The following is a 110617-nucleotide window of genomic DNA, read 5'->3' as shown; positions in this document are numbered from 1 at the left end:
AGTCAGTCTGCGTGTTGTCGATTTTCCGATGAACAGCACAACATTCGATGCATCCAGCGACCTGACAGTGGATGAGGTCGAGAAGGTTGTGCGGGATACCGGTGGTCTTCTGACCGACGGCGACGTGCAGGTTGCATCGCTCCACTATGTCGATCCTGCTCGTTTCGGCGGCACGGACTCGCCTTTCGCGCTTGGCCCAGCGCTTGGCGTGAAGATTACACAGGAGAATGTCAGTGTCGCACAGCGCGGCGATGACGAGACGGTTGGCGAAGGCTTTTCGGAAGAACTGATTCCTTTCCGCCAGACAGCCGATATCAAGCAGGCGCTCGAAGACGCCGGTTATACCGGCGACGATGCCGAAAACATGGCCGACTCGCTTGCCAAGCTGATGAACTCGCCGCGCCTCAAGGAAGGCAGCGTTTTGCGTGTCGGCACCGAGACGCAGGATGGCACGGACCGTATCGTGCGCGCCAGCATCTATAATCGCACCACGCATCTGGTGACGGTCGCCCTCAACGACAGGGGACAATATATTCCGTCCGACGAACCGGAACAGACCCCGCTTCTGCAGACGGCGTTTGATGGTAATGCCCTGCCGACGGCCATTCGGGGCAATCTGCCGAGTGTTTATGACGGGATCAGCCGGGCCGCGCTCGCTTATGGCATGTCGGAGACGATGCGCGAACAGCTCGTCAAGATGCTCGCAAGCGATGTTGACCTGCAGTCACGGCTTGCGCCGAGTGACCAGATCGACGCATTCTTCTCGCTGCCGGACGATCCCGACAAACCGGAAGCCGATTCGCAGCTTCTTTATGTTTCGGCCAATTTCGGCGGCACGACCCGAAAATTCTATCGCTATCAGGCTCCGGACGGGAGCGTCGACTACTTCAACGGCGACGGCAAAAGCGCGAAACAGTTCCTGCTCCGCAATCCGGTTCCCAATGGTGTCTTCCGCTCACCGTTCGGCATGCGCCGCCACCCGATCCTTGGCTATAGCCGCATGCATACCGGCGTGGACTGGGCCGCACCGCGCGGCACGCCGATCATCGCTTCCGGTAATGGCGTCGTGGAAAAGGCAGGCTGGACCAATGGCTATGGCAACCAGACCCTGATTCGTCATGCCAATGGTTATGTGAGCAGCTACAGCCACCAGAACGCCATCGCCCGCGGCGTTACCGCCGGTGCGCGTGTGCGGCAGGGACAGGTGATCGGTTATGTCGGATCGACGGGTCTTTCGACCGGTCCTCATCTTCACTACGAAATGATCGTGAACGGCACCAAGGTCGATCCGCTGCGCATTCGTCTGCCGGATAACAAGGCGCTTTCGGGCAAGGAGCTCGAAGCCTTCAAGCAGGAACGGGATCGCATCGACACTCTGTTGAACAGTGATGACAACGGCACCAAGCTTGCCTCGAACGGATCAACGAAGAGCTGATAAAAAGAAAGGCCGGGGGAAACGCCCCGGCCTTTCTCTTTGAATTCGCTGGAATGCTTACTCGGTAAACTCGACCGTTACGCCAGCTTTCACCAGTTTTGCCAGCTCTTCCGCATCCCAATTGGTCAATCGCACACAGCCATGGCTTGACGTCTTGCCGATTCTCGATGGCTCGGGCGTACCGTGAATGCCGTAGGTCGGCTTGGAAAGCGCGATCCAGACTGTTCCCACCGGCCCGTTTGGCCCAGGCGGAATGGTCAGCACCTTATCATTATTGCCCTGCTTGAAGTTGATCTTCGGATTGTAGGTGTAGTTCGGGTTGATCGCGATACGCTCGACCTGAACAACGCCGGAAGGTGACGGATTGTCCGACGAACCAATGGTCGAGGGATAGGCAACGACCAGCTTGCCGGCTTCGTCATAGCCACGAACCTGCTTGCGTCCCTTGTCGGCGATGATGCGGGCCACCTTGGTCCGGACAGGCTTGCCGAGGTTCGGAATCTTTACGATCGAACCCGGCTGATTGAAGTTTACGCCGGGATTGATCTCTTTCAGATAGGTCTCGTCTATATGAAATTTTTCACCGAGCATTTCGGTGACCGAGGTATACGCCATCGCCGGAAGCTGCGCCTTGTGGGCGTAATCTTCCGGGATGGAAGCAACGTATTGCCGTCCCACGTCTTCGTTGGTGATGGTGTATTCGGTGAAGGCTGGGCCACCTGTGGCTTCAAGTTCCGCATTGACCGCCGCTTCGTCTGTCGGATTGATCGATTTTCCGGTCAGCTCGCCATAGGCGGCAGCCGCCTTGTCGACATTGCTGCCCGAACGACCGTCGATGACGCCGGGCGATGCACCGGCGCGGTCGAGCAGAATCTGATAGGCTGCGATCTTTTCCTTTGCACCCTGCCCTTTCGGCATTTCGATTGCCGGAGCCATGTCGCTCGGATTGGGAACACCCCTTGGTTGTTCATAACCCGGCTGGCCATAATCCTGCTGGCCATCATAACCGGGATTGGCACTGGCTGAATTGGTGCTTGTATTGTCAGGATATTGATCGCCTGCCGGAGGCAGTTCCGACCGTTGCACCTGTCCATCACGGTTGCCGCCATATTGCGGTGCTGCCGGAGCGTCCGGGTAATAGTTCGGATCTTCGGGCACGTTGCCGAAACCGTCATAGGGAGCCCCACCGTCGACTGGACCATCGAGCGTCCAATTGTCGTCTGGCTGCGGTGCGCGGCGAACCCGACGGTCATAAGCGTTCGGGTCATAATTATTGGCGTCCTCGACACTGAGAATACGCCCGCGACGATCCATGGTAACGCGGCGGCCATACTGGTCGATAAAGACCCGTACCCGGCGATCATGATAGATTTCTTCACCCGGATCATAAAGCTGTGCAAGCTGTACCGGGCGTTCGGTAGCCACTGCAGAACTGCCTTCCCCCGCGCGCGCTGTACCGTTGACGGCAGTTACCGCGACGGAAGCAAACAAAGCGAAACGAAGCATGCGTGTGTAATGCGCCATGAAGAATGCCCTGGGTGATCGAGAGACCATGGATGCCGCGAATATGGTTAACAACTGATTAGCTGATAAAGCAGATGCCAGATGAACTGGACATGAAAATGGCCAACATCGAAGGAAAGCTGGAAAACTTGTCACGCCAGACATGAAAATGGCGCCGCAACCTATCCGGTTGCGGCGCCCAATGACCTCAACTCTTGAACGTTCAGGCGTTCTCGTCGATCTTCTGGCCTTCATCCTCAAGCGCACCACGAATCGGATGGAAATTGAGCCTGTCCGAACCGGCGGTAATCTTGACGATGGAACCATCCAGAATGTCGCCCAGTAGGATGCGCTCGGCGAGCGGATCCTGAACTTCTTTCTGAATGACGCGCTTCAACGGACGTGCACCATAGGCCGGGTCGTAACCCTTGTTGGCCAGCCATTCGCGTGCATCTTCTTCCAGCTGCAGCACGATCTTGCGATCGGTCAGAAGCATCTGGAGACGCTGCATCTGGATATCGACAATCGCACCCATGTCTTCACGGCGCAGCCGGTGGAACAGGATGATTTCATCGACACGGTTCAGAAATTCCGGACGGAAGGCAGCCCGCACCACGCCCATTACTTCCTCACGAACCGACTCGACATCGTCCTTCTCGCCAAGATTGACGAGATATTCAGCACCGAGGTTCGAGGTCATGATGATGACCGTATTGCGGAAATCGACCGTGCGGCCCTGTCCGTCGGTCAGGCGTCCGTCGTCCAGCACCTGCAACAGCACGTTGAACACATCCGGATGCGCCTTTTCGATCTCGTCGAACAGGATCACCTGATAGGGCCTGCGCCGAACGGCTTCCGTCAGAACGCCGCCTTCTTCATAGCCGACATAGCCGGGAGGTGCGCCGATCAACCGGCTCACGGAATGCTTTTCCATGAATTCCGACATGTCGATACGAACCATGGCCGTGTCGTCCTGGAAGAGGAACGCGGCGAGCGCCTTGGTCAGCTCCGTCTTACCGACACCGGTTGGGCCGAGGAAGATGAACGAGCCGATAGGCCGGTTAGGGTCCTGAAGCCCGGCGCGCGCACGGCGAACCGCCTTCGAGATGGCCTGGACAGCTTCGCCCTGCCCGATGACCCGCTTCGCAAGTTCGTCTTCCATGCGCAACAGCTTCTCACGCTCGCCTTCCAGCATCCGGTCAACCGGAATACCGGTCCAGCGTGAGATAATCTGTGCCACGTGGTCGGGCGTAACAGTCTCTTCAAGCAGAGAGCCCTTGTTTTCATGGCTTTCGGCTTCGACAAGCTGCTTCTCCAGCTGCGGAATCTTGCCATAGGCCAGTTCGCCCGCTTTCTGGAATTCACCGCTTCGCTGTGCAATGGCGAGGGCATTGCGTGCCTCTTCAAGCTGGCGCTTGAGATCAGCAGCAAGTCCGAGCTTCTGCTTTTCAGACTGCCATTTCGACGTCAGTTCCGCCGATTCTTCTTCCAGATCGGTCAGCTCCTTTTCGAGGCGCTGGAAACGATCCTTGGAAGCAGCATCGGTTTCAACCTTCAGCGCTTCGCGCTCGATCTTCAGCTGCATGATGCGACGGTCGATTTCATCCAGCTCTTCCGGCTTGGAATCAACCTGCATGCGCAGGCGCGATGCCGCCTCATCGACAAGATCAATGGCCTTATCGGGCAGGAAACGGTCGGTGATATAACGGTTCGACAAGGTTGCCGCAGCAACCAGAGCCGAATCCGAAACACGCACCTTGTGATGCTGCTCGTATTTTTCCTTCAGGCCACGCAGGATCGAAATCGTGTCCTCGACGGTCGGTTCATCAACGAATACCGGCTGAAAACGACGGGCAAGCGCTGCGTCCTTCTCGACATATTTGCGGTATTCTTCCAGCGTCGTCGCGCCAACGCAGTGCAATTCACCGCGTGCAAGAGCAGGCTTCAAAAGGTTCGATGCATCCATCGCGCCATCAGACTTGCCTGCACCGACAAGCGTATGCATTTCATCGATGAAGAGGATGATCTGGCCGGCAGCCGTCTGCACTTCCGAAAGTACTGCTTTCAGACGCTCTTCGAACTCACCGCGATATTTGGCACCGGCAATCAGCGCGCCCATATCGAGCGCCATCAACTGCTTGTCCTTCAAGGATTCGGGCACATCGCCATTGACGATGCGAAGCGCCAGACCTTCCGCGATTGCGGTCTTGCCGACGCCCGGCTCGCCGATCAGAACCGGATTGTTCTTGGTGCGGCGCGACAGAACCTGAATCGTGCGGCGGATTTCCTCGTCGCGACCGATCACCGGATCAAGCTTGCCTGCACGCGCATCCTCGGTCAGATCGCGGGCATATTTCTTCAACGCATCATAATTGCTTTCAGCGGACGCCGAATCGGCGGTGCGGCCTTTGCGCATATCTTTTATGACCTTGTTGAGCGCCGTCGGGGTCACACCGGCAGCGGAAAGAATTTCAGACGTCTTTGCGGATTTTTCCATCGCCAGCGCCATCAGAAGGCGCTCGACGGTGACGAAACTGTCACCGGCCTTGCTGGCAAGCTCCTCGGCAAGCGAGAAGACCTTGGCAAGCGGCTGCGATAAATAAAGCTGATCGTTGCCACCCGACACTTTGGGCAGCTTTTCGAGCGCACTCTGCAAGCCGATGCGCACATCGGCAATGCGCCCGCCCGCGCGTTCGATCAGGGACGAGGCAAGTCCTTCGTCATCATCGACGAGAACCTTCAACACATGTTCGGGTGTGAATTGCTGGTTGCCGGACGACAGCGCGAAAGTCTGTGCAGACTGGATAAAGCCCCGGACGCGTTCCGTATATTTTTCGATATTCATGATGTCTCCTTTGCCTTCCGGCCCATCAAGCGGCACCAGAAGATGTATGGTGACGAAGCCCCCACACTGGGCGGACTTCTTTCCAAGACAGCATATGGGACGATGGCCGGGTTTCGGCAAGGGTTACAGACACGTGAAGAACCAAATAAAAATGGCGCGGAAACCGCGCCATTTTTAACTTGATACACAGGGACGATCAGGCGTCGGAATCCGCAGATTCCGTTACCGGCGTCTCATCACCGCTATCCTTGGCGGCGCGGCGCGGACGACCAGGACGGCGCGTGGCGCGACGTGGCGCGGCCTCATCCGCAGAAGATGCATCGGCAACAGGAGCGGCCTCGGCGGCCACTGGTGCTGCCTGCTCGACCACGGCTGCAGCCGGAGCTTCTTCAGCCACCGGCTGAGCCTGTTTTTCCTGCGGCTGTTCGTCAGAACGCTCGTCAGCGTTGAAGCGCTCACGCTGCGGACGGCGGCCACGACCCAGACGACGATCGCGGTTGTCGCGCTCGCGCGGCTGCTGGCGACCTTCACCGGACTTTACCGGCTCGCCACCATCTTCGCCATAAACGACCTCGGCAGGCGTGCCCTCGATAACCGGCTGCGGGCCGGAACCGTTGACGGGCTGTGGCTGTGCTGCGACAGGCGTGAAACCTGCTTCCTCATCATCCGCACCGTCATCGTCGAAGGTTTCCTCGCGCTGGAATGGCACCGGATTCTGCGCCATGGCCGCCATGATGATGCGGTTGTAATGTTCAGCGTGCTGAAGATAATTTTCTGCCATCACGCGATCGCCAGATGCCTGTGCGTCCCGCGCAAGTGCCGAGTATTTTTCTGCAATATGTTGCGCATTGCCGCGGATCTTCACATCCGGGCCATTGCTTTCGTAATTGCGCGACAGAGGATTGGGGCCCTTGCGGTTGTTGTTGTTATTATTGTTATTCCCCCGTCCGCGCATGCGCCTGTTCTGCTGTGCTGGCCTCATATTCATCTCTTTTCAGATTAAAGGGCGTAGAAACTCCACAGCCAAAAAGCTGCCGGTTTCACGCTATCGAGCCATGGAGGAAGTACGCCCTAAAAACTTCCCACAAATCGACTGCTCCTGAGTTAGGTACCTCTATGGGTCACCGAAACTCCGCGGTTGCATTAATGCATAACCATTCCGAAAAGCTCTGCTCTTCGAGATTATGCTTGAAAGTCGTGTACTTCCGCACAAGCCATCCCCAAAGAACCTTCGGGGAGCATGACCAAAAATCGTCATGGAGCATTTCCGCCACCGCCCATCAGCGGGCAAAACCATTCTGGCTGTATACGGTGGCCGGAAACTAAACGGCTTCGCCGCAAATTCCAAGTGTTTTTTAGCGGTTCGCCGCATCAAAATTACGTATTTGATTTGTACGCGAAAAGCATGGCCCTTCTGTGGCCGCCAAGGTCACTCGCATGTCCTGCGAGGGAAAAACCTGCGCTTTCGAACAGCGCTTCAACATCCTGGAATTGTCCGGCGCCGATCTCTACGGCAACCATTCCTTGTTTATATAGGTGATCTGCTGCCTTCTGTGCAAGGGCTCTGTAGAAATTCAGTCCATCAGACCCGCCGTCGAGCGCAGCCAATGGGTCATGCTCGCGCACTTCGCGCGACAGTCCCGCAATGTCTTCATGCGGAATATAGGGCGGGTTTGAGACGATAAGATGAAACCGCCCGCTCACATTTTCAAACCAGTCGCTTTTGAGCGCTGCGAACCGGTCACCCACACCATTGGCGACAGCATTGATTCGCGCCATTGCAAGCGCCCCCTCCGCCATGTCGAGACCAATGCCGTGTGTGCGCTCGAAGCGATGCAGAAGCGAGATGATGATCGCGCCCGTTCCCGTCCCCATATCGAGGAGTTCAAGCGTGTTTTTCTGCACCGCAAGCGCTTCCAGCGCCGGAATGACCAGCTCCACCAGCACTTCCGTATCGGGACGCGGTTCAAGCGTAGCAGCGGAGAGCCGGAAAGGCAGGCCGAAGAACTCGCGAACACCCATGATCCGGTGAACCGGCTCACCCTTTTCACGGCGGTCCAGCGCATCGGAAAGCGTCTCGATTACCGCAGAATCAACCAATTGCTCAGGTGCGGATATCAGATCGAGCCGCGTCTTGCCGGTTGCCCATTCGACCAGAAGCCGTGCATCGAGGTCTGGCGTATCCAGTTCTGCCGCACGAAGCCTCGTCCGTGCATCAGCCATCAGGCGGTCGAGACGCATTTCGCTCACCCTTAGAGCGCATCCCGAAAAGTGTGAAACGATTTTCGGAAAAGATGCGCGGTTCAAAACAAATATCTAGAGCGCCGATCTGGCCAATCTGCTCGAATCAGATCGAAACGCGCTCTAATGCCCCAGTTCCGTCAGAAGTGCGGTCTGGTGATCGGAAATCAGCGCATCGACCAGTTCGTCCAGATCACCTTCCATAACCCGGTCGAGCTTGTAGAGCGTCAGGTTGATGCGATGATCGGTGACGCGTCCCTGCGGGAAATTATAAGTGCGGATACGCTCGGAGCGATCGCCCGAACCGACCTGGCTGCGACGTGATTCAGAACGTTCGGTGTCTGCCTTCTGGCGTTCCATGTCGTAAAGGCGTGCACGGAGAATCTGCATCGCGCGTGCGCGGTTCTGGTGCTGGGATTTTTCAGCCTGAACGACCATGATACCGGTCGGGATGTGCGTAATGCGAACCGCCGAATCGGTCGTGTTCACGTGCTGGCCACCGGCGCCCGATGCCCGCATCGTATCGATGCGGATATCCTCATTACGGATCTCAATGTCGATATCCTCGGCTTCAGGCAAAACCGCGACGGTTGCCGCCGATGTATGGATGCGTCCGCCGGCTTCCGTTTCAGGCACACGCTGCACGCGGTGCACGCCCGATTCGAACTTGAGCTTGGAGAACACACCCTTGCCGGAAACGGTGGCGATGATTTCCTTGTAACCACCGGCATCGCCTTCGCTGGCCGAGACCAGCTCGACCCGCCAGCCTTTTTCGGCAGCATAGCGCTCATACATGCGGAACAGGTCACCGGCGAACAGTGCCGCCTCCAGACCGCCCGTACCCGCACGAATTTCGAGAATGGCATTCTTCTCGTCGGCAGCGTCCTTCGGCAGCAGCAGAATCTGGACTTCCTGCTCCAGTCCCTCAATCCGCTTTTCCACGCCCGGCAGCTCTTCCAGCGCCAGTGCACGCATCTCTGCATCTGTGGAGGCATCGTCACGCATGGCCGCCAGATCGACAGCTTCCTTGCGGGAGTCGGTCAGTTCGCGAATCTTGCCAACCACCTCCTGCAGCTCGGAATATTCCGATGCGAGCTTCACATAGGTTTCCGAATCCGGATTGTTGGCCATCTGGCTTTCGATCATTGAGAACCGCTTCAAAAGCTGGTCCATCCGGTCCTGCGGCAATGCGATCATGTCATGTCCTAAAAATTATCAGCGGCGTGCAAGAATGCAAAACGAGACGCCGCACAATCCTGCACCGCGGCCGTTCAGTCAGTTAGAGCATTTCCTATTTTTTTGAACCGTTGGAAATGCTCCAACTATTTGTTTTGTCGCATTATCCGACGCAAAACCGCTTCGCACTTTTGCTGGAAATGCTCTAGATCTGCTTCGCTATAACGGAATATCGTTGTCTTCCGCAAATCTCATCAGCATTTCGCGCAGCGAATGCGCACTGTTCGGCTTATCCAGCTCTTCCGCCAGCAAGGCCGTAAGCTTGCTTGCGTCCAGCGCATCAAGCATGGCCTTGACCGGGCCGATTGCCGCCGCCGACATGGAGATCGACCGAAAACCGATGCCTACCAGCGCCATGGCTGGAAGCGGCCTGCTGGCCATTTCACCGCACAGGGTAACCGATTTACCGTGGCGATTGCCGGTTTCCACGATGAAGCGCAACGCCCGCAGGAATGCAGGCGAAAGCTGATCGAAGCGACCCGACATCAGCGAGTTGCCGCGATCCGTCGCCATCAGGAACTGGAACAGATCGTTGGACCCGACGGAGATGAAATCGACAAGCGACATCAGCTCCTCAAGCTGCCACAGCAGCGACGGTACCTCGATCATCGCTCCCAGTTTCAACCCCATGGGCAACTGATGAGCGAACCGCGACAAATGACGGACTTCACGATCAATGATCTCGCGCGCGGCCTTCACTTCACTGACTTCCGTGATCATCGGCAGCAGGATTTTCAACTCGCGTCCGCCCGCCGCTTTCAGAAGCGCCCGTAGCTGGGTGCGCAACAGCCCCGGACGGTCGAGCGTCAGGCGGATCGCGCGCCAGCCGAGCGCCGGATTTTCTTCCTGCACGGTCGAACTGAAGTAAGGGAGAACCTTGTCTCCACCGATATCAAGCGTCCGGAAAGTCACCGGCTTGTCGCCTGCCGCCTCGATGACCGAGCGATAAAGACGTTCCTGCTGCTCGGCACGCGGGAATGTCGAAGCCACCATAAACTGAAGTTCGGTGCGAAACAGACCGATCCCCGCCGCACCCGAAGCCGACAATTGCGGCAGATCGACGAGAAGCCCGGCATTCATCAGAAGCGAGATATCGACGCCGTCCTTCGTGACGGATGGCTTGTCCCGCAATTCCCGATAATGGGCCTGACGCCGCGCCCGGAACCGAACCTTTTCGGCATAAGCCGTTTCCAGATCGGACTGCGGGCGCAGATGCATGATGCCTTCATCGCCGTCAACGATTGCCGCATCGTTGTTTTCGGCCATGGATACAATGCCCTTGGCCTGGCCGACCACCGGAATGCCCATTGCACGGGCGACGATCACGACGTGGCTCGTGGCGGCGCCGTCCTCCAGAACAACACCGCGCAAGCGCTCGCGCGGATAATCCAGAAGTTCGGCAGCCCCCATGGAACGCGCGACGATGATGGCATCCTTGACCAGCGATTCGGCGATGGTCTTGATGTCGCGTCCCATGAGCTGGCGCAGCAAACGGTTCGCGAGATCGTCAAAATCCGACAGGCGCTCGCGCATATAGGGGTCGGTCAGATGCACCATGCGCGCACGCGTGTCGCTCTGCACCTTTTCGACTGCCGCCTCGGCAGTCAGACCGTTGTGAATGGCTTCTTCCAGACGACGCACCCAGCCGCGATCATGCGCAAACATGCGATAGGCTTCGAGCACTTCGCGATGCTCGCCCTCCACCGCCACATCGCGGCGCGAAAGCATGTCGTCGATGGATATGCGCAGGCTGCCAAGCGCTTCATCCAGCCGGTTCAGCTCGGCCTGGCTATCCTCGTTGAAAAGATTGGTGACGACGATGCGCGGCTCATGCAGCACCACATGGCCAAGGCCGATACCGTCGTTGAAAGCCTGTCCTGTCACACTCATCGGGCGACCGAGATCAAGCTCTATGCCCGGACGGGCCAGACGCAGACCGTCGCCGGTCGCGATGATTTCGGCAAGGACCATAGCGGTGGTTTCAAGTGCTTCGACCTCGTCTTCCCGATATGCCCGCTTGGTCTTGTTCTGGACGACAAGAACGCCCAAAGTGCGGCCAGCGCGTAGAACGGGAACGCCGAGGAAGGAATTATAGGCTTCTTCGCCCGTTTCCGGCAGATAGGCAAAAGCTGGATGGCTTTGCGCATCGGTCAGATTGAGGGGACGGGCGCTTGCGGCAATCGTGCCGACCAGCCCCTGACCGAGACGAAGCTGGGCAAGGTGGACTGCCTGCGGATTGAGACCTTCGGTAGCGTAAAGCTCAAGGACGCCGTCAGCGCGCAATATATAGAAGGAGCAGACTTCCGCGACCATATTCTGGGCGATTTCACGAACGATCCGGTCGAGGCGCGCCTGCGGTTCCAGCGGCTCTGCCATCAATTCGCGCAACCGCTTTAGCAGTACGCGGGGACCGGTTGTCAGCTCACGCATGATCGTCGGGGGCTCCTTCAAAATTGCTGACGTGCGTTCCGCCAGCCGATTCCCAATACCCGCCCGCGAAGCGTTACGCCAATCCCTTTGTGAGCATTTTTGACACCCGCGTCCAGAACAAATAGTCGCTGCTCGCAAAATGTTGCAGGGCCGCGCACCCTTTCGGCTGCGCGGCCCTGCATACAACTATGTTTGAAAATAGAATCTGAGCTGGCTGCTTACTTGTCGAGGCCATAGACCGCGTGCAGTGTGCGCACGGCCAGTTCCGCATAAGGGCCGTCAATCAGGATCGAAATCTTGATTTCAGACGTTGTGATGGCGCGGATATTGATGCCCTTTTCGGCCAGTGCCTTGAAGGCAGTGGCGGCAACGCCTGCATGGCTGCGCATACCGATGCCGATCACCGAAATCTTGGCAAGGCCGGTTTCTGATTGGATATTGTCAAAGCCGATCTCGCCCTTGACCTTGTCCAGCACCTTCAGCGCCTTGTCGACATCGCCGGTCGGAATGGTGAAGGTCATGTCGGTCTTGGAGCCGTCTTCCGACACGTTCTGCACGATCATGTCGACATTGATGTGCTCTTCGGCGAGTGGCCCGAAAATGGCTGCCGAAACGCCCGGCCGGTCGGCCACGCGCCGCAGCGAAATCTGAGCTTCATCCTTCGCAAAGGCGATACCTGTGACGACCTGCTGTTCCACGATTTCATCCTCGTCGCAAATAAGGGTTCCGGGCGGGTTGATCGGATCACCCATGCCCGGCGCATCTGGGTCCGTAAAGCTCGAGCGCACGAAAGTGCGCACCTTGTGCACCATGGCGAGTTCGACCGAACGCACCTGCAGAACCTTGGCACCAAGCGATGCCATTTCCAGCATTTCCTCGAAGGAAATCTTCGAAAGACGCTTCGCCTTCGGCTCTACGCGGGGGTCGGTGGTGTAGACGCCATCGACATCTGTATAGATATCGCAGCGATCCGCCTTCACACCGGCAGCAATGGCGACAGCAGACGTATCAGAACCGCCACGCCCAAGCGTCGCCACACGGTTGTCAGGGCCGATGCCCTGGAACCCGGCAACGACGGCAACCTGACCCATTTCCATGCGGCGGATGATTTCCGAACCGTCGATGTCCTGAATACGGGCAGCGCCATGGGCGTTGTCGGTCTTGATCGGAATCTGCCAGCCCTGCCACGAACGCGCATCAACGCCTATGGATTGAAGCGCAATCGCCAGAAGGCCGCTCGTCACCTGCTCGCCGGAAGCGACGATGGTGTCATACTCGCGGGCATCATAGAAAGGCGAGCTTGCGCCGCATACTTTCGGCATGTTCTGCACCCAGCCGACCAGCTCGTTGGTCTTGCCGGACATGGCCGAAACGACAACAGCAACCTGATTGCCTGCCTCGACCTCGCGTTTGACGTGGCGCGCCACATTATAGATGCGTTCCAGATCGGCTACCGAAGTGCCGCCGAATTTCATCACGATGCGCGCCATTTAAGGTTACGTCCCGCTGTTTAGAAAAATTACACTCACACCTGCCCAAACATTATATTGTTGCGACAGGCAAACCCGGGGTCACATAGCTAAAATGCCGCGCTTCCGCAAGGCCGCGATTCGTATCGGGCCGCTTGAGAGCGAAATTGATTTGTTCCTTGACTTTGGAGTACTACCTTGAGAGCAGAACTGTACGCTTCCGCCGCTGGAGAATGAAATGACCGAGACCGCCCGCACCACCATCGACGCTTCGGAAATCGAGCATTTTTCGCGCATTGCCGCGGAATGGTGGAATCCGCAGGGCAAGTTCCGTCCCTTGCATAAATTCAATCCGACGCGGCTTGCCTATATCAAGGAAAAGATCTGCGCCAAATTCAACCGTGATCCCAATGCGCCGCGCCCCTTCGACGGTCTGCGCCTGCTCGATATCGGCTGCGGCGGCGGGCTTCTCTGCGAGCCGATGGCGCGCCTTGGCGCAACAGTGATCGGAGCGGATGCCTCCACGACCAATATCGAAGTGGCGAAAATCCATGCCGCACAAAGCGGTCTCGATATCGACTACCGCGCCACGACAGCGGAAGCGCTGGCCGAAGCCGGTGAAAAATTCGATGTCGTGCTCAACATGGAAGTGGTCGAACACGTTGCCGATGTGGACCTGTTCATGTCCGCGACCAGCGAAATGGTGAAGCCCGGTGGACTGATGTTCGTCGCCACGATCAACCGCACGCTGAAGGCTTACGGTCTGGCGATCATCGGCGCGGAATATGTCCTGCGCTGGCTGCCGCGCGGCACGCATCAATATGAAAAGCTGGTTCGCCCGGAAGAACTGGAAGCTGCACTTGCGAAAGGCGGCCTGCGCCTCATCGACAAGCTTGGTGTGACCTATAATCCGCTGGCCGACAGCTGGAGCCGCTCCCGCGACACCGATGTGAACTATATGGTGCTTGCCGAACGCCCCGCCTGATCTCAACCTCTTTGCGCGCGCGTTGTCATGGCAACGCCTGCGCAAATGACCAGCGCACCGACCCAAGTCAGCGGCGGATAATGTTCGCCGAGAAAAAGTGTTCCCGAAATAAGCCCCAGTGCGGCTGCGACATAGCCGATCTGGCTAAGATAGACCGGCCCGCCAACCGCCTGTAGCCGGAAGAACAGGGCAAACATGCCCGCCGATGCAATCGACTGGGCCAAAGCAGCCCATGGGGCGAATGCAAGTGTCTCGATCGAAAACTGGCCGGTGAATATGAGTATCCCCGCAGAAAGCATCAGCGCCGATGCGAGATGGCTTCCGGCAGCAAGCTCGATCGGATCGGAGTTCTTCGGCCAGTCGAGCGTGCGATAGACATTGCCGATGGCGAGAAACACCGGAATGAGCAATGCCGCGGCGATCCACAATGGATCAGCAGGTTTTCCCACTTCGCCGCGCGTCATTGCCACCATCACTGCACCGATAAACCCGGCAGCGATACCGCCGATCCCAAGTGCATTGGGACGCCGCAACCCGAACCCCATCGACAGAACAAGCGTGATGACCGGCGACAGCGTGTACATGATGCCGGTAAACCCCGCGCCAAGGCGCGGAATGGCGGAAAGAATGAGGAGATTGGGCACGGCATAGGAGATAAGCGCGGTACAGATATAGTAACGCAGTCTTCCGCCTGAAAAGCCGATCTTCTTTCCCTGCAGAAGAAGAACGGCGAACAGAATGATTCCGGCACTCGCCGAGAACAAAAAGGTCCAGATGGCAGGCGGAATACCAGCCTGCGCAGCGATCTTGCCGAGTGGCAGGATGAGGCCCAGCAAGGTGCCGGTTGCGATCAGCAAAAAAGGCGCAGAATCCGTCAGTTTCATGCGCCTTGTCTCCTGTACGGCAATCAGTTCTTGTCTTCTGGAAATACCGGCAACGGCAGAACGTCGACACCGTCTTCGAGCAGCGAATGCACATCCTCGCGCGACGCTTCGCCGTAGATACCACGTGTTTCGGTCTCGCCGAAATGGATCTTCCGGGCTTCCTCGACAAATTTGTCGCCGACATAATCCGCATTCTCGCGAACCTTGCGGCTCAGTTCCCGCATTTCGTCCAATATCTGCTTTTGCGTATCGCCCAGCGCCATGGCAATCTTTTCCTTGCCACGGCTTGTCGAGACCGCCGGCGCCATCAGCGACTTCTGAACGACTTGCGAATTGCACACGGGGCAAGCGACAAGCTGCATTTCCGACTGACGGTCGAAATCAGCATTGTCGCGAAACCAGCCCTCGAATTCATGGCCCTGATCGCAATGAAGCGAAAAGCGGATCATGGAATTTACGCGTCCTCTTTCTGCTTCGCGGAAAAAGTCCGGACATCGAACTCCCGCGCATTCTTCAGGTTCGGTATCTTGCCGCGTGCAGCAGCGCTTTCCGCCACGTCGATATCAGCCAGGATGACGCCCGGCTCGTCGTGATCGGCTTCGGCGAGAATCTTGCCCCATGGTGAGACGATGATCGAATGACCGTAGGTTTCGCGGCCGTCCTCATGCAGACCGCCCTGTGCGGCAGAGATCAGGAATGCACCATTTTCGATAGCACGCGCACGCTGCAAGATGTGCCAGTGGGCCTCTCCTGTCTGTCTCGTGAAGGCGGCCGGACCGGTAATCACATTGGCACCGGCGAGAGCCTGAGCGCGGAACAATTGCGGAAAGCGGATGTCGTAACAGACAGCCATGCCGAACTTTGCGAAAGGCAGGTCGACAACGACAGTTTCCTTGCCCGGAATACAGGCATCCGATTCGCGCCAGCTCTCACCATTGTCGAGATCGACATCGAACATATGGATTTTATCGTAGGTCGAGACCTTCTCGCCCGACGGTGCAAAGATCGCGCCGCGATTATAGGATCTTCCGTCATCGCCCTTGATCAGGGTCGAGCCTATATGAAGGAAGATACCATGTTTCGAGGCGAGCTTCGCCGCAGCAGCCATGACAGGATCGTTGGCCTCATCGCGCAATGACTGTGCGAGCAATGGCCGGTCACGCTGCATGATCCCGGTCACTTCCGGCGTCTGCACATATTGCGCACCTTTGACCGCCGCTTCCGCGACCAGTTTTTCCATGGCTTCAATATTGCGGGCCACGTCTGTGCCAGACCGCATCTGGACGGCTGCTGCGCGGAACATGCTCATCGACCTCTCCCTGTCCGATCGAATTCTAAACCAGTTCGCCAGTCTTGAGCAGGCCATCCAGCTTGCCCTGATCTTCCAGCTCTAAAAGATCATCACATCCGCCGACATGAACGGAGCCGACGAATATCTGCGGGAAGGTGTTACGGCCCGAACGTTGCTGCATTTCGGCGCGCAGTTCCGGCGATGCGCCTGCATCGATTTCATTATACGCAACGCCCTTGCGGGTCAGAAGATCCTTGGCCCGGGTGCAATAAGGGCAACCGACACGCGTGTAGATCGTTACATCAACCATCATAAACTCCAATCGTTTTGGCCACTATATAAGCGGCAAAGACGTTATCTGGAAGCCCCGACGCTTTTCACGAGCCTGTGTAGCCAGTTATCCGGCTCAATCCGGTAGAACGCGGCTGAACGTCAGCACATCCACGCTTTTCGCGCCGCCGCGCAGCAATGCCCGCGTTACCGCCTTGACCGTAGCGCCGGTCGTATAGACGTCATCGATGAGCAGAACCCGTCGCCCGCGCACATGAATCTCGTGTTCCTGCGGCACGCGGAACGCACCGTCCACATTGCGCTTTCGCTCCTTGATACCAAGGCCGATCTGCTGTTCGGTCCGACGCACACGCTTCACACCTTGCGGCGCAAAGGGTTTCGATTCCAGTTTCGCCAGGGCGCGGGCAAGTTCCGCCGACTGGTTGAAACGCCGCTGCCAGAACCGCCAGCGATGCAGAGGCACCGGAAGAATGACCTCGCATTCATCCAGCAATTCGCGACCCGCGCGTTGCATCCAGCGCGCCATCCACGGGGCCAGATCGGTCCGGTCGTGAAACTTGAGCGAAACCGCCATGCGCTGCGCTGCGCCCCGATGCAGGACGGCGGACCGGAGACGCCGGAAAGGTGGTGGATCGGCAATCGCCTCCGCACTCGTGAAGTTGTCGCCGAAATCATGGCTGAAAGGAATGCCCAGCACGGGGCAATAAGGCCTTTCTATAAAGCGTAGCTCCGGCCAGCATTTCGGACACAGTGTCCCCGGTTCGGATACATGCGCCCGGCAGCCGATACATGTCGGCGGAAACAACATGTCCGCAGAGGAGCGAAAAGCCCTGCCGGCAAACCGCCGCAGCCCTTCGCCCGCGCTGCGCAAAAAGGTTTGATGCGTTCTATCGTCATCCGCCATTGCATTCGCCCCCATTCGAATGCATCTATCCCCGCAACGATTGTACTGAACCTTGCTCGAAAGAGAAGACGGATTCCATGCCTGCGCCGACCGATGATAGCGCGATTTTCGATCGCGATCTCCTGCTCTCGTTTCGCCGTCGCGCCTTTGCGCGCGCCGAACCCGGCGCGGATTTCCTGTTGCAGCGCATTGCCGACGATCTCGCTGATCGTCTCGACGCTGTGGAGCGGCGTTTTCCCGTCGCCGTCGATCTCGCTGGCCATACCGGCGTAGCTGCAGCAGCCATCGCGCAGTCTGGCAAAGCCGACCTGATTGTCCGCATCGAACGCGACAGTGATTTTCTGCGAGGTCCTTTCCCGGCTATTGTCGGTGACGAGGAAATGCTGCCGCTGAAAGCTGGCAGCACCGATCTGATCGTGTCGCTAATGGCTCTTCACGCGACCAATGATACACCGGGTACGATGGTGCAGATCGCCCGCGCCCTGAAGCCGGACGGACTTTTTCTGGCGGCCCTTAGCGGCAGCGGAACACTCGGTGAATTGCGCGAAAGTCTTCTTCAGGCGGAAATCGAACTGACAGGCGGCGCCTCGCCGCGCATTTTCCCGTTCCCGGACGTGCGCGATGTGGGCGGCCTTCTGCAACGTGCAGGTTTCGCCCTGCCCGTAACCGACGTCGACAACATCACGGTGCGCTACGATTCGCTGTTCAACCTGATGGCCGATCTGCGCGCCATGGGCATGCAGAACATCCTGCGCGACCGTTCCCGCAAGCCGGTTTCGAAACGCCTGTTCCTGCGAGCCGCTGAAATCTATGCCGAGCGGTTCTCCGATCCGGATGGACGCATCCGCGCCACTTTCTCGATCATCTGGCTATCAGGCTGGGCGCCGCATGAATCGCAGCAAAAACCATTGAAACCGGGCTCTGCAAAAGCATCGCTGGCAGAAGCGCTAAAAAAGGCTGCGAAAGACAGCTAACAGTCGCCGTGGTGGCTGCCGTTTGTCTCGATGATGCAGACGGAATTGGGGCTCGGCTGAAGCACGCTCTTGCGCACTGTATACGTCTGGCCTGTTGCATGCGGCTGGGCGCTGGCATCGCGCTTGATCGAGCCGGTCATGGTGCGGTCTATCCCGACCGGGAGTACTGACTGGGCTGCAACCTTGTTTGCCTGATCGTTGAGAACCGGCACAATGATGAGAGCCAGAGCGACAACGGCAGAGCCGAACAACAGCACAACGCGCAGGATTCCGCGACCAGCCTTCGTTAGCGGCTTGGCCGTATATTCGTTGTGATCAGCGCTAAAATAATTGTTGTCGAAACTCATGCTTCAAGACTCCGGGGCAGCTCCCAAACGAGAATGCCTCAACGGAGTGAATCATAGATTAACCAGCCAGTGGAATCGTAAGAAATTGCCAACCTTTTTCCACGGTTGTGGACAGGGGCCGGTCTACAGCAGATCAAGCAGAAACGGGATCAGCGGTTCGTCGGCTGGCGGCATCGGATAGTCGCGCATATCCTTCGGACGAACCCATTTCAGCGCCTGCCCTTCGAGCCCCCGCGCGATACCTTCATAACGGCGGCAGACATAGAGCGGCATCAGCAGGTGGAAGTCATCATAGGTGTGGCTCGCAAAAGTCAGCGGTGCAAGGCAGGCCGCTTTCGTCGTGATGCCGACTTCTTCCTGCATTTCGCGGATCAGCGTTTCTTCCGGCGTTTCGCCCGGTTCCACTTTGCCACCGGGAAACTCCCACAGCCCGGCCAGCTGCTTGCCTTCCGGGCGCTGCGTCAGCAGAACCCGGCCATCCGAATCCACCAGTGCGCAAGCAGCGACCAGAAGAATGCGGCGTCCCTTTACCTCGGTCATTTCTCGTTGCTCTCCCGATAGGCATAGCGATAGGCTTCCCGAAAGCCGAAGCTCTCGTAAAGAGCAAGTCCAGCAACGTTGTCCGCCTCGATCTGCAGCCATGCCGTCTTTGCACCGAGCTTTACGGCCCATTTGAGTGCAGAACCGACAATCGCATGTCCATGCCCCTTGCGCCTTGCGTCGCGCAGGGTTCCGACATCGAATAGACCCGCCATCACGCCATCCTGTACGCAAAGCAGGTTGGATACGGCGCGTCCGCCCTCCTCCAGCACGAACATGCCCTTGTTCGGGCGAACGCTATTTAGAAGTTCGGAAAATCCGGGCCGCATATCCTCCGGTCTTTCATGGATGGAAAGCGAGGCATCCACGAAGCGCCCAATATCCTTCAGGGGTATCTGGTCGATGGCGTCCGACAAATCGAGTTCCTCGAGATTCGCCGTCATCACGATGGTTTCGTCCCGGCGCTTCCAGCCAAGCCCTTCAAGATAATCCTCAAGCTCGCGCGGTGCGAGCGGCGAAAGCCTGAAACAGGGAACACGGCCATAGGCGCGAAAGCGCTGCGCCGCCAGTTCCACACGTGTTGGAATATCGCGCGTGTCGCCGGGATCGAGCGGATTGATCGAGTTGAGACGCCGGGATGGATGCGCTGCAGTCATGCGTATCGCCCATGTGCCGTCATAGTGAACCGACGTGGCAGGCCAGGCACGGAAGCCGACGGCTTCAAGCTGGCGAACGATGGCAAGACTTGGGGTGCTGGGCTTTTCCATTACTTCGATCAACTTCTGTAATCGCCATTGATGGCGACATATTCCTTTGTGAGGTCGCAGGTCCAGACAGTTGCCTTGCCCTTGCCTATCCCCAGATCGACGCGAATGCGAATATCCTCGCCCTGCATATAGGTGGACGTCGCTGCTTCCGAATAGGCCGGATCGCGCTCGCCTTGATGCGCAACACGAATATCGCCGAACCAGATCGCGAGCAGGTCACGATCGGCAGGTTCACCAGCCTTGCCTACGGCCATGACCACGCGGCCCCAATTGGCGTCTTCACCGGCAACAGCCGTCTTGACCAGCGGCGAATTGGCGATGGAAAGCGCGATCTTCTTGGCAGAGGCTGCGGATTTTGCGCCCGTCACTTCCACTTCCACCATTTTGCGTGCGCCCTCACCGTCGCGCACGACCTGCAGCGCCAGCGATTTCAGGAGGCGACCGAGCGCCTTCTTGAATTCGCCAAGGCGCTTGTCGGCAGGATCAGTGATTTCAGGTGCACCGCGCTCTGCCGCCGCACCAGTGGCGAACAGCATCAGCGTGTCCGATGTAGACGTGTCGCTGTCTACCGTCACAGCATTGAAGGTAGAGCCAACACCCTTGGAGAGCAGGCTCTGCAACACGTCAGCCTTGATCGGTGCATCGGTAACAACGAAGGAAAGCATCGTCGCCATATCCGGCGCGATCATGCCCGCGCCCTTGGCAATACCGTTGATCGTGACCGGCACCTGACCGAGCAGCACCGTTTCGGTCGCGACCTTCGGATAGGTATCGGTGGTCATGATCGCCTTGGCGGCTTCGGTCCAGAAATCCTCGACCGCATCCTTGTTCATGTCGCCGAGCAGATGCGCGAATTTGCTTGCATCGAGCGGTTCGCCGATCACGCCGGTTGAAGCCAGAAAGACATCTGTTGTGGCGCACCCGACCGCCTTGGCGGCAGCTTCAGCCGTTGCTTCGGTCGCTTCACGACCCTTGACGCCGGTAAAGGCATTGGCGTTGCCGGAATTGACGACGACCGCGCGGGCCTTTCCGTACACGAGATTGCGGCGGCAAAAATCGACCGGCGCCGATGGGCAGAGCGAACGTGTAAAGACCCCTGCGGCTTCAGCCGGTCGGTCGAACACCATCAACATCACATCCGTTCGCCCCTTATACTTGATCCCGGCAGCAGCGGTAGCGATGCGCACGCCATGGACGACCGGCATTGTGGGGTAGTGTTTGGGAGCGAGCGGAGAAACAGACGCGGACATATGTGCCTCGATGGATGCGGTTTCGTAGAAACCCGAAAATCGTGATGCCCAGCAAACGGCGTTACGCGAATTTCGGATTCAAAATATGACGCGCGCATTGGAAAGGTTTGCGGTTTAAAATCAAGCGAGAAACGCAAGATCGGAATAAAAAACGCCCCGGCAAGCCGGGGCGTTGATATTTGAAGCCAGTTTTTACTGCTGTGGAGCAGCTTCTTCCGGCGCGTCATCCTTGTCCGCGCCTTCCTGGGCTGCGGCGGCATCCTTCATGGCTTTCTCGACAGCCGGATCCTTGTAGTCGATCTTCATACCGTCACGCAGCTTCTTGACGGTTTCCACATAACGCTCGCGCATGATGATCGAACGGATCTGGTCCTTGACCTGATCGAATGCCGGTGGCTGCTTGGTGCGACGATCTTCGAGCTGGATCACATGGAAGCCGAACTGGGTCTGGACCGGCTCCTTGGTGTATTCACCCGGCTTGAGCGCAAAGGCGGCCTTTTCGAACTCCGGCACCATCTGGCCTTCGGCGAAATAGCCGAGATCGCCACCATTGGCTGCCGTACCGTCGGTTGAGCTCTCCTTGGCGAGGTCCTCGAACTTGGCTCCGCCTTCAAGCTTCTTGATGATGGCTTCGGCTTCTTCCTTGGTCTTCACGAGGATGTGACGAGCGCGCACTTCCACCTGCGGCGGCATGGCTGCGATTTCCTTGTCGTAGCGCGCACGTACATCGTCATCGCTGATCTTGTCGACAACAGCATCCTTGAAATATTCGTTATGGAGCGCGCGTTCGCGCAGGAATTCCATGCGATTCTTGAATTCCTGGGACTGATCGAGCTTTTCCTTTTCCGCTTCACCAGCCATCGCCTTGATGTCGATCAGGGCAGCAAGCGCAGCCAGACGGCGCTGTTCGGCAGGAAGGCGCGAGAACTGCGGATCGAGATCGCCTGCAGCCTGATCGACTTCACCGACCGTGATGTCGTTGCCGTTGACGGTCGCCAGAACCTTGGACGGATCTTCCTTTTCTGCAGGGGCTGCAGCCGGTGCAGCAGCAGGCTTTCCAGCATCCTGTGCGAATGCGGCGCCTGAGTAGCTTGCCAGCGCCACCGAGGCCGCCAGAGACATGCCGACGACAGCGAGAGCCTTGCGATAAGGGGCTTTCAGAATGGCTTTCATATGGAATTCTCTCCTTCGTGGCCGCTTACCGGCCCGATGAATGCGGCGGAATTTGGCCCGGATCTCCCCAATATTGCAACAAAGGAAAGGTTTTCCAGCCCATGATGTAGCGAATCCGAAATTCGCATCACTTTGGAACAGTGTTGCTAACGAATTTCGGATTCAAAGCCACACAGCAATATATAGAATCGAGTGCGGTTTACAGATTTGAAGTTCATGAACGCAGATGCCATGCAAATGACAGGAACTTCAAATCCACCACACTGGAGCAACGTTGACATCGCCCGAAGCCCCTCTTATCTGTCCTTCGGCTTTACGTCCAGTAAGGGGCGGGGGAATTGCGCCGGAAATGCGCCGTAACGGGCAGCTTTCGCAGCGCAGTTTTCTTGCAATTGTTTCAATACGCGTGAATAAAGCATTCGACATTGCCGGAAGCGCTTCCGGCTGAACGGACAGGAAAGGACCAGTGATGGTCAGCTTTGGCGGTTTCGCCCGCAAGATATTCGGTTCATCCAATGACCGCCGCGTTAAAACCCTGCGCCAGCGGGCAAATCAAATTACTGCTATCGAGAAGAATTACGAAAATCTTACCGATGAGCAATTGCAGGCCAAGACCGCCGAATTTCGTGCGGCGCTGGCTGGAGGCAAGACGCTCGACTCTCTTCTGCCCGACGCTTTCGCTACGGCACGTGAAGCTGCGAAGCGCGTACTCGGTATGCGCCCGTTCGACGTGCAGCTGATCGGCGGCATGGTTCTGCACGAACGCGGCATCGCGGAAATGCGCACCGGTGAAGGCAAGACGCTGATGGCGACCCTGCCGGTCTACCTCAATGCGCTTGAGGGCAAGGGCGTACACGTGGTGACGGTCAATGACTACCTCGCCACCCGCGACGCCGAAACCATGGGCAAGCTCTATAACTTCCTCGGCCTGACCGTCGGCGTTATCAAGCACGGCCTCGACGACGATGAGCGCCGCGCGGCCTATGCCTGCGACATCACCTATGGCACCAACAACGAGCTGGGCTTCGACTATCTGCGCGACAACATGAAATATGAGCGCGCCCAGATGGTGCAGCGCCCGCACAATTACGCCATCGTCGATGAAGTGGACTCGATCCTCATCGACGAAGCGCGCACGCCGCTCATCATTTCCGGCCCGCTGGAAGACCGTTCGGACTTCTACAACCTCATCGACACCTTCATTCCAGCCCTTGAGCCGGAAGATTTTGAAATCGACGAGAAACAGAAGACCGCGATCTTCACCGAAGTCGGCACCGAGAAGGTTGAGCAGCTTCTGGAAGCCGCAGGCCATCTCAAGGGGGAAAGCCTCTACGACATCGAGAATGTCGCGGTCGTGCACCACCTGAACAATGCGCTTCGCGCGCACAAGCTCTTCCAGCGCGACAAGGACTATATCGTCCGCAATGACGAAATCGTCATCATCGACGAATTCACCGGCCGCATGATGCCAGGCCGCCGTTATTCGGAAGGCCTTCACCAGGCGCTGGAAGCCAAGGAACATGTGACGATCCAGCCGGAAAACCAGACGCTGGCCTCGATCACCTTCCAGAACTACTTCCGCATGTACAACAAACTGTCGGGCATGACCGGTACGGCTGCGACGGAAGCGGAAGAATTCGGCAATATTTATGGCCTCGAAGTGCTCGAGATTCCGACCAATCTGCCGGTCCAGCGCATCGATGAAGACGACGAAGTCTATCGCTCCGTCGAGGAAAAATACCGCGCCATCGTGCGCGATATCCGCGCCTCGCACGAGAAGGGCCAGCCGATCCTGGTCGGCACGACCTCGATCGAAAAATCAGAACAGCTGGCCGAACGCCTTCGCAAGGAAGGTATCAAGGAATTCCAGGTTCTGAACGCTCGCTACCACGAGCAGGAAGCCTATATCATCGCACAGGCCGGTGTGCCCGGAACCGTCACCATCGCCACCAATATGGCTGGTCGTGGTACCGACATTCAGCTTGGCGGCAATCTGGAAATGCGCGTTCGTCAGGAACTTTCCGATATACCGGAAGGTCCCGAGCGCGATGCCAAGATCGCGGAAATCAAGGCTGACATTGCACAGCTGAAGGAAAAGGCTCTGGCCGCAGGCGGGCTTTACGTTCTCGCCACCGAGCGCCACGAAAGCCGCCGCATCGACAACCAGCTGCGCGGTCGTTCGGGCCGTCAGGGCGATCCGGGCCGTTCGAAGTTCTTCCTGTCATTGCAGGACGATCTGATGCGCATTTTCGGTTCCGACCGCATGGACAGCATGCTGCAGAAGCTCGGCCTCAAGGAAGACGAAGCCATCGTCCATCCGTGGATCAACAAGGCGCTTGAAAAGGCGCAGAAGAAGGTCGAAGCCCGCAACTTCGAAATCCGCAAGAACCTTCTGAAATACGACGATGTCATGAACGATCAGCGCAAGGTGATCTTCGAACAGCGTCTGGAAATGATGGACGAAGAGGACCTGACCGAGACTGTTGGCGAAATGCGCCATGAGGTCATCGAGGACATGGTCGCGCTGCGCATCCCCAAGGACGCCTATGCGGAAAAGTGGGATATTGCCGGCCTCAAGGAAGACATCATCTCCAAGCTCAATCTCGACCTGCCGGTCGAGGATTGGGCCAAGGAAGAAGGCATCGCGGAAGAAGAGTTCGAGAACCGCATCAAGGAAGCCGCGGACAAGGCTGCTGCCGAGAAGGCCGAACGCTTCGGCCCACAGATCATGACTTACGTTGAAAAGTCCGTGATCATGCAGTCGCTGGACAATCTCTGGCGTGAGCATCTGGTCAATCTCGACCATCTGCGTTCGGTCGTCGGTTTCCGCGGTTACGCCCAGCGCGATCCGCTGAACGAATACAAGACCGAAGCGTTCGAACTGTTCCAGTCGATGCTTGCCAACCTGCGCGAAGTCGTTATCTCGCAGCTGATGCGCGTCGAGATCGTTCGCGAAGCACCGCCGGAACCGGAACTGCCGCCGATGACCGGCCGTCATATCGACAGCACCACCGGCGAAAACGATTTCGACGAAGCGAGCTGGTCCGACCATCAGCATGACGAACGCAATGTGCCTGCTGCCGAACGCGATCCGGCCGACCCGCGCACATGGGGTAAGGTCAGCCGCAACGAGGCTTGCCCATGCGGCTCCGGCAAGAAGTACAAGCACTGCCACGGCGCTTTCGAGTGATGTGAGCCGAGCTCATCATCGCATCTATCGAACAAACCCCGGCAAGCCATTTGCCGGGGTTTGTGTTTTCTAGCACACGATGGACATCGATATGCACCGCGAGCAGTTGTATGACTTGCTTTATTTTAGATGCTTCAAATATAGATGTCGTTTAGAAAATACTCACCATTCCTTGAAGTCTTGCGACCTTCGGCAGATTAGACTTTTTCTTTTTCTCTTTATAAAGAACTCCTGTCTAAGGTTTTCATGCGCCTCATGACCAACAAAGCATAGGCGTGAAAGCCGGGTTATCCGGTGCTAAACAAGCAGGTCCCAAGAGGCTTGCAAAGACAGGGTTGGCAAACAGTGCGGTTTTCGGCAGCTGAAACGGCGAGCCGGTTTCTACCCGGCAGGATCGCAGCCACGCTTCGTCCCGTGACGGAGCGGCTGGATGCCGTGCTTACGGATAGCGGACCGCAGGCAAGCGCACAGCGCTCTTCCCTCGTCGCCTTTTCCGTGCGCGTTGCCAGCGCTGCTATTGCTCTCCTGTCTCAGGTTATTCTCGCCCGTTGGATGGGGGAATTCGAGTACGGCATCTTCGTCCTCGTCTGGCTGACCATGATAATTATCGGCGATCTGGCCTGTTTCGGACTGCACACCACGATTATCCGCTTCGTACCGGAATATATGCAGCGCCAAATGTTCGGCCTCGTGCGCGGGATCATCCGGACCGGACGCGTCTTCGCTTTTGCAGCCGCGACATTCATCGCGCTTCTGGGTGCGGGCCTGCTGCTCCTGCTCAAAGACCATGTCACAAGCTATTATCTCGTGCCGTTCATCCTCGGCTTCATCTGCCTGCCAATGATTACGCTCGGCAATATGCTGGATGGCATTGCGCGCTCGCGCACCTGGGTGATGATGGCGCTGACGCCAAGCTATATCGTCCGCCCACTTCTGGTTCTCCTGTTCATGATCATCGCACATGAAGCGGGATTACCTTCCAGTGCAACTATCGCGCTGGCAGTATCGATTGCCGCAACGTGGCTGACCACCGTCGGACAATTTCTGACCGTCGACCGCTCACTGGAAAAAGATATTCCCGCCGCAACGCGTGACCAGCGTCTTGGCGAATGGATGAAAGTTGCCCTGCCGATTTTTCTCGTGGAAGGCTTTTTCTTCCTGCTCATCAATGTCGATGTTCTGATGGTTGGCCACGCGCTCGACCCCGAGCATGTCGCGATCTATTTTGCGGCTACGAAGATCATGGCGCTCGCCCATTTCGTCTATTTCGCAGTAAAGGCCAGCGTCGCCCAGCGTTATTCGGACCTGCTGCACAGTGGCGATCGCGCCGAATTTGCAAGTTTTGCCGAGGCCTCCGTCCGCTGGACGTTCTGGCCGACGCTGTTTCTGGGCGCCGTCATTCTGCTGGCGGGCTATCCGCTTCTGCGGCTTTTCGGTCCGGCCTTCACAGCGGGCTATCCGCTTCTGTTCATCCTGATCATCGGGGTGATCGCACGTGCCAGCGTCGGCCCCGCAGAAAGCCTCCTCAACATGTCGGGAAAGCAGAATATCTGCGCGCTCCTTTATGCCGTGACACTTGCTGTCAACGTTATTCTCAATCTCGTTCTGATACCACGCTTCGGCCTGACAGGCGCCGCCATTTCGACAGCTATTGCCATGCTGATGGAAGCGGCACTTCTTTCGGCAGCCGTATCACGCACCTTGCACATAACTATGTTCATTCTCATTCCACGAGACCGTACCAAGACCTCGGAGGGGACTTTGTAATGGCCGCGAAACCTTTGCTTGAAGAATCGGCAGGCGGAAATGCAGCTCACATCGTTTCGGAACTCTCCGAGAGCGGTTTGGCGCATGAAGCTGTCAAAAAGCTGGAGGAAAGCCTTCACAGCCGCGATATACCGCGCAAACTCGCAATCTACGGCGCCGCAGCAGGCTTCGAACTGCGCGACGAGCTCGATCACTTGAGCAACCGGACCATCGAACCGAACGTGTTCTTCAATGCACGATTTCTGGCGCCAGCCATGCCGCGCCTAGAGGATCGCGAAGTTCGCTTCATGGTCATGCGCGACGAAAACGAAATCCGCAGCCGCCTGCGCTTCGTCATGCCCTATACGATCGAACGCCCTGGCTTGCCGCTTTCAACACCGGTAATCCGTGCATGGTCGACACCGTTCGGGCCGCAGGGCACGCCACTGATCGATCACGATGACCCTGTCGGCGTGCTGGAAGACCTGTTCGACATTCTGGCGCGCAGGCATCTCAAATTGCCTAATGTGCTTGTGCTGCCGGAAATGCGGGCTAACGGCCCGGCGGCAAAACTGATCCGTTCTGTGGCGGTGGGCCGCCAATTGCCTTTGGTCGCCATAGAGCAGAAGGAGCGTCCCTTTCTCGAGAGCGATCTGGACGGCGACGCCTATATCAAGCAAGCAATCGGTGCACACCATCGCCGGGATTACAATCGCCTGTGGCGCAGGCTGGCCGAAAAGGGCGAGCTTGCCTATCGCGTCGCCCGCACGCCCGACGATGTGCGTCACGCGTTCGAACATTTCCTGACGCTGGAAGCGAGTGGCTGGAAAGGCAAACGCGGCACCGCCATGGCAGTCGACCGGTTTCGCGCGGCTTTCGCCCGCGAGGCAGTCAACAATCTTGCTGAACGCGACTGCGTGCGCGTGCACACGCTTGAGCTCGACGGACGGGTTATCGCCATTTTGATCGTCTTTACGGTTTCAGGAGAAGCCTGGACCTGGAAAACAGCTTATGACGAAAGCCTGAACGCCTGGTCGCCCGGCGTACTTCTCATGATCGAAGTCGTGAAGAACCATCTGAACGATCCCAACATCAACCGCACCGATTCCTGCGCCGTCCCCGATCATCCGGTCATGATGCGGCTGTTCGACAAGCGTGAGACAATCGAAACGCTGGTGATTGGCCTCAACCCGTCCACGGATAAGCTCGTCCGTCAGGCTGCCTCGCAGATTCATCTTTATCAGCGAACTCGCAATCTGGCCCGCATCGTGCGCAATCGCATCCGCAGCTTCACCGAGAGGAAGTAGGGGCAAGTTTAAGCGACCTTAAAAAAGCCCAGAAATCGCTGTCCTGAATCTCCGATGCTGGATTATCCGGCAAGAATGTTGCGATTGCAGTTTTGCGGAAGCCCTGCGAAGCTCCATCCTCAACAGCCACTTCGGAATTTTGAAGGTTCAGGAATGCGATTTCCACGCCCGACTATCGCCAGCGGCACGCTTTGCGTCCTGACCGCATTTTATCTCCTCGCTTTCACCAATAGCTCCTTCTGGCAGCGGCTGATCGCCTACTTTTCCGACCATCCGCAAAAGCTGGTTGTTGGGGCAGCGGCCATCCTTCTCATCCATATCGCCGTGCTGATGGCCTTCTCGGCAAAATATGTCATCAAGCCTGTTCTCATTTTCGCAATATGGGTGGCCGCAGGTGGGGCCTATTTTACGGATACTTTCGGCACGATCATCGATCGCAATGTGGTCGAGGCAACGCTCACAACGACAAAGGCAGAGTCGGGCCATCTGATAACGACGGGCTTTCTGCTGCATATGCTGCTTTATGCTGTCGTTCCCACGCTTTTCATCATCTGGGTCCGTGTGAAGCACCGGCCTTTGCTGCAGAAGCTTCTGGTCAATACTGTCTCGATCATCGTCTGCTTGGCCATCGCAATCGCGCTTATCGGCTCCGATTACGGCAGCTTCTCCTCGATGTACCGCGAACACCGCTCCGACATCATGGAACGGCTGATGCCCGGCACACCGCTCAAGAGCACCGTGCAATATATCGTGCGTGACCTGAATGACAGGCAGATCGTCATGCAGCCGCTCGGCCTCGATGCAAAACAGGCGTTGCCGCCGATAGCATCCGGCAAGAAGCTCCTGACCGTTATCGTGGTGGGCGAAACGGCACGCGCCCAGAATTTCAGCCTTTACGGCTACCCGCGTGAGACCAATCCCGAACTGAAGCAGCAGGATATCGTTACCTTTCCAAACACAACAAGCTGCGGCACGGACACCTCCGTTTCCGTGCCATGTATGTTCTCGCCCTTTCCGCGCGAGGAATATTCGAGCTCCAAGTTCCATAGCTCGGAAAATCTGATGGACCTCCTCAATCATGCCGGCGTGCAGGTTGCGTGGTACGAGAATAATACCGGCAGCAAGGGCGTTTCGGACCGCATACCGACGGTCGACCTGCAGAATTCAAACAATGCGCAATATTGCGAAGGCGGCGAATGTCTTGACCAAATTCTGGTCGACCAGCTCCGTGACCACCTGAAGGACGTTAATGACAATGCCACGATTGTCCTGCACATGACAGGCAGTCACGGACCATCCTATTATCGGCGTTATCCGCCGGAATTCGCCAAGTTCAAACCAGAGTGCCGCACGAGCGAATTTTCCGATTGCACGACGGACCAGATCGTCAATGCCTACGACAATTCGATCCTCTATACTGATCATATATTATCGAAGATCATCAACGTCCTGAAGGCAAGCGAAGACCGTTTTGCCCCCGCCATGATCTATATGTCCGACCATGGCGAATCGCTGGGCGAAGATGGTCTTTATCTGCATGCAGCGCCCTATTTCATCGCGCCTGACGTCCAGACACACATCCCATTCGTCGCGTGGTTCTCGCCGGACTATGCGAACGCCACCAGGCTCGACACGGCTTGCGTCAAACAGGATGCTGCCGCCCCTTCTTCGCACGACAATCTGTTCCACACGGTCATCGGCATGATGGGCGTGAAAACGTCAGCCTATGATCAGGCGCTCGACCGCTTTGCCAACTGCCGGAAAGCCAATGTCGCAACCTCGAACTAGGACATTTGGCATCGCGCGCAGATGGCTGATTATATTAGCCAAACCAATAATTTGAGCCATCCGACAAAGCGTGATACACTTTGCCTTGGGAGAGCGCATGGACAGGCGGAAGAGGAGGTCCGCACCGGTGCAATCCGGCACTTTGAACAAGTGTCCGAAGCCCGGATAATTATAAAAGCTTCCGTCTGGCTCAAACGCTATCGCGCCCTCCCGGGGAAGGAGATGCGCCATGGAATATTTTCACTATGTCAGCACGCTGGATTACGTCCTGCTGGGCTTCATAGCCTTGCTGGTCTTCTGGAATCTGGTTGAAGCGAACTTGCGCAGATAGATGACGGCGGCTTATCTCAAAGCCGCGCAACCACATAAAGCCTGCTGCGCCTGACACGATCAGGAACGGGCTTGTTGACTGGAACGCTGCCGTGACGATGAGCGGTTGATTGAATCACACGTCGTTACTTCTTACCCTTTCAGCCGTCTGTCTGAAGAGGAGTGAAAGCTGCACTTTTGAGCAATTGACCTCGTTTCGTTTAGCCGGTATATCCCAACCCGCTGTCCCTTTGGACCATATCGAACTGCTTCGGCAGAAATGTGCGGGTGTGGTGGAACTGGTAGACGCGCCGGACTCAAAATCCGGTTCCGAAAGGAGTGTCGGTTCGATTCCGACCACCCGCACCATTCATTCCACCACAAATTTTCTTGTCACGCTGCTTCAAGCGCTTGCGCCAGATCGGCAATCAGATCGTCGGGATGCTCGATGCCGATGGAAAGTCGGATCGTTGATTCCAGCACACCGATACGCTCTCTTACATCGACGGGAACGCCCGAATGGGTCATCGCGGCAGGATGGCTTGCAAGCGATTCCGTACCGCCGAGACTGACAGCAAGCTTCAATATCTGAAGCGCATTCAGGAAGCGGAATGCCGCCGCCTGCCCGCCTTTGATATCGAAGGAGAAGGTCGACCCCGCACCACTGCACTGGCGTTTGAACAAAGCACCAACGTCCGAATTCTCATCCTCAAATGGGAGATAATGCAGTTTCTCCACTTTCGGATGATCGCGCAGGAATTCCGCAATTGCCTGCGCGTTGTTGTTGGCGCGTTCCATGCGAAGTCCGAGCGTTTCAAGCGAGCGACCCAGCATCCAGCATGAATGCGGGTCAAGCTGCGTGCCGATCGCACCACGCAATGCCTTGACCTGCTTTACAACAGCCTTGGCACCCAGCACTGCCCCGGCAATCAGATCCGAATGTCCGCCGACATATTTGGTCAGCGAATAGACCGAAAGATCAGCACCGTGGTCGAGAGGCTTCTGATAGACCGGGCCGAGCAGGGTATTGTCGCAGGCAATGATCGGACGATGCCCCTGCTTTTGTTCAATCTTTTCCGCGACACACCGGATGGCGGCAATATCGACAATGCTGTTGGTCGGGTTGGCAGGCGTCTCGATCAGAATCACCGAAACACGTCCCTTGCGAACAGCCTCGTCGGCTGCCTGTTCTATCGAGGCTTCGTGCACGCCATCGGCGAAAGCAACGGCTTCAACGCCGAAATTGAGAAACGTCTTTGCAAGGAGCGTTTCCGTGCCGCCATAGAGCGGTTGCGAATGCAAAATGACATCGCCCGGGCGTGCAAAAGCAAACAGCGTCGTGGCAATGGCCGACATGCCGGAAGAAAACAGCGCACAGCTCTCGGTGCCTTCATAGACCGCGAGGCGATCTTCAACGATCTCGCTGTTGGGATGGTTGAAACGGGAATAGACGAGACCAGCACCGACACCGGCAGGCGGTTCCTTGCGACCGGAAACGAAATCGAAGAAATCGCGTCCGTCTTCGGCAGTCTTGAAAACGAAAGTCGACGTCAGGAATACCGGTGGCTTGACCGCTCCTTCGGAAAGCTCCGGGTCGTAGCCATAATTGAGCATCTGCGTTTCGGGATGAAGCGGATGATTGCCCAACATGGTCTTTGAAGGCCGTGGCGCAGTCATGAATACCTCCTTGAGAAAATCCTCCCGTCCGTATTCGGACAGGAGGAGCTTAACAGAGGTATTCAGGAATCTTCTTGCGTTGTTATGCCTTTTAGAGAAATCGCTGCGATGCCGGCAGAGGCGCGCATAGCCGTCGATTACTTGATGACCAGCACCGGCACGGTACTGAGCGACAACACCTCAGCTGCCTGACTTCCCAGCAATAATTTGTTCACGCCGCGACGGCCATGCGATGCGATGACGATCAGATCGGTATTCTTGGCATTCGCAGCCTCGACAATGCCCTGCGCCGGAGATTGATTTTCGACATGCACGGCCTCAGCACTAACGCCGATTTCCATTGCCTTGGCTTTGGCCTTCGACAGAATTTCGGTGGCCGCTTTGGTGATGGCCTCGCGATATTCCTGAAATGCCGCCGGGCTCGACGCCCATTCAGCCGCAACCACAATGCCATAGGATGGCAGAAGCTCTGTCACGGACACGAAAATAACCTTTGCGCCTGTTTCCTTGGCCAGCGCAACGCCTTGGTCGACGCCTTTCTCAGCGAGTTCCGATCCATCGGTTGCGATCAATATGTTCTTGTACATTCATGTTCTCCTGGCTGCCTGATACCCGATGATGCGCGCCTCCCCGTCGCAACGCATTGACGCGGATCAATCAAGCTTTACCCCAAGCTAATACGCTCCCTCCCAATTATGATGGAATTTACTTCCAATTTATTCAATTATAAAGAATAAATTTCTAAACTTGATGTGCCGGGCGCACGTACCCAACTATGCTTTTGCGCAGTTTCCACTTAAACTTTGCGCGACAAATAGGGAGATCACGCCATGAACAAGCCCCTGAACGAACCACAAGCTGGTAAGACCGCAGGCCGTGGCCGCGTTTACGATTCCATCCTCGACACAATCGGCAATACACCGCTCGTGCGCATTGACAAGTTCGCCAAGGAAAAGGGCGTGGAAGCCAATCTTCTGGCCAAGCTGGAGTTCTTCAACCCTCTGGCCAGTGTGAAGGACCGTATCGGTCTGGCGCTGATCGAAGCTCTGGAACGCGACGGTCGCGCCGTGCCGGGCAAGACAGTCTTCGTCGAGCCGACTTCCGGCAATACCGGTATCGCGCTGGCTTTTGCTGCTGCGGCCAAGGGTTATCGCCTCGTTCTCACCATGCCGGAAACCATGTCGGTGGAACGCCGCAAGCTTTTGAAGCTTCTCGGTGCCGAACTGGTTCTGACCGAAGGCGCAAAAGGCATGAAGGGCGCTATCGCGGAAGCAGAAGCCATTGCAGAAGGCAACCCGAACGCAATCATCCCGCAGCAGTTCGAAAATCCGGCCAACCCGGAAATCCATCGCCTCACGACGGCTGAGGAAATCTGGAACGACACCAATGGTGAAGCAGATATCCTGATCTCCGGCATCGGCACCGGCGGCACGATTACCGGTGTCGGTCAAGTCATCAAGGGGCGCAAGCCGTCCTTCAAGGTGATCGCCGTGGAACCGAAGGATTCACCGGTACTTTCCGGTGGCGCACCCGGCCCGCACAAAATTCAGGGCATCGGCGCAGGCTTCGCCCCGAAGACGCTCGATACCAGCATCTATGATGAGGTTGTTCAGGTCTCCAACGAAGACGCTTTTGCCAATGCACGCCTGTTGGCCCGTCTCGAAGGCATTCCCGTCGGCATTTCTTCCGGCGCGGCTCTGACCGCCGCTGTTGAAATCGGCAAGCGCCCGGAAAACGCCGGCAAGAACATCGTCATCATCATTCCGTCCTTTGCCGAACGCTATCTTTCGACGGCATTGTTTGAAGGTCTGGAATAATCCGCACTCACACGCGGTGGCCAAAAACAAAAGCCAGAGCGGTGAACCGTTCTGGCTTTACTTTTTTAAATGCCGGTCCGTTCGCCAAGCAAACGGAGGCTTTATGCGCTCATATCAATGGTGCGTGCGTGCGGCGCAAGCCGGGCCTGGCCCGCGCATATAATGGCGCTCGGGCCTGTAGCTCGGTGCAACGAACTCGCGGATGACATTAACGCTGTCACGCAGCTGAACAAGAATGCTCATCGTCTTCACCTTCGTCAAAAAACATGCTGTTCGGAATGGATGCCCGTCCTGTCCCGACTAACCGGGCTCTGAAACGTTGTTCATTTCCGAACATCTTAATGAAAACTTTAACAATCAAAGATGAATAAGCTCTGAACCCTTATGGTTAAGGGTAAGTTAATGGTAAGGATGTTGAAGCTTTTCCACAGGTCGCGAATTGTCGCCACAATTAAAAAAGGCCGGTTTTAACCGGCCTTTCATGTTCAAAAGTTCAAGCGCCTTACCGCGTCGGAACCGGATGCTCACCACGATAATCGTAAAAGCCGCGACCCGTCTTGCGTCCCAGCCAGCCTGCTTCGACATATTTGACCAGAAGCGGGCACGGGCGATACTTGGAATCCGCCAGCCCGTCGTGCAGAACCTGCATGATGGAGAGGCAGGTATCGAGGCCAATGAAATCGGCGAGCTGTAGCGGCCCCATCGGGTGGTTGGCGCCTAGCTTCATGGCTGTATCGATAGCTTCGACGCTGCCGACCCCTTCATAAAGCGTGTAGATGGCCTCGTTGATCATCGGCAACAGAATGCGATTGACAATAAAGGCCGGAAAATCTTCGGCAACGGTTATCGTCTTGCCAAGCGCGGTCACGAAATCGTTCGACTTGCGGAAGGTTTCCTCATCCGTTGCGATGCCGCGCACCAGTTCGACAAGCTTCATCACAGGAACGGGATTCATGAAATGAATGCCGATAAAACGCTCTGGACGGTCGGTCGTGGATGCGAGACGTGTGATCGAGATCGACGACGTGTTGGTTGCGAGAATCGCTTCGGGGTTCAGAACCGTGCAAAGCTGCGCAAAAATCTTGCGCTTGACGGTTTCGTCTTCCGTTGCCGCTTCGATGGCTAGATCGACACCCGCCAGATCCTCCATGGAATTTGCCGGACGGATAAGCTTCATCGCCGCTGCGCGTTGGTCTTCCAGCAGTTTGCCTGAGGCAACCTGACGCGCCATGTTGCCATTGATGGTGGCGATGCCCTTTTCCAGCCGGTCCGCTGCCGCATCGTGAAGAAGCACATCGAACCCGGCCAGCGCGCATACATGAGCAATACCGCTGCCCATCTGTCCTGCGCCGACCACCCCTACCGTCTTGATTGCCACAGTCATAACTCCTTCATTCAGCCGCTCCACAACAGAGCCGAGGCCGAGAGCATATGCTCTAACTTTTGTTCTTACATATTACCCCCAGCAAAACCGCTTCGCACTTTTGCTGGAAATGCTCTGTCTTTGTCTTTTCGCATTGTCCAACGCAAAACCGCTTCGCACTTTTGCTGGAGATGCTTCACTATACCAATTCTGCCCGAGACGGATACAGCCCTCATTCAGAGAAAGGCAAAACAGCGCTTTCGTATCAGAAGGCTTTCCAAATGAAAAAGCGGCGGGACTAGCCCGCCGCTTTCTGATCGATTAAAGCGCTTTTTGCAGTTCCGGCAGGATCGTAAAGAGATCGCCGACGAGGCCGTAATCGGCCACCTGGAAGATCGGCGCTTCCTCGTCCTTGTTGATCGCCACGATCACGCGACTGTCCTTCATACCGGCCAGATGCTGGATCGCACCGGAGATTCCGACGGCGATGTAGAGATCCGGGGCAACCACCTTGCCGGTCTGGCCAACCTGCCAGTCGTTCGGCGCGTAGCCCGCATCGACTGCAGCACGGCTTGCGCCGACCGCTGCACCAAGCTTGTCGGCAACCGGCAGGATCACTTCCTGGAACTTTTCGGCAGAACCGAGCGCACGACCGCCGGAGATGATGATCTTGGCCGAGGTCAGTTCCGGACGGTCCGAATCCGACAATGCATTGCCGACGAAGCTCGACAGCGCCGGATCGGCTGCTGCATTGACGCTTTCAACTGCAGCCGAACCACCTTCGCCCGTTGCCTGGAACGACGCGGTACGCACGGTGATAACCTTCTTTGCATCGGTCGACTGGACCGTCTGGATCGCATTGCCCGCATAGATCGGACGCTTGAACGTATCAGCCGACACGACTTCCATGATTTCGGACAACTGCATCACATCGAGAAGCGCTGCAACGCGCGGCAGGATGTTCTTGGCCGAGGTCGTTGCCGGAGCAATGATCGTGTCGTAATTGCCTGCCAGTTCCACGATGAGAGCGGCCGTTGGCTCGGCCAGACGGTTTTCCAGTCCATCGCTTTCAGCAAGCAGAACCTTACGCACACCCTTGAGCTTGGCGGCAGCATCGGCTGCAGCCTTCGCGCCCTTGCCTGCAACCAGAACATCCACGTCGCCGCCGATCTGGGCAGCCGCCGTCAGCGCCTTCGCCGTCTGGTCGGAAAGGGTTGCATTGTCATGTTCGGCAATAAGAAGAATAGCCATTTATATCGTCCCTTCCGATTTCTTTAGAGTACGCCGTCGGCCTTGAGCTTCTCGACCAGTTCAGAAACTGAACCGACCTTCACGCCAGCCTTGCGGCCACCCGGCTCTTCAGTCTTCAGGACCTTGAGACGCGGCGCAATGTCGGCGCCGAAATCGGCAGGCGACTTCTCGTCCAGCGGCTTCTTCTTGGCCTTCATGATGTTCGGCAGCGACGCATAGCGCGGCTGGTTCAAACGAAGATCGACCGTAACGATAGCCGGAAGCTTCACGTCGATGGTCTGGAGACCACCATCAACTTCGCGCGTTACCTTGGCCGAACCGTCGCCCAGTTCCACCTTCGAGGCGAACGTCGCCTGGCTCCAGTTGAGAAGGGCCGAAAGCATCTGGCCAGTCTGGTTGGAATCATCGTCGATTGCCTGCTTGCCGAGGAAGACGAGATCCGGCTTTTCCGCATCGACCACGCCCTTGAGAACCTTGGCAACGCCAAGCGGCTCAACCGTTTCGTCCGACTTCACCAGGATCGCACGATCGGCGCCCATGGCAAGTGCGGTACGCAGCGTTTCCTGTGCCTGTGCCGGGCCGACCGAAACCGCGACGATTTCCGTCACCTTGCCCGCTTCCTTCAGACGGATCGCTTCTTCAACCGCGATCTCATCGAAAGGGTTCATCGACATCTTGACGTTCGCAAGCTCAACGCCCGAACCGTCTCCCTTTACACGGATCTTTACGTTGTAATCGACAACCCGTTTCACTGCGACAAGGACTTTCATCCGCGATTACCTCTTCAATGACTCTTGCAGCACGACTATGCCGCCGTGAACTCCCACCCGCATGTCAAAATCCGACATGAAAGCGGCACCAGCGCAACTTGGGTTATGACGCAAATGCGCTGCCTATCCGCCGGGAACCGGCACGAAACCTAAAGACGGTTGACGTGCACGTCAATCAGGCACAGGCCGCTATATCGATTAAAATCAATTTATTCTGACAAGAGGTCATTCCAAAACCGAGCAACCCGACACCTCCCGTTTTCATGTCGTTTACAAGCGATGCGCCATGCTTTAGGTAACGCCTCGCAATCCGGTCGCAGCCTACCCGGTCAAAACAAGGAACCCTGACTTATGAAAACGCTCGTCGTCTGCTCCGGCGGACTCGATTCCGTTTCGCTTGCTTACAGAATTGCAAGCGAACACCAACTCACCGCCCTCCTCTCCTTCGACTATGGCCAGCGCCACAAAAAGGAACTGGATTCGGCCAAAGCCTGCGCCGAAAGGCTCGGCGTTCCCCACCAGATCATCGATATCACCAACATCGGTGCCAGCCTGACCGGCTCCGCCCTCACTGACGATATCGATGTGCCGGACGGACACTATGCCGAAGAAACAATGAAGATCACCGTCGTTCCGAACCGCAATGCGATCATGCTGGCAATAGCATTCGGCGTGGCCGCTGCCCAAAAAGCCGAGGCGATAGCCCTTGCCGTCCATGGCGGCGATCACTTCATTTATCCCGACTGCCGCCCCGGTTTTATTGATGCCTTCCAGACGATGCAGAACCATGCATTGGACGGTTATGCGGACATAAAGCTGCTCGCGCCTTATGTGCACGCATCCAAAGCCGATATCGTTATCGACGGCGCAAAACACGGTGCGCCCTTTGCCGCGACATGGTCTTGCTACAAGGGTGGCGAACATCACTGCGGACGCTGCGGCACCTGCGTCGAGCGACGCGAAGCCTTCCATCTCGCCGGTGTCGAAGACCCTACCCTTTATGAAGATGCGGATTTCTGGCGCTCGGCAATCGAGAAGAGGAACGCCTGATGTTTCGCATTACCAAGGAATTTCATTTCTCCGCATCGCATCAGTTGACCGGGCTGCCGGACGATCATCAATGCGCCCGCCTGCACGGCCACAATTATATTGTTGAGGTCGAGCTCTCGGCTGACGATCTTAACCAGCACGGCTTTGTCCGTGATTATCATGAGCTGGCACCGTTCAAGCGCTACATCGATGATTGTTTTGACCACCGCCATCTCAACGATGTTCTGGGCCACGACCAGAGCACGGCTGAAACCCTCGCCCGGCATTTTTTCGAATGGTGTTATGCGCGCTGGCCGGAAATTTCCGCCGTGCGGGTCAGTGAAACGCCCAAGACATGGGCCGAGTACAGACCGTGACGCAAATACGCATCGCAGAGATTTTCGGCCCCACGCTACAGGGCGAAGGTGTGCTGATCGGTGAGCCGACCGTCTTCGTGCGAACCGGTGGCTGCGATTATCGCTGCGTCTGGTGCGATAGCCTGCATGCCGTCGAAAGCCGTTTTCGTCGCGAGTGGAAAGCGATGAGCGTGGAGGCAGTTTGGGGTGAAGTGACGACACTTTCCCGAAATAAGCCACTAACAGTGTCACTTTCTGGCGGCAATCCGGCCATTCAGCCGCTGGGACCCTTGATCGAGCACGGCAAGACCGAAGGCTATCGCTTTGCACTGGAAACCCAAGGATCGGTCGCGCAAGACTGGTTTTCCGCGCTCGACACACTGGTACTGAGCCCAAAGCCGCCTTCAAGCGGTATGGATGCCGATTTCGATGCGCTTGCGGTCTGTGTCGAGGCTGCAGGCAGAACGCCGCGAACGGTGCTGAAATTCGTCATCTTCGACGATGCCGATTACGTCTTCGCCAAAGATGTAGCCAGTCAATATTCCGGTCTACCGGTCTATCTCCAGCCCGGCAATCACACACCGCCGCCGCCCGAAGCACATGATGCCGCAATCGATATCGACGGCATCATGCGGCGAATGGAATGGCTGGTCGAAAAGGTAATTGCGGATGGCTGGTACGAAGCGCACGTCCTGCCCCAGCTTCACGTGCTGATCTGGGGCAACAGACGTGGCGTTTAGAGCGCGTATCGATCTGATTGAATCAGACCGGCGCTCTAAATGTTTGTCTTTTCGCATGTCTTTATCCCGAAACCGGTTCCCACTTTCGGGAGACATGCTCTAACGGTTGGCGCCGGGCACCCAGAGAACGTCCTGCGCGCCGTTATCGTTGACGGTTCGCGACGCCACGAACAGGAAATCGGAGAGGCGGTTGATATATTGCAAAGCCTCCGCCGAAACGACCTCTCCTTCGACGCGAGCAAGCGCAACCATCAGGCGTTCAGCCCGGCGTGAAACCGTGCGAGCGAGATGCAACGCGGCAGATGCCGCCGAGCCGCCCGGAAGAATGAACGAACGCAGCGGCTGCAAATCGGTATTGAGGAGGTCAATATCGGCTTCCACACGCGAAACCTGCGATGCGACGATGCGCAAAGGTTCGTAGGCGAGCGGCTTGCCATCATCCGGCGTCGAAAGATCCGCGCCAAGGTCGAAAAGATCGTTCTGGATACGGCCCAGCATGGCATCGATTTGCGCATGAGGATTATCTTCGCCGCCGGTGTGAAGGCGCGCCATGCCAATGCAGGCATTGGTTTCATCCACCGTACCATAGGCTTCGACGCGCAGGTCCGACTTCAGCCGCCGTGGTCCGCTGGCAAGTCCGGTCGTGCCCTTGTCGCCCGTCCGGGTATAGATCTTGTTGAGCTTGACCATATTTACTGGCCAGTTTTCTGGCGGGCAAAATAGATCGCACCAACGATCAGAACGATGGCAATGAACTGCAGGAAAACACGCAGCTGCATCATCTTGTTCGAGAAATTGCCGTCACCGCCGCGCATCATGTTGCGCAGACCGATGATCAGAACGACGGCCACAGCAAACATGGCCACCATTGCCGCGCCCTTGAACAGAACGTCCATTTTATTTCCTTCCCACGCGCACTGTTCCTGACCTCATGACTGGTCGGACAGCATCCGGTAGAGCCAGCGTGCCGGCATCAGGCGCCGTGCCAGTGACCCAAGTTTCGCCGGTCTCGTCACCACATAATGCGGGCGGGGACGCGGCGCCTCCAATGCATGAAGCAGTACAGCATAGACGGCTTCCGGTCCAAGCTTGTTCTTGGATTTTGTACCGCCGCCTTCCAGTTTCGCCATCTGGCGCTGGTAAAGCTCGCGATGCACCGAAGCTTCCATGTCGATATTGGCTCTGGCGTGGCTGGCGGCGTTGTAAGTGAAGCGCGAAGCAATCGGGCCAGGCTCGATCAGCGACACATCGATACCGGAGCCTTCCAGCTCCATGCGCTGCGCAAGCATCAGTCCTTCAAGCGCAAACTTTGACGCCACATAAGCACCGCGCCATTTCATCGGTACGAGGCCGAGGATCGACGAGCAATGCACGATGCGCCCATGCCCTTGCCTGCGCATGACCGGAACCACGCGTCGGGTAAGGTCGTGCCAACCGAAGAAATTGGCTTCGAACTGCTGGCGTAAGGCTTCGACCGGCAAGTCCTCTATCGCGCCGGGTTGAGCATAAGCACCATTATTGAACAGGGCATCGAGCTTGCCGTCCGTCTGGCGCAGCACCTCATCGGCTAAGACCGCGATCGACTGCGGTTCCGTATAGTCGAGATAATGCGCTTCCATTCCCTGCGCCTTGAGTGCCGCAATATCCGCATCCTTGCGGGCGGTCGCAAAGACGCGCCAGCCTTGACTGTGCAGTGCTTCGGCACAATAGGCACCGATACCGGAGGAACAGCCGGTGATGATGATATTACGCTGTCGGTTCTGACCGGTTTGTGCCGGAGCCATATGTTCGTTTCCCGCTGTCATTTCGCCAAGCTTGCTTGATTCGGCTCCGGTTTAAAACGGGTCGCGCCCTTGCAATCCGCAGACCAATGCTAGATTTAAGGCCTTGAAACACCGGCTGAACACTATCGAATACCGATCAGGGCTTTGAGGGACAAATCTGCGGATGCGAAAAATCAGACGTTTTCTCCGTCAGATCACCTATGATGTCATCGGTCATTTCAGTTCGGACGATGGCTGGGCCTTCGCTAGCCATATAGCCCTTTCCGGCCTGATGGCATTGTTTCCGTTCCTTATCTTTGCCACAACGCTTGCAAGCTTTCTCGGCACCAAGGAATTCGCCGATACGGCGGTGCATGTCATCTTCGATATGTGGCCGTCGAACATCGCAGCCCCAATTGCCAACGAAGTGATGAACGTGCTGACCGTGCAGCGCAGCGGACTTCTGACATTGAGCGTTATTGCAGCGGCCTATTTCGCCTCCAACGGCGTGGAGGCGCTGCGCATCGCGCTCAACCGAGCCTATCGCGTCACCGACCAGCGCTCGATCATTTTCTGCCGCTTGCAAAGTCTGGGCTTCGTTCTCGTCGGCACTCTGAGCCTGATGGCAATCAGCTTTCTGCTGGTTCTGGCCCCGCTTGCCGTGCGTCTTGCCGAACAATGGTTTCCCGATATAGCGCCGTTCACAGGAACGATTGCGTTCTGGCGCTATACTGTGGCAGTGGGGGTTCTGGTTCTGGCACTGTTCATGGTGCATATCTGGCTTCCAGCCGGACGCCGCAGCCTCGGTGACATACTGCCCGGCATATTGATCACGCTCATCGCCTGGCTTGCCGCCGCGATGGCCTTCGCAAAATATCTGGAAACTTTCGCCACCTATGTGACGACCTATGCGGGCCTCGCCTCCATCATGGTGGCCATCGTCTTTCTCTATATGCTCTCGGCAATTTTCATCATCGGTGCGGAAATAAACGCCGCGATCATGATTTTTCGCAAGCGCGAACAACAACCCGAGCTTATCGACGTAAAGTAGTCAGTGCAACGCCAAGCGTCGTCACCACCATACCTGCAATCTGGATTGCCGATAGCGTTTCACCAAAAATCAGATAGGCCATGATCGCGGCGGTGCCGGGCACCAGATAGAACAACGATGCGACTTTCGACATGGCGCCTTCGCGGATCATGACGAGAAGCGCCAGAATGGCACCGATAGAAATAGCAAGCGTCAGCCAGACCAGAGCAAAAATCAGCGATGGCGACCAGATCATGACGCGTGTTTCGAAAGCAAAGGCACAGATAGCAGTCAAAATGGCCGCAGCGATGTATTGCACCGCCGTCCCGGCCTTGAGATCACCAGCCGTGCCGAACCGCTTCTGCCAGACTGTGCCAGTGCTGATCGCCACCACAGCCAAAAATGCCGCCGCCAGGCTTTTCGGATCGACACCACTGCCAGCCGAAAACTTCGGCCATACCACCATGGCGACGCCGCAGAAACCGATCAGAAGCCCCGTCCATTGCCGCCCGCTCGCTCGTTCTCCCAGAAGAATGGCCGCAATCAGCGTGGTCAACATCGGCTGAAGGCCCGCCACCAGACCTGACATTCCCGCAGGCAGGCCGTGGTGAACGGCCCAGAACAAGGCGGAAAGATAAACACCGTGGATGAGACAACCGGCAATCGCCGCATGAAGAAGCACATCGCCTTTCGGCCAGATACTCCGGCTCGCCAGCGCCCAAAGTGTCATGATGACAGCCGCGATGGAAAAACGCACCGCCATGAAAGTAAATGGTTCGGCATAAGGCATGGAAAGCCCGGCTCCGATAAAACCGGTGGCCCAAAGCAGGACAAACATGACGGGGAACAAACGGGCGGCCATGGCAGAACTCTCACTTTCGCGGCCCGCCTTATACCGCTTTGCGGCGAACGCCTATCGCATAAAACTGATCGCAGCGTTGAATTTGCCAAACAGCCGCCCGCATTTTATGAAGCGGCATGAACATTGAACCTGAAACCATCCGCATTCTCGTCGATGCTGACGCCTGCCCGGTGAAAGCTGAAATCTATCGCGTGGCGGAACGGCACAATCTGCCGGTCATGCTGGTGGCCAACAGTTTCATTGCCATTCCCCGCGATGCGGAGCGTGTGGAACGGGTTATCGTATCGGACAAGCTCGACGCCGCCGACGACTGGATCGCCGAGAATTCGCGACCGGGTGCAATCGTGATTACCGCCGACATTCCTTTGGCAAGCCGCTCGCTCGAAAAAGGCGCTTCGGTGATCGCACCGAACGGACGCGTTCACACCCAAAGCACCATCGGCAACACGCTGGCGACGCGCAATCTGATGGATAGTTTGCGTTCCGCAGGCGAAGTTACAGGCGGACCCGCTCCATTTTCGCCCAAGGACCGCTCTGCATTCCTTTCCGCACTTGATCTTGCCATCGTCCGGCTAAAACGCGCGGGTTTCGTCTCAGGTTGATCGCATTGAGGCAGTCGCGACGCCAGCACCGATCAGCAATGTTCCGCCAGCCCGATTGAAAATGCGCAGCGCGCGTTCGCTTGAGAAGAAGCGGCGTGCCCGGGTCGCCAGAAGTGCATAGGTAAAAGCATTGAGGAAAGCGAGTACGAGGAACGTGCTTTCGAAAACCAGCATCTGGGTGAGGAAATCCCGGTGCGGGCTAAGAAACTGCGGAAGAAAAGCAACGAAAAAGGTGATGCTCTTCGGATTGAGCGCTGTCACGAGCCACGCATGAACCAGCATCCGCGCCGGATGCACCTTGTCGTGTCGGGCACTGGCATGAAGTGTTCCACCAGCGCGAAACAGTTTTATGCCGAGCCAGATCAGATAAGCGGCACCTGCCCATTTAACGGCGGTGAACACGGTTGCCGACGCTGCCAGCAGCGCACCCACACCAAGCATGGAAAGCGTCATCGCGGTAAAGTCGCCAAGGGCGACACCGACAGCCATCGGGAAAGCCGCTTTCCAGCCCTGCCCCAAGGCATATGAGACGACGAGCAAGACGGTCGGCCCCGGGATGACCAGAAGCACGATGGACGCGGCGGAAAATGCAAGCCAGACTTCAAGGCTCATGGGCAGCTCTCTCTCTTGAAAAGGGAGCAAGCCACTGATTTCGTCGTTTGTCGAGGCTAAAGATTCTTTGCCGCTTCGATGAGTTTAGCCGCTTCCGGGCTATCCCATGGCGCCGGACCGTTCATGGATGCAATCTGGCAGCCGTCCTTATCGACAAGCAATGTCACCGGAAGGCCGAAAGCCAGATTCTTGCGCTTCAGTTCGTTGAAGCTCGACATGGAAGCGTCCCGGTGCAGGGCCAGATTCTTGATGCCGATTTCGTTCAGAAAGCCCTTGGGCTTGTCATCCGAGCCGGTGTCGATGTTGATTGCGACGACCTCGAAATCGGCCCCGCCTTTTTCGGCCTCGAGCTTGTCGAGAGCTGGCATTTCCTCGCGGCATGGCGCGCACCACGTCGCCCAGAGATTGACCAGCAGTGTCTTGCCCTTGAAATCGCCGAGCGTCATCTGCTTGCCGTCCGGGCCTGCGAAAGCAATATGCGAGACGGAAATCGGCTTTTCAGCGGCACGCATCGCCGCCACGCCCCCGGTGGCAGCTGTATCAAGTGCCTTAAGCTTATCCGCTTTCAACACGCATTGCGCCGAAGCTTCATCGCTTTCCGCTGAAACATTCGTCGAAACATTCTGGGCAACCACATTGCCAGAAGGGCGCTCCATCACGTATACCGCCCCGATACCGGCAATGACACCGGCAAGGGCGGCAAGAAGGACGATCTTGCGATTTCCCGATTTCGCCTGCTGTTCGGAATTCGCCTTTTCGTTGTCTTCTGCCATGTCGCGTTACTTCTTTCCAATATTCCGCCAAACCGTCACTCGGGGCATATGAGCATGAGCGAACAAAAATCAAGCAACCAGATGTGGGGCGGCCGTTTTGCCTCAGGGCCCGATGCGATCATGGAAGAGATCAATGCATCGATCGGCTTCGACCGCAAGCTCTATGCGCAGGATATTCAAGGCTCGCTCGCCCATGCAGCCATGCTGGCAAAGACAGGCATTATTGCGGCAGAAGACCATCGACAAATCGAAGATGGTCTGAAAACCATCCTCAAGGAAATCGAGGACGGCAAGTTCACCTTCTCGCGCAAGCTTGAAGACATTCATATGAACATCGAGGCGCGGCTTGCCGATCTGATCGGCCCGTCCGCCGGACGGCTCCACACCGCCCGTTCGCGTAACGATCAGGTGGCCGTCGACTTTCGCCTCTGGGTGAAGCAGGAACTGGAAAAGACCGCCGCCGCCCTCAAGAATCTGATCGAAGCGTTTCTGGAACGTGCCGAAGAACATGCGGCGACGGTCATGCCGGGTTTCACCCATCTCCAGACCGCGCAGCCTGTCACTTTTGGTCATCATTGCATGGCCTATGTCGAAATGTTCGGTCGCGACCTGTCGCGCGTGCGTGACGCAATCGAACGTATGGACGAATCGCCTTTGGGTGCTGCAGCCCTTGCAGGCACGGGCTTCCCGATCGACCGCCATATGACAGCCAAGGCGCTCGGCTTTCGCGAACCGACCCGCAATTCTCTCGATAGCGTTTCCGACCGCGACTATGCGCTGGAGTTTCTGTCGCTTGCTGCGATCTGCGCCGGTCATCTGTCGCGCCTTGCGGAAGAAATCGTCATCTGGTCGACGCCGCAATTCAATTTCGTGCGCCTGTCCGATGCTTTCTCCACCGGCTCGTCGATCATGCCGCAGAAGAAAAACCCGGATGCAGCAGAACTGGTTCGCGCCAAGACGGGCCGCATCAACGGTTCGCTGGTCGCGCTTTTGACCATCATGAAGGGACTGCCGCTCGCCTACTCCAAGGACATGCAAGAAGACAAGGAACAGGTTTTCGATGCAGCTGAAAACCTGGAACTCGCCATCGCCGCCATGGCCGGCATGGTGCGCGACCTGACGATCAATGTAGCGTCAATGAAAAAGGCGGCCGGTTCAGGCTATTCCACTGCGACCGATCTCGCCGACTGGCTGGTGCGTGAACTGGGGCTGCCCTTCCGTGAGGCACATCACGTCACCGGTCGCGCAGTCGCTCTGGCTGAAAGCCGCAAGGTCGATCTGGCAAAGCTTTCACTTGAGGAACTGCAGTCAATTCATCCGGGCATCACGGATGCGATTTTCGGCTATCTGACGGTCGAGAAATCAGTGAAAAGCCGTCAGTCCTTCGGTGGCACGGCCCCGCAGGAGGTGCGTCGCCAGATTCGTTACTGGAAGAAGCGCATCACCAAGGCCTGATAATCGATCAACATGACGTCATGTGGAATCATCTGTCGAACTGATGATTCCACTTTCGGGCATTATGAGTTAGACCTAGAGCATGTCTTCCAAAAGTGGGAACCGGTTTTGGAAGACATGCGTAAAGACAAAACTTAGAGCAAGATCATATATTTCGGGAACCAACGCTGATGACAGGCCGCTCCGCCATTTCTTCCGTGCTTCTGATCGCCGCGCTTGCGGCAACGCTCGCCGCTTGCGGTCGCAAGGGCCCGCTGGAGCCGCCGCCATCCGCCGTCGTGACGGACGAACAGGGCCACACCAAGCCGAAACCGAAGGAAGACAAGCCGATCATCCTCGACAAGCTGTTGTAAGTTTCTGCTGCAGGGCATTCCCGTGAACCATTTCGAACATCGCAACGGCGTTCTTCACGCCGAAAATGTCAGCCTGCCTGAAATCGCACAGGCCGTTGGCACCCCTTTTTACGTTTATTCCCGCGCGACCATCGAGCGTCATTTCCGCGTGTTCAGCGAAGCCTTCGCCGGCATGGAAACGCTCGTGACCTACGCGCTGAAAGCCAATTCGAACCTGGCCGTGCTGAAAACTCTGGCGAAGCTTGGCGCCGGCGCGGACACCGTTTCGGAAGGCGAAATCCGCCGGGCGCTTGCTGCAGGCATCCCGGCCAACAAGATCGTCTTTTCAGGCGTTGGCAAGACTCCACACGAAATGGACTTCGCGCTTGAAGCGGGCATCTATTGCTTCAATGTTGAATCCGAACCAGAGCTGGAAATTCTTTCCGCTCGCGCCGTCAAGGCAGGCAAGGTCGCATCCGTATCGCTGCGCATCAATCCCGATGTGGATGCGAAGACCCACGCCAAGATTTCAACTGGCAAATCTGAAAACAAGTTCGGCATTCCGCGCGTCAAGGCGCGTGAGGCCTATGCCCGCGCAGCGAGCCTGCCCGGTCTCGACGTAGTCGGTATCGATATGCATATCGGTAGCCAGATCATCGACCTCGAGCCGTTCGACAATGCATTCGCCCTGATGGCGCAACTGGTCAAGGAACTGCAGGCCGACGGTCACAACATCCGCCACGTCGATGTTGGCGGGGGGCTCGGCATTCCCTACCGCACAGACAATACACCTCCGCCGCTACCCGTCGCCTATGCAGAAATCGTCGCCAAGCACATCAAGCCGCTGGGCCTGAAAACGGTGTTCGAACCGGGCCGCCTGATCGTCGGCAATGCCGGGCTTCTGGTAACGGAAGTGATCTTCGTCAAGGAAGGCGACGCCAAGAACTTCGTCATCGTGGATGCGGCAATGAACGATTTGATTCGTCCGACGCTTTATGATGCGTTCCACGACATCAAGCCTGTCACTTTGCCGAAGGATGATGCGCCGCGTATTCGTGCCGATTTTGTCGGTCCGGTCTGCGAAACAGGCGACTATCTCGGCCTCGACCGGGAAGTGGCAAAGCCTGCTCCAGGCGATCTGATTGCCGTCTGCACGACGGGTGCATATGGCGCGGTGCTTTCCAGCACCTACAACAGCCGTCTGCTCATCCCCGAAGTGCTGGTTGACGGCGACCGTTATCATGTCGTGCGTCCGCGCCGTACCTATGAAGAACTGCTCGCGCTCGATTCCGTACCGGAATGGTTATAGGTCTCGCGACCATAATTATTCATGGCCCACATTTATCATGGCCCATAAATCTCGGGGCAAAGCCTCGCCTTTGCCATGATGCGTGTTATCCTGTCAGCCGAACCGAAATCGGCTGACGCGAAAGACGAGACCTATGACTGCCCCTAAGGCGGCCCCGCAGACAGATAGCAGCAACGACAGGAAAAACCCGCCGCGTCATGCGTGGGATGTTTTTCTGCGGCTGTTTTCAGGCGATGGTGCCAGCCTGCGCCGTCTGCGTCTGCGTGCCTTTCTTTCGATCAGCTTCGAGCGATTCTGGCCGCTGATCCTGCCACTAATCCTCATCATCGGTCTGTTTGCCAGCCTGAGCTGGTTCGGCCTGTTCGGCATGATGCCCCGTTGGCTGCATATCGGCGTGCTGACGCTATTCGGTATTGCCGCCCTCATTGCGCTTTATCTGCCGTTCCGGTTTCGCACCCCGGCGGAAAGCGACGTCACAAGTCGTATCGAGGCGATCAACGGTCTCGTTCACGAACCGCTTTCCGTCCAGACAGGCCACATGGCAACAGGCGAACACGATCCATTCGCTGTCGCCCTGTGGCGGGAACACCAGCGCCGCATGGCGGACCGGCTCAAGAACCTGCAATCCGGCCTGCCTTATACGCGTGTTCCCGAACACGACCCCTTCGGCATTCGTGCGGTGGTCGCCCTGCTCTTCGTGACCGCCTTCGCCTACAGCCTCAGCCCAAACAGTGGGCGCATTGCCGACGCCTTTCATATCCGTCCAAGCGATGGAACCGCCGTTGCCCGCATCGATGCATGGGTAACGCCGCCGCGCTATACTGGCCGCGCTCCGGTCTTCCTGACCACGACGAACAACAGCGAACAGGCCGCAATCAATGTACCGCAAGGCAGCATTCTGTCGGTCCGCGTGATCGGTGGCGGTTCCGAGCGCCTGACTGCGACCGATGCGAAGGGCGAGCGCCGCGACGTACAGCCGGTAAACGCGAAGGAAGACCAGAAGGAGCCTGCAGAACAGGCCGTCGTCGATGGAAGCCGCAACTTCCGCTACGATTTGCAGCAGGATGAAACCATAGCGCTTTCCGGCACCGATGCCCGCTGGAAATTTGTCGTCACGCCGGATAACCCGCCAACGATCCGCTTCACGAAAGAGCCGGGACACGCGCTGAATGGCACATTGCAACTTTCCTATCAGATCGAGGACGACTACGCGCCAGTAAAGGCCGAAGGTGAGATCATCCCGCTCAACAATGATGAAGATGAGGAAGCCGCACCGCTCTACGATGCACCGGAACTGCCGCTTGCACTGCCGCGCCGCGGTGTGAAGGACGCCACGACGTCGAAAGACCTGACCGAGCATCCTTGGGCAGGTGAAAAAGTTGCGCTCACGCTGGTCGTAACCGACGCCGCCGGACAAACGGGTCGCAGCGAAACCAAGATCATCACTTTGCCCGAGCGCCCTTTCAGCAATCCACTTGCCCGCGCCGTTGCGGAACAGCGCCGTATCCTCGCGCTCGATGCGACGCAGCGCGATCATGTGCTCGACATGCTGTCGGCAATCACGCTTCGCCCGGACGAAACCATCAAGAATGCAGCCCATTATCTGGGTCTGGTCACGATTGGTACACGTCTTCGTCTCGCCAGGAGCGATGACGCCTTGCGCGATGCAGCGGATTATATGTGGCAGGTGGCCCTTGGCATCGAAGATGGAAATCTGTCTGCCGCCGAAAAGCGCCTGCGGCAGGCACAGGAGGCCCTGAAAGACGCTCTCCAGAACGGCGCCTCACAAGAGGAGATCGAAAAGCTTTCGGCAGAGCTACGCAAGGCGATGCAGGATTTCCTGCGGGAATTCGCCCAGCGCCAGCAACAGAATCCCAATGCACGCCAAGCCGCTCCCGATCCCAATGCGCGAATGCTGACGGAAAAAGACCTCCAGCGCATGATGGACCAGATCGAAAATCTCGCGCGTCAGGGCTCACGCGATCAGGCGGAAGAACTGCTGTCGCAATTGCAGAACCTGATGAACAATCTGCAGATGGGACAGATGCAACAGGGTCAGCAAGGTCAGGGACAAGGTCAGCAGGGCCAACAAGGCCAGATGCAGCAGCAGATGAACAAGCTCGGCGAGCTAATGCAACGCCAGCAAAAGACGATGAACGAAACCTTCGATCTCGATCAGAAGATGCAACGCCAATTCGGTGGTAGCGATGGTGAGGGCGAATTCGGCGACAACATGTTCCCGGGTGATGACGGTTCCATGGGCGGCGGACAGCCGGGCGGTGAAACCGAAAACGGCCAGAGCGAGAACGGTCAGGGCGGGAAAGGCGATGTGCCACCCGATATGGCGGAAACCATGCGCAAACTGCAGCAGCAGCAAAAGGACCTTCAATCCGATCTGCAAAAACTGATGGACGATTTGAAAGGCATGGGTATTGAACCCGGCAAGGATTTTTCGGATGCCGGAAAATCAATGGGCAACGCCACTGATGCGTTGGGCCGCAGCGAAGGTGCCGAAGCAAGCGACCAGCAGGGCAGCGCACTCGATGCACTGCGTCGCGGCGGACGCGACATGATGCAGAAAATGCAGCAGGCCATGGGCCAGCAAGGTCGGGGGCAAAGTGGCGCCAATGGCAGTCGGGGAAGGGATCCGCTTGGGCGCCAGCAAGGTACCGGCGACAGCGGCCTCAACGATGACGTCAAGATTCCAGGTGAAATCGATATTCAGCGCGCGCGTGAAATTCTCGATGAAATCCGCCGCAAACTTGGTAATGCCCTGACGCCGCAGATGGAAAAGGAATATCTGCAGCGTCTGCTGAAGTTCGATTGAGAAGCAGGCCGGAGCCTTAATCCATCACACGACCGACAAAAGGCAACTGGCGGAAGGCGTGCCCAACGTCCATGCCATAACCGACGACAAAATAGTCGGGGCATTCGAAAGCCACGAAATCGGCATCAAGATCGACCTTGCGGCGCACGCTCTTGTCGAGAAGAACAGCAATGCTGACGCTCCGCGCTCCGCGTTCCAGCATAAGTTCGCGAACGAATTTCAGTGTCTTTCCAGACTCCAGAATATCATCGATCAGCAGTACATCGCGGTCGCGAACATCGCTGTCGATATCGCGCAGAAGACGAACTTCGGCGCTTGTCGTGCCCTTGCCGTAGCTTGAAACCGTGATGAATTCGACATCGGGCTCCACGCCCGCATCATGCATTGCGCGGATGAGGTCGGCTGCAAAGATGAAGGAACCCTTCAGGATCGAAATCGTCAGCAGGTTGTGGAACTTGCGTTCAGCAATGGCCTTGGCGAGCTCGAGATTGCGACCGGCAATCTCGTCCGGGCTAAAGAGAACTTCGATTGTCTTGCCACCGACTTCGGGCATCTGCTGCTTCTCCTGATCGTTCGCTTTCGCGCAGACTTTGGCGCGATCAAAGGCGCCGGAAAGGCACGCTCTATAGCATGGTTTGAGGAAATTGCACCCCACCAGATGAAGATGCTCCGGCTTCTCCATTTCCCAGCGTCAAGATTTCATATAGCGTGACATTCATGCATCCAGACATCATCGAACTGCGATCATTTTACGACACCACGCTGGGCCATCTCGCGGAACGCGCCATTCGCATGGCGCTTGCCGGCCTATGGGGTCACGTGCCGGGAGAGCGGCTTGTCGGCATGGGCTACAGCCTGCCCTATCTCGACCGCTTCAGCGCCGATACGGAGCGGACATTCGCGTTCATGCCTGCCGGTCAGGGAGCCGTCGCCTGGCCCTCAGTAGAGAAAACGGCAACAGCGCTTGTTTTCGATGAGGAACTGCCGCTACCCGATTCCTCGATCGATCGGGTGCTTATGGTGCATGCGCTGGAGTATGCGGAAAATCCGACAGAAACGCTGAAAGAGATGTGGCGCGTCCTCGCCCCCAATGGGCGGCTCGTCATCGTGGTGCCGAACCGGCGCGGTGTCTGGGCCCGCTTCGAGCATACACCTTTCGGCAGCGGGCGACCTTATAGCCGCACACAGCTGACGACCTTGCTGCGTGAAGCGAATTTCACCGTGAGCACGGTGAGCGATGCCCTGCATTTTCCGCCCGCCACGCGCCGATGGATGATGCGGCCCTGTCTGGCGCTGGAAGGCATGGGGCGGAGACTGTGGCCGGTCTTTTCAGGCGTTCTGGTGGTGGAAGCGCAAAAGCGTCTTTATCAGGGACTGCCTGTCGCACAGCGCTCCTCGCGCCGTGTCTTCGTTCCGGTTCTCGCACCTCAGGGCACACCTGTTGGCGGATTACGGAAAGCACCGGCACGGACAAGCAAGACAGATCAAAAGAGTTAGGGCATTTGCGCATCATCGCCCGGGAAAACGTACAGTTGCTGCGGTCTGCAAGTATTACCGAACAAGGTTTTTCTCGACTTGGACGCAATGGCGGGATATGCCGCCATCGTAACTTTAACCCATCGTAACTTTAACATTGACCTTTTGGCGGAGCCAAAATCATGACCGATACGCAGAACCTTACCCGTCCCCAGCCCAAGGCAGGCCTGCTCGACATCGCAGCCTACGTACCCGGCAAGGAACATGTGGAAGGCGTTGCCAAGGTCTATAAGCTCTCCTCCAACGAAACGCCAATCGGGCCTAGCCCGCATGCGGTCGAAGCCTATCGACACGCAGGCGAGAAGCTGGAGCTTTATCCCGATGGACAGGCCCTGGCGCTGCGTGAGGCAATTGCCGAAACGCAGGGGCTCAACATGGCCAACATCCTGTGCGGCAATGGTTCCGACGAGCTGCTTGGCCTGATCTGCCAGACCTATCTTGCTCCGGGCGACGAAGCCATCATCACGGAGCACGGTTTTGCCGTCTACAAGATCCAGACGCTGGGTGCCGGCGCGACGCCGATCACGGTGAAGGAGAAGAACGAGCGTATCGACGTGGATGCCATTCTGGCTGGCCTGTCGCCACGCACGAAGATCGTCTTCATCGCCAATCCGGCCAATCCAACCGGAACCTATCTGCCTTTCGAGGAAGTCCGCCGCCTTCATGCCGGATTGCCGAAGCATGTGCTTCTGGTTCTCGATGCGGCCTATGCAGAATATGTTCGTCGCAATGACTATGAATCGGGCCTCGAACTCGTTTCATCCAACGAGAATGTTGTCATGACGCGCACCTTCTCAAAAATCCACGGGCTTCCGGGTCTACGTATTGGCTGGATGTATGCGCCGCTGCATGTGGTCGATGCCGTCAATCGCATCCGCGGGCCATTCAATATGAATTCGGCCGCCATTGCCGCCGGTGCTGCGGCCATCCGCGATCGCGCCCACGTCGAAAAATCGATCACCTACAACGACAAATGGCTTGGCTGGCTGACCGAAGAGTTCACCAGACTTGGTCTTCGGGTTACGCCGTCAGTCACGAACTTCCTGCTGATCCATTTTCCGGACAATGGCGCGCATTCCGCCGACAAGGCCGACGAGTGGCTCTCCGGGCGTGGCTATATACTGCGTCGCGTCGGCGGTTACGGGTTCCCCAATGCCTTGCGCATGACGGTCGGACCGGAGGAAGCCAATCGTGGCGTCGTCGTCGCCCTGACCGAATTTTTGAAGTAGTACAATGTCCACGATCCATTTCAACAAGATCGCCCTGATCGGCATCGGCCTTATTGGCTCATCGCTGGCGCGCGTCATTCGACGCGAAAAGCTCGCCGATCATATCGCCATCGCCACGCGCAGCAGTGAAACACTGAAGCGGGCCGATGAACTGGGTCTCGGTGACAGCTACACCACCGACAGTGCTGAGGCCGTCAAGGATGCCGATCTGATCGTTGTATCTGTGCCGGTCGGCTCGTCAGGAACGGTTGCACGCCAGATCGCGGCAAACCTCAAGCCCGGTGCCATCGTCACCGATGTTGGCTCCACCAAGGCTTCCGTGATTGCGCAGATGCAGCCGGAATTGCCGGACAATGTGCATTTCATTCCCGGCCACCCGCTCGCAGGCACGGAATATTCCGGCCCGGATGCCGGCTTTGCAGAGCTTTTCACCAATCGCTGGTGCATTCTGACGCCCCTGCCCGACACGAGTGAAGCAGCTCTCGAAAAGCTGAGCGAGTTCTGGGTCGCCTGCGGCTCACGACTTGATCGCATGGACCCGCAGCACCACGATCTGGTGCTGGCCATTGTCTCGCATCTGCCGCACATCATCGCCTACAATATCGTTGGCACAGCCAGTGATCTGGAACAGGTGACCAAGTCGGAAGTCATCAAATACTCGGCTTCCGGTTTCCGCGATTTCACGCGACTGGCCGCATCCGATCCGACGATGTGGCGCGATGTATGCCTGCACAACAAGGATGCCATCCTCGAAATGCTCGGGCGTTTTTCGGAAGATCTCGCCTCGCTTCAGCGCTCGATCCGCTGGGGGGATGGTGAAGCGCTGTTCGACCTTTTCACGCGCACGCGCGCTGTCCGGCGCGGCATCATCGATGCAGGTCAGGAAGTGGATGCGCCTGATTTCGGCCGTCAGGCTGCAACGCGTACCAGCGAGCAAAAATAGGGCGCATATTGCGTTACAGCGCAGGCAACCGCCCGAGCGGAATAAATCCAGCGCTGACCTTACCCTTGCGAACGGCAATCTCCATCACGGGATTGCCGTTTTCATCTTTCGGCATGGCCGAGAGAGCAAACAGAACGGTAGCGATATTGCCACCCTGCTCGGGAAACACTGTCTGACCAGCCTGCGCCAGCGATTGCGGGTTAACCAGTGTCAGCTTCACATCGGCATTGATCAGCCCGTCAGCATCGACCGAAAACGGTCCGGCTACCGAAACCATCGCTCCATTGGGCATGGACAGGAAAGCCTGATTGACGGTACCGGAATGCCCGCGCAACCGTTCATGAAAGGGAGCGTCACCCCTTGCGAGCAACGTCGCGGCATCGGACACATCGATATCCGCCACACCGTCGATTTCAGGGCTGGTGGCTGTACCAATCGCTGCCTTGGCAAGTTTCAGACCGGCAAAGCGACCATTGACCTTCAATGTGTCATCCGAGGCGCTCATGCGGAAATCCATCTGCTCAAGCGTGCTGAGTGGCACTGTCGTGGTGGCTTCGGTGCGAAGACCGACAGCTACTTCACGCGCAGCGAGCTCAATCTCGGTCGGGAACGGACGTGCCAGCCGGGTGTTGGAGGTAAACTTGCTCCAGTTGACTTCCAGCGGTTCCAGCCCCGGAAATTCGATGAAGGCGGGTCCTGTCAGATCGTTCGAGAGGGAACGTGGCGCATAGACCGGGGAACCCGAGGTGAAGCGCCCTGCGCGGAACGCCATGCCTTCAGAAGGACGCTGCCAGGAAATGCTGTCGCAGACGACATTGACGCGCAACGGATAGCCGCCCATGCGCAAGTCTTCGCATTTCACGCCGACGCCCTGAGAGGCGAGCTTGGCCATGTCGGCCTTGGCTCGTGCCTCTAGCCTGTTTGCGATATAGAACCAGCCCGCTGTATAGCCAGCGATCAAGACAAGCAGAATGACAATGAGCGCGATGGGACGCTTTCTGGACTTCGATGCGTTCATTCCAGTATGCGCCATTTCAAAAGCCTTACATTAATCAGACGGTTGTTTCGAAGAGCCTCGCTCCGGGGTCAGACTGAACATTCCAAACCCCGATATGTTTTGCTCCTCCCGACTGTTGGCCATATTATGGCAGGAATGTGCCTTGTGAAGCGATTGAGAAGAAAAATCGAGGGATATCCGTTGATTACCGGTGGAAATCGGCGTCCACTGATCCATTATGGACACCCTTCATGACCACAGCTCTCAATGACAGGCGAATGAACGATTTCTGGGTTTTCGGCTATGGCTCGCTGATGTGGCGACCGGGCTTTGCACATGTGGAGACCGTCCGGGCGCGCCTTTACGGCTACAGGCGCAGCCTGTGCATCTATTCGCATGTCCATCGCGGAACGCCGGACCGACCGGGTCTGGTCCTGGGCCTGGACACCGGTGGCTCATGTCTCGGCATCGCTTTTCGCGTGCCTGGTGACATGACTGGCGAAGTGATGACCTATCTGCGCGAACGTGAAATGTCGAACCAAGTTTATCACGAAAAGCATCTGCGCCTGCGCCTCGCTGACGGTCGCAATGTCGATGCGGTCACCTATGTCGCGGACCGGCACCACATTCAATATGCCGGATCGCTTTCACCTGAGAGTGCCGCAGCGATCGTCGCATCTGCTCGCGGCGATTCCGGTGCCAATGTGGATTATGTCGCCAATACGCTCCAGCATCTGCGCAACATGCGGGTACGCGATCATTGGTTGGAACATGTCAACGATCTCATTCACCACACTATCCAACATCAAACGGGCGGTTCCAGCGGTTAGAAACACACACCGCGCGCCTCAAAAATACCGGCGTTCAATCGCTCGGCCCTTGTTCTCGCCCGATGCAACCGCTACATCTCGGCCAATTGCCAAGGAGGCCTCCATGATCGCATTGTTCCGCACCATTGATTTGGCGCTCGATATCTACACCTATATCATTATAGCGAGTGCCATCTTCTCGTGGCTCTATGCGTTCAATGTCGTCAATTCCGGCAACCGTTTCGTGGCTTCGATCGGTGAGTTTCTCTACAAGGTGACGGAACCCGTTCTGCGGCCGATCCGCAATATCTTACCCAATCTCGGCGGCATCGATATTTCACCGATCGTCCTGCTGCTGATCATCTTCTTCATCCGCCAGTTCATGTGGACGACGCTGCTGCCGCTTTTCCTGTAAGCGCATCACTCGCAAGCCTAAAAACAAAAGCGCCCGGACATTGCCGGGCGCTTTTGTTTTAGAGCATAAGCCGACCGGAGTGAAACGAGGATCGATAAGATTATGCTTAAAATAGAAAAAGTAAGAGCGCCGATCTGATCCAATCAGATCGGCGCTCTAAACGGATCGGGAAGCTGTCGCTTACTTGCCCTTGGCGCGTTCGATAGCTTCGACGATGAATTTGCGTGCGTAATCTTCGTCACCCCAGTCACCGATCTTGACCCACTTGCCGGGTTCCAGATCCTTGTAGTGTTCGAAGAAATGCGCAATCTGCTTCAGAGTGATCTCCGGCATATCGGTATAGTCGTGAATCTTCTCGTAGCGGCGCGTCAGGTGCGGCGACGGCACTGCAATAATCTTCTCGTCCTTGCCGGAATTGTCTTCCATGACCAGAACGCCGATCGGGCGAACATTGATCACGCAGCCGGGAACCAGCGGACGGGTGTTGCAGACGAGAACGTCAATCGGGTCACCGTCTTCCGAAAGCGTATGTGGCACGAAGCCGTAATTGCCCGGATAGGTCATTGGCGTATAGAGGAAGCGGTCGACGATGAGGGCGCCGGCCTTCTTGTCCATCTCGTACTTGATCGGCTGGCCGCCGACAGGCACTTCAATGATGACGTTGACGTCTTCAGGAGGATTGGAGCCGATGGAGATGGCATCAATATTCATGATGTGTCCTTTCGTGTCGGGCTCTGATAACGGGTTTCAAGGTTGCGCGCAAGAAAAACGAAAGTTCTAGAAAACGCGGCGAATTGTCGTTCTCGCAACGCAATTGAGCGTGATCAGGCCGTTAACATGCTGTGAGGGTTAGGCGCCGAGCTCGTTCAGTCTTTGAACGGCGGTCGGTGGCATGGGTGGCGGATTGGGATCGCGGCTGGCGGCGACCAGAAATTCGTCGCAGGCCGTCTCGGTCGTTTCAATCAATCTTTTGAGAAATTCATCCTTCGGAAGACCTGCCGGAATTGGCGGCAGAATACGGGCGCGAATGGTTCCCGGATAACGCAGAAATTTGCGGCGCGGCCAGTAGAGGCCTGCATTGTGCGCAATCGGCAAAACCGGCAGATTGAGCGCTTCGTAAAGATGGACGATGCCATATTTATAGTGCGGTGGAGCACCAGGCGCCCGACGCGTTCCTTCTGGATAGATCAGAATCTGGCGGCCTTCCGCGATCGCCTTTTCTGCGCCCTTGGTGATGGAATGCAGTGCCTTGACGCGAGAACCGCGATCGACCGGGATCATCTGCATTTTCGCGATATACCAGCCGAAAAGCGGAATGCGCATCAATTCCCGCTTCAGGATCAGCACGGGATCGTCAAGATAGGGCAGGAAAGCATAGGTATCCCAGGCAGACTGGTGCTTTGGCGCACAGATATAAGCGCCCTCAGGAATGTTCTCCAATCCTTCAACCACATAGTCGGTGCCGACAATATGCTTCTGGAGCCAGAGATTGACCCGTGCCCACAGCTTCGGCACGATCCAGGCCTTCTTGCGGGGCAGAAGAAAATAGAAAGGCGTATAGACGATCATCTGAACCAGTGTGCAGATATAAAACGCCGCATTGAACAAGATTGAGCGCAGATAGAGAAGCATCAGTCGGTGGAGACCCTGGCTAAAGCATTTTCGTTCCCGACTTCCGGTAAACGATCACGCACGAATTCTGGACTTTCTGCAGAAAGTGACGGCATCGATATATCAGGAAGAACGGCCATTTCCATCAGGAAATCGTAATCCGGCAGCAAGATCAATTCTCGGTCGTTACACTCTGATTGGTCTGCGTTCCGAACAGTTCGGTCGTACCCACACGGACAGCGGCGCCAAGATATTTCACATATTCGATGAAGAGCACGCGCAATGTGTCGCCTTCGGAAACCCAGCTATGTTCGCGGCGGTCCCCGTTCACGACCGGATAGGGAATGAATTCCACATCCTTCATGCGATAGGACATTTCCAGCGTGCTGCGCGGAATATGGTAGTTGTTGGTGACCAGGATCACGCGACGATAGTTGTTGGTACGAATCCAGCGTTCGCTTTCGGTCGCGTTGCCAATGGTGTTGAGCGCCGACCGGTCGAGATCGACACAGCAATCGAAGAGACTCTGGTCGGCATGGGTCGCACGCTGCAGTGCCTTTTCATTGGTCGCCGGATGAACACCACTGATCAGAAGCCGCTTTCCTCGCTTGTCCTTCAGAAGATCGACCGCAGCCTGAATTCTGGACTGGCCACCGGTGAGAACGATGATGGCATCAGCGGGCTCGTCGATAGCCGGCGGCTGCATGCTAGTGACCTTTTCACCGAACGCGACGAAGCCGACGAGAAACGCCAGAAGAATAACAAACAGAACGATGGAAACGGGCTGGAGACGTCTGAACATGCGCATCATGACAGACCATAGGAAATTGCCGGAGGCAAGTGCAAGAGATTGCAGGTGAGCGCCATTCCGGCTGCGGCGCCAGACCACATCTCCTGAAGAAAACCCGTTTGCTGTCTGCCTCTGTGCCACTGCATCGTCACTCGACCGGTGCCCGCCCGATAGCGCTTGCGGGATTCGCATACCATCTCTTCTTCCATCATAGCCAGCATTGCGGCGAGAAGTCGGAGAAGCGGACGAAAATCTTGTCCGGAAAGCGCCTATATCGGAAAAGGTCTTCATTCGGAGCGCACTCCCGGACCGTCCATGGTTGCAAGCTGGCGGATCACCGTCAGGCGGCTGGTCAGCATGGTCAGGAAACTGACCAGAATAATGATGACGGCAGCGCCGATATAGCCATCGCGCCCGATGGCGAAATTGCCGAACATGGCGGCAGCCTGATCGCCTTCAGGTGTAGCCATATGGCTCGACGCCCACCAGGAAAACATCAGGAAGACTAGCATTGCCGCCGCGCCACCGCACAGTGCGCCTTTCAGTGCTGTGCGGAAGAAGTGCCATTCAAACTCGCGCGCCACGAATTTCGATTCCGCGCCGATGAAATGCAGAACCTCGATAATATGGCCATTGCCGGACATCGCACCGCGCGTGGCAAAGATAACGGTTAGAACGGTCGCAGCGATCACAAGCGAGAGAACGCCTGTGCCGACGAACACCGTCGTATGCGCCATGGAGACGAGACGGTCGACCCAGGTGCGGTGATCATCGAAGGTCGCAGCCGGAATGGCGCGGGTGATTTCAGTCCGCATGGTTTCGAAATCAGGTGGCGCATTTTCATCGATCGTAACGACGACAAGACGCGGCACAGGCAATTCATCGATGTTAAGGCCACTACCGAGCCATGGTTCGAGCAACCGGGCGGTCGCATCCTTGTCGATGATGCTGGTGCCTTTCACACCGGCAAAACCACGCGCGATTTCGCTGGCCTGAGCCAGCGCCTTTTCCATATCCTGCCCGTCGACAGGCCGGATCTGGATCGTGGCTTCGCGAGCTATCTGGCTCTGCCAGGCAGCGGCCGAGGCGCGAACGAGCGTCACGCCGCCCATCGTCAGGCAGGCAAGAAAGGTCATGATCGCGATCACGATGACAAGTGCGGTTCCCGTTACGCTGCCATCAGGCACGATGGGACTCGGTCCCTGACGCTTCCGGCGTTTGCCTATACGAACGAGCAGCATGTCCTTGAGGTCTTCGAAACGGACCCGGATGTCATCCAACGTACGTCGCCAGGCGTTCTTTGCATCAATCATAGATGTCCAGCCGCCCATGTTCGAGGATCATGCGTCGCGCATCCACCTGCTCCATCAGGGAAAGGTCGTGGGTCGCGATAATCACAGCCGTGCCCGAACGGTTCAGCTCGGTGAAAAGGCGCAGCAGACGCTTCGCAAGCGGCGGATCGACATTGCCGGTCGGTTCGTCGGCCAGAAGAAGTTCCGGCTGATCAATGAGCGCGCGCGCAATCGCTGCGCGCTGCTTCTCACCGCCTGAAAGAACCGGCGGCAGCACATTCATGCGGTCGCCGAGCCCGACCCAATGCAGAAGTTCCTCCACCTCATGACGATAGGTTGCCTCTTCCTTTCCGCGCACGCGCAGTGGAAGCGCCACATTCTCATAGGTGGTCATATGGTCGAGCAGGCGGAAATCCTGGAACACGATGCCAATACGACGGCGCAGAAGCGGAATTTCCGCATGATTGAGCCGCGCAACATCCTTGCCGAAAATATTGATAAGACCGCGCGTCGGCTTCAGGGCCATGAAAAGAAGGCGCATGAGCGACGTTTTTCCTGCCCCGGAAGGGCCGGTCAAAAACTGGAATGAACGCGGCGGAATATGGAAACTGACATCGCGCAGGATCTCAGGACCCATTCCATATCGCAGGCCGACATTCTCGAAACGTATCACCGGGCTGTTTCTCTTCAATTGTCCGCACGTTGAACGACGCACGGATGACATCGATATCAGATCGACCTTTATCCTCTATGGTTAATGTTGCGTTAATTCCGCTCGAACGAGCCTTAAAAAAATGCGTGACCGAGGCTGCGGCCATGAAGCATTAACCATTATGAGCCAGTGTGTGGCACCGGTCGAAGGGGCGAAAAACGCAAAGGAAGATGACGGCATGATGGCGAAACAACCATCGACAGCGCAGATGTCGCGCGCGCCTTCGCGTGAAAACCATCGCGCGACATGGTTTGCTTCCGATGCTGGACTGATTGAAGACGCCGAATTCGAAACCATCTTTCCGGGGTCATCACCCCGGAAATTCCTCTCGTACGGCATTCCGCAGAAGCCGCTCGCCCCACGCAAGCTGATGTCCGAAACAAGTCTTCCCAGCGGATGGCCGGGATTCGGATATTGGGTTTTCGTCGCTCTTTGCGCGACAACCGCTTTCTGGATAGCGGGCGGATATACACTGCTTGCTGGCAAACCTCTTTCCGGCGGGCAGCCAACCTTGCCGCTCATTTCGGCACTTCAGCTTACTGATCTCAAAACCAGCGTCGGAATGCATGACAAGGGCAAGATTCTGAGTGTCGGCGGCCGCATCCGGAACACCACATCCGAAGAACGCGCCACGCCGCCGCTGATCGTCATGATCACCTATAGCGACGGCAGCAAACGCGAACGCCGTCTGGCTCCTGGTGAAGCAATGCTGAAACCGGGTGCATATATCGACTTCGAAACGATGCTTCCGGCGCTGCGCGGCACCATCGAGAAAGTCGATGTGCGATTGGCCACCCCGGCCTAGCAAGGCCGATCCAAAAAACTAGCCTGGCGCCTCCGGCTACTGCCAGCAACCGAGATTGCGCCCTTTGAGATTATGCGCATCGATATCGACCACAAGGCGCGGGTCTTCGCGTAAAAGAACCAGCGTCGTGCGCTGTTTGAGATCGATCTTCTGCCAGCCCGTGCATTCGGTTGGCATTGGCGTGCTGTCGATCTTCACCTTTTCCGTCCACGCAGTTGCCGTGCAGCCGGATAGCGCCGCAACAATCGGAACGACCCTAACGGCATTTAGAACAAGCCTTTGTGTTTTCGTCCCACGATGAGTGTTCAAGGCTGACAACTCCAATCTGCCCCGCGAAATCCCTGCCAATCGATCTTGCATTGGCCAGCGTCGCCCGTTCGACATCTGCGCTTATAACGTGCCGCCGCCCTTCTCCGCAATATAGCTGAGCGGGATCGACAGCTTTTAAAAAAGCCCAGCCGACCAACTCTTACTATCCATCGAAACCCAATTTAGAAGAGATATAAAAGCAAACACGAATATACGAAGAATAGCTTTTTCGTTTACTGAAATGACGGGAAAAATCCACAGAGAACAAAAGCCTCCAATCAAGTTAAACATGATTGTCCGAAGAAAAAGACGATTATATGCTTCTTGCTAAATGATTCGCATATGGCATTTTTCACTACACCAACCCTGGGGATTTCCATGCTGAACAAATTGTCGGCTGAATTTTTCGGAACATTCTGGCTTGTTTTCGGGGGCTGCGGCAGCGCAATCCTCGCCGCAGCCTTCCCTGAACTGGGCATCGGCTTTCTCGGCGTTGCTCTCGCCTTCGGTTTGACTGTCCTGACCATGGCTTATGCTGTGGGCGGCATTTCCGGCGGCCATTTCAACCCGGCTGTCTCCTTGGGCCTCATGGTGGCTGGTCGTCTTCCAGCCAAGGACCTGATCCCTTACTGGGTTGCGCAGGTTCTGGGAGCCATTGCGGCTGCAGCAGTTCTCTTCCTTATCGCCTCGGGCAAGGAAGGCTTCTCCGCCGGCGGCCTCGCTTCCAACGGCTATGGTGAACTTTCACCGGGCGGCTACAGCATGATGGCGGGCCTGCTCATCGAGGTTATCCTGACGGCCTTCTTCCTTATCATCATTCTGGGCTCCACCTCGTCGCTGGCTCCAGCTGGTTTTGCTCCGATTGCCATCGGTCTCGGTCTCACCCTGATCCATCTGATTTCGATCCCGGTCACCAATACGTCGGTAAATCCGGCCCGCTCGACCGGCGTTGCTCTCTTCGCCGATACAGCAGCACTCAGCCAGCTCTGGCTGTTCTGGGTTGCGCCGCTCGTCGGCGCAGCGATCGGCGCGATCATCTGGAAAGGCCTGCTCGGCAAGGATTGATCCAGAACGACAACAATGAAAGGCCGGTTCATTCCGGCCTTTCTTGCTTTCAGGACTCTTTTGCAATCGTCTCGAACAGAGCCGCACAAAAAATGGTTCCGATCATGGGAAGGATGCTGTAAGTAACATCTATCTTCTTGTTGTAACGCATTATCCGACGCAAAGCTGCTTCGCACTTTTGCTGGAAATGCTCCAGATGTTATGAGCAATGTCCCCCTCTACCGATGCTTCTTCTGCGGATCGTTACGCAGCTTTCCGGCACTCTGCCTTCAAAAAATACTGGGGCGCCCGTTTCCTGAGCGCATTTGCGGTGCAAATCGTGAGTGTGTCAGTGGGCTGGCAGATTTATGACCTCACCCGCGACGCCTTCAATCTGGGCATGGTCGGACTGGTGCAATTTCTACCGGCCCTGTTGCTGGTTCTCGTAACCGGTGCTGCTGCCGACCGCTTCGGCAGACGCTTCATCATGGGCTTGTCACTTATCCTGGAAAGCGTGGTGACAGCACTGCTGCTCGGTCTGACGCTCGCCGGTCTGTTCGAGCCCCTGACGGTCTTTGCCTCACTCACACTTTTCGGCGTTGCGCGCGCATTTCTCGGACCCTCCTCAGCATCGCTGGTCGTCAATCTCGTGCCGACCGAGGATTTCGCCAACGCCGTTTCGTGGAATTCATCTGCATGGCAGGTGGCAACAATCGTGGGACCTGTCGCAGGTGGTCTGCTCTATGGCGTTTCGCCGGTTGCAGCCTATTCCGTCGCCACACTGTTCTTGCTGATTGGCTCCGTGCTGATCTTTTCCATTCCAAAGCCCAAACAGCACACGCTTGCCGAGCAGCGCTCGCTGACAAGCATGCTCGCTGGCTTCCGCTACATCTGGAAGGAAAAGATCGTCCTTGGCGCCATCTCGCTCGACCTCTTTGCCGTTCTCCTTGGCGGAACGGTGGCGCTGCTGCCGATTTATGCGCGCGACATCCTCGATCTCGGTCCTTGGGGCCTCGGCCTGCTGCGATCCGCTCCCGGTATCGGCGCTGTTCTGACCGCCGTCTGGCTTGCCGGACACCCGATCCGCGACCATGCAGGTCGCGTGATGTTCATCTTCGTCGGCCTGTTCGGTCTATTCAATATTATCTTCGGTGTCTCGACCCTGACATGGCTGTCGGTCATTGCTCTGGCACTTGCAGGTGCCGCTGACATGATCAGCGTCTATATCCGTGAAACGCTTATGCAGCTCTGGACGCCCGATCACGTGCGCGGTCGTGTCAATGCCGTCAACATGGTCTTTGTCGGTGCATCGAATGAACTGGGCGAGTTTCGCGCCGGCCTGATGGCTGCGGCCATCGGCGCTGTTCCCGCTGTCGTCATCGGTGGATTGGGATCGATCGCCGTTGCTGTTGCCTGGGCGGCAATGTTCCCGCAATTGCGCAAGGCCCGTCACCTGCAGGGACGGACTTGATCTCTCAAATCAGAGGTGATCAGGAGGCGGACGTGCTACGATTCGCCTTGTCCATGCGATCCTGAATGGCATTCCGGTCGTCCTGCCGGATGCCAACGAGTTCCGCCACGCGCCACATTACGTCGGCCTCGACTTCGCTCACCTTGCCGTCGGCGTAGACCATTTCCCACATCAGTCCGATCAGGTCGAGGCGAGCCTGATAATCAAGCTGCCGCTTCAGAACCGAAGTGAAATCCGAAAGGTCAATAGCTTCCTGATCGGCCTTTTCCGCCGCCTGTATGAGTTGTTTCAGACTGTCGCCTTTAAGGCCATATTTCTGCGACAGCATCGAAGAAAGCTTCTTACGCTCGCTTTCCCGCGTTTCGCCGTCGGCATCCATGATGTGATAAAGCAAAGCGGCGGCGGCCAGTCGTGGATCATCATTGGAAAATTTTTCGCTCCGGTCACGAAAACCGTTGGCGGGAAGCTCTTTTAAAAAATCCAGAAGACGATCGAACATTCACCCTCGCTGCCATGTTTGCGACTTGCCAGCCGTTACGGCGATTCCGGCATCTTTGTTAGCAACATCGAAGGTAACGAGCTGAATGCGCCACGCAAGACGGTAAACAGTCTTGCGCGACCGTTTACCGTCCAAGAGATGGGCTGCGTTGTTTTTCGGCAACGATTTCCCGGAAGCCTGATCAGAAAAGCCTCAATCCGCTCTGGGCTTTTTGCGAAGGCTTGTTTTCGTCGACACCCGGATCGTCCACCACCAGATGCGCACGACGCGGCTCGTCCTCCATATCGTCATCAGTCGCGACCACATTTGGAACAGGCGGCTTCACCTCCTCGACCTTTTTTACCGAAGGGGCTGGCGATACCTTGACCGGCTCGGCGGCAGGCACGATGACTTCAGCCTCCTCAACATCGCGAACAGGCGACTTTCTCTCCACGACGGCTGATGCATCCACTACGCCAGCCTTGTCTTTCGGCTCTGCAAGAACCAGCGGATTGCCCGGCTTTGCTTCCACCGGGCCTTTGATTTCAGGTTTTTCCGCTTCAATGGCTGGAGCAAGTTCCACGACGGGAACCTTCCACTCGAAGCTGTTGAGGCGTCCCGTAACCGGCGATACAGGCGACCATTGTTCTGAAACATAACCGTCGGCAGTCCACGCGGGATCACGCGGCGCCTTGACGGCCCGCGCCAGCCATTCACGAACCTTGCCCTGATCACCCGTTTCAGCTTCTTCAATATCGGCAAGCAACAGATAGGCGCTTTCGCGTGGCGAAGCGCGCAGAACCTGTTCGGCATTGTCGCGGGCAAGGCGATAATCACCCGCCTCATAGGCAGCGCGTGCCAGAGCAAGACTGCCCTCGGCATTGTTGGAACGCAACGAGACGAGATGCCTTGCGCGCTTCAAACGGTCCTGAGCCGTATCACCTGACCGGGCGTAGACATACGTCGAAGCAATGTCTGGATGCGGAAACCGTTTCCATGCCGCTTCCAGAATTTTCGAACCTTTTCGCATATCGCCATCGGAAAAAAGCGCACGCGCGGCAACCACGGCAGCAGGCACCAGATCGGGTGTCAGCTTGTTTGCCTCCAGTGCCAGCGCCTTTGCCTGCGCATGATCAACATCAGCGACTGCCATCGCCTTGGCGGTCAAAAGCGCAGCGCGTTCTTTCTTCACCACATCCTTGCTATGGGCGAGTGCCTGTTTGCGTGCATCGACAAGCTTCAGCGCCGCATCCCAGTCGCCCTCGGCACAAAGCTGGCCCATCATGGCTGACGAGGCCCATTCAAGCTGCGGCGCTTGGCTCGCGGCTTCGGCGGCATAATGGCGTGCGGCATCGAGAGCGCCAACGCGCTGGGCTTCGATGTAAAGCCCGCGCAAACCGAGCAACCGTGTCTCGGGATCATCCACCATCGCTTCGAAGCCTTTGCGGGCATCTTCCGTGCGCCCTTCCAGCATAGCGGTCTGCGCTTCGAGAAGCTTTATCAGCGGCTCCTGATCGGAACTCAGCAATTTGCCGGCCTGCTTGGTCATGCGGCGCGCTGCTTCCGCATCGCCGGCCCCGGCTGCAATCAATCCGGTTGAAAGCGACTGATAACCGCGATCACGCTTGCGCGCACGAAAATGCCTGCGCAGCGTGTAAGGTGACTGGATGATGCTCTTGACCAGCCACCACAGGATCAGCATGGCCGCGACGATGGCAACGATCCCCGCAACAGCGGTTATCAGCGGCACATTGTAATGATTGCCCGCAAAAGTGACATCAAGTTCACCCGGACGGTCCGCAAGCCAGGCAAAGCCGAAACCAAGCGCGGCAACGACGACGAAATAGAACAGGACACGCAGCATCGGCCCGCCTCCTACTGACCGGAAGAGGCCGGAGCCTCGCCGGTTTCGCCCATAGTCGATTTGGGTTTCAAGCTGTCGGCAACGAGGCGCTGCACCAGTGCATCAGCGTCACGCCGCGCCCGAATCTGATCAGCGAATTCCTGCGAGGTAGCCTTGGCATCAGCAGGCAACTGTTCCCATTCGCTGAGAGCACGCTCCAGATCACCCGCCTGCAAGGCGGCCTCCATTCGGGCCGTGATCGGTCCGACACCAGTGCCGGTGACATTGCCCGCAACCGGGCGCACGCTTACCAGTCCTCTGGCGCTGGCGACAAGCTGATCCCAAATTCCGGCATCGGCAGGCAGCTTGTTTTCCGTCGCGACGATCCGGTTCGCAACAGCACCGAACCACGCATTCAGGTCGGCAACGGTCGGAACGCCCTTGTCAGCGTGGGCGCGCAGCTGTTCGATGGATGCCTCGTTCGGTGTAACCGAAGCGTAAGTGTCCAGTTCCGCTTTGAAAGAACCACCACGATCAATCGCCGTCTTCAGCGCATTGGCCGCTATAAGCGCCGTCGCATCGGGCTGGCGTGAAGCCTGGGTGACCTTCTCCTGCAAGGAGGTCAGCTTCGATTCGAGCGATGAAATCGTGCCGCTGTTTCCCGAAACTCCGGCTGTCGCCTCGTCCGCCCGGTTCTGTGTCGCTGAAAGCTTGCTTTCCAGCGCGTCCAGCCGCTCGGTCAGAGCAGTGGTATCGACTGCCGCGTCCTGCTCAGCCTCTTTCGGCAAGGCGGCAAATTGCTGCTGAAGATCGGCGAAGGAACCTGCCACCGCCTCTGCCTTGATCTCGGCTGCCTGAACATTCTTTTCCAGAGCCGCAAGCTGCGCGCGGCTTGTATCGTCAAGCGGCGCCGGTGTCGGATTGGTCCGCAAGTCGGCGATCTGCTGTTCCATATGCGCAAGCTGTTCCGCTGTCACTCTCGCGCCCGGAGAGGGGATAACATTGCCCCATTGCAGAGCCAGCAAACCGCCAAGCCCGATTACACCACCAGCAATACCGGCCAGAAGATGCGACGCGCCCGCACCGCTCTTTTGCGCAGTCTGCTGGGTTTCTGGTTTCACGCCCGAGGTAAAAGGAGGTTTGGTATAAGTCGAACTTTCCGGCGTTTCCGTCTTCACGGTCTTTTCGGCAGCCGTCGCTTCGGGTTTGGGTGATGCAGGCTTCGGGGTTTCCGGTTTTGGGTTTTCAGATTTTGAGAAATTTCCCACCGGCTCCGCATCTGGCGTCGCCTTCGCCGGTTCGTCAACCCGCTTCACATCCGATGGATCAAGATTGATTGTCACAGGATTACGGGCCGATTTGGAATGTCGCGGAGTGCCGGGTTTCGCCATGGATCCTCTCGTAAATGCCGATTGGTTGCCTCAAACTCTAACAGATAAAATCGCCAGATGAAGGAAGGTTGCGCCGAAATGAGTCAAAGTTTGGCAAACAGCCGGAAAAGTCCGCCTTCATCCGGGTGGTCTGCGACAAGCGCATTTGCCCGCCAGAGCGACGGCAACCGGTCGGCCACACGGGCAGAAATGCATAAAAACCGCGTTTTCTCGTCAAAAGGCGGCGCGATTTCATGCATCGCTTCGACGAAGCTCGTCGCGGCAACGCCGGAATAGAGCATGACCGCGACAAAAGGCGCGCCGTCAAGCACATTCCGAAGTGCTGACGCAGAATAAGGAATTGTCTCCGTGTCATAGACATCGGCAACATGCATATCGAGTTTGGCGGCCTGTATCTCGTCCTCGAACACCGGTTGGCGCACCCGTCCGGCGAGATAAAGAACACGGGATTGTTCGGGAAGATCGCGCCGCATCGTCGCTGCAAGACGAACCGCATCACCGCCCCCGTCGATCACATGACCGAACCCGGCCTTCTGCGCTGCCTGCGCTGTTCCCTGTCCCACAGCAAAGAGCGGCAGGCCAAGAAACGGCTTCAGCCGCTCCGTGTCGATATGGTGAAAGGCATTGGCGCTCGTCACTGTCAAAGCCGCAAACGGGCCATCGGGCAGAGCAAAGGAAAGCGCAACGGTTCGGCTCAGTGGAAGGAGAACCGGCTCATAGCCCCTCGACGCCAGTTTGGCGGCGGTTTCGGAGCCAGCCGGCTGTGGCCGCGTCACCAGAACGCGACCAAGAGATGCGATTTGTGCTGGCCCCGCCAAATCTACTCCCAGCCCTCGAAGAATTGGGGACCAGCCTTCGCGCGCAGATGCTCCGCGGCTTCCGTGCCGATGGCGGCAGCATTCGATGCCGGACCTTCCGTCTTTATCTCGTGCGCTTCAGACCCGTCCGGCTTCAAAATCATGCCGTGGAAGGAAACCGTATCGCCGTTCACGGTTGCAAGACCGGCAATCGGCGTGCGGCAGGAACCGTCCAGGGCAGCCAGAAATGCCCGTTCGCAGGCAAGTGCAATACCAGTCTCGCGATGCGCAAGGGGCGCCAGCAGCGTGTCGATACGCGTATCGCCGATACGGGTCTCGATGCCGATGGCACCTTGTCCCGGCGCAGGCGGGAAGCTTTCCGGATCGGCCAGGTCGGTAATGACATCGCCTAGCCCCAAACGTCGCAATCCCGCACAGGCGAGAAACGTCCCGTCGACTTCTCCGGCTTCCAGTTTGCGAAGGCGAGTATCGACATTGCCGCGGAAAATCACCACTTGAATGTCGGGACGAAGACGGCGGATCAGGGCCTGACGGCGCAATGATGACGATCCAACAGTTGCACCCTGCGGCAAATCAAGGAGGCGGGAAGCCGTACGACCGATAAAGGCATCGCGCGGATCTTCGCGCTCAAGGAAAACAGAAAGATGCAGACCATCGGGCAGAACCGTCGGCATATCCTTGGTCGAATGGACTGCGAGATCGATTCGACCATCCGTCAGCGCCTGCTCGATCTCTTCGGTAAAAAGCCCCTTGCCGCCGATCTCGGAAAGCGCGCGATCCTGAATGCGGTCACCTGCCGTCGACATGGGAATGATTTCAATAGCTTCTTCCGGCAGACCATGTGCCTCCATAAGGCGACGACGCGTCTCGTAAGCCTGGGCGAGAGCAAGCTTGCTGCCCCGCGTGCCTATCTTCAACGTGCCATTCTTTAAGGATGCTGTTTGCATATTGCGCTGTCCATGGTACCGGATTTTTCAATGAATTATGAGACAGGCAGGGTCTAACCGCAAATGCGCATTCTTGGAATAGAAACAAGTTGCGACGAAACAGCCGCCGCAATCGTCGAACGTGACGGTCAAGGTGAAGGACGGATTCTGTCCAATGTGGTTTTGAGCCAGATCGCCGAGCACGAACCCTATGGCGGTGTGGTGCCGGAAATTGCCGCACGCGCCCATGTCGAAGCGCTAGACCGGCTGGTTGCGCGCGCGCTCGAAGATGCCGACATGAAGCTTGCCGACGTCGATGCGGTGGCCGCCACGGCAGGACCGGGGCTGATCGGCGGACTGATCGTCGGGCTGATGACCGCCAAGGCACTGGCCATGGCGGCACAGAAGCCGTTTTATGCCGTCAACCACCTGGAAGGCCATGCATTGACGGCACGTCTGACCGACGGCCTGCCGTTTCCTTATCTGCTGCTGCTCGTTTCCGGCGGTCATACGCAGATGGTGCTGATACGCGGTATTGGCGACTACGAACGCCTCGGCACCACTATTGACGACGCGCTGGGCGAAGCCTTCGACAAAACGGCAAAGCTTTTGGGTCTGCCTTATCCGGGCGGTCCAGCAGTCGAACGTATGGCGCTTCAGGGCAATCCGAAGCGATTCGCCCTGCCGCGACCGCTGAAGGGCGAAGCACGGCTCGATTTTTCCTTTTCCGGTCTCAAGACAGCGGTGCGCCAGACGGCAACAGAACTGGTTCCATTGTCGGATCAGGACGTGGCCGATATTTGCGCCTCTTTCCAGGCTGCAGTCGCCGACACGCTGTCCGACCGGGTGGGCCGGTCACTTGAACGTTTCAGAAACGAATTTCCCGATTGCGAAACACCGGCGCTTGTCGTTGCGGGCGGGGTCGCGGCCAACAAGACCTTGCGCGCCGCGCTCGAAACTCTTTGCGCCCGGCACGGTTTCAGCTTCATCGCTCCGCCGCTCGATCTATGCACCGACAATGCTGCAATGATTGCCTGGGCCGGTGCCGAACGGGCCGCAACGGAAGCTCCTGATTCGCTCGATCTTGCACCACGCTCGCGCTGGCCGCTTGACGAGAAGTCGGCTCCGCTGATCGGAACCGGACGACGTGGAGCCAAGGCATGAGCGAAAAGACTAGCAAGATTGCTATTCTGGGTGGCGGCGCCTGGGGCACGGCCCTTGCGGCTATGGCATGCAGCAGCGGCCATGATACATGGCTATATGCCCGCGACGAGGCGATGGTCGAAGCCATCAACCGGACACACCGCAATCCGCGCTATCTGGGCGAGATCGAACTTCCCGGCGCTATAAATGCAAGCACGGACGTGGCTGCTGTCGCCGAACATGCGGATGCCGTTCTAGCCGTCATTCCCGCGCAGGCCATGCGCGCCGGGCTTTCGCAGTTGAGCAGTCTTATTCCGCAAACCGCACCCGTCGTGCTCTGCGCGAAAGGGATCGAACGCAGCACTGGACGGCTGATGTCGGAAATCGTAGCCGAAGTTCTGCCGAACCATCGGATCGCAGCGCTATCCGGTCCGAGTTTTGCAACAGACGTCGCCAAAGGGCTTCCGACCGCCGTGACGGTTGCCTGCGAGGAAGCAGCAATTGCCGATCGGCTCGCAGCACTTTTGTCCGGTCCAGCCTTCCGATGCTATTCGACAACCGATCTCAAAGGGGTCGAAATCGGCGGTGCTTTGAAAAATGTCCTCGCTATTGCTGCCGGTGCTGCCGTCGGGCGCGGGTTCGGCGCAAGCGCGCAGGCCGCTCTCGTCACGCGCGGGTTTGCGGAACTCCGCCGTATCGGTCAGGCCATGGGTGCCAGACCCGAAACCATCATGGGGCTTTCCGGCCTTGGCGATCTGATGCTGACGTGCTCTTCGTCGCAGTCACGCAATTACTCCTACGGGCTGGCACTCGGACGCGGCGAGGATCTGACCAATCGCCCGCTTGCCGAAGGCGTGGCGACCGCACCGATTGCCGCCGAGCTATGCCGCAAACATGCTATCTCCGCACCTATCATCGATGCGACGGGTGCACTGCTTGACGGTACCATCACCATTGACAAAGCCGTGACGGCTCTGCTCAACCGACCACTCAAAACCGAGGACTAGAGCGTGATCCCGAAAGTGGGAACCGGTTTTCGGACAAGATCATACTCGAACGGAAAGGATCATTGACAATGCTTTTTGCTCTTCTGTGCAACGACAAGCCGGACCATCTGCAAGTGCGCCTCGATACGCGCCCTGCACATCTCGACTATCTCAAGGGTCTTGGTGACGGGCTGAAGTTCGCAGGCCCCTTCCTCGGTGAAGACGGCAAGCCAAACGGCAGTCTGGTCGTTGTCGAAGCTGCCGACAAGGCGGCAGCAGAAAAGATCGCTGCCAATGATCCTTACGCACTGGCAGGCCTGTTTCAGAACGTAACCGTGCGTCCGTGGAATTGGGCGATCAACAATCCCGCCAACGCTTGAGGCTCATGACTGATGGCTTACTGGCTGTTCAAATCCGAACCGTTCAAATGGTCATGGGAAATGCAGAAAGCCCGTGGCGAAAAAGGCGAGCAATGGGACGGCGTGCGCAATTATCTGGCGCGCAACAACATGCGCGCCATGAAACTGGGCGACAAGGGCTTCTTCTATCATTCCAACGAAGGGCTGGAAGTCGTCGGCATCGTCGAGGTCTGTGCGCTGGCGCATCATGACAGCACGACGGACGATCCGCGCTGGGAATGCGTGGATATCAGAGCTGTGCGCGACATGCCGAAGCCGGTAACGCTGAAAGATGTGAAAGCCAATCCGAAGCTAGAGAAGATGGCGCTCGTCACCTCGATGCGTCTTTCGGTGCAGCCAGTGACGGAAGATGAATGGATCGAAGTCTGCCGCATGGGCGGACTGGACGCAAAGAGCGCTTTGGCATGAGCATGTCTGCATCCCCAAACCGGTTCCCGCTTTAGGGAGACATGCTCTGATGCTCGATCCGGCACATAAAAGCGCGCGTGATTTCATTCTGGCCAATACCAGCCTGCAAGCGCCGCCGCACGTGCCGGAAATTCGTCTGCATCTGGCCGATGAAGCGCACGACCTTTGGCACAAGACCGAGGAAGAGCTTGCTACAATCGGCCTGCCACCGCCCTTCTGGGCTTTCGCCTGGGCTGGTGGTCAGGGTGTGGCACGCTATATCCTTGATCATCAAGAAACGGTGAAAGACAAGACGGTACTCGATTTTGCATCCGGTTCCGGCCTTGTCGCCATTGCCGCCATGCAGGCAGGCGCGTCGAGCGTGCTGGCGTCGGACATCGACCCCTTCGCGCTTCCGGCCATCGAGATCAATGCATCGGCCAATGGCGTGTCGGTGCTCCCCTCATTGGATGACCTCATCGGGCAGGACGGTGGTTGGGATGTGATCCTGGCAGGCGATGTCTTTTATGAAAAGCCGCTCGCCGAGCGGCTTATTCCCTGGTTTTCAAAACTTGCCGAACGTGGCGCCCGTATCGTCGTCGGCGATCCGGGACGCGCCTATCTACCGAAAGACCGGCTGCAGCAACTTGCCGTCTATACCGTGCCCGTCACCCGCGCCCTTGAAGACGCTGAAGTGAAGCGAACGACCGTCTGGGCGTTTATTTAAGCAAATTTCTTCGCACCCGCCACACACACGACGACCACCGCTGCCGTCGCGACCATACCCATACTGACGGGTTCCCCCGCAATACCGGCAGCCAGCATAAGGCCAAAGAAAGGCTGGAGAAGCTGTAACTGGCCGACAGTGGCGGCACCGCCCTGCGCAAGGCCGCGATACCAGAAGAAGAAGCCGATCAGCATCGAAAACAACGAGACATAGCCGAGGCTTATCCAGGCTGGCGTACCGATGCCCGCCCATGTCTCCGGACGCGTCAAGACACTCAGCGGCAGCATGACCGGCAGCGAGAACACCAGCGCCCAGCAGATAACCTGCCAGCCGCCGAGCCTGCGCGAAAGCTGCGCGCCTTCGGCATAGCCCAGACCGCAGACGATAACGGCAGCGAGCATCAGCACGTCACCCAGAAGCGTGGACTGGCTTCCCTGCCCATAGGCATAGGAAGCGACAATGAGGCTTCCAACCACTGAAAACAGCCAGAACATCGGGCGCGGATGCTCTCCACCGCGCAGGACAGCGAAGATTGCCGTGGCGAGCGGGAGCAGCCCGATGAAGACAATCGCGTGGGCAGACGTCATGTGCTGAAGGGCAAGCCCCGTCAGAAGCGGGAAACCGACGACCACGCCAAGCGCCACCACAATCAACGAGATGGCATCGGTGCGGCGGGGAAAAGGTTCCCGAAACGCCAGCAGAAGCGCCATGCCAAGCAGTCCCGCGATAGACGCTCGCGCCATTGTCAGAAACGTCGGATCGATATCGATCACCGCCAGCCGTGTTGCCGGCAGCGAGCCGGAAAAAATCAACACGCCCAAAAACCCGTTGACCCATCCGGCGGTCTTATTCCCAACATTCTCACGCATAGTGTCTTTTCGACTTTCTCTAAAATCGTATAAGGATTCGTGAGACAATGCCGCGGAACTGCCCGAATAATCAGAGACAGTTTTGGGACAATTCTGGCAAACTGTACTGGTACAAGGGATAGTACAGATGATTTCGACGGGCCTTCTGCGCAGCCTCGAAGCTGTAGAAGCTGCTTACGCAAGCGGAGAAATCGAGCGTGGCGATGAAAACGCTACCGCCGACAGGACGCCGCTCGTTGAAAAGGTGATGGGCATTATTCGCGGACGCATTACGGCGATGAGCCTTGCGCCGGGTGCGCGACTGCCTTCCATCCGTCGCCTCGCCGAAGCGATGAATGTCTCGAAATCCACTGTCGTTGAAGCCTATGACAGGCTGGTGGCGGAAGGCATAATTCAGTCGCGCCGCGGTGCCGGTTTCTATGTTTCGGAGCGCGCTCGCCAGCCATTTTCGCTGGCCATCAACACACCGCACAAGGAGCGCCAGATCGATCCTTTCTGGGTCATGCGACAGTCACTTGAGGCAGACGACACCGCACTTAAACCGGGGTGCGGATGGCTACCCGACACGTGGCTTCCACAGGAAGCGATCCGCCGGGCGATGCGCGCGGTTGCTCGCGACGAGGGGAGCAATATTGCCACCTATGGCGAACCGCTCGGTTTCCGGCCCCTGCGCCAGCACCTTGCTCACCGACTCGGTGAACAAGGCATCGACGTTTCGAGCGGAGAAATATTGCTGGCCGATTCCGGCACGCAGGCCATCGACCTGATCTGCCGTTATCTGTTGCAACCGGGCGATACGGTTCTGGTCGATGATCCCTGCTACTTCAACTTTCAGGCCGTGCTTCTGACACACCGTGTAAAACTGATCGGTGTGCCCTATACCCATACCGGCCCGGACCTCGAAGCCTTTGCGAAAGCAGCCAGCGAACACGCGCCGAAACTCTATATATCCAATGCCGGATTGCATAACCCGACCGGCGGTTCGATGACGCCAGCCACGGCCCACCGGCTGCTGAAGCTCGCCGAAGCGCATGGCGTCACGCTGGTCGAAGATAATATCTTCGGCGACTTCCACCCCTCGCCTACCCCGCTTCTTGCCGAACTGGACGGGTTCGACCGCGTCCTGCATGTTGGCAGTTTCTCCAAGACGCTGTCCGCCGCAGCCCGCGTCGGCTATATCGCCGGACGTCGCGACTGGATCGACGGGCTGACCGACCTGAAGCTCGCCACCAGCTTCGGGGGCAATGTGTTGTCGCAACAGATTGTGCATGCGCTCTTGACCGATGGTGCCTACCGCCGCCACGTGGACAGCCTGCGCGCCAAACTGGCCGATGCGATGACACTCATCGCCAGCCGCCTGAAGGCAGAGGGCCTCACGCTGTGGACCGAGCCGCAAGGCGGCATGTTTCTATGGGCCGAATTGCCCGCTGGGCTGGACTCCGGCCAGATTGCGCGGCATGCTCTGGACAAAGGCGTCGTGCTTGCGCCCGGCAACGTCTTCAGCCCGTCACATACGGCCAGCCGTTTCCTGCGCTTCAACGTTGCGCAATCGCTGGAGCCGTACATTTTCGCTGTGCTGCGCGATGCGATGAGAGACGCGCGCACCAAAACCGACAGCTGAAAAACTCCCTCAACATTAGCACTCCCGTATCGAAAACAATTTCAAGCAAAAGAGACACAGTCATCTAGACGGCTGCGGTTATACTCCTGCGACATGTCTTTGGAGGAGACATCGCGCATTTCGTCGTCAGTTGGGTGTCGAAAGACATGCCGTCATGACGATCCAGCGCAGGGAGAACGGAGAGAGCAGGCTCGCGATATGTTCGCGCCTGCTGGGAGGGAGTAGCATTGAATACGCACCAGTCCGGGGCGGATACGCTTTCGCGTCCCGAAGATGAAAAACTATCTGTCGCTGCCAATCTGGCATATGGTTTTCAGCATGTGCTGACCATGTATGGGGGCATCGTGGCAGTTCCGCTGATCATCGGTCAGGCGGCTGGTCTCAGCCCAACCGAAATCGGCCTCTTGATCACCGCATCGCTTTTTGCCGGTGGCGTTGCCACCGTCCTGCAAACCGTCGGCATACCTTTTTTCGGCTGCCAGCTGCCTCTGGTCCAGGGCGTCTCTTTTTCGGGCGTCGCCACCATGGTGGCCATCGTCACATCGAGCCAGACCGGTGAAGCCGGCTTGCAGGTCGTGCTGGGAGCCGTCATTGCGGCAGCCGTCATCGGCCTTATCATCACGCCGATATTCTCACGCATCACGCGTTTCTTTCCGCCGCTCGTCACCGGTATCGTCATCACCACCATCGGCCTGACGCTGATGCCTGTTGCGGCGCGCTGGGCAATGGGCGGAGACAGCAACAGCCCCGAATTCGGCAGCATGGCCAATATCGGTCTTGCCGGCCTCACACTGGTCATCGTGCTCATTCTCAGCAAGATGGGCAATGCCACGATTTCGCGACTTTCGATCCTGCTCGCGATGGTCATTGGAACCTTTATCGCCTGGGCGCTCGGCATGACCGATTTTTCGCGGGTGAGCGAAGGTTCAATGGTGGCGCTGCCGGAAATCTTCCACTTCGGCATGCCGATATTCAGCCTCGCCGCAACGCTCTCTATGTTCATTGTGATCATGGTCACGCTCGTCGAGACTTCCGCCGATATTCTGGCGGTCGGTGAAATCCTCGGTACGAAAGTGGATTCGCGACGTCTCGCCAACGGCCTGCGCGCGGATATGCTTTCAAGCATCCTGTCGCCGGTTGTCGGTTCCTTTACGCAAAGCGCCTTCGCACAGAATGTCGGCCTTGTCGCTGTGACAGGCGTGAAGAGCCGTTATGTCGTGGCAACTGGCGGGCTGATCCTCATCACGCTCGGCCTCCTGCCGGTGATGGGTCGGGTGATTGCCTGCGTTCCTCCGGCAGTTCTGGGTGGAGCGGGTATCGTCCTGTTCGGCACGGTGGCTGCAAGCGGCATCCGCACACTCGCCAAAGTGGACTACGAGAACAATATCAATCTCATTATCGTGGCAACCTCGATCGGCTTCGGTATGATCCCGATCGCCGCACCCCAGTTCTATCATAACTTTCCGACCTGGTTTGAAACCATCTTCCACTCCGGCATCAGCTCGGCAGCGTTGATGGCCATTGCGCTCAACCTGATGTTCAATGAAATCAAATTGGGCAACAGCAACCAGATGTCAGTCTTCGCGGAAGGTACGGAACGCATCATCCGCCATCACAACATCTCGGAGCTGCATGACGGAGATTATTTCCTGAACGGCAAGCTCTACGATGCCAAGGGCAATGAAGTCAGGGTCGTTGCTGCTGCCGCCGCACACTGAGACGATTATCTCAGGACACGGATCACGGTTCGGTCCGTCAGATGAGGCAATAGGCGCGCCATGTCGGCGCGCCTCAATGCTATGCAGCCTTCTGTGGGCGTATAGCCGGGTCTGGCAAGGTGAAAGAAGATTGCACTGCCGCATCCGCGACGGCGCGGCGCAATATTCCAGTCCATGACAATGCAGACATCATAAAGATCATCACGCCGCCACATATCCTCGTGGCTTGCCGCATAAGGCAGCCTTACCGGGCGGTTGTAATTGGCGTCAGACGATGCATCGCACCAGCCATCCAGACGGCGGATGCGCCCGAGCGGCAACCGCGATGACGGCAGCATACCCTTGTCGCCGCGCCGGTATCCATAGAGCAGCCGCATGGTTGCCAGAGGCGTTGCTCCGTCACCTTCGCGCTTGAAAGCGCTGATTCCCCCCTTGCCAAGAGCGCATTCCAGCACCAGATTGCCGGCAACAAGCAAACCGCGAGTCTTGTGGCCCGGTTTGGCCCGCACATCGATAATGCCAATTCCCCGGCTAATTTCGTATCTGGCCAAGCCCCCGCCTCCGTGTCATGCATGTTTCAAACCGTTGTCGGCGAGAGCAAAAATCTCTTTCGCGTTTCGCCGCTTCAACTTGTCTCCATTAAATGTCATAAAACACCAAGAGCCATTTAAATCAAAGAGTAACGAGGACAGGCATGACAGGCCGTACGATACTGATTGTGGACGATGACGAAGATCTCCGTTCTATCCTCGTCGAACAGCTGGAGCTGTGCGAAGAATTCCAGATTTTGCAGGAAGACAATGCCACCAAGGGCATCCAGACTGCACGAAACGGCATTGTAGACCTCCTGATCATGGATGTCGGCCTGCCGGATATGGATGGACGTGAAGCCGTAAAATTGCTGCGCAAGGGTGGTTTCAAGGCACCGATCATCATGCTCACCGGCCACGATACGGAATCGGATACGATCCTCGGCCTCGAATCGGGCGCCAATGATTATGTCACCAAGCCGTTCAAATTCGCAGTGCTTCTGGCGCGCGTGCGCGCGCAGCTGCGTCAGCACGAGCAGAGCGAGGATGCGACCTTCATCGTCGGCCCTTATACGTTCAAGCCCGGCCAGAAACTCCTCATCGACGAGAAGGGCAGCAAGATTCGCCTCACCGAAAAGGAAGCGGCGATCATCAAGTATCTCTATCGCGCCGGCGACAAGGTTATCGGCCGCGATGTGCTTCTTGAAGAAGTATGGGGTTATAATTCAGGTGTGACCACGCATACGCTGGAAACCCACGTCTATCGTCTGCGCCAGAAAATCGAAAAAGATCCGTCCAATGCGGCGCTTCTGGTCACAGAAAGCGGGGGATACAAGCTTGTCCCATGATGGACAGCGCCCGATGCAGGTGTATTGACGACCCATGGCGCTTGATGACGATATTCGCATTCTCGGCACGGTAGGCCTGTTCGAGTCTTTTACGCCCGAACAGTTGCGGTTGCTTGCTTTCGGTGCGGAACGTCTCGTTCTCAGGGCCGGGCGTGAGCTTTTCCGTGAAGAGCAAAGTGCCGACTGCGCCTATATCGTCGTATCGGGCAATATCACCCTGTTTCATGAACAAGACGAAGGGCGGATTGCGATCCGCCCTGTCGGCCCTGGCGCCATGATTGGCGAAATGGCGTTGATCGCACAGACATCGCGTCTTACCGGTGCAGTCGCCGAAGCGGAAACCGAGGTTATCCGCATCAGCCGCGCAATCTTCCGCCGCATTCTGGAAGAATATCCCGAAGTTGCGGCGGCACTCCATGCGCATGTCAGTCGCAATCTGCTGGAACTGATCGGCGAAATCGAAAAAGTCGCACCGCGCCTGAATGGCGATTGACCCTTTTTAGAGTTCAATCACCCTTTCTATTCCGATGGCATTGAGAAAAGCCTGATCGTGGCTCACGATGATCAATGCGCCTTCATAGGCATTGAGAGCAGTTTCCAGCGCCTCGATGGAATCCAGGTCGAGATGATTGGTCGGTTCATCAAGGATCAGAAGTTCGGGAAACTCTGTTCCACCCAGAACGCAGGCAAGTGCCGCCCGCAACAATTCGCCTCCACTGAGACTGCTGGCAAGCCGTGAAGCCCCCTCGCCGCGAAACGAAAAACGCGCCAGTGCTGCACGGGCATCATTGTCGTTCGACCCCGGATTGAGACGCCGATAATTTTCATAAAGGGTCTGGCCGCGATCCATCAGGCTCATCCGCTGGTCAAACATCACCATGCGCTCCGGGCGCATGACGGTTCCGGCCAAAGGTTGAAGCTCCCCCGTAATCAGCCGCAACAGGCTGGTCTTGCCTGCGCCATTCGGCCCTGCGACAACCACACGCTCGGCTCCCACGATCTTCAATGACAGGTCGCGGATCACCGGGTAGTCGGCTTGCGGCCCGCCCGAGACATTTCGCATATCGAGCATGACGCGACCGGAAGGCGGAACCGCACCAGCCACATTGAAATGCATCGGCCTTACTCGCTCGACTTTTGCTTCCGCCTCCTGCAACTGCTCGTTGGCCCGGCTAGACTGGCGTTCCGCCAGTGCATCGCCCCGGCCCTTCGACTGCTGCGCACGGTCCTCCCGGGCATCGAGCAGCATTTTGCTCATCCCTGCATCGGCGCGCGATTTGCGACCGCGTGCATCGCTGCGCGCCTGTCTTTCGGCTGCAGCCTGTGCCTTCCGCTCCACCTGCTTGACTTCACGCTGTGCCGTTACGAGATCGCGCACCGCCGTCGCGCGCTCTTCGGTCTTTTTTGCGTGATAGAAGTCCCAGTTGCCGCCGTAGAGCCGAAGCCCGTCCGGAGATAATTCCGCTATCGCATCCATGGACTGCAACAGTTCGCGGTCATGGCTGACCACCACGGCTGCGCCGCGCCAGGCGGTCAGCAAATCGACAACTGCCAAACGACCGGCACGATCGAGATTATTGGTCGGTTCGTCCAACAGAATGAGATCAGGTTTGCGGAAGATGAGTGCTGCAAGCGCCGCGCGTGTCTGCTGGCCACCGCTCAAGGCCGAAAGGGGTGTGTCGGGAGCCATATCAGGCAAACCAAGCCGCTGCAGCACGTCGGCAAAACGCTGTGGCAGAAGCCAATCGGCCTCATTGAGATCGCTGTCACTGGCCAAGCCCTGTTCGACACGTGCCAAAATGTCGAAGTCTGTGCGCGCATCGAAAAGATCAGCCAGCGTCTCGGAACCATCGCCGCCGACGTTCTGCCGCAACACACCGATGGTCCCGTTTACGGTCACATTTCCGCTTGTCGGAAGCATCGCGCTACTCATCACGTGCAGCAGCGTCGATTTCCCGACGCCATTGCGTCCGACCAGACCGATGCGACCTACGGTTATGCTGAAATTGATGGATTCGAAGAGAGTACGGCCATCAGCCGTAACGCAGGAAACATCCTGAAGTGTAAGAAGAGCAGACATCGCGAACCATGGAAACGTTGAAAACACTGGTCATTTGAAACAGTGCAATCCGATCCATCGTTCTTCTCTCCTCTTCTAAACCGGCTCTTATATAGGCCTTACGATCCGATCAATCCAGATCGAATGTCGCAATGACTGGCACATGGTCCGATGGGCGGTCCCAACCGCGCGCATCGCGAAGGATTTGCAGACCCTGCATATACCCTTCAAGATCGGCAGAACCCCAGACGTGATCCAGCCTGCGGCCACGATCCGATTCGGCCCAATCTTTGGCGCGATAGCTCCACCAGGTGAAGATTTTCTGGTCCGCCGGAATAAGCTGTCGCATCAGGTCGCTCCAGCCACCCTTCACACGCAAATCTTCCAGCGTTTCGGTTTCGATCGGCGTATGGCTGACGATCTTGAGCAACTGCTTGTGCGACCAGACGTCGTTTTCGAGCGGAGCAATGTTGAGATCACCAACGAGAACGGAAGAATGTCCGTCTTTCCGGTCGGCGACGATAGCGCGCATTTCTTCGAGAAAAGCCAGCTTATGCGCGAATTTCGGATTGATTACCGGGTCCGGCTCATCACCGCCCGCAGGAACGTAAAAGTTATGAATACGGAGCTTCTTACCGCCCGCCTCGACGACAGCGCTCAAATGGCGGCAATCGCCCATGTCGCAGAAACCGATCTTTTCCACGCCCGTCAGATGACGGCGTGATATCGTAGCGACACCATGATAGCCCTTCTGACCGCTGATCGCGATGTGTTCATAGCCGAGAGCCCGGAACCCTTTCGACGGAAACAGATTATCGGGGCACTTCGTTTCCTGAAGGCACAGAACATCCGGCTGATAATCGCGCAGAAACTGTTCGACCAGCGGCATACGCAGACGAACGGAATTGATGTTCCAGGTAGCAACGGAAAAGGCCATGAAGATAGGACTCGCAGCAACGAAAAAGATGCCGCGAACCTAATCATTTATCCGGCAAATGCAAACGGCTTGCCTATCACAAACTGACGATTACTGACCTTTGCGCTTCATTGCGATGCGCTGATAGTCGATCTTGAACATATCGTCGGTGAAACGCACGCCGCTGCGCACGTTGAAGATCATGACAGTGGTATCGAGCTTCTGGGCATCGGTGATGGTCCACTGCTTCAGCTCGTACGATTTAGGGTCGAACATCATGGTGATTTTCGAATCGCCAAAGATCGACTTGTCGCCCAACACCAGCGTGGTCATATCCGGCTCCTGCTTCACATTCTGAAGACGGCCCCCACCCAGATCAATCCGATCTGCCAGCAGCAGCTTCAAGGGCGTCTTCGAAAGCGGATAGAGATCCCATGTATCGAGCTTGCGATTGTTGATGACGACCGATTCGCCATCCGAAATCACCCGGATTGGAGAATTATTGTAGTTGAAGCGAATCTTGCCCGGACGCTCGATATAGAAAGTGCCGCCCGTCTGTTCGCCCTTCGGGCCGAACTGCACGAACTCGCCGGTCATTGTACGTACCGATGAAAAATGATCGGCGATCTGCTGTGCCGCCGCACCGCCGCCTGCCCCCTGCGCCATCGCGGCGACCGGAGCCAGAACCAGCGACGTCATGCCAAGCCCAAGCGCTCCCATTCCCAGCACGGCGGCAAGGCGACCAGCTTTCGCGAAGGCGGAGAAACGGGAGAACATCATCGACAAACTTTCTCTTTTCATCATTCTGTTTAACTACGCCGCCAGTTGGGCGCGAGTATGGCCATCAGAAATCATCGTCGCCAGTGGGAACCAAAATTTCACGCTTGCCCGCATGGTTGGCCGGACCGACAATGCCCTCCTCTTCCATGCGTTCGATGATTGAGGCAGCCCGATTATAACCAATACCGAGACGGCGCTGGATGTAGGAAGTCGAAGCCTTCTTGTCACGCAACACCACGGCCACGGCCTGATCGTAAGGATCGTCGGAATCCTCCAAATTGCCGGTTCCAGCCGGACCGCTGCCACCTTCGTCGTCTTCGTCATCCTCGGTGATGGCGTCGAGATATTCCGGCACGCCCTGAAGCTTCAGATGCTGCACGATGCGTTCCACCTCGTCGTCACCGACGAAAGGCCCGTGCACGCGCTGGATGCGGCCACCGCCAGCCATGAAGAGCATATCACCCTGACCGAGAAGCTGCTCGGCGCCCTGCTCGCCCAGAATGGTTCGGCTATCGATCTTCGACGTCACCTGGAATGAAATGCGGGTCGGGAAGTTGGCCTTGATCGTTCCGGTGATGACGTCCACTGATGGGCGCTGGGTGGCCATGATGACATGAATACCCGCCGCACGGGCCATCTGCGCCAGACGCTGCACCGCACCTTCGATATCCTTGCCGGCAACCATCATCAGGTCGGCCATTTCGTCGATAATCACGACGATATATGGCATCGGCTCCAGATCGAGCTCCTCCGTCTCGTAAATCGCCTCGCCGGTATTGCGGTCAAAGCCGGTCTGGACCGTACGTGCAATCGGCTCGCCCTTTTTCTGCGCAAGGCCGACGCGCTGATTAAAGCCGTCAATATTGCGCACACCGACCTTCGACATCTTGCGATAACGGTCTTCCATTTCGCGCACGGTCCATTTGAGCGCGACCACGGCTTTCTTGGGATCGGTTACGACAGGCGTCAGCAGATGCGGAATGCCGTCATAGACGGAGAGTTCCAGCATCTTCGGGTCGATCATGATCAGGCGGCATTCCTGCGGCGTCATGCGATAAAGCAAGGACAGGATCATGGTGTTGATCGCCACCGACTTACCCGAACCGGTCGTACCGGCGACGAGAACGTGCGGCATCTTCGCGATATCGGCGATCACCGGCTCGCCATTGATGGTCTTGCCGAGCGCAAGCGCCAGTTTCGCCTTCGACTGTTCGAAGTCGCGACTTGCCAGCATCTCGCGCAGATAAACCATCTCACGCTTCGGGTTCGGCAGTTCGATGCCGATGGCGTTACGCCCCGGAATGACGGCCACGCGTGCTGCAATCGCGCTCATCGAGCGGGCGATATCGTCGGCAAGACCGATGACGCGCGAGGACTTGATTCCCGGTGCGGGCTCCAGTTCGTAAAGTGTCACCACCGGACCAGGCTTCACATTGATGATTTCACCACGCACGCCGAAATCTTCCAGCACACCTTCCAACAGACGGGCGTTCTGTTCCAGCGCATCCTTGGAAAGCGCCGGATCGCGCTGGACGAGCTTCGGTTCGGCAAGGAAATGCAGCGATGGCATTTCAAACACGCCATTGTCCTTGAGGAAGGATGGCTGCGCCTCACGCTGGGCGCGTGCACCGGGTTTCGGCGACGGAGCGGCCTGTTCCACGCGAGCCTTTCGGCTACGCGGCGGCGGCGCATCGTGCCATTCCTGACCGGCGAGCGGCGCGCCGTCATCCATATCGTCCATATCGAAAGGCGGTTCGTCATCAGCAGCCGCTGGCGCTCCGAAACCGGGTTCGCGGCGCGGCGCATTGCGTGTTTCGGCGTTGCGGCGCACAACGCGCATATTGTCGAAATCTTCCGCGCGCGGGCGACAACGGCCAAGCCCCGTCAGGCGCTTGAAGTTCGCGGTCGTGGTCAGTGCCAGATGGGTGAGTGCACCCATAAGCTGGAAACCACCACCGGCTGATGTTTCATCGTCCTCGTCATCTACTGCGAAATCATCCTCCTCAGCGCCACGGCGGCCCGAGGGCTGTGCAGGATTGACGATCCCCACACCGCGCCCAATGATACCGCTGGCGAAAAGGCAGAGCCAGAAGGCCGGTACGGCGAGGATAAGCGCAATGCCTGAAGCGATCGCGCCTTGCGGGAAACTGCCAAGAAAAAGACCCGGGAACTTCAGGATCATGTCGCCGAAGACGCCACCGAGACCAATCGGCATCGGCCAGCTTTCCGGCACGGCGAAGCAGCTGGCGATGGCTGCAAACAGGAGTGCAGCGCCGAGCCACGCGAAACTGCGCTTGGCTACGCGGCCAATGCCGCCGCGTGTCATCATCAGCAGCGACCAGACGGCGAGCGGAAGCAGAGCGGGAACACTCGCCAGACCGAAAAACTGCATGGCAATGTCAGAGAACACTGCGCCCGGATAACCCAGCGCATTCGTTACCGGATTGTCGGTCGCATGGCTGAAGCTCGGATCGGCAACATTCCAAGTCGCCAATGCGCCGACCGCCATGCCGGTGAGCGCCAGAAGCCCCAATCCGAACAGGATATAGAACTGCCTGCGGAAGAGATTGGCCAGTTTCAGCCTGTCTTCCGTAATCCGCTCGTCACGCAGCGGGTATGAGGGCGAATATCCTTGCCGCATATAGCCTGTCCCGAACCGAAAATATTTGCTGGCCCCTGAGCGGAAATGCTCCGGGCACATTGAATCGGTCCGATCCTAGTCGCAGGGTGGTTAATTCCTCATTAACCATGCATCAGGCCGCAGATAAATCCTGTCGACAAAATGAAAAAGGCGCGGTTTTCCGCGCCTTTTTCCTCTTGAGACAATCCCGCTCTATTGAACGGATTCGCCGTGCAAAGCGATGTCGAGGCCCTCGATCTCGGCCTGTTTGCTGGGGCGCAGACCCATGACGGCCTTGACCACGTAAAGAATGATCGCGGTGGCGATCGCCGTATAGACAATCGTGATGGCAGCACCGAAGAACTGCTTGCCGATGGTTGCACCTTCACTGGCCGGGTTGATCGCCGCATCGGCGAAGAGACCGGTCAGCACCGCACCGACGAAGCCGCCGACACCATGGACTCCGAACGCATCGAGCGAATCGTCATAACCGAGCGCATGCTTGATCTTTACAGCCGCCACATAGCAGACCGCACCAGCCACGATGCCGATGATGAGCGCACCCATGGGGTTGACGAAACCGGCGGCAGGCGTAACGGCAACAAGGCCGGCAACGGCGCCTGAAATGATACCGAGCACGCTCGGCTTGCCTGCAATCGCCCATTCCACAAACATCCAGGCCAGAGCTGCACCGGCAGTCGCAACCTGCGTATTGAGCATGGCGACGCCAGCAAGTGCATTGGCACCGACAGCGGAACCGGCATTGAAGCCGAACCAGCCAACCCACAGAAGGGCAGCACCAATGACCGAAAGGACAAGATTATGCGGCGCCATGTTGGTGTGGCCGTAACCATCGCGCTTGCCGATGATGAGAGCCGCAACCAGACCGGCCACACCGGCATTGATATGGACGACCGTGCCGCCAGCAAAATCAAGCACGCCATCCGACGCCATGAAGCCGCCGCCCCAGACCCAATGCGCGACCGGGATATAGACGATAAACAGCCAGAGGGTCAGGAAGACAAGCATGGAGGAAAACTTCATGCGTTCGGCAAACGAACCGGCGATAAGTGCGGGCGTGATCACCGCAAAAGTCATCTGGAAGGTGATAAACACATATTCGGGGATCGTTCCCGTCAGCGATTCCATCGTGACGCCGGAGAAAAAGGCCTTGGAAAGACCGCCAATATAAGAGTTGAGCGATCCACCATCGGTAAAGGCCAGCGAATAGCCTGCAACCATCCACAGAATGGACATGAGACAAGTAATGGCGAAGCTCTGCATCACCGTGGAGAGCACGTTCTTCTTGCGCACCATGCCGCCATAGAACAGTGCGAGACCCGGTATAGTCATCATCAACACAAGCGCGGTTGAAGTCAGCATCCACGCCGTATCGCCCGTATCGAGGGTTGGTGTCGGTGCGGCGTCCTGTGCCAATGCCGTCCCGGCCATGGCGACGAGCGCAGGCAGGGTAGCCAGAAGGGCCGTTTGCTTGTTTCTTCCTGTTATGAGCATCGAATTTCTCCGTCGAAGGGCGGCTTCAAACGCGGCTGCGCTGGAAAGACCGGTTCAAACAGAGAGAAACAAAAATCGTGCCAGTTGGCCCTGGCTGGCAAATTAACTGCAAATTTTCTGATATTCGGTGCGCCGGATGCGGAAATTCCGGGCCATGGAAGAGGTGGTGCCGCTACGATTTCGAACCGAATGACGCCGTAAGTGATTCATTCGATTCGGTTTTTGCACCACGGGCATTCCGCTAATCAGTAGCGAAATGCCTTATTTTTAATCGACTGATTGATGTGCGATTAAAACTTAATCACTTCTTTTTGTCATGGACACGGATCAACCCTTCCTGCGCAACCGATGCGATCAGCACGCCATCACGTGTATAAAGCGCCCCCCGGTTGAAACCGCGCGCGCCGGAGGCGCTGGGAGTGTCCTGCGTGTAGAGCAACCAGTCATCAAGCCTGCATGGCCGGTGAAACCACATGGCATGGTCGAGGCTTGCAACCTGCAGATCACGGTCGAAAATGGTGCGGCCATGCGGATGCAGGGACGTATCGAGCAGCGTCATATCGGAGAGATAGGCGAGAATGGCGGCCTGCAATGCCCGGTCATCCGGCACGATACCGCGCGCTCTGACCCAAACATGCTGGACAGGCTCAAGCTTCTCGCGCGAGAAATAATGGGTCAGCGAGACAGGCTTGATTTCGATAGGTCGCTCCCGCTCCCAGTATTTGCGCACATTGGGCGGCGCCATATGGAGATACTGCTCCTTGATGTCGCGATCGCCGACAAGCTGCTCAGGCATCGGTAGTCCTTCCGGCATGGGAAGCTGGTGATCGAGCCCACCCTCATCCACCTGAAACGAAGCCGAAAGGGAAAAAATGGCCTTGCCATGCTGCTTTGCCAGAACGCGCCGTGTGCTGAAGCTCGATCCGTCGCGGATACGGTCCACCTCATAGACAATCGGGATCGCTGGATCGCCTGGCCGCACGAAATAGGCATGCAGGGAGTGGACATGTCGCTCGGGCTCAACCGTGCGCTGCGCTGCGATCAGCGCCTGCCCAATCACCTGCCCGCCGAAAACCCGCTGCCAGCCGACCTGTGGACTGTTGCCGCGGAACAGATCCACCTCAAGAGTTTCCAGATCGAGGATGGAAAGAAGCTCACGCATTGCGTCAGTTTGAGCGTCAGCGGACTTTTCTTGATCGGTCATGGACAGCCTGTCTCCTGCAACCATATATATGCTTTGGGTTCTTGTTTGAGCCGGAGCATTGGAACCTGTCAAGAACCGTGCGCGAGAAGCTGTATCGGCAGAGGCCCGGATACCTCGCTTCGGCAGCTCGCGTTCCGACATGCACCGCGGCAAAATATCGGGTTCCTTGGACAACGATATATGCCAAAACACCGCTAGAGCGGTTCCAGTCAAACCAGAATCGTGGAACCGCACTATCTCTTTGTTTCTAAGCATTTGCCTGGCGCAAAACCGCTTCGCACTTTTGCTGGAAATGCTATCGTGAGATAGATTCTCGAAAGGAAGTGACAATGGCCGCCCGGAAGAAGCAGGAAGCAGCACGCAATAACGATGTGGTGATTGCAGGCGGCGGCTATGTCGGGCTCGTCACGGCAGTTGCGATCAAATCAGCGGCACCGCATCTTTCCGTTACTGTCATCGACGGTGCACCGGCTGGTGCCTGGAAGAACGACCCGCGCGCTTCCTCGATTGCCGCGGCTGCATCACGTATGCTTGACCAGCTCGGCTGCTGGCAGGAAATCCTTCCCGAAGCCCAGCCCATCACGGAAATGGTCATCACCGATTCGCGCACTTCCGATCCCGTGCGCCCGGTTTTTCTCACTTTCGAAGGTGAAGTCGAACCCGGCGAACCCTTTGCCCATATGGTGGAAAACCGTGTCCTCAACACCGCCCTCCATAATAAGGCCGAAGCGCTCGGAATTGTCTTCCTCGAAGCCACCAGTGTAGAGAATTTCAACACGCTCCCTGAAGGAGTAACCGTCACCCTCTCCAATGGGGATACGCTTGAAACGCGCCTGCTGATCGCCGCAGATGGTGCGCGCTCCCGCCTGCGTGATCTTGCTGGCATCAAGACGGTCAACTGGGATTACGGCCAGTCCGGCATCGTGTGCAATGTCGCCCATGAACTGCCGCATGGCGGCCGGGCTGATGAGCATTTTCTTCCAGCCGGTCCATTTGCGATCCTTCCGTTGAAGGGTAATCGCAGTTCACTGGTCTGGACCGAGCGCACATCGGATGCCGAACGCCTCATTCGCGAAGACGACTTCGTATTCGAGGCTGAACTGGAACAGCGCTTCGGGCATCGTCTGGGTGCCCTGCATGTCGAAGGCCCGCGCCGCGCCTTCCCGCTCGGCCTGACGCTGGCACGTGAATTCGTGAAGCCACGTTTCGTGCTGGTGGGCGATGCGGCGCACCGTATCCATCCCATTGCCGGTCAGGGCCTCAATCTTGGCTTCCGGGATGCCGCCGCAATTGCCGAAGTCGTGGTCGAAACGGATCGCCTCGGCCTCGACATCGGTTCATTTGCCGCTCTGGAGCGTTATCAGTCCTGGCGTCGCTTCGATACCGTGCAGATGGGTGTGACGACGGACATCCTGACCAAGCTTTTCTCCAACGACAACCCGGCCATCCGCTCTATCCGCGATATTGGTCTGGGGCTCGTAGACCGGGTACCGGCGCTGAAATCCTTCTTCATCAAGCAGGCCGCCGGTCTTTCAGGCGACACGCCGCGCTTGTTGAAGGGACAGGCTATCTGAATTCTCGCCAAGTTCTGGTTGATTGCTGGAAGCCGTGGTCAAGCGCCCTATATCGGTAGCGGAAATCCCAACCGAGAGGAGAGCTTCCCATGGACAGAAAAGCAACCGCCGTCTGGCAAGGCACGCTGAAGGAAGGCAAAGGCACCCTCAACACGCAAAGCGGTGCACTGAAAGACCTGCCTTACGATTTCAAAGCTCGTTTTCAGGACGAAAGCGGTCGCTCCGGCACCAATCCGGAAGAACTTCTGGGTGCTGCTCACGCAGGCTGCTTTGCCATGCAGCTTTCCGCACTCCTGACGGAACATGGAACACCACCGGAAAAGCTGGAAGCAACTGCGGCAGTCACTGTCGGCCCCGCAGCTGGCGGTGGCTTTGAGATCAGCCGCAGCGCGCTCACGCTCAATGCCTCTATTCCCGGCATTTCGGTCGAGGATTTCGAAGCGCTCGCCAACAAAGCCAAGCAGTCCTGCCCTCTCTCGAAAGCACTGGGCGCCATTGAGGTTACGCTGGACGCAAAGCTGGTCTGAAAAATCTCAAGACGCGGAAATGATGAGCGGGCGCAAGCCCGCTTTTTTATTCGGGCAGGTGGCAAACAGCCTCGATATTGTGCCCATCCGGATCCGTCACGAAAGCAGCGTAATAATCAGGATGGTAATCGGCACGCAAGCCGGGTTTGCCGTTGTCGGCCCCCCCGGCAGCAATTGCCGCTTCATAAAAGCGGTCAACCTCGGAGCGGGTTCCAGCCGAAAAAGCCACATGAAGCACGCCATCGAGCTTCGCGCCCTTCTGCTTGCCGATCCAGAATTCCGGCTTGCCATTGCGGCCATACCCCACCCAGTCGCCGAACTCCATGGCCCGACTTATGCCAAGGGGAGCGAGTGCCGCATCATAGAAAGCTCGCGACTTGGGCATGCTGGAAATGTTGAAACCAATATGATCGAGCATGATTGCCCTGTCTCCGATGGATCTATTCTCCAATGAGATATCGGCGCGGCTACAAAGATCAAGCCTTCTGCGATGGCAACCAGAGCTCAGATCAATAAAAAGGGGAAGGTTTGCACCTTCCCCTCATTCAAACCGATAATGATGCCGCGATTACACGCGGCGCTCGACCATCATCTTCTTGATTTCGGCAATCGCCTTGGCAGGGTTCAAGCCCTTCGGGCAGGTCTGCGCACAATTCATGATCGTATGGCAGCGATAGAGCCGGAACGGGTCCTCGAGATTATCGAGGCGTTCGCCCTTGGCTTCGTCGCGGCTATCGATCAGCCAGCGATAGGCCTGAAGCAGCACGGCAGGGCCGAGATAACGGTCGCCGTTCCACCAGTAGCTCGGGCACGAGGTCGAGCAGCAGGCGCACAGAATGCACTCGTAGAGACCGTCGAGCTTCTGACGGTCCTCATGGCTCTGCAGCCATTCCTTCTGCGGCTCCGGCGAAACCGTCTTGAGCCATGGCTCGATGGAACGATGCTGGGCGTAGAAATTGGTGAGGTCCGGCACAAGATCCTTCACCACCGGCATATGCGGCAGCGGGTAAACCTTGATGGCACCCTTGATGTCGTCCATGCCCTTGGTGCAGGCAAGCGTGTTTGCGCCGTCGATATTCATGGCGCAGGAACCGCAAATGCCTTCACGGCACGAACGGCGCAGCGTCAGGGTCGGGTCAATCTTGTTCTTGATATAGAGCAGACCGTCCAGAACCATCGGACCGCAATCGTCGCGATCGACATAATAGGTGTCGATGCTCGGATTGGCGTCGTCGTCCGGCGACCAGCGATAGATACGGAATTCGGTAACCCGCTTCGCACCGTCGGGGCGCGGCCAGGTCTTGCCCTCTTGCGGGCGCGAATTCTTGGGAAGTGCGAGTTCAACCATTGCTCTTTCCCTTGATTAGTAAACGCGCTTCTTCGGCGCAATCTTGGCGAGGCTGATGCCGCCTTCCTCTTCCGTCGTCAACGGATCGAGGTGGACAGGACGGTAGTCAAGCTTGACCTTGCCATCCGGCGACAGCCAGGACAGGGTGTGCTTGCGCCACACGGCATCGTTGCGATCCGGGAAATCCTCATGCGCATGGGCACCGCGGCTTTCCTGGCGCGCTTCGGCGGAAACAACCGTCGTCAGCGCATTCGCCATCAGGTTTTCCAGCTCAAGCGTTTCGACGAGATCGGAGTTCCAGATCATCGAACGGTCGGTAACCTTGATGTCCGGCAGTTCATGCCAGAGCTTTTCCATGCGCTCGACGCCTTGCTTGAGCGATTCCGACGTACGGAATACGGCGGCATCTTCCTGCATGGTACGCTGCATCTTCTCGCGCAGTTCTGCGGTCGGCTGGGAGCCGTTGGCAAAACGCAGACGATCGAAGCGCTCCATGATCTTGTCGCAGGCGGTAACGTCGAGGTCCGGAATCTTCGACTTGCGATCAATGACCTGCCCGGCGCGGATTGCAGCCGCACGGCCAAACACGACCAGATCGATCAGCGAGTTGGAGCCGAGACGGTTTGCGCCGTGCACCGAAGCGCAGCCCGCTTCGCCGACAGCCATCAGGCCCGGCTGTACGCGGTCTGGATCAGCCTCGGTCGGGTTCAACACTTCGCCCCAGTAATTGGTCGGAATGCCACCCATATTGTAGTGAACCGTCGGGAGAACCGGGATCGGTTCCTTGGTCACATCGACGCCTGCGAAAATCTTGGCCGATTCCGAAATACCCGGCAGGCGTTCATGCAGAACAGCCGGATCGAGATGGTCAAGATGCAGGAAGATGTGATCCTTGGCCTTGCCGACGCCACGGCCAGCACGGATTTCCATGGTCATGCAGCGCGAGACAACGTCACGCGAGGCAAGGTCCTTGGCCGAAGGGGCATAGCGCTCCATGAAGCGCTCGCCTTCGGAATTGACCAGATAACCGCCTTCGCCGCGCGCACCTTCGGTGATGAGGCAGCCTGCGCCATAGATGCCAGTTGGATGGAACTGTACGAATTCCATGTCCTGCAGTGGCAGGCCGGCACGTGCAACCATGCCGCCACCATCGCCGGTGCAGGTATGGGCAGAGGTTGCCGAGAAATAGGCACGGCCATAACCGCCTGTCGCCAAAACCACCATCTTGGCCGAGAAGCGATGGATCGTGCCGTCATCAAGGTTCCACGCCACGACGCCGGTGCAGACACCGTCAGTCATGATGAGATCGAGCGCGAAATATTCGATGAAGAACTGCGCGTTGTTCTTGAGCGACTGGCCATAGAGCGTATGCAGGATAGCGTGGCCGGTACGGTCGGCAGCAGCACAGGTGCGCTGGACCGGAGGACCGTCGCCAAAATTCTGCATGTGGCCGCCGAACGGGCGCTGATAAATCTTGCCTTCTTCCGTACGCGAGAAAGGCACACCGTAGTGTTCCAGTTCGTAGACGGCGGCAGGCGCTTCACGCGCCAGATATTCCATCGCATCGGTGTCGCCGAGCCAGTCCGATCCCTTGACGGTATCGTACATGTGCCACTGCCAGCTGTCCGGGCCCATATTCTTGAGCGAAGCGGCGATGCCACCCTGCGCTGCGACCGTATGCGAACGGGTCGGGAAAACCTTGGTGATGCAAGCCGTCTTCAGGCCTTGCTCGGCCATGCCGAGCGTTGCGCGTAGGCCCGCGCCGCCAGCTCCGACCACCACCACGTCGAACTTGTGATCGACATAGGTATATTTGCTTGCCACGGCAGCATCGGCCGCGTTGTTTACTGCACTAGCCATCGGGCTATCAACCTCCGAAGCTCAGCTTGAGAATCGCAAAAATGCAGGCGAAGCCGACCACCGCCGTAAAGAAGGTGTTCAACATCACCAGCACGACCTTCATGCCTTCGCCATGCACATAATCTTCGATAATGACCTGCATACCCAGGCGCATGTGATAAACGCCAGTCAGAACGAACAGCGCCATCACGATTGCCGTGAAGGGATGCGACAGGGCAGCCCGGACTTCCGCATAGCTTGCGCCATTGAGCGAAATGACCAGACCGATGAAAAACATGACCAGCGGCACAAGAGCGGCGGCGCTCAAGCGCTGATACCAGAAATGACCGGTGCCTTCCTTGGCTGATCCCAGACCCCGAACCTTGCCGAGCGGGGTGCGCATATCATTGTTCATACCGTTCATGAAACCAGCTCCCCTTAGCGCACCGAATAGGCAACGACCCAGACGAGGATCGTGGCGATGACGGAGAAAACGACGGTCGCCCAGGCGATCTTCGAAGCTGTGTGCTTTTCAAGACCAGCGCCCGTATCCCAGATCAGGTGACGAACGCCACCGGCCAGATGGTGCAGAAGCGCCCAGGTATAGCCGAACAGGATCAGGCGACCGATCCAGGACGAGAACAATGCGTTGACGAAATTGAAGCACTCTTCGCTGACCGCAGCCGAAATCAGCCAGGCTGCCAGCAACAGGGTGCCGAAGTAAAGTGCGCCGCCCGTGATGCGATGGACGATGGACATCGTCATCGTAATGACCGGCTTGTAGATGGACAGGTGCGGCGACAAAGGACGCTGGCGCGTTACAGTCGGTTGTGTCATGGCTCTGTAGGCTTCCCTGACGTTTCTCTCCGGCCACACCCCGCTGACGAAGATCAGCGAAGCAGCCAGGTTGCGGGTTCTCCCGAACCCCAGTTCGACGTCGTCCAAAGCACATGGAACCGGACTTTACGATCCCGCGCCGGTACGACCCAATAAAATATGGCTGGACCGTGGCGTACGGCCCTATGTGGCGCTTTCTACTGCGCTTTTACCATCACGTCAAAGAAGCTTTTTCACGAAAAGACTAACAATTGGTCGCACCTGGGCGACACATTCGCGTGATTGCGGCATTCAAACGATTGAAGACCGCAATCGGCAAAAACATGTGTAATTTCATCAACTTTTGGGAAATCGATCAACTGCCGAATCGAATCACATAGCTCGACCAGTCCGCAGCCGTAGCAATCTGTTCATAGAGCTTGCGCCCGTCTTCCGGCACGCGCGGCGCATTAAGCACCAGCTTGGACCAGCTGCGCTCTTCCGCCTTGTCGGCAAGCACGTCGATCAGCGCCTTGGCTATGCCCTTTCCGCGATGATCGTGATGCACATAGATATGGTCCACCTGCCCTGCACGCAGACCCGTCACGGGTTCGGGCAGATCGTAGAAGATCACGAAGCCGACCAGATTTCCGTCGACCCTGGCCCCCAGAGTTTCAGCGGCGCGATCCTGAAGCAGGTGTTCGGCATAAAAATCGTCGGGGCGGCGTGGAGCGCCGCGCTTCAGCGCCTGCGCATAGCTTGCCAGCAGCGGCGCGAATTCATGGGCATCACGCAGATGGAGGAGCGCAATATCGACGGCATGATCTTTGGTCATTGGACGTTCCTTGGCGTTTCCAGCTCTTCCGCCTGCGACCTGCGAAGCAGTAGCGCACGAGAAGACCGGTTCGATTTTAGCCAGCACGGATGACAAAGGTAAAGAAAGAGTTAAGATAGTCCTCATTCTCTTTGGGATCATGCACGATGAGGCTCGATCAACGATGGCAAACTGCAAACGGCTGATACTTGGTCTGGTTGTCGTCTGCGCCCTTGCGCTGACCGGTCCCGCGCTTGCCGAAGAAGCGATGCGCTCCGTCGATGCGTCGGGAAACCTTGTCGTCCAGATGCCGGATAATGGCGCCAAGATCATCCGGGTCGGCGCGGCGCAGAAGCCAGTTTTGCCTTCGCCGCAACGCATGAAGGTGATTACCGCGCCGCGGGATCGCACGGTTGCCTATATCGTCGCCAAGCCCAACGGCAATTGCGAGAGCGCTGTCGTGCTGCGCGGGCGCTCTTTCATGTATGGGATCGACCGCGGGGAAACACCGGTCCTCGACCATGCGGGCTGCGGCTATCAATAGGATTCGTTCAACGCCCGGCCTTTGAGCGGAACTCCACAACGTTTTCGTCCACCAATATCGGCAGAGCGCTGCGGACGCAGTTGCGCCCGCCCTTCTTCGCTTCATAAAGCGCCCCGTCGGCCCGCTTGTAGAGATCGGAAAACACATCGTCGAATTCCATTTCCGCGATACCGAAGCTCACGGTGAATTCAATCCCGCCGTTCCTGCCCGGAATATGGATATCGCGACAGACAAGCCGGGTCTTGTCCGCAAATCTCCATGCGGACTGGATCGTATTGCCCGGCAGAATGATCGCGAATTCCTCGCCGCCAATACGCGCGGCAATCCCACCCTTGGCATTGGCTGCCTTGCGCAATTCGGCAGAGAAAGCGGCGATGACGCGATCTCCCAGCGCATGACCATGTGTATCGTTGATTGCCTTGAAGTGATCGATGTCGCACAGAACAAGCGACAGAGCCTGCCGCATACGTTTCGACTTTTCAATTGCGGCTTCGGCACGAAACTCGAAGCCGCGCCGGTTGAGCAACGTCGATAGCTGGTCCGTTTCCGAGCGGATCAACATATTGGCGATCAGCTCCCGCATCAGGCTCAAGAGCAGAAGCAGCCCGCCTGCGACGGAAAGAGCAGCACCGATTGACTGCGAGAACATTGCATAGGTCGTATCGATATAATCAGCCGGTTCAGCACCCGCGCCTCCCGACAGCACGGCGATGACCGGCTTGAACAGGAAGTGGACGGCACTGATACCAAACAGTATCGCCATCAAGGTATCGATACCGTTGCGTTCCACCCGCAGGATCAGCCACACTGCCAGAAGGAGTACGAGGAAATAGGGCGCCTGATAAAGCAGCATGCCGATCATCTGGCTGCGGGCAATGTCATATATGCTGTAGACCGCGGCGAGAGATGCAATGGTCAGCAGACCGAGCGCAATCCACGGCACCGGTCGGGCATACATCCGCGCCAGACCGACGACCAGACAGGACAATGTCAGGTAATAGGTCGAAAAGGCGAGCATATAGCCGAGGCGGGGATTGGGAATGGAAGGCATGGCAAGCTCTGTCAGGAAATAGAGCATTGCGAAAATAAAGCCGAAGGCGAAGACAGGCGCGGCCGCATTATCCCGCGCATAAACGGCAATGCCGAGAAATGCGAAAGCAAACAGACCGGAAACGGTCATGTTGATCAGGAGGATAAAGTCGGCTCCATTCATCGATGCTCTTCCCCGTGCTGGCTGTCAAAGGCTCCCAGACGCCAGCCACCCCATTCCTCCTTACAATCAAAGCGTGAAAAAGCTGCTAATATACAGCCAAAGAAAAACCGCCGGGATGAGCCGGCGGTTTGATCTTTCCAGAAGCGCTTCAAAAACGCTTCGTCAGGAGTGAAACCTCAGTTCCACTCGCGAATGTCGACGAAATGTCCGGCAATTGCCGCAGCGGCAGCCATGGCTGGCGACACGAGATGGGTGCGGCCCTTGAAACCCTGACGGCCTTCAAAATTGCGGTTCGAGGTCGAAGCGCAACGTTCACCCGGCTTAAGGCGGTCGTCGTTCATGGCAAGGCACATGGAACAACCCGGTTCGCGCCAATCGAAACCGGCTTCGATGAAGATCTTGTCGAGGCCTTCAGCTTCCGCCTGTTCCTTCACGAGACCCGAGCCCGGCACGATCATGGCGTTGACGCCAGCCGCAACCTTCTTGCCAGCGGCCATGCGTGCCGCATCGCGCAGATCTTCGATACGACCATTGGTGCAGGAACCGATGAAGACGCGATCGATCTTGATGTCGGTCATCTTGGTGCCCGGCTTCAGGCCCATATAGTCCAGAGCACGCCACTTGGATGCACGCTTGGTCTCGTCCTTGATCTCATCCGGGTTCGGAACGATGTCCGTGACGAAGACCACGTCTTCCGGTGAGGAACCCCAGGAAACGACCGGCGAAATCTTAGCGGCATCCAGTTCGACGATCTTGTCGAAATGTGCACCCTCATCCGAATGCAGCGTCTTCCAGTACGAAATCGCCTGTTCCAGCGCTTCGCCCTTCGGCGCGCGTGGCTTGTCCTGCACATAGGCAAAGGTCGTTTCGTCCGGTGCGATCAGACCAGCGCGCGCACCGCCTTCAATCGACATGTTGCAGACCGTCATGCGGCCTTCCATCGACAACGAGCGAATAGCGCTACCGGCATATTCGATCACATAACCGGTGCCGCCCGCAGTGCCGATTTCGCCGATGATGGCAAGCGTGATGTCCTTGGCGGTGACGCCGGGAGCCAGTTCGCCCTCAACACGCACGAGCATGTTCTTGGCTTTCTTCTGGATCAGCGTCTGGGTAGCCAGAACGTGTTCTACCTCGGAGGTGCCGATACCATGCGCCAGCGAACCGAAAGCGCCATGCGTGGAGGTGTGGCTGTCGCCGCAGACAATGGTCATGCCCGGCAGGGTGAAGCCCTGCTCCGGCCCGACGATGTGCACGACACCCTGACGGCGATCACGCTCGGAATAATATTCAACGTTGAAATCCGCAGCATTCTTGGCCAGAGCTTCGACCTGAATGCGGCTTTCCTCGTTCTTGATACCGTTGATGCGGTCCGGTGAGGTCGGAACATTGTGATCGACCACGGCCAGCGTCTTTTCAGGATGACGCACCTTGCGGCCAGCCATGCGCAGGCCTTCAAAAGCCTGCGGACTCGTCACTTCGTGCACAAGATGGCGATCAATATAAAGGAGGCAGGTTCCGTCTTCCTGCTGATCCACTACATGGTCGTCCCAGATCTTGTCGTAAAGTGTACGCGGCGCGCTCATTGCGAGAGGTCCTTTGAATAGTTCTTAACTTTGGCTGTCATATGCACCCGCCATCACGGTTCGTCAAGAAACTGAAACCGCAACAGGGTGTCGCAGTAACAATCTTGCGAGATATGGGCGGAATTATGCAATATGTTACGCAGCCCGTCGCATTTGGCAAATAAAAAAGGCGACCCGAGGCCGCCTTTTTCAAACAGATTGCTGTGAAGCTTATTCAGCAGCAGCCTTGGCGGCTTCGGCCTTGGCGGCGGCAGCCTTGTCGGCTTCGCGCTCGGCCTTGGTACGGTTGTCTTTCTTTTCAGCAATACGGGCAGCCTTACCGGTAAGGCCACGCAGGTAGTAAAGCTTCGCGCGACGAACCTTGCCGCGGCGAACGAGTTCAACGCCTTCGACGATCGGCGAGTAAACCGGGAATACGCGCTCTACGCCTTCGCCGTACGAAATCTTGCGAACGGTGAAGTTTTCGTTGAGGCCAGCGCCGGAACGGGCAATGCAGACGCCTTCATAGGCCTGCACGCGGGTACGCGTACCTTCGGTAACGCGAACCTGAACGCGAACCGTGTCGCCCGGCTGGAAATCTGGAAGCTTGCGCTTTTCTTCGATCTTTGCTGCCTGTTCGGCTTCAAGCTGACGAATGATATCGGTCATCGTCTCTCTCCTTCTTGAATTCTTCTCAAACAGTCAGAGCGCTCTGCACTTGCCGCCAAGCAATCCTTGGCCCTGCGGCTATGCCCTCAATTTCAGGCAGGAGCGGTACACCATTTATTGGTTTAGGACGTTTCGGGCTTTGCCCGAACGAGATATTACAATGTCGGTACTAGCCCGAACTCGCGCGGCAATACACCATTGCCGCCAATGAATCAATATCAGGACAAGAAAATCGCCTCAGATACGGCCCAGATGCGTGTCCTTGAAACCGGTTCCATATTTGAGACCGAAGCCAAGCGCGCGGTCGACGCCGATATGCACGGCCCAGATCAGTGCCATAGCGATGCAGATCTGCCAGTTCATCGCCCAGCCCAGAACTGCGAGAAGCACAACGCCGATCCAGCTATGGGCGATATTATAGACCACGGCGCCGGTGCGCGGCCCCTTCATATAGCCGAAGAAAGACAGATCGGGCGCCAGAATGAGCAGGGCGAAAAGCCACCAGCTTGCACCGCTGACCCAATAGGCTCCCAGCGCCAGCAGCGCGAGGGAAAGACTTTCGAGCCGCTGGATCAGATTCATTTGCGTTTGCCCTCGCTATAGGCTTCCCAAAGATCGGGACGCCGTTCCTTCGTGATCCGTTCGGCCTGCTCATGCCGCCATTTATCGATTGCGCCATGATTGCCGGAGGTCAGGATTTCGGGGATGGGCCTATCTTCCCAAACCTGCGGACGGGTATAATGCGGATGTTCGAGCAGCCCGGTCTCAAAACTTTCGGTCTCTCCGGATTCGCGATTGCCCATCACACCCGGCAAAAGCCGCACGATTGCATCAAGCAAAACGATTGCCGCGGTTTCTCCACCCGACAGGATGTAATCGCCGATCGATACTTCCTCGAGATTGCGCGCCTCGATGACGCGCTCGTCCACACCCTCGAAGCGGCCACAAAGAATGATCGCGCCCGGTCCGTCGGCCAGTTCGCGCACGCGCTTCTGCGTCAGCGGCTTTCCGCGCGGGCTCATCAGCAGCGTCGGACGGCGACCGTCGGCAACCGAATCCAGCGCGCGGGCGATCACATCCGGCTTCATCACCATGCCAGCGCCACCACCGGATGGCGTGTCATCGACCATACGGTGCTTGCCTTCCGCAAAATCGCGAATCTGCACCGCATCGAGCTGCCATTTGGTCTCGCTGAGTGCCTTACCTGCAAGCGAAGTGCCAAGGGGACCGGGAAACATTTCCGGATAAAGCGTCAGCACCGATGCATGAAAGAAGCCGGGCTCATCATCGACCCTTGAAACGTCGGTCATGACTTCTTCGGCTTTTTCTTTTCGTTCTGCGGGCGTTCATCCTCATCGTCGGCGATCAGTCCAGCGGCATAGGGCTCGACCAGCAAAGTGCCCTTATCCAGATCGATTTCCGGTACGGCTGCCTCCGTGAAAGGAATAAGCATCGGGCGCTTGCCCTTTTCGCTGAGCTCGATGAGGTCGCCGCCACCGAAATCGAACAGGGCGCTCACCACGCCATAGGTCTTGCCTTCGGCATCCACCGCCAGCAAGCCGATCAGGTCGGTCTGGAAGAACTCGTCTTCGTCCAGTTCGTCGTCCGGCAGCTGCGAACGATCAATGAAAAGTTCGGTCCCGTTCAGCGCTTCGGCGGCATTACGGTCATTGATGCCCTTGAAGCGCACGACCACGACCGTCTTTGCTGGACGAGCTTCCAGAACCTCGTAACTCTTGCCCTGTTCGTCATAGAGCAGGCCGTATTCGGCAATTGCCAGCGGATCGCCGGTGAAGGTCTTTACTCTCACTTCGCCACGCGTGCCATGGGCGGCACCAATGACGGCAAGCTGGATCGGGTTTTCTGGACGCGGCATTGCCAACCTTGTTTCTGCTGCTCGAATAGAACTATTTTTCGTTCAATAACCCTTTCGTCAGCGCAATTCACCTCAATTCGTAAGAATAGTGCTTTTCGTCCCGCGAACAACCAGCCGGTAACCTATCGCTGGCAAACTGTCCGTCCACCCAGAATGAACGACCGGCTTGATTATGACAACGAACAGCGAATTTCTGATCCCTGCCCGCGCCGACCTCGCAGCGGCGCGTGAAGAATGGTTGAAGACGCTGAAGGATGCGCGCCGCCTGTCGGAAAACACACTCGAAGCCTATGAGCGCGACACACGTCAGTTCCTCAATTTTCTGACTGGGCATCTGGGCGAACCGCCATCGCTGAAAGATGTTGGCAATCTACGGATCGCCGACCTGCGCTCGTTTCTGGCCAGCCGTCGCAATGAAGGCGTCGGTGCCCGCACGCTGGGCCGCGGGCTTGCTGGCGTGCGCTCGCTTTTACGCCATCTGGAAAAACGCGGCCTGGCCAATGCGGCAGGCGCAAGCGCCATGCGCGCGCCACGCCAGCCGAAATCATTGCCGAAACCATTGACCGCCGAAGACGCCCGGCGCGTGGTTGCAGCCGATGGGCAAATGGCGGAGGAACCATGGATTGCCGCGCGCAACGCAGCCGTCCTGACCTTGCTCTACGGTTGCGGCCTGCGCATTTCGGAAGCGCTCGGCCTGATGGGTGATGCGCTGTCCGACAGCACTGCCCGTTCGATCACCATTACGGGCAAGGGCAACAAAGCGCGTCTCGTCCCGCTTCTGCCCATCGTGCATCGCGCCGTTGCACAATATCGAACGCTTTGTCCGTTCGACCTTTCCGCCGACAAACCGCTTTTTCGAGGCGCCAAGGGTGGTGTGCTGCATGCTGCGATCATCCAGCGCGAAATGCAGAAACTGCGTGCTGGTCTCGGCCTGCCCGACAGCGCGACGCCGCATGCGCTGCGCCATTCCTTCGCCACCCACCTTCTGGGGCGAGGCGGTGATCTCAGGACCATCCAGGAGCTGCTTGGCCACGCAAGCCTCTCGACCACACAGGTCTATACCGGCGTGGATACCGAGCGACTGCTGGAAGTCTATGACAAGGCGCATCCGCGCGCTTGAGAAGTCGCTGGCATCGGCAGAAACCGCCCCTATATTACTCTCATGAAAAAGCTGCTTCTCGTTCTTCTCTATGCCTGTCTGGCAGGCACTGTCTCGGCTCGCGCCGACGATGCACCTGCTGCTTGCGCCGTGCACGGCATCAATCTCATTGACGGGTTGGAGGCAAAAGACCCGGCAAGTTGGCAGGAAATACAGCGCGAAGCCGATGCTGTACCCAATCGCAAAGGGCTTCTTTGGAAAATCGATAAAGACGGCGTCGAACCGTCCTATCTTTTCGGCACGATCCATCTTTCCGATCCGCGTGTTTTGACATTGCCGAAAGCCGCCGACGAGGCCTATCGGTCAGCAAGCACTGTCGTCATCGAAACGACGGATATTCTGGACCCGAAGGCTTTCCTGCGCCTCAAGCTCGAACAGCCCGACCTGCTGCTCTTCACTGATGGCAGCACCTTGAAGTCGCATATTCCGCCCGAGCGGCGGGAGGAGATCGAACAGAAGCTTGCAGAACGCGGTATCGTTCTCGACGCGGTTGCAAAAATGAAGCCGTGGGTGCTGACCAGCCTGCTCACACTTCCAAAATGCGAGAGGGAGCGCAAAAACGATGGCGAGAAATCGCTTGATGAAAGGCTGACTCTCGACGCACAGGCCGAGGGCCGCAATGTTTTGGGCCTGGAAAGTGCAGCAGAACAACTGGTCGCGATGAACCGGATGCCGCTCGACTTCCATCTCCGCAATCTGGTGGCTACCGTCGACTATGGCGACAAGGTCGAGGATGCCATGGAGACCACGACCGCGCTCTACCTCAAGGGCGAGATTGGCATGATCATGCCGTCGCTCCGAAAGATCGTTCCCGACAGTCTTTCCGAAGCAGACTATGAACTATTTCTAAAATATCTCATTTCCGACCGTAATCAGGTCATGACGGATCGTGCCGTTCCGATCATCGACAAGGGAAATGCCTTTATTGCCGTCGGCGCCCTGCATCTGCCGGGCAAGGACGGAATAATTGAACTGTTACGCGCAAAAGGCTATCGGGTGAGCCCACTATAAAACCTCTAAGCTAGAATATTGCTAGTCGGCTTTCAGATCGGTGATGCTGTTTTCAATGGCCGTTATATTGAGCTCGAGTTCGGCAATCTGTCTCAGTATCGATTTTCCCGGAAGCGCCTCTTCCCGTGCCGCTTCGTCGAGAAGCTTGAACTGTTCATCGCGCAGAAGCGAAGAGAGCTTTTCGAAGCGCTCAATGGTTTTCAGGTTCTCTTTCGACGGCATTATGTCATTCCTCAAATTTCGGCGTGGTTTACGATCGCTCTCAAGACCCGACCTCATCAATGATTTACAGTGATAAAGCCAAGATGGCCAGTTGATCGACCATAGTCCCTATTACCGGATCGCTTCCGTGATTGAATATACATATCAATGTGCAGTTTCGCTTGGGTTAATAGAATCCTCGCCGAATTGCATTGTATAGCTAGTAATTCATAGCTCTTCTTATATTAGATTTCTTGGAACTAAGCGCTCTTTCTCGCATTGATATACACCGGGTTTGTTATCGCAACGCATGTCAACACACATTTGAGGCGGTCGGAGCACAGATTGGCTCATGTATGACCGCAAATGCCCGGCCAACCGTCATTTCCCAAACGTCGCTTCGATGACGAAAGGGACGATTGGAGGAGCCCGTTATGGTTGATCCCCTTGATCCACGAAATAGCGACCCACGCACAACTTCCGATCCGCGCCTGTCAGACCCTTCCGGAATGCCGCCACCTCCGCCCCCGCGCGGCGGAAGTGGCTATCTGCTTGGTACGGTGCTTCTGGCAGCGATCATTATCCTCGCTTACTTCTTCTACCGGAATGGCAGTGGAACGGATACTGCGGCTCCACCTCCCCCGCCGCCGACGACACAGAGTGAGCCTGCCACACCGGCTCCAGCCCCACCGACACAAAATTAAGCATTAACGAAAAAGGCCCGCATCAGCGGGCCTTTTTATAATCATATGGTTGCAGCCAATTACATATGGATCGGCTTGGCAAAGGTCGCCAATGCGGATTCGCGCACAGCTTCCGACATGGTCGGGTGGGCATGGCAGGTGCGTGCCAGATCTTCCGACGAGCCGCCGAACTCCATCAGAACAGCCAGTTCGTGGATCATTTCACCGGCATTATAGCCGAGGATATGAGCGCCCAGAACGCGGTCCGTTGCCTTGTCGGCGAGGATTTTCACGAAGCCGTCGGTGTGCTGCATGGCGCGTGCACGACCATTGGCCGTGAACGGGAACTTGCCAACCTTGTAGTCGATACCGGCGGCCTTCAGTTCTTCTTCGGTCTTGCCGACCGAGGCAACTTCCGGCTGCGTGTAGACGACGCTCGGAATGACATCGAAATTCACGTGACCAGCCTGACCGGCAATGATTTCGGCAACTGCAATGCCTTCGTCTTCGGCCTTGTGCGCCAGCATCGGACCCTGCACCACGTCGCCGATGGCATAGATGCCTTCGACATTGGTGCGCCAATGGTCGTCGATTGCAACACGGCCGCGATCATCGACATTCACGCCCGCTTCCTGAAGGCCAAGACCATCCGTGTAAGGACGACGGCCGGTCGCGATCAGAACTGCATCAGCTTCAAGCGTTTCAGCCGCACCACCCTTCACCGGTTCGAAGGTCACCTTCGCGCCCCCGGAATTGGCCTTGCCGGCTTTCTCGACGCCTGTAACCTTGGCGCCAAGCTTGAAGGCAATGCCCTGCTTTTCGAGCAGGCGCTGGAACTGCTTCGACACTTCGCCATCCATGGGCCCGAGCACTTTGTCGAGATACTCGACGACCGTGACCTTCGCACCAAGACGCGCCCAGACGGAACCAAGCTCCAGACCGATCACGCCGCCGCCGACAACGATCAGGCTGCCCGGAACCTTGTCGAAGGAAAGCGCGCCAGTCGAGGAAACGATGACCTTCTCGTCAATATCGACCTTGACGCCCGGAATGCCCGCAACATCGGAACCGGTGGCAATGATGATGTTCTTTGCTTCGATTTCCTCGACCTTGCCGTCTTCAGCGGTCACGGAAACCTTGCCCTTGCCAACGATCTTGCCAGTGCCGATGAAGGCCGTGATCTTGTTCTTCTTGAACAGGAATTCAACGCCCGTGACATTGGCCTTTACGGTCGTGTCCTTGTGCGCCAGCATCTTTCCCAGATTGAGCTTCGGCGTCACTTCCACGCCGAGCGTGTCGAAGGAGTGACCGGCTTCAGCGAAAACTTCCGACGCATGCAGAAGCGCCTTGGAGGGAATGCAGCCGATATTCAGGCAGGTGCCACCGAAGGTCTTGCGCTTCTCCACAACAGCAACGGAAAGACCAAGCTGTGCAGCCTTGATCGCGGCGACATAACCGCCAGGGCCCGTACCGATGACAACCACATCGTATGACATTGAACTATCCTTCTTCAGTCTGTCCTGAACGTTTTTCGAACGCCCCGTTCATCCGGGCCCGTTCTCTCATTCGAAATTATTCACATGCAACCGGTGCCTACAGGGTGCCGGTTATTCCTCGTCTGGTGAACATCCCTGAAAGCGGAATGCTTCCCACTGAAGCGGCTTTTCAGGTTTCGCCGCTCCAAAATCATAACCATCAAGCGCCGTCACCAGATCAGGCAGCAGAATTGCCTGCGCCGCCGGTTCTTCCGCCTTGGGCAGGACATCGGCTTCCGCGCCTTCCTTCAGCGCATAGATGACACTCTGCCAGATACTGCAATCGTCGAGATCTTCCGGATTGGAACCATCGCCCTTGCAGTTGAAGGTCAGCAAGGCATAGGGACGCGCCACGCCTTCTTCCGGCCAGATCACCATGCCGCTCAGCTTGAACTCGGGCTTGTCATTGGCCGTAATGGTGAACTCGTTCGTCGGCGCCGGTGACATTTTCAGGTCGTTCGGCTGCTCCGGGCGGAAGGTCAGCGTATAAGCATCGTCGCGATCGCGATAAATCGCCCGATTCTGGGTGCAGGCCGCCTGAACCGCAGTTGAGAACACGGTGAGCGCAAGCACCGAAACGGCGGCGGTCCTGAAAAGCTTGTTTGCAGCGTGCATCTGTCGGTTCTCCCTGAATGTTCCGGTTGAGTGTTTCCGGCAGCGAATCGAGGTTCAGTAAAACTGAACCTGTTGCTTCTTACATAGCCTTTTCGGTGGCAAGTTTAAGTCCCAGCGCAATGAAGACAACACCGCTGGCCCGATCAATCCATTTCGAGGCGCGCGAGAAGGCCGCCCGCATCTTCGGCGTCGTCATGAAAAGGCTGACGCCGACAAACCAGGAGATGAGCGCAGTCGCCATTACGACACCGTAACCGAGCTTCACCTCAGTTGGCGTATGGGCATGAACGACCGTCGAGAAAATCGACAGAAAGAAGAACACGGCCTTCGGGTTCAGCGCATTGGCGGCAAAGCCGAGGCCGAATGCCTTGGCAAAGCTCTGCTGCTTGCGCGGTTCCTTCGGCGTTGCGTCCACGTCGATCTTTGTGGTTCCAGCCCGCAGCGCCTTGATGCCGATATAGACCAGATAGGCCACACCGCACCATTTGACGATATTGAACAGATAGATCGACTTGGAAATGATGAGCCCGAGGCCCAAAACCGTGTAAGTCACATGCATCATTAGGGCGGCGCCGATGCCGAAGCTCGTGATGATCGCCTCGCGGCGGCCATGCAGCAGCGATTGCCGGATGACCATGGCGAGATCGGCGCCGGGGGAAACAATGGCAAAGACGAAAATCGCCATCAGGGATGCAAGTTCGAACAGATAGGGATGCATCGTGTTTCCTTCATTGCGCGTGTTTCACGCGCAGGCTGTCATCACAGAACCAAAGCCAGAAGCATGATACCGAGCCCCACCAGACTAATGAGCCAGACGAAGGAACGGAAATAGGGAATGCCCGCAAGATAAAGCGGGATATAGACGATGCGGCCGAAAAACCAGAGCCACGCGCCGACAATCCCCCATCCGGACGGATCGCCTTTCAGCACGAGCGCCAGCGCCAGACCGATGAAAGCCGGATAGGTCTCACGGAAATTGGCAGAGGCCCGCTCCGCGCGCCCGGCAAATTTACCGGAGGGTTTCAAACCCTCGTCGCGCGGACCGGCATTCCATCGAGAGCCGAGTTCCTTCGTCGCCGCAAAGCCCTGCAGGAGGATATGAACCACCAGCAGGACAACGCTCAAGCCGACCAACGGCAGAAACGGAGATGCGGAGAAGACGCCCGGCTCCATCGTTCGTCCTTAGAGATCGAGAACCAGACGTTCCGGATCTTCCAGGCTTTCCTTGACGCGCACGAGGAAGGTCACGGCTTCCTTGCCGTCCACGATGCGGTGATCGTAGGACAGGGCAAGATACATCATCGGACGGATCACGATCTGACCGCCGACGACAACCGGACGTTCCTGGATCTTGTGCATGCCAAGGATACCCGACTGCGGAGCGTTCAGGATCGGCGAGGACATCAGCGAACCGTACACGCCGCCATTGGTGATGGTGAACGTGCCGCCCTGCATGTCAGCGACCGAAAGCGTACCGTCGCGTGCTGCCTTGGCAAGACGTCCCAGTTCCTTTTCAACGCCTGCAATCGAAAGCTGGTCGGCGTCACGGATGACCGGAACCACAAGGCCCTTGTCCGTGCCGACGGCCATGCCGACATGGGCGAAGTTCTTGTAAATGATGTCCGTGCCGTCGATCTCGGCGTTAACAGCCGGGATTTCCTTCAGCGCATGGGTCACGGCCTTGGTGAAGAAGCCCATGAAGCCGAGCTTCACGCCATGCTTCTTCTCGAAGACGTCCTTGTACTTGGTGCGCAGTTCCATGACCGCAGACATGTCGACTTCGTTATAGGTCGTCAGCATGGCGGCGGTGTTCTGGGCATCCTTCAGACGCTTGGCGATGGTCTGGCGCAGACGGGTCATCTTCACGCGTTCTTCGCGCGATGCGTCGTCAGCCGACGATGCCGGACGGGCAGCGGCCGGTGCGGCCGGAGCCGGAGCAGCGGAAACACCCTTGGCGATAGCGTCGAGCACGTCGCCCTTCAGCACCTGACCGCGCTTGCCGGAACCGTCCACCTGATCGGCGGAGAGGTTATTTTCAGCAAGCAGCTTGGAGGCAGCCGGGGCAGGCTGCATAGCCGGGCCCGACGAAGCCGAAGCGACAGGTGCCGCTGCCGGTGCGGCAGCAGGCTTGGCTTCTTCCTTCTTCGCAGCAGGAGCCGCAGCGACGGCAGCGCCATCGGTGGAAATCTGGCCGAGAAGCGCATTGACCTCGACAGTGTCGCCTTCCTTGGCCGTGATTTCAGCCAATACGCCAGCAGCAGCAGCCGGAACTTCCACTGTCACCTTGTCGGTTTCCAGTTCCACCAGCGGTTCATCGATGGCGATGGCGTCGCCGACCTTCTTGAACCATTTTCCGATGGTTGCCTCAGTAACGGACTCCCCAAGCGTGGGAACGCGAATTTCGGTGGCCATGGTTTCTTCTTCCGTTGATCTTCAAACTTTAGATTTTGTGTTCAATTCAGGTTGGAGCAGTTCCGAAAAACTGCTCCAGAACTCTAACCCGGATCAGTTACCGAGCGCATCCTCAAGGAAAGCGGCGAGCTGCGCAAGATGCTTCGACATCAGACCCGTTGCAGGCGATGCTGCCGCCGGACGGCCTGCATAGCGCACGCGCTGATGCTTGGCGTCGATATGAGCCAGCACCCATTCCAGATACGGGTCGATGAACGACCATGCGCCCATGTTCTTCGGCTCTTCCTGACACCAGACCATTTCCGCATGGCGGAAGCGTGACAGCTCATTGATGAGTGCCTTGGCCGGAAACGGATAAAGCTGTTCGACACGCAGCAGGTAGACGTCATCGATGCCACGCTTTTCACGCTCTTCGTAAAGGTCGTAATAGACCTTGCCCGAGCAGAGAACGACGCGACGGATCTTTGCATCCTTCTGGAGCTTGATGCCTTCGTCCTTGTTGTACTGCGCATCGTCCCACAGCAGACGGTGGAACGAGGATTCGCCCGACAGTTCGTTGAGGGTCGAAACTGCACGCTTGTGACGCAGCAGCGACTTCGGCGTCATCATGATGAGCGGCTTGCGGAAGTCGCGCTTCATCTGGCGGCGCAGAATATGGAAGTAGTTAGCCGGCGTCGTAACGTTGGCCACCTGCATGTTGTCTTCCGCACACATCTGCAACCAGCGTTCCAGACGAGCCGAGGAGTGTTCCGGACCCTGACCTTCATAGCCGTGCGGCAGAAGGCAGACGAGACCGGACATGCGCAGCCACTTGCGTTCGCCCGACGAGATGAACTGGTCGAACACGACCTGTGCACCATTGGCGAAATCGCCGAACTGGGCTTCCCACAGAACCAGAGCGCGCGGGTCGGACAGCGAATAGCCGTATTCGTAGCCCAGCACTGCTTCTTCCGAGAGCATCGAGTTGATGGCCTCGTAGATC

General features: G+C 57.4%; 109 protein-coding genes and 1 tRNA gene (2 of these 110 running past the window's edge). 41 read left to right on the top strand and 69 right to left on the bottom strand.

All coding sequences use genetic code 11. The features are described 5' to 3' along the window. On the top strand, positions 1-1435 hold the 3' portion of the coding sequence (locus OANT_RS05365; protein WP_012091212.1) for a M23 family metallopeptidase. Its footprint begins 521 nt before the window's first position; 1435 of the gene's 1956 nt are visible here — the last part of the coding sequence; its start codon lies off the left edge, out of view; it ends in the stop codon at positions 1433-1435. A gap of 57 nt (positions 1436-1492) precedes the next feature. Here OANT_RS05365 and OANT_RS05360 read toward each other — a convergent pair whose 3' ends face one another. The 7 genes from OANT_RS05360 to OANT_RS05330 form a co-directional block, all read right to left on the bottom strand. Further along, positions 1493-2959 carry a L,D-transpeptidase gene (locus tag OANT_RS05360; protein WP_012091211.1) on the bottom strand — a complete coding sequence of 489 codons (1467 nt, stop codon included), beginning with the start codon at positions 2957-2959 and terminating at the stop codon, positions 1493-1495. 202 nt (positions 2960-3161) lie between these two features. Beyond that, the gene (gene clpB / locus OANT_RS05355; RefSeq protein WP_012091210.1) at positions 3162-5783 is read right to left on the bottom strand and encodes an ATP-dependent chaperone ClpB; all 2622 of its coding nucleotides are present in this window, start codon (positions 5781-5783) and stop codon (positions 3162-3164) included. Positions 5784-5979: 196 nt separating this feature from the next. Continuing rightward, on the bottom strand, positions 5980-6765 hold the full coding sequence (locus OANT_RS05350; RefSeq protein ID WP_029375796.1) for a DUF4167 domain-containing protein: 786 nt from the start codon (positions 6763-6765) through the stop codon (positions 5980-5982). Between the two features lie 395 nt (positions 6766-7160). Then, entirely contained in the window at positions 7161-8024 is an 864-nt protein-coding gene (gene prmC, locus OANT_RS05345; protein WP_012091208.1) for a peptide chain release factor N(5)-glutamine methyltransferase, read from the bottom strand. Between the two features lie 123 nt (positions 8025-8147). Then, positions 8148-9221 carry a peptide chain release factor 1 gene (gene prfA, locus OANT_RS05340; protein ID WP_012091207.1) on the bottom strand — a complete coding sequence of 358 codons (1074 nt, stop codon included), beginning with the start codon at positions 9219-9221 and terminating at the stop codon, positions 8148-8150. Between the two features lie 198 nt (positions 9222-9419). Then, the gene (gene ptsP, locus OANT_RS05335; protein ID WP_012091206.1) at positions 9420-11690 is read right to left on the bottom strand and encodes a phosphoenolpyruvate--protein phosphotransferase; all 2271 of its coding nucleotides are present in this window, start codon (positions 11688-11690) and stop codon (positions 9420-9422) included. Between the two features lie 218 nt (positions 11691-11908). After that, positions 11909-13180, bottom strand: coding sequence for an aspartate kinase (locus OANT_RS05330; RefSeq protein WP_010657494.1), 1272 nt, complete (start codon positions 13178-13180; stop codon positions 11909-11911). Positions 13181-13397: 217 nt separating this feature from the next. On the opposite strand from OANT_RS05330, the gene ubiG reads away from it, so the two are divergent. Beyond that, positions 13398-14144, top strand: coding sequence for a bifunctional 2-polyprenyl-6-hydroxyphenol methylase/3-demethylubiquinol 3-O-methyltransferase UbiG (gene ubiG, locus OANT_RS05325; protein WP_012091205.1), 747 nt, complete (start codon positions 13398-13400; stop codon positions 14142-14144). 2 nt (positions 14145-14146) lie between these two features. Here the strand turns inward: ubiG and OANT_RS05320 are convergent, their stop codons facing one another. The 5 genes from OANT_RS05320 to OANT_RS05300 form a co-directional block, all read right to left on the bottom strand. Then, entirely contained in the window at positions 14147-15028 is an 882-nt protein-coding gene (locus OANT_RS05320) for a DMT family transporter (RefSeq protein WP_012091204.1), read from the bottom strand. A gap of 23 nt (positions 15029-15051) precedes the next feature. Further along, positions 15052-15477: a DUF1178 family protein gene (locus OANT_RS05315; RefSeq protein WP_012091203.1), complete on the bottom strand. Its 426-nt coding sequence runs from the start codon at positions 15475-15477 to the stop codon at positions 15052-15054. Positions 15478-15482: 5 nt separating this feature from the next. Further along, positions 15483-16337 (bottom strand): carbon-nitrogen hydrolase family protein, encoded by an 855-nt coding sequence (locus OANT_RS05310; RefSeq protein ID WP_012091202.1) that lies wholly within the window; start codon positions 16335-16337, stop codon positions 15483-15485. A 25-nt stretch (positions 16338-16362) separates the two neighbouring features. Next, positions 16363-16629: a glutaredoxin 3 gene (gene grxC / locus OANT_RS05305; protein ID WP_012091201.1), complete on the bottom strand. Its 267-nt coding sequence runs from the start codon at positions 16627-16629 to the stop codon at positions 16363-16365. 96 nt (positions 16630-16725) lie between these two features. Beyond that, positions 16726-17514, bottom strand: a complete 789-nt coding sequence (locus tag OANT_RS05300) for a ComF family protein (protein WP_012091200.1) — start codon at positions 17512-17514, stop codon at positions 16726-16728. A 77-nt stretch (positions 17515-17591) separates the two neighbouring features. On the opposite strand from OANT_RS05300, the gene OANT_RS05295 reads away from it, so the two are divergent. Further along, positions 17592-18488 (top strand): methyltransferase domain-containing protein, encoded by an 897-nt coding sequence (locus tag OANT_RS05295; protein ID WP_012091199.1) that lies wholly within the window; start codon positions 17592-17594, stop codon positions 18486-18488. On the opposite strand, the gene OANT_RS05290 is transcribed toward OANT_RS05295, so the two are convergent. From OANT_RS05290 to OANT_RS05270, 5 genes are all read right to left on the bottom strand, one after another. Then, entirely contained in the window at positions 18485-18835 is a 351-nt protein-coding gene (locus OANT_RS05290; RefSeq protein WP_010657502.1) for a hypothetical protein, read from the bottom strand. The two genes, OANT_RS05295 and OANT_RS05290, sit on opposite strands and share 4 nt — an antisense overlap. A gap of 123 nt (positions 18836-18958) precedes the next feature. After that, on the bottom strand, positions 18959-19375 hold the full coding sequence (gene mutT / locus OANT_RS05285) for an 8-oxo-dGTP diphosphatase MutT (protein WP_012091198.1): 417 nt from the start codon (positions 19373-19375) through the stop codon (positions 18959-18961). Next, the gene (locus OANT_RS05280; protein WP_010657504.1) at positions 19372-20142 is read right to left on the bottom strand and encodes a GNAT family N-acetyltransferase; all 771 of its coding nucleotides are present in this window, start codon (positions 20140-20142) and stop codon (positions 19372-19374) included. Before OANT_RS05280 ends, mutT begins: the two co-directional genes overlap by 4 nt. A gap of 8 nt (positions 20143-20150) precedes the next feature. Continuing rightward, complete coding sequence (gene argJ / locus OANT_RS05275) at positions 20151-21392, bottom strand: bifunctional glutamate N-acetyltransferase/amino-acid acetyltransferase ArgJ (protein WP_012091197.1); 1242 nt, start codon at positions 21390-21392, stop codon at positions 20151-20153. 192 nt (positions 21393-21584) lie between these two features. Beyond that, the gene (locus OANT_RS05270) at positions 21585-22565 is read right to left on the bottom strand and encodes a peptidylprolyl isomerase (protein ID WP_012091196.1); all 981 of its coding nucleotides are present in this window, start codon (positions 22563-22565) and stop codon (positions 21585-21587) included. Between the two features lie 469 nt (positions 22566-23034). Here OANT_RS05270 and secA point away from each other — a divergent pair, with 469 nt between their 5' ends. The 5 genes from secA to OANT_RS05245 all read left to right on the top strand — a co-directional run bounded on the left by secA (position 23035) and on the right by OANT_RS05245 (position 31274). Beyond that, the gene (gene secA, locus OANT_RS05265; RefSeq protein ID WP_012091195.1) at positions 23035-25755 is read left to right on the top strand and encodes a preprotein translocase subunit SecA; all 2721 of its coding nucleotides are present in this window, start codon (positions 23035-23037) and stop codon (positions 25753-25755) included. Between the two features lie 345 nt (positions 25756-26100). Then, positions 26101-27522 carry a lipopolysaccharide biosynthesis protein gene (locus tag OANT_RS05260; RefSeq protein ID WP_040129079.1) on the top strand — a complete coding sequence of 474 codons (1422 nt, stop codon included), beginning with the start codon at positions 26101-26103 and terminating at the stop codon, positions 27520-27522. Further along, positions 27522-28808: a type IV secretion system effector crotonyl transferase BspF gene (bspF, locus tag OANT_RS05255; protein ID WP_012091193.1), complete on the top strand. Its 1287-nt coding sequence runs from the start codon at positions 27522-27524 to the stop codon at positions 28806-28808. The genes OANT_RS05260 and bspF overlap by 1 nt, the downstream gene beginning before the upstream one ends. A 153-nt stretch (positions 28809-28961) precedes the next feature. Further along, a complete protein-coding gene (locus OANT_RS05250; protein WP_012091192.1) occupies positions 28962-30596 on the top strand; it encodes a phosphoethanolamine transferase in 1635 nt (544 codons plus the stop codon). Positions 30597-31189: 593 nt separating this feature from the next. Next, positions 31190-31274 (top strand) — tRNA-Leu (locus tag OANT_RS05245). A gap of 24 nt (positions 31275-31298) precedes the next feature. On the opposite strand, the gene OANT_RS05240 is transcribed toward OANT_RS05245, so the two are convergent. Together OANT_RS05240 and OANT_RS05235 are read right to left on the bottom strand one after the other, a co-directional pair. Continuing rightward, the gene (locus OANT_RS05240) at positions 31299-32582 is read right to left on the bottom strand and encodes a cystathionine gamma-synthase family protein (RefSeq protein WP_012091191.1); all 1284 of its coding nucleotides are present in this window, start codon (positions 32580-32582) and stop codon (positions 31299-31301) included. Between the two features lie 137 nt (positions 32583-32719). Further along, positions 32720-33169: a universal stress protein gene (locus tag OANT_RS05235; RefSeq protein ID WP_012091190.1), complete on the bottom strand. Its 450-nt coding sequence runs from the start codon at positions 33167-33169 to the stop codon at positions 32720-32722. A 243-nt stretch (positions 33170-33412) separates the two neighbouring features. Here OANT_RS05235 and cysK point away from each other — a divergent pair, with 243 nt between their 5' ends. Next, positions 33413-34399, top strand: a complete 987-nt coding sequence (gene cysK, locus OANT_RS05230; protein WP_010657514.1) for a cysteine synthase A — start codon at positions 33413-33415, stop codon at positions 34397-34399. A gap of 114 nt (positions 34400-34513) precedes the next feature. Here the strand turns inward: cysK and OANT_RS27100 are convergent, their stop codons facing one another. From OANT_RS27100 to OANT_RS05215, 4 genes are all read right to left on the bottom strand, one after another. After that, entirely contained in the window at positions 34514-34642 is a 129-nt protein-coding gene (locus OANT_RS27100; RefSeq protein WP_255362115.1) for a hypothetical protein, read from the bottom strand. 259 nt (positions 34643-34901) lie between these two features. Next, positions 34902-35777: a 3-hydroxybutyryl-CoA dehydrogenase gene (locus tag OANT_RS05225; RefSeq protein WP_012091188.1), complete on the bottom strand. Its 876-nt coding sequence runs from the start codon at positions 35775-35777 to the stop codon at positions 34902-34904. Between the two features lie 306 nt (positions 35778-36083). Continuing rightward, on the bottom strand, positions 36084-37013 hold the full coding sequence (locus OANT_RS05220; RefSeq protein WP_012091187.1) for an electron transfer flavoprotein subunit alpha/FixB family protein: 930 nt from the start codon (positions 37011-37013) through the stop codon (positions 36084-36086). 23 nt (positions 37014-37036) lie between these two features. Continuing rightward, a complete protein-coding gene (locus OANT_RS05215; RefSeq protein WP_010657517.1) occupies positions 37037-37783 on the bottom strand; it encodes an electron transfer flavoprotein subunit beta/FixA family protein in 747 nt (248 codons plus the stop codon). A gap of 351 nt (positions 37784-38134) precedes the next feature. On the opposite strand from OANT_RS05215, the gene queC reads away from it, so the two are divergent. Genes queC through queE form a run of 3 tightly spaced genes read left to right on the top strand, consistent with a single transcriptional unit; the run spans position 38135 to position 39908 of the window. Further along, complete coding sequence (queC, locus tag OANT_RS05210) at positions 38135-38833, top strand: 7-cyano-7-deazaguanine synthase QueC (protein WP_012091186.1); 699 nt, start codon at positions 38135-38137, stop codon at positions 38831-38833. After that, positions 38833-39189: a 6-carboxytetrahydropterin synthase QueD gene (gene queD / locus OANT_RS05205; RefSeq protein WP_010657519.1), complete on the top strand. Its 357-nt coding sequence runs from the start codon at positions 38833-38835 to the stop codon at positions 39187-39189. Before queC ends, queD begins: the two co-directional genes overlap by 1 nt. After that, a complete protein-coding gene (gene queE, locus OANT_RS05200; RefSeq protein WP_012091185.1) occupies positions 39168-39908 on the top strand; it encodes a 7-carboxy-7-deazaguanine synthase QueE in 741 nt (246 codons plus the stop codon). Before queD ends, queE begins: the two co-directional genes overlap by 22 nt. A gap of 99 nt (positions 39909-40007) precedes the next feature. Here queE and OANT_RS05195 read toward each other — a convergent pair whose 3' ends face one another. From OANT_RS05195 to OANT_RS05185, 3 genes are read right to left on the bottom strand one after another with little or no spacing between them, the layout of a single operon-like run. Next, positions 40008-40598, bottom strand: a complete 591-nt coding sequence (locus OANT_RS05195) for a cob(I)yrinic acid a,c-diamide adenosyltransferase (protein ID WP_012091184.1) — start codon at positions 40596-40598, stop codon at positions 40008-40010. Between the two features lie 2 nt (positions 40599-40600). After that, complete coding sequence (locus OANT_RS05190) at positions 40601-40804, bottom strand: twin transmembrane helix small protein (protein ID WP_010657522.1); 204 nt, start codon at positions 40802-40804, stop codon at positions 40601-40603. 33 nt (positions 40805-40837) lie between these two features. After that, positions 40838-41692, bottom strand: a complete 855-nt coding sequence (locus tag OANT_RS05185; RefSeq protein ID WP_012091183.1) for an SDR family oxidoreductase — start codon at positions 41690-41692, stop codon at positions 40838-40840. 163 nt (positions 41693-41855) lie between these two features. Between OANT_RS05185 and OANT_RS05180 the strand changes: the two genes are divergently transcribed. Next, positions 41856-42722, top strand: coding sequence for a YihY/virulence factor BrkB family protein (locus OANT_RS05180; protein ID WP_012091182.1), 867 nt, complete (start codon positions 41856-41858; stop codon positions 42720-42722). Here the strand turns inward: OANT_RS05180 and OANT_RS05175 are convergent. Next, positions 42706-43563, bottom strand: coding sequence for a DMT family transporter (locus tag OANT_RS05175; RefSeq protein ID WP_010657525.1), 858 nt, complete (start codon positions 43561-43563; stop codon positions 42706-42708). The genes OANT_RS05180 and OANT_RS05175 overlap by 17 nt on opposite strands. Before the next feature lie 116 nt (positions 43564-43679). Here OANT_RS05175 and OANT_RS05170 point away from each other — a divergent pair, with 116 nt between their 5' ends. Then, entirely contained in the window at positions 43680-44165 is a 486-nt protein-coding gene (locus OANT_RS05170; protein WP_012091181.1) for a YaiI/YqxD family protein, read from the top strand. Here OANT_RS05170 and OANT_RS05165 read toward each other — a convergent pair. Together OANT_RS05165 and tlpA are read right to left on the bottom strand one after the other, a co-directional pair. Next, positions 44157-44777: a LysE family translocator gene (locus OANT_RS05165; protein WP_012091180.1), complete on the bottom strand. Its 621-nt coding sequence runs from the start codon at positions 44775-44777 to the stop codon at positions 44157-44159. The genes OANT_RS05170 and OANT_RS05165 overlap by 9 nt on opposite strands. A gap of 56 nt (positions 44778-44833) precedes the next feature. Continuing rightward, positions 44834-45550, bottom strand: a complete 717-nt coding sequence (gene tlpA / locus OANT_RS05160) for a thiol:disulfide interchange protein TlpA (RefSeq protein ID WP_012091179.1) — start codon at positions 45548-45550, stop codon at positions 44834-44836. Between the two features lie 54 nt (positions 45551-45604). On the opposite strand from tlpA, the gene argH reads away from it, so the two are divergent. From argH to OANT_RS05140, 4 genes are all read left to right on the top strand, one after another. Further along, positions 45605-47005, top strand: coding sequence for an argininosuccinate lyase (gene argH, locus OANT_RS05155; RefSeq protein ID WP_012091178.1), 1401 nt, complete (start codon positions 45605-45607; stop codon positions 47003-47005). A gap of 170 nt (positions 47006-47175) precedes the next feature. Beyond that, positions 47176-47358 carry an LPS translocon maturation chaperone LptM gene (gene lptM / locus OANT_RS05150; protein WP_006467922.1) on the top strand — a complete coding sequence of 61 codons (183 nt, stop codon included), beginning with the start codon at positions 47176-47178 and terminating at the stop codon, positions 47356-47358. A gap of 22 nt (positions 47359-47380) precedes the next feature. Next, positions 47381-48646 carry a diaminopimelate decarboxylase gene (gene lysA / locus OANT_RS05145; protein ID WP_012091177.1) on the top strand — a complete coding sequence of 422 codons (1266 nt, stop codon included), beginning with the start codon at positions 47381-47383 and terminating at the stop codon, positions 48644-48646. A gap of 133 nt (positions 48647-48779) precedes the next feature. Continuing rightward, complete coding sequence (locus OANT_RS05140; RefSeq protein ID WP_012091176.1) at positions 48780-51473, top strand: TIGR02302 family protein; 2694 nt, start codon at positions 48780-48782, stop codon at positions 51471-51473. Positions 51474-51489: 16 nt separating this feature from the next. On the opposite strand, the gene hpt is transcribed toward OANT_RS05140, so the two are convergent. After that, entirely contained in the window at positions 51490-52026 is a 537-nt protein-coding gene (gene hpt, locus OANT_RS05135; RefSeq protein WP_010657532.1) for a hypoxanthine phosphoribosyltransferase, read from the bottom strand. A gap of 164 nt (positions 52027-52190) precedes the next feature. On the opposite strand from hpt, the gene OANT_RS05130 reads away from it, so the two are divergent. From OANT_RS05130 to OANT_RS05120, 3 genes are all read left to right on the top strand, one after another. Then, complete coding sequence (locus OANT_RS05130; RefSeq protein ID WP_012091175.1) at positions 52191-52970, top strand: class I SAM-dependent methyltransferase; 780 nt, start codon at positions 52191-52193, stop codon at positions 52968-52970. A 161-nt stretch (positions 52971-53131) separates the two neighbouring features. After that, positions 53132-54238, top strand: a complete 1107-nt coding sequence (hisC, locus tag OANT_RS05125) for a histidinol-phosphate transaminase (RefSeq protein ID WP_012091174.1) — start codon at positions 53132-53134, stop codon at positions 54236-54238. A gap of 4 nt (positions 54239-54242) precedes the next feature. Then, positions 54243-55181, top strand: coding sequence for a prephenate/arogenate dehydrogenase family protein (locus OANT_RS05120; protein WP_012091173.1), 939 nt, complete (start codon positions 54243-54245; stop codon positions 55179-55181). A 13-nt stretch (positions 55182-55194) separates the two neighbouring features. Here the strand turns inward: OANT_RS05120 and OANT_RS05115 are convergent, their stop codons facing one another. Next, positions 55195-56214, bottom strand: coding sequence for a DUF2125 domain-containing protein (locus tag OANT_RS05115; RefSeq protein ID WP_012091172.1), 1020 nt, complete (start codon positions 56212-56214; stop codon positions 55195-55197). 215 nt (positions 56215-56429) lie between these two features. Here OANT_RS05115 and OANT_RS05110 point away from each other — a divergent pair, with 215 nt between their 5' ends. Together OANT_RS05110 and OANT_RS05105 are read left to right on the top strand one after the other, a co-directional pair. Continuing rightward, positions 56430-57008 carry a gamma-glutamylcyclotransferase gene (locus OANT_RS05110; protein WP_012091171.1) on the top strand — a complete coding sequence of 193 codons (579 nt, stop codon included), beginning with the start codon at positions 56430-56432 and terminating at the stop codon, positions 57006-57008. Positions 57009-57111: 103 nt separating this feature from the next. After that, a complete protein-coding gene (locus OANT_RS05105; RefSeq protein ID WP_010657538.1) occupies positions 57112-57402 on the top strand; it encodes a YggT family protein in 291 nt (96 codons plus the stop codon). Positions 57403-57582: 180 nt separating this feature from the next. On the opposite strand, the gene ppa is transcribed toward OANT_RS05105, so the two are convergent. The 5 genes from ppa to ftsE all read right to left on the bottom strand — a co-directional run bounded on the left by ppa (position 57583) and on the right by ftsE (position 61732). Further along, positions 57583-58113 carry an inorganic diphosphatase gene (ppa, locus tag OANT_RS05100; protein ID WP_010657539.1) on the bottom strand — a complete coding sequence of 177 codons (531 nt, stop codon included), beginning with the start codon at positions 58111-58113 and terminating at the stop codon, positions 57583-57585. Positions 58114-58251: 138 nt separating this feature from the next. Then, positions 58252-59034, bottom strand: a complete 783-nt coding sequence (locus tag OANT_RS05095; protein ID WP_010657540.1) for a lysophospholipid acyltransferase family protein — start codon at positions 59032-59034, stop codon at positions 58252-58254. A 151-nt stretch (positions 59035-59185) separates the two neighbouring features. Beyond that, positions 59186-59944, bottom strand: a complete 759-nt coding sequence (locus tag OANT_RS05090) for a YdcF family protein (protein ID WP_373366453.1) — start codon at positions 59942-59944, stop codon at positions 59186-59188. 146 nt (positions 59945-60090) lie between these two features. Next, on the bottom strand, positions 60091-61116 hold the full coding sequence (locus tag OANT_RS05085) for a cell division protein FtsX (protein WP_040130045.1): 1026 nt from the start codon (positions 61114-61116) through the stop codon (positions 60091-60093). After that, the gene (gene ftsE, locus OANT_RS05080) at positions 61109-61732 is read right to left on the bottom strand and encodes a cell division ATP-binding protein FtsE (protein WP_029375806.1); all 624 of its coding nucleotides are present in this window, start codon (positions 61730-61732) and stop codon (positions 61109-61111) included. The genes OANT_RS05085 and ftsE overlap by 8 nt, the downstream gene beginning before the upstream one ends. 253 nt (positions 61733-61985) lie before the next feature. Here ftsE and OANT_RS05075 point away from each other — a divergent pair, with 253 nt between their 5' ends. After that, a complete protein-coding gene (locus OANT_RS05075) occupies positions 61986-62612 on the top strand; it encodes a hypothetical protein (RefSeq protein WP_012091166.1) in 627 nt (208 codons plus the stop codon). Between the two features lie 36 nt (positions 62613-62648). Here the strand turns inward: OANT_RS05075 and OANT_RS05070 are convergent, their stop codons facing one another. After that, positions 62649-62921, bottom strand: coding sequence for a hypothetical protein (locus tag OANT_RS05070; protein WP_029929715.1), 273 nt, complete (start codon positions 62919-62921; stop codon positions 62649-62651). Positions 62922-63299: 378 nt separating this feature from the next. Between OANT_RS05070 and aqpZ the strand changes: the two genes are divergently transcribed. Together aqpZ and OANT_RS05060 are read left to right on the top strand one after the other, a co-directional pair. Beyond that, positions 63300-63986 (top strand): aquaporin Z, encoded by a 687-nt coding sequence (gene aqpZ / locus OANT_RS05065; protein ID WP_010657546.1) that lies wholly within the window; start codon positions 63300-63302, stop codon positions 63984-63986. Between the two features lie 208 nt (positions 63987-64194). After that, positions 64195-65436 (top strand): MFS transporter, encoded by a 1242-nt coding sequence (locus tag OANT_RS05060; RefSeq protein WP_012091164.1) that lies wholly within the window; start codon positions 64195-64197, stop codon positions 65434-65436. Between the two features lie 19 nt (positions 65437-65455). Here OANT_RS05060 and OANT_RS05055 read toward each other — a convergent pair whose 3' ends face one another. The 5 genes from OANT_RS05055 to hemC all read right to left on the bottom strand — a co-directional run bounded on the left by OANT_RS05055 (position 65456) and on the right by hemC (position 70913). After that, positions 65456-65935 (bottom strand): tellurite resistance TerB family protein, encoded by a 480-nt coding sequence (locus OANT_RS05055; RefSeq protein ID WP_012091163.1) that lies wholly within the window; start codon positions 65933-65935, stop codon positions 65456-65458. Positions 65936-66116: 181 nt separating this feature from the next. Next, positions 66117-67778, bottom strand: coding sequence for a heme biosynthesis protein HemY (locus OANT_RS05050; RefSeq protein ID WP_012091162.1), 1662 nt, complete (start codon positions 67776-67778; stop codon positions 66117-66119). An 11-nt stretch (positions 67779-67789) separates the two neighbouring features. Continuing rightward, a complete protein-coding gene (locus OANT_RS05045) occupies positions 67790-69148 on the bottom strand; it encodes a COG4223 family protein (protein WP_012091161.1) in 1359 nt (452 codons plus the stop codon). A gap of 83 nt (positions 69149-69231) precedes the next feature. Further along, positions 69232-69966, bottom strand: coding sequence for a uroporphyrinogen-III synthase (locus OANT_RS05040; RefSeq protein WP_012091160.1), 735 nt, complete (start codon positions 69964-69966; stop codon positions 69232-69234). Between the two features lie 2 nt (positions 69967-69968). Next, positions 69969-70913: a hydroxymethylbilane synthase gene (gene hemC, locus OANT_RS05035; RefSeq protein ID WP_012091159.1), complete on the bottom strand. Its 945-nt coding sequence runs from the start codon at positions 70911-70913 to the stop codon at positions 69969-69971. Positions 70914-70976: 63 nt separating this feature from the next. Between hemC and tsaD the strand changes: the two genes are divergently transcribed. From tsaD to OANT_RS05010, 5 genes are all read left to right on the top strand, one after another. Next, the gene (gene tsaD, locus OANT_RS05030) at positions 70977-72056 is read left to right on the top strand and encodes a tRNA (adenosine(37)-N6)-threonylcarbamoyltransferase complex transferase subunit TsaD (RefSeq protein ID WP_012091158.1); all 1080 of its coding nucleotides are present in this window, start codon (positions 70977-70979) and stop codon (positions 72054-72056) included. Next, on the top strand, positions 72053-73042 hold the full coding sequence (locus OANT_RS05025) for an NAD(P)H-dependent glycerol-3-phosphate dehydrogenase (protein WP_012091157.1): 990 nt from the start codon (positions 72053-72055) through the stop codon (positions 73040-73042). Before tsaD ends, OANT_RS05025 begins: the two co-directional genes overlap by 4 nt. Positions 73043-73110: 68 nt before the next feature. Beyond that, positions 73111-73401, top strand: coding sequence for a YciI-like protein (locus OANT_RS05020; RefSeq protein ID WP_010657555.1), 291 nt, complete (start codon positions 73111-73113; stop codon positions 73399-73401). Positions 73402-73413: 12 nt separating this feature from the next. Continuing rightward, positions 73414-73848, top strand: coding sequence for an EVE domain-containing protein (locus OANT_RS05015; RefSeq protein WP_010657556.1), 435 nt, complete (start codon positions 73414-73416; stop codon positions 73846-73848). Positions 73849-73897: 49 nt separating this feature from the next. Further along, positions 73898-74554, top strand: coding sequence for a class I SAM-dependent methyltransferase (locus OANT_RS05010; protein ID WP_012091156.1), 657 nt, complete (start codon positions 73898-73900; stop codon positions 74552-74554). Here OANT_RS05010 and OANT_RS05005 read toward each other — a convergent pair. After that, positions 74551-75423, bottom strand: coding sequence for a DMT family transporter (locus OANT_RS05005; protein WP_012091155.1), 873 nt, complete (start codon positions 75421-75423; stop codon positions 74551-74553). The genes OANT_RS05010 and OANT_RS05005 overlap by 4 nt on opposite strands. A 127-nt stretch (positions 75424-75550) precedes the next feature. On the opposite strand from OANT_RS05005, the gene OANT_RS05000 reads away from it, so the two are divergent. Continuing rightward, positions 75551-77044, top strand: a complete 1494-nt coding sequence (locus tag OANT_RS05000) for an aminotransferase-like domain-containing protein (protein WP_012091154.1) — start codon at positions 75551-75553, stop codon at positions 77042-77044. Positions 77045-77271: 227 nt separating this feature from the next. Further along, the gene (locus OANT_RS04995; RefSeq protein ID WP_012091153.1) at positions 77272-78762 is read left to right on the top strand and encodes a nucleobase:cation symporter-2 family protein; all 1491 of its coding nucleotides are present in this window, start codon (positions 77272-77274) and stop codon (positions 78760-78762) included. A gap of 5 nt (positions 78763-78767) precedes the next feature. Here OANT_RS04995 and OANT_RS04990 read toward each other — a convergent pair whose 3' ends face one another. Next, a complete protein-coding gene (locus tag OANT_RS04990) occupies positions 78768-79313 on the bottom strand; it encodes a L,D-transpeptidase family protein (RefSeq protein ID WP_012091152.1) in 546 nt (181 codons plus the stop codon). A gap of 143 nt (positions 79314-79456) precedes the next feature. On the opposite strand from OANT_RS04990, the gene optR reads away from it, so the two are divergent. Continuing rightward, positions 79457-80140 (top strand): response regulator OptR, encoded by a 684-nt coding sequence (optR, locus tag OANT_RS04985; protein WP_006467959.1) that lies wholly within the window; start codon positions 79457-79459, stop codon positions 80138-80140. 34 nt (positions 80141-80174) lie between these two features. Next, a complete protein-coding gene (locus tag OANT_RS04980; RefSeq protein WP_012091151.1) occupies positions 80175-80633 on the top strand; it encodes a cyclic nucleotide-binding domain-containing protein in 459 nt (152 codons plus the stop codon). A gap of 6 nt (positions 80634-80639) precedes the next feature. Here OANT_RS04980 and OANT_RS04975 read toward each other — a convergent pair whose 3' ends face one another. The 6 genes from OANT_RS04975 to tesB form a co-directional block, all read right to left on the bottom strand. Beyond that, positions 80640-82220 (bottom strand): ABC-F family ATP-binding cassette domain-containing protein, encoded by a 1581-nt coding sequence (locus OANT_RS04975; protein ID WP_012091150.1) that lies wholly within the window; start codon positions 82218-82220, stop codon positions 80640-80642. A gap of 109 nt (positions 82221-82329) precedes the next feature. Further along, positions 82330-83136 (bottom strand): exodeoxyribonuclease III, encoded by an 807-nt coding sequence (locus OANT_RS04970; protein ID WP_012091149.1) that lies wholly within the window; start codon positions 83134-83136, stop codon positions 82330-82332. Between the two features lie 90 nt (positions 83137-83226). Further along, positions 83227-83895 (bottom strand): outer membrane lipoprotein carrier protein LolA, encoded by a 669-nt coding sequence (locus OANT_RS04965; RefSeq protein WP_029375810.1) that lies wholly within the window; start codon positions 83893-83895, stop codon positions 83227-83229. Positions 83896-83959: 64 nt separating this feature from the next. Then, the gene (locus tag OANT_RS04960; protein ID WP_012091147.1) at positions 83960-86536 is read right to left on the bottom strand and encodes a DNA translocase FtsK; all 2577 of its coding nucleotides are present in this window, start codon (positions 86534-86536) and stop codon (positions 83960-83962) included. Between the two features lie 192 nt (positions 86537-86728). Further along, entirely contained in the window at positions 86729-88030 is a 1302-nt protein-coding gene (locus OANT_RS04955; RefSeq protein ID WP_010657567.1) for an ammonium transporter, read from the bottom strand. A 301-nt stretch (positions 88031-88331) separates the two neighbouring features. Continuing rightward, on the bottom strand, positions 88332-89234 hold the full coding sequence (gene tesB / locus OANT_RS04950; RefSeq protein WP_012091146.1) for an acyl-CoA thioesterase II: 903 nt from the start codon (positions 89232-89234) through the stop codon (positions 88332-88334). Positions 89235-89563: 329 nt separating this feature from the next. Between tesB and OANT_RS04945 the strand changes: the two genes are divergently transcribed. Further along, positions 89564-90808: a ubiquinone biosynthesis hydroxylase gene (locus tag OANT_RS04945; protein WP_012091145.1), complete on the top strand. Its 1245-nt coding sequence runs from the start codon at positions 89564-89566 to the stop codon at positions 90806-90808. A gap of 89 nt (positions 90809-90897) precedes the next feature. Then, on the top strand, positions 90898-91335 hold the full coding sequence (locus OANT_RS04940) for an OsmC family protein (protein ID WP_010657570.1): 438 nt from the start codon (positions 90898-90900) through the stop codon (positions 91333-91335). A 46-nt stretch (positions 91336-91381) separates the two neighbouring features. Here OANT_RS04940 and OANT_RS04935 read toward each other — a convergent pair whose 3' ends face one another. The 6 genes from OANT_RS04935 to OANT_RS04910 form a co-directional block, all read right to left on the bottom strand. After that, on the bottom strand, positions 91382-91753 hold the full coding sequence (locus OANT_RS04935) for a VOC family protein (RefSeq protein WP_012091144.1): 372 nt from the start codon (positions 91751-91753) through the stop codon (positions 91382-91384). A 150-nt stretch (positions 91754-91903) separates the two neighbouring features. Further along, a complete protein-coding gene (locus tag OANT_RS04930) occupies positions 91904-92683 on the bottom strand; it encodes a succinate dehydrogenase iron-sulfur subunit (protein ID WP_010657572.1) in 780 nt (259 codons plus the stop codon). A gap of 15 nt (positions 92684-92698) precedes the next feature. Then, positions 92699-94543 (bottom strand): succinate dehydrogenase flavoprotein subunit, encoded by a 1845-nt coding sequence (gene sdhA / locus OANT_RS04925; protein ID WP_012091143.1) that lies wholly within the window; start codon positions 94541-94543, stop codon positions 92699-92701. 7 nt (positions 94544-94550) lie between these two features. Then, on the bottom strand, positions 94551-94946 hold the full coding sequence (gene sdhD, locus OANT_RS04920) for a succinate dehydrogenase, hydrophobic membrane anchor protein (RefSeq protein WP_010657574.1): 396 nt from the start codon (positions 94944-94946) through the stop codon (positions 94551-94553). A 14-nt stretch (positions 94947-94960) separates the two neighbouring features. After that, positions 94961-95359, bottom strand: a complete 399-nt coding sequence (gene sdhC, locus OANT_RS04915) for a succinate dehydrogenase, cytochrome b556 subunit (RefSeq protein WP_010657575.1) — start codon at positions 95357-95359, stop codon at positions 94961-94963. A gap of 355 nt (positions 95360-95714) precedes the next feature. After that, positions 95715-96173 carry a GNAT family N-acetyltransferase gene (locus OANT_RS04910; RefSeq protein ID WP_010657576.1) on the bottom strand — a complete coding sequence of 153 codons (459 nt, stop codon included), beginning with the start codon at positions 96171-96173 and terminating at the stop codon, positions 95715-95717. A 163-nt stretch (positions 96174-96336) separates the two neighbouring features. On the opposite strand from OANT_RS04910, the gene OANT_RS04905 reads away from it, so the two are divergent. After that, a complete protein-coding gene (locus tag OANT_RS04905) occupies positions 96337-96696 on the top strand; it encodes a hypothetical protein (protein ID WP_012091142.1) in 360 nt (119 codons plus the stop codon). A 7-nt stretch (positions 96697-96703) separates the two neighbouring features. On the opposite strand, the gene OANT_RS04900 is transcribed toward OANT_RS04905, so the two are convergent. The 6 genes from OANT_RS04900 to rimM form a co-directional block, all read right to left on the bottom strand. Continuing rightward, positions 96704-97909, bottom strand: coding sequence for a GGDEF domain-containing protein (locus tag OANT_RS04900; protein ID WP_012091141.1), 1206 nt, complete (start codon positions 97907-97909; stop codon positions 96704-96706). Positions 97910-98085: 176 nt separating this feature from the next. Next, the gene (gene leuC, locus OANT_RS04895; protein ID WP_010657579.1) at positions 98086-99495 is read right to left on the bottom strand and encodes a 3-isopropylmalate dehydratase large subunit; all 1410 of its coding nucleotides are present in this window, start codon (positions 99493-99495) and stop codon (positions 98086-98088) included. A 210-nt stretch (positions 99496-99705) separates the two neighbouring features. Continuing rightward, the gene (rplS, locus tag OANT_RS04890) at positions 99706-100143 is read right to left on the bottom strand and encodes a 50S ribosomal protein L19 (RefSeq protein ID WP_006467977.1); all 438 of its coding nucleotides are present in this window, start codon (positions 100141-100143) and stop codon (positions 99706-99708) included. A 237-nt stretch (positions 100144-100380) separates the two neighbouring features. Further along, positions 100381-100725 (bottom strand): DUF4260 domain-containing protein, encoded by a 345-nt coding sequence (locus OANT_RS04885; protein WP_012091140.1) that lies wholly within the window; start codon positions 100723-100725, stop codon positions 100381-100383. Further along, positions 100722-101453 carry a tRNA (guanosine(37)-N1)-methyltransferase TrmD gene (trmD, locus tag OANT_RS04880; protein WP_012091139.1) on the bottom strand — a complete coding sequence of 244 codons (732 nt, stop codon included), beginning with the start codon at positions 101451-101453 and terminating at the stop codon, positions 100722-100724. The genes OANT_RS04885 and trmD overlap by 4 nt, the downstream gene beginning before the upstream one ends. After that, entirely contained in the window at positions 101450-102019 is a 570-nt protein-coding gene (gene rimM, locus OANT_RS04875; RefSeq protein WP_010657582.1) for a ribosome maturation factor RimM, read from the bottom strand. The genes trmD and rimM overlap by 4 nt, the downstream gene beginning before the upstream one ends. A 172-nt stretch (positions 102020-102191) precedes the next feature. Here rimM and OANT_RS04870 point away from each other — a divergent pair, with 172 nt between their 5' ends. Beyond that, complete coding sequence (locus tag OANT_RS04870; RefSeq protein ID WP_012091138.1) at positions 102192-103139, top strand: tyrosine recombinase XerC; 948 nt, start codon at positions 102192-102194, stop codon at positions 103137-103139. A gap of 42 nt (positions 103140-103181) precedes the next feature. Beyond that, on the top strand, positions 103182-104189 hold the full coding sequence (locus OANT_RS04865) for a TraB/GumN family protein (RefSeq protein WP_012091137.1): 1008 nt from the start codon (positions 103182-103184) through the stop codon (positions 104187-104189). A gap of 21 nt (positions 104190-104210) precedes the next feature. Here the strand turns inward: OANT_RS04865 and OANT_RS04860 are convergent, their stop codons facing one another. Next, entirely contained in the window at positions 104211-104411 is a 201-nt protein-coding gene (locus OANT_RS04860; RefSeq protein WP_010657585.1) for a hypothetical protein, read from the bottom strand. Between the two features lie 413 nt (positions 104412-104824). Here OANT_RS04860 and OANT_RS25375 point away from each other — a divergent pair, with 413 nt between their 5' ends. Further along, on the top strand, positions 104825-105094 hold the full coding sequence (locus OANT_RS25375) for a hypothetical protein (protein WP_012091135.1): 270 nt from the start codon (positions 104825-104827) through the stop codon (positions 105092-105094). A 59-nt stretch (positions 105095-105153) separates the two neighbouring features. Here OANT_RS25375 and lpdA read toward each other — a convergent pair whose 3' ends face one another. The 6 genes from lpdA to OANT_RS04830 all read right to left on the bottom strand — a co-directional run. Further along, on the bottom strand, positions 105154-106569 hold the full coding sequence (gene lpdA, locus OANT_RS04855; RefSeq protein ID WP_012091134.1) for a dihydrolipoyl dehydrogenase: 1416 nt from the start codon (positions 106567-106569) through the stop codon (positions 105154-105156). 111 nt (positions 106570-106680) lie between these two features. Continuing rightward, positions 106681-107223 (bottom strand): hypothetical protein, encoded by a 543-nt coding sequence (locus tag OANT_RS04850; RefSeq protein ID WP_012091133.1) that lies wholly within the window; start codon positions 107221-107223, stop codon positions 106681-106683. A gap of 79 nt (positions 107224-107302) precedes the next feature. Next, positions 107303-107941, bottom strand: coding sequence for a LysE family translocator (locus tag OANT_RS04845; protein WP_012091132.1), 639 nt, complete (start codon positions 107939-107941; stop codon positions 107303-107305). A 41-nt stretch (positions 107942-107982) separates the two neighbouring features. Next, positions 107983-108396, bottom strand: coding sequence for an MAPEG family protein (locus OANT_RS04840; RefSeq protein ID WP_012091131.1), 414 nt, complete (start codon positions 108394-108396; stop codon positions 107983-107985). 9 nt (positions 108397-108405) lie between these two features. After that, a complete protein-coding gene (gene odhB, locus OANT_RS04835; protein WP_012091130.1) occupies positions 108406-109635 on the bottom strand; it encodes a 2-oxoglutarate dehydrogenase complex dihydrolipoyllysine-residue succinyltransferase in 1230 nt (409 codons plus the stop codon). A gap of 93 nt (positions 109636-109728) precedes the next feature. Beyond that, a protein-coding gene (locus tag OANT_RS04830; protein WP_010657592.1) for a 2-oxoglutarate dehydrogenase E1 component crosses the window boundary here: on the bottom strand, positions 109729-110617 show its final stretch. The gene runs 2117 nt beyond the window's last position; the window shows 889 of its 3006 coding nt (coding positions 2118-3006); its start codon lies off the right edge, out of view; it ends in the stop codon at positions 109729-109731.

Source organism: Brucella anthropi ATCC 49188 (assembly GCF_000017405.1).
Lineage (GTDB): Bacteria > Pseudomonadota > Alphaproteobacteria > Rhizobiales > Rhizobiaceae > Brucella > Brucella anthropi.
Note: the sequence above shows the minus strand (reverse complement) of the source record. Positions and strands in the feature narration are given on the sequence as shown.

Bases quoted from the DNA above. Each gene is read 5' to 3' on its own strand.
- OANT_RS05360 (WP_012091211.1), bottom strand. From the start codon at position 2,959: ATGGCGCATTACACACGCATGCTTCGTTTCGCTTTGTTTGCTTCCGTC.
- clpB (WP_012091210.1), bottom strand. From the start codon at position 5,783: ATGAATATCGAAAAATATACGGAACGCGTCCGGGGCTTTATCCAGTCT.
- OANT_RS05350 (WP_029375796.1), bottom strand. From the start codon at position 6,765: ATGAGGCCAGCACAGCAGAACAGGCGCATGCGCGGACGGGGGAATAAC.
- prmC (WP_012091208.1), bottom strand. From the start codon at position 8,024: ATGCGTCTCGACCGCCTGATGGCTGATGCACGGACGAGGCTTCGTGCG.
- prfA (WP_012091207.1), bottom strand. From the start codon at position 9,221: ATGATCGCATTGCCGCAGGACCGGATGGACCAGCTTTTGAAGCGGTTC.
- ptsP (WP_012091206.1), bottom strand. From the start codon at position 11,690: ATGCGTGAGCTGACAACCGGTCCCCGCGTACTGCTAAAGCGGTTGCGC.
- OANT_RS05330 (WP_010657494.1), bottom strand. From the start codon at position 13,180: ATGGCGCGCATCGTGATGAAATTCGGCGGCACTTCGGTAGCCGATCTG.
- ubiG (WP_012091205.1), top strand. From the start codon at position 13,398: ATGACCGAGACCGCCCGCACCACCATCGACGCTTCGGAAATCGAGCAT.
- OANT_RS05320 (WP_012091204.1), bottom strand. From the start codon at position 15,028: ATGAAACTGACGGATTCTGCGCCTTTTTTGCTGATCGCAACCGGCACC.
- OANT_RS05315 (WP_012091203.1), bottom strand. From the start codon at position 15,477: ATGATCCGCTTTTCGCTTCATTGCGATCAGGGCCATGAATTCGAGGGC.
- OANT_RS05310 (WP_012091202.1), bottom strand. From the start codon at position 16,337: ATGAGCATGTTCCGCGCAGCAGCCGTCCAGATGCGGTCTGGCACAGAC.
- grxC (WP_012091201.1), bottom strand. From the start codon at position 16,629: ATGGTTGATGTAACGATCTACACGCGTGTCGGTTGCCCTTATTGCACC.
- OANT_RS05300 (WP_012091200.1), bottom strand. From the start codon at position 17,514: ATGGCGGATGACGATAGAACGCATCAAACCTTTTTGCGCAGCGCGGGC.
- OANT_RS05295 (WP_012091199.1), top strand. From the start codon at position 17,592: ATGCCTGCGCCGACCGATGATAGCGCGATTTTCGATCGCGATCTCCTG.
- OANT_RS05290 (WP_010657502.1), bottom strand. From the start codon at position 18,835: ATGAGTTTCGACAACAATTATTTTAGCGCTGATCACAACGAATATACG.
- mutT (WP_012091198.1), bottom strand. From the start codon at position 19,375: ATGACCGAGGTAAAGGGACGCCGCATTCTTCTGGTCGCTGCTTGCGCA.
- OANT_RS05280 (WP_010657504.1), bottom strand. From the start codon at position 20,142: ATGGAAAAGCCCAGCACCCCAAGTCTTGCCATCGTTCGCCAGCTTGAA.
- argJ (WP_012091197.1), bottom strand. From the start codon at position 21,392: ATGTCCGCGTCTGTTTCTCCGCTCGCTCCCAAACACTACCCCACAATG.
- OANT_RS05270 (WP_012091196.1), bottom strand. From the start codon at position 22,565: ATGAAAGCCATTCTGAAAGCCCCTTATCGCAAGGCTCTCGCTGTCGTC.
- secA (WP_012091195.1), top strand. From the start codon at position 23,035: ATGGTCAGCTTTGGCGGTTTCGCCCGCAAGATATTCGGTTCATCCAAT.
- bspF (WP_012091193.1), top strand. From the start codon at position 27,522: ATGGCCGCGAAACCTTTGCTTGAAGAATCGGCAGGCGGAAATGCAGCT.
- OANT_RS05250 (WP_012091192.1), top strand. From the start codon at position 28,962: ATGCGATTTCCACGCCCGACTATCGCCAGCGGCACGCTTTGCGTCCTG.
- OANT_RS05240 (WP_012091191.1), bottom strand. From the start codon at position 32,582: ATGACTGCGCCACGGCCTTCAAAGACCATGTTGGGCAATCATCCGCTT.
- OANT_RS05235 (WP_012091190.1), bottom strand. From the start codon at position 33,169: ATGTACAAGAACATATTGATCGCAACCGATGGATCGGAACTCGCTGAG.
- cysK (WP_010657514.1), top strand. From the start codon at position 33,413: ATGAACAAGCCCCTGAACGAACCACAAGCTGGTAAGACCGCAGGCCGT.
- OANT_RS27100 (WP_255362115.1), bottom strand. From the start codon at position 34,642: ATGAGCATTCTTGTTCAGCTGCGTGACAGCGTTAATGTCATCCGCGAG.
- OANT_RS05220 (WP_012091187.1), bottom strand. From the start codon at position 37,013: ATGGCTATTCTTCTTATTGCCGAACATGACAATGCAACCCTTTCCGAC.
- OANT_RS05215 (WP_010657517.1), bottom strand. From the start codon at position 37,783: ATGAAAGTCCTTGTCGCAGTGAAACGGGTTGTCGATTACAACGTAAAG.
- queC (WP_012091186.1), top strand. From the start codon at position 38,135: ATGAAAACGCTCGTCGTCTGCTCCGGCGGACTCGATTCCGTTTCGCTT.
- queD (WP_010657519.1), top strand. From the start codon at position 38,833: ATGTTTCGCATTACCAAGGAATTTCATTTCTCCGCATCGCATCAGTTG.
- queE (WP_012091185.1), top strand. From the start codon at position 39,168: ATGGGCCGAGTACAGACCGTGACGCAAATACGCATCGCAGAGATTTTC.
- OANT_RS05195 (WP_012091184.1), bottom strand. From the start codon at position 40,598: ATGGTCAAGCTCAACAAGATCTATACCCGGACGGGCGACAAGGGCACG.
- OANT_RS05190 (WP_010657522.1), bottom strand. From the start codon at position 40,804: ATGGACGTTCTGTTCAAGGGCGCGGCAATGGTGGCCATGTTTGCTGTG.
- OANT_RS05185 (WP_012091183.1), bottom strand. From the start codon at position 41,692: ATGGCTCCGGCACAAACCGGTCAGAACCGACAGCGTAATATCATCATC.
- OANT_RS05180 (WP_012091182.1), top strand. From the start codon at position 41,856: ATGCGAAAAATCAGACGTTTTCTCCGTCAGATCACCTATGATGTCATC.
- OANT_RS05175 (WP_010657525.1), bottom strand. From the start codon at position 43,563: ATGGCCGCCCGTTTGTTCCCCGTCATGTTTGTCCTGCTTTGGGCCACC.
- OANT_RS05170 (WP_012091181.1), top strand. From the start codon at position 43,680: ATGAACATTGAACCTGAAACCATCCGCATTCTCGTCGATGCTGACGCC.
- OANT_RS05165 (WP_012091180.1), bottom strand. From the start codon at position 44,777: ATGAGCCTTGAAGTCTGGCTTGCATTTTCCGCCGCGTCCATCGTGCTT.
- tlpA (WP_012091179.1), bottom strand. From the start codon at position 45,550: ATGGCAGAAGACAACGAAAAGGCGAATTCCGAACAGCAGGCGAAATCG.
- argH (WP_012091178.1), top strand. From the start codon at position 45,605: ATGAGCGAACAAAAATCAAGCAACCAGATGTGGGGCGGCCGTTTTGCC.
- lptM (WP_006467922.1), top strand. From the start codon at position 47,176: ATGACAGGCCGCTCCGCCATTTCTTCCGTGCTTCTGATCGCCGCGCTT.
- OANT_RS05140 (WP_012091176.1), top strand. From the start codon at position 48,780: ATGACTGCCCCTAAGGCGGCCCCGCAGACAGATAGCAGCAACGACAGG.
- hpt (WP_010657532.1), bottom strand. From the start codon at position 52,026: ATGCCCGAAGTCGGTGGCAAGACAATCGAAGTTCTCTTTAGCCCGGAC.
- OANT_RS05130 (WP_012091175.1), top strand. From the start codon at position 52,191: ATGCATCCAGACATCATCGAACTGCGATCATTTTACGACACCACGCTG.
- hisC (WP_012091174.1), top strand. From the start codon at position 53,132: ATGACCGATACGCAGAACCTTACCCGTCCCCAGCCCAAGGCAGGCCTG.
- OANT_RS05120 (WP_012091173.1), top strand. From the start codon at position 54,243: ATGTCCACGATCCATTTCAACAAGATCGCCCTGATCGGCATCGGCCTT.
- OANT_RS05115 (WP_012091172.1), bottom strand. From the start codon at position 56,214: ATGGCGCATACTGGAATGAACGCATCGAAGTCCAGAAAGCGTCCCATC.
- OANT_RS05110 (WP_012091171.1), top strand. From the start codon at position 56,430: ATGACCACAGCTCTCAATGACAGGCGAATGAACGATTTCTGGGTTTTC.
- OANT_RS05105 (WP_010657538.1), top strand. From the start codon at position 57,112: ATGATCGCATTGTTCCGCACCATTGATTTGGCGCTCGATATCTACACC.
- ppa (WP_010657539.1), bottom strand. From the start codon at position 58,113: ATGAATATTGATGCCATCTCCATCGGCTCCAATCCTCCTGAAGACGTC.
- OANT_RS05095 (WP_010657540.1), bottom strand. From the start codon at position 59,034: ATGCTTCTCTATCTGCGCTCAATCTTGTTCAATGCGGCGTTTTATATC.
- OANT_RS05085 (WP_040130045.1), bottom strand. From the start codon at position 61,116: ATGATTGATGCAAAGAACGCCTGGCGACGTACGTTGGATGACATCCGG.
- ftsE (WP_029375806.1), bottom strand. From the start codon at position 61,732: ATGGGTCCTGAGATCCTGCGCGATGTCAGTTTCCATATTCCGCCGCGT.
- OANT_RS05075 (WP_012091166.1), top strand. From the start codon at position 61,986: ATGATGGCGAAACAACCATCGACAGCGCAGATGTCGCGCGCGCCTTCG.
- aqpZ (WP_010657546.1), top strand. From the start codon at position 63,300: ATGCTGAACAAATTGTCGGCTGAATTTTTCGGAACATTCTGGCTTGTT.
- OANT_RS05060 (WP_012091164.1), top strand. From the start codon at position 64,195: ATGTCCCCCTCTACCGATGCTTCTTCTGCGGATCGTTACGCAGCTTTC.
- OANT_RS05055 (WP_012091163.1), bottom strand. From the start codon at position 65,935: ATGTTCGATCGTCTTCTGGATTTTTTAAAAGAGCTTCCCGCCAACGGT.
- OANT_RS05050 (WP_012091162.1), bottom strand. From the start codon at position 67,778: ATGCTGCGTGTCCTGTTCTATTTCGTCGTCGTTGCCGCGCTTGGTTTC.
- OANT_RS05045 (WP_012091161.1), bottom strand. From the start codon at position 69,148: ATGGCGAAACCCGGCACTCCGCGACATTCCAAATCGGCCCGTAATCCT.
- hemC (WP_012091159.1), bottom strand. From the start codon at position 70,913: ATGCAAACAGCATCCTTAAAGAATGGCACGTTGAAGATAGGCACGCGG.
- tsaD (WP_012091158.1), top strand. From the start codon at position 70,977: ATGCGCATTCTTGGAATAGAAACAAGTTGCGACGAAACAGCCGCCGCA.
- OANT_RS05025 (WP_012091157.1), top strand. From the start codon at position 72,053: ATGAGCGAAAAGACTAGCAAGATTGCTATTCTGGGTGGCGGCGCCTGG.
- OANT_RS05020 (WP_010657555.1), top strand. From the start codon at position 73,111: ATGCTTTTTGCTCTTCTGTGCAACGACAAGCCGGACCATCTGCAAGTG.
- OANT_RS05015 (WP_010657556.1), top strand. From the start codon at position 73,414: ATGGCTTACTGGCTGTTCAAATCCGAACCGTTCAAATGGTCATGGGAA.
- OANT_RS05010 (WP_012091156.1), top strand. From the start codon at position 73,898: ATGCTCGATCCGGCACATAAAAGCGCGCGTGATTTCATTCTGGCCAAT.
- OANT_RS05005 (WP_012091155.1), bottom strand. From the start codon at position 75,423: ATGCGTGAGAATGTTGGGAATAAGACCGCCGGATGGGTCAACGGGTTT.
- OANT_RS05000 (WP_012091154.1), top strand. From the start codon at position 75,551: ATGATTTCGACGGGCCTTCTGCGCAGCCTCGAAGCTGTAGAAGCTGCT.
- optR (WP_006467959.1), top strand. From the start codon at position 79,457: ATGACAGGCCGTACGATACTGATTGTGGACGATGACGAAGATCTCCGT.
- OANT_RS04980 (WP_012091151.1), top strand. From the start codon at position 80,175: ATGGCGCTTGATGACGATATTCGCATTCTCGGCACGGTAGGCCTGTTC.
- OANT_RS04975 (WP_012091150.1), bottom strand. From the start codon at position 82,220: ATGTCTGCTCTTCTTACACTTCAGGATGTTTCCTGCGTTACGGCTGAT.
- OANT_RS04970 (WP_012091149.1), bottom strand. From the start codon at position 83,136: ATGGCCTTTTCCGTTGCTACCTGGAACATCAATTCCGTTCGTCTGCGT.
- OANT_RS04965 (WP_029375810.1), bottom strand. From the start codon at position 83,895: ATGATGTTCTCCCGTTTCTCCGCCTTCGCGAAAGCTGGTCGCCTTGCC.
- OANT_RS04960 (WP_012091147.1), bottom strand. From the start codon at position 86,536: ATGCGGCAAGGATATTCGCCCTCATACCCGCTGCGTGACGAGCGGATT.
- OANT_RS04955 (WP_010657567.1), bottom strand. From the start codon at position 88,030: ATGCTCATAACAGGAAGAAACAAGCAAACGGCCCTTCTGGCTACCCTG.
- tesB (WP_012091146.1), bottom strand. From the start codon at position 89,234: ATGACCGATCAAGAAAAGTCCGCTGACGCTCAAACTGACGCAATGCGT.
- OANT_RS04945 (WP_012091145.1), top strand. From the start codon at position 89,564: ATGGCCGCCCGGAAGAAGCAGGAAGCAGCACGCAATAACGATGTGGTG.
- OANT_RS04940 (WP_010657570.1), top strand. From the start codon at position 90,898: ATGGACAGAAAAGCAACCGCCGTCTGGCAAGGCACGCTGAAGGAAGGC.
- OANT_RS04935 (WP_012091144.1), bottom strand. From the start codon at position 91,753: ATGCTCGATCATATTGGTTTCAACATTTCCAGCATGCCCAAGTCGCGA.
- OANT_RS04930 (WP_010657572.1), bottom strand. From the start codon at position 92,683: ATGGTTGAACTCGCACTTCCCAAGAATTCGCGCCCGCAAGAGGGCAAG.
- sdhA (WP_012091143.1), bottom strand. From the start codon at position 94,543: ATGGCTAGTGCAGTAAACAACGCGGCCGATGCTGCCGTGGCAAGCAAA.
- sdhD (WP_010657574.1), bottom strand. From the start codon at position 94,946: ATGAACGGTATGAACAATGATATGCGCACCCCGCTCGGCAAGGTTCGG.
- sdhC (WP_010657575.1), bottom strand. From the start codon at position 95,359: ATGACACAACCGACTGTAACGCGCCAGCGTCCTTTGTCGCCGCACCTG.
- OANT_RS04910 (WP_010657576.1), bottom strand. From the start codon at position 96,173: ATGACCAAAGATCATGCCGTCGATATTGCGCTCCTCCATCTGCGTGAT.
- OANT_RS04905 (WP_012091142.1), top strand. From the start codon at position 96,337: ATGGCAAACTGCAAACGGCTGATACTTGGTCTGGTTGTCGTCTGCGCC.
- OANT_RS04900 (WP_012091141.1), bottom strand. From the start codon at position 97,909: ATGAATGGAGCCGACTTTATCCTCCTGATCAACATGACCGTTTCCGGT.
- leuC (WP_010657579.1), bottom strand. From the start codon at position 99,495: ATGAGCGCGCCGCGTACACTTTACGACAAGATCTGGGACGACCATGTA.
- rplS (WP_006467977.1), bottom strand. From the start codon at position 100,143: ATGACCGATATCATTCGTCAGCTTGAAGCCGAACAGGCAGCAAAGATC.
- OANT_RS04885 (WP_012091140.1), bottom strand. From the start codon at position 100,725: ATGAATCTGATCCAGCGGCTCGAAAGTCTTTCCCTCGCGCTGCTGGCG.
- trmD (WP_012091139.1), bottom strand. From the start codon at position 101,453: ATGACCGACGTTTCAAGGGTCGATGATGAGCCCGGCTTCTTTCATGCA.
- rimM (WP_010657582.1), bottom strand. From the start codon at position 102,019: ATGCCGCGTCCAGAAAACCCGATCCAGCTTGCCGTCATTGGTGCCGCC.
- OANT_RS04870 (WP_012091138.1), top strand. From the start codon at position 102,192: ATGACAACGAACAGCGAATTTCTGATCCCTGCCCGCGCCGACCTCGCA.
- OANT_RS04865 (WP_012091137.1), top strand. From the start codon at position 103,182: ATGAAAAAGCTGCTTCTCGTTCTTCTCTATGCCTGTCTGGCAGGCACT.
- OANT_RS04860 (WP_010657585.1), bottom strand. From the start codon at position 104,411: ATGCCGTCGAAAGAGAACCTGAAAACCATTGAGCGCTTCGAAAAGCTC.
- OANT_RS25375 (WP_012091135.1), top strand. From the start codon at position 104,825: ATGGTTGATCCCCTTGATCCACGAAATAGCGACCCACGCACAACTTCC.
- lpdA (WP_012091134.1), bottom strand. From the start codon at position 106,569: ATGTCATACGATGTGGTTGTCATCGGTACGGGCCCTGGCGGTTATGTC.
- OANT_RS04850 (WP_012091133.1), bottom strand. From the start codon at position 107,223: ATGCACGCTGCAAACAAGCTTTTCAGGACCGCCGCCGTTTCGGTGCTT.
- OANT_RS04845 (WP_012091132.1), bottom strand. From the start codon at position 107,941: ATGCATCCCTATCTGTTCGAACTTGCATCCCTGATGGCGATTTTCGTC.
- OANT_RS04840 (WP_012091131.1), bottom strand. From the start codon at position 108,396: ATGGAGCCGGGCGTCTTCTCCGCATCTCCGTTTCTGCCGTTGGTCGGC.
- odhB (WP_012091130.1), bottom strand. From the start codon at position 109,635: ATGGCCACCGAAATTCGCGTTCCCACGCTTGGGGAGTCCGTTACTGAG.